Here is a 92,604-nt window from a genome sequence, read left to right as displayed (position 1 = left end):
ATCGGCAGGGGCTGAAGTCAGCCAGAAATACACAACTACTTCAGACCATCCCTAGGAAACGCTGTTTTGTCTGACATCGTGGTCACTAATGCATCCCGAGGATTCCGGCTGTTGGATGGCTAAGTTGATCGTTTGAATCTACCGTCTTCCTTTAGTGCTGTACTGAGAGCGGCTAAGCGCATAGTCGCAACAAAGGAAGCAGGATGTGCGTCCAAGTAGGGCTTATCGGAGCTGACATGGGATATCTTGCTGAAGAACAAATCAGAGCTTTGGGATTCAAGTCTGTCGGGCGCAATGTCCGAATTAGCGAACGGGCCAGTATTTACAATGCCGACCAGATAGAAATCGGCCATGGCTCCAGGATCGATGATTTCTGCGTCGTTTCGGGGGTCGTGAAAATCGGGCGCAATGTTCACATAGCACCGCATTGCCTCGTGGCTGGCGGCGAAAAAGGCATTACGCTGGGTGATTTTTCAGGCCTGGCTTATTTCGTTCAAGTTTTTTCTCAGTCAGATGATTATTCGGGCCATAGCCTGACTAATCCAACCGTGCCAGGAAAATATAAAAACGAGTTCAAGGCAGAGGTTTCTTTGGATCGCCATGTAATAGTTGGGGCGGGCTCGATCATTTTTCCAGGCGTACATATCGCCGAAGGCTGCTCGATTGGTGCCATGACGTTGGTCAACAAGAGTACCACTCCATGGGGGGTATATCTGGGAAACCCCGCTCGAAGAATAAAGGAGAGAAGCCAGCGCTTGCTGGATCTGGAACAGATCTTCCTTCAAGAGGCGCAAGAGAATGATCCCTTTCAATAAGCCTTATCTGCATGGTCGGGAATTGGTTTACATCGCTGAGGCTGTAGCCTCGGGGAAGATTGCAGGCGACGGCTCGTTCACTCGCCGCTGCCATACGTTCTTCGAAGAACGTTACGGTATCAATAAGGCGCTGCTGACGACATCCTGTACCGACGCGCTTGAAATGTGTGCACTGCTGCTGGATATCAAGGAGGGGGATGAAGTTATCCTGCCGTCCTTCACCTTTGTATCAACCGCCAATGCGTTCTCTATGCATGGCGCCCGCCTGGTTTTTGCCGATTCCTGTGATGACAATCCGAACATATCCGCAGATGAAATCGAGCATCTAATAACGGCTAGAACGCGCGCTATTGTCGTCGTGCATTATGCTGGCGTTGCCTGCGATATGAAGAACATCATGGCTCTTGCCGAGCGCCATGGCATCGTCGTAATCGAAGATGCCGCTCATGCCGTTGAGGCGACCTTTGATAGCCGGCCTCTGGGAACCATTGGTGCGTTGGCAACTTTCTCTTTTCACGAGACTAAGAACGTCATTTCGGGCGAGGGTGGCATGCTTGCTATCAATGATGCGCGTTATATCCGGCGTGCCGAAGTCATACGTGAAAAGGGAACGAATAGAAGCGCCTTCTTTCGTGGCGAGGTAGATAAGTATAACTGGGTGGACGTTGGGTCTTCATACCTGCCTTCGGACATCATCGCTGCTTATCTTTATGCGCAGGTTGAGGTTATAGATGCGATTCAGGCCAGGCGTATTGCTATTTGGCAGCGATACAATACTGCTTTCTCCTCGTTTCCTCAGCGAGGCATCGGGCTTCCCACGATCCCATCATGGGGCTGTAACAATGCGCATATGTATTATTTGCTCATGCCTGACCTGGAAATGCGCTCTGCCTTTATCGATGTCTTGAAACAGGAAGGTATTCTCGCCGTTTTCCATTATCAGCCACTGCACCTGAGCCCTTACTATGGAAAGCTACATGGGGATAGAGTGCTTCCAAACAGTGTCCGCTTTTCAGAGTCACTGGTGCGTTTGCCCATCTTCTACGAGCTTACAGATCAGCATCAGAAATATATCATTGAGCGCGTTATGCAGGCTGTCGATAAGCTGACCGTTTCCCCATAAAATTTAGAATGGCTGTGGCTATGAATTCCAACTCGAAATATGTTTGTCATTTTACCCCGGATGATAAGTTCATTGACATGGTGTTGGATGATTTCAGCCTTCTGCCTGCGCCCAGTCGAGTTTTCGTGCTCGGGTCACCACGCCAACTTTCCTATATAAAATATCCAGGTGTTGAGTTTGTTTCTTCAGCAGAGGCACGCGCGGCAGTTTGTTCTGCGGAGTGCGCCGCTGTTATATTTCACTCGCTCACCGCAGACTGCTTGGAGATTTTGAAAGAACTACCCTCTGATAAGTTGGTGGTGTGGCTTGGCTGGGGATATGACTACTACGATCTTCTATTGAGCGATGCCTATCCGCAGGGGCGCTACCAGCCGGCAACCCGCTCATTGCTGTCGGAACTTTACGGAGAGAGTTTTCCGGGCATGGCAGGCAAACGGGAGGTTCCGTACGCTCTGCGTGACTTGCTTAACAGGGTCAACTATTTCGCATGCCTGGATACCGAATACCAACTCATCAAGCAGAATCATGCATGGTTTCGGCCGAAATTATTTTGGCCTTGGGGTTACGGCCATGCCGAAGATAATGGCTCCTGTTCAGGCAATGATATTTTAGTAGGAAACAGCGCGTCTCCAGAGAATAACCACCTTGATGTATTCAATTTTCTGCATGAAAACCTAAGTTCTTCGGGGCGGCGTATTGTAGTACCGCTCAGCTATGGAGATATGAACTATCGGCAGTATGTCGTTGATGCTGGAATCGAGTTTTTCGGCGATGCTTTTCAGCCTCTGATGGGGTATATGGATAGGGCGTCATACTTTGAAGCCCTCTCTTCCTGTGGCTATGTATTCATGAATCATGCTCGGCAGCAGGCGGTGGGCAATATATCGTCTGCCCTGTTATCTGGCGCGCATGTTTTCATGAATCCATCGAGCCCTCTTTACGAGTTGCTTCGAGCGCAGGGAGCTGAAGTGGATGCCCTTGATGGCTCAAGTGTTGAGCTTACGCCCCTTTCACTTGAACAAAGACTGATCAACAAAACGGTGACGCTGGGCATATGGGGGCAAGATGCTCACAAACGGCAAGCCATCAGTCTCGCGTTGCTGATTCAGCAACATCTCTCGCAAGGGGGGCGTTCTGAAGCGACTGTTTGTGTGCCGAGGCCGAAAATGTCCTCGAAGGCGCCGTTCTTCAGCGTGGTCATGCCGATGTACAACCGCGAGCGCTACGTGAAGGAGGCGATTGACTCCGTTCTGGCGCAAAGCGATGCAGACCTTGAACTGATCGTAATCGACGATGGCTCTACAGACCGCTCCTTGGAAATCGTGGGCAAGATCGATGATCCACGGCTGCGTTTGTTTCGCAATCAGCACGCTGGCGGCGCAGCGGCGCGCAACACCGGCATCGATGCAGCACGCGGCGAGTTTATCGTCTGGATCGACAGCGACGACCGACAAGCGCCGGGTGCACTGGCGGCGTTGCGTAGAACCATGCAGGCCTGCCCGGACGCCGATATCTATTACGGCGATCTAGAAATTTTCGACGACACCCGCCCCGACAAGCTCTGGCGTACTGAATATCCGGATTTCTACGGCGAGACGCTGTTGCCACGGTTGATCCGTGGTAACTGTCTACCCAACCCCGGCACGGCTGTGCGGCGATCGCTGTACCAGCGCTACGGTGGCTACGACGTCGGCTTCGTTCGTTGCCATGATTTTCAGATGTGGACGCGGCTGGCCGACAGTGCCCGCTTCAAGAAGGTAGATAACATCCTCTGCCATTGGCGCCAGCACGGTGAAAGTCTGTCTAGCGCCAAGACCCGTGCGTTCGAAGCCAAGGTCGCGCAGGACATGGTTGAGCGTTACCCACCCAGCCGGCTTTTCTCTGACTTGAGTGACGATTCGCAGGGGCAGGGTGCAGCGCTATGGCGGGTTTCGCAGATCCATCAGGAGCTGGGCGAGCCGGCCCAGGCGTTGCGTGCCGCCTATCGCGCGCAGGCGCTGGGCGTGGGCGATCAGGAGCGGATCAAGGAGCTTGAACGCCTATCCGGCAGCCGTTACGAGCCATTCTTCAGCGTCGTGCTGACGACGTTCAATCGCCCGCAACTTTTGTTGGATGCACTGGCCAGCCTTGAGAAGCAGCAGTTCCGCGATTTTGAAGCGATTCTGGTCAACGATCATGGTGAGGAAGTGGAGCCGTTATTAGCGCGCTTCCCCTATTGCGTCACCTACATTCGTCAAGGTCGCAATCGAGGGCCAGCAGCGGCGCGAAACGCGGCACATCGCGTGGCTCGCGGACGCTACGTGGTGTATCTGGACGACGACGACATCTTCCTGCCCGACCATCTGCAAACATTGGCTGATGCGTTGCAGGCGCACCCTGGCGAGGTGGTTTACAGCGATGCGCTGTTTGTCGCTGAAAGAATCGAGAACGGCGTACGCCACAGCCTCCAGGAGGAGCAACGGTATCCGCACGACTGCTATTCACGTGAGCGCTTGTTCGTCGACAACTATATTCCAGTTAATACGTTCGCTTGGCCACGTGCGGTGGCTGCTGAGGTCGGCGAATTCGATGAGACCTTGTCGGGGTTGGAGGATTGGGATTTCCTGCTGCGACTAGCGGCCAGGGTACCTTTCCATCATGTGCAACGGGAAACCGTACAAGTGCGCATGCGCGTCGGTGACGCTGCGCCGGATCGCCGCTCCCTTCATGCTTTCAAGGATTACCCAGCGCTGTACCGCGAGCTCTACTCGCGACATTCGGATCTAGACGACGCCCGTGTCAAAAGCCAGCGTGCCGCCAAACTGACGCAGCTCGGACAAGTGTCCAGCGGGAGTCCGGGGGATGTGGTTCGGGGATGGCTCGCGGCGCGTATGCCGGATCCTTTGCAGCGACGGCTAATTGAGGAGCATCTCGAGAACAATCAGGGCGGGCCACGCATCGGTTTGCTAGTGCTTGATTTGCGAGGCGATGTCGAGTCTGTCACGCAGACGCTGAGCAGTCTGCGTGACGAGCAACAAGGGTATCGGAACTTCGAAATAAGGGTGCTGACCACTGGTAATTTCGGCGGAGATGCGTTTGCCGGCCATGTGTTGATTCAGGTAAGCCAGGATAGCTATGTGGCGTCGCTTAACCAGGCCGCTACTGAGTTGGATTGCGATTGGTGCCTGTTAGTCCAAGCCGGCGAGCGTTTCACGGCAAGCGGTCTGCTCATTGCCGCACTGGAGCTCATCACAGCGCCAGATAGCCGTGCGATATATACCGACGAGATCCAGATGGCGCCGAACGGTGAGCTGTTGCCTATCTTGCGACCAGATTTCAACCTCGATTTGCTTCTGAGTTTTCCGGCCAGCATGGGCCGGCACTGGTTGTTCCGACGTGACGTATTCATTGCTGCTGGCGGATTCGATCATGCCTACCCAGGTGCCATCGAGTTCGAATTGGTGTTGCGCCTTATCGAGCAGGATGGCCTGGCCGGGCTTGGTCATGTGTCCGAACCACTATTGATGACGACTGTGCTGCAACTAGAGCATAGCGACGATGAAGTGAGGGCTATCAAAAGACATCTGGGGACCAGAGGGTACGCGCAGGCCGAGGTTGTGCGGTTCCTGCCAGGACGTTATCGGCTGCAATATGGGCATGCCACAGCGCCAGGCGTCTCGATCGTTATTCCGGCTTTTGCACCTCTGGCCGCGTTTCAGCGCTGCATGGAAAGCATCTTGGAAATGACCCGGGATGTTCCCTACGAGCTGTTGCTTGTTCCTAGAAAAGCGCAGGGCGATGAAATGGTCGCTTGGCTGGATAGCCTGAAGGCGATGGGCGAAGCCAACATACGAGTCCTGGACGAATGCGTAGCCCAAAGCCTGCGGGCGTCGCAAAACCATGCGGCTCAGCAAGCCCGAGGGGATTATCTGCTTTTCATTGCAGCGGATACGGCGGTCGTCATGGAGGATTGGCTCACCTCGATGTTGAATCATGCCCAGAGGCCGGAAGTAGGCGCCGTAGGTGTCAAGATGGTCAGTCCGGCGGGTGCGATTCAGCACGCCGGTATCGTGCTTGGTTTGCAAGGGCCCGCCTGCTCTCCGTTCGTGGGAGAAAAGTTGGATGCATCGGGCTACATGAATCGCCTTGAAGTTGACCAGAACTACAGTGCTGTCAGCGGCGCTTGCCTGATGATGGCGCGAGCGAAGTTCCTTGAGCTGGGAGGGTTGGACGAATCGGACAGCACGAAAAACTGGGCTGATCTTGATCTATGTCTCAGAGCCCAACAGGCTGGTTATCTCAATGTCTGGACGCCGCATGTCAGCGTAATGAAAGATCGTGCGGATGAGCCATTAAGTACGACTGAACAGGATGAGCTCTACGGTCGCTGGCTGCCTGTCCTGGCACGCGACCCGGCGTATAACCGGAACCTGTCTCTGGTAAAACCCGGTGGTTTCAAGCTTGCCGATAACGCGCTCTCCTGGCGTCCGACTTCTTCTTGGAAGCCATTGCCGAAAATATTGCTCCATCCTGGGGATATGTTCGGTTGCGGGCATTACAGGATGATCTACCCGTTTCAAGCCATGCAGGCTAATGGGCAGGCTGAGGGAACGATGTCGATCGGCCTGATGCATCCCACTGATCTGGAGCGATATGAGCCGGATGCGATAATCCTGCAGCGTCAGATCGGAGCAGAGCGCGTTGAGGCGATGCGAAGAATCCAGGCATTTTCGCGAGCATTCAAGGTATATGAGCTTGACGATTATTTGCCGAACGTCCCGGTCAAGAGCATTCACCGTACGCAAATGCCGAAGGATATCGTTCGATCCCTTCGTCAAGGGCTTGGCTTCGTCGATCGATTCGTTGTTTCTACCGAGCCGTTGGCCGATGCGTTCAGTGGTTTTCACTCGGACATTCTGGTGATGCCGAATCGCCTTCCAGCTGATATCTGGGAGAATCTTGAGCGAAAGCGAACCCGTCAAGGCCGCATGAGAGTCGGCTGGGCAGGGGGCTCAAGTCACGCCGGCGATCTGGCAATAGTGGCGGATGTCATCAAAGAGCTTGCGGGCGAGGTTGACTGGATTTTCTTCGGCATGTGTCCCGAGTCGCTGCGCCCCTACATTAAGGAATGGCACCAAGGCGTGAGCATTGAGCATTACGCCTCCACGCTGGCTGCCTTGGATTTGGATCTGGCCATCGCTCCGCTAGAACACAATATGTTCAATGCGTGCAAAAGCAACCTGAAACTACTCGAGTATGGCGCCTGTGGTTATCCAGTGGTGTGTACCGATATCGAGCCGTACCGTGGAGGTCTGCCTGTTACGCGGGTAAGAAATCGATTTTCCGAATGGGTTGACGCAATACGCGGTCACATTGCCGAGCGTGAGGCAACCGAGCGTCTCGGCGATGAGCTTCGTACGGTGGTTCGCCGTGATTGGTTATTGACCGGGAACGCAGTGGATCAGTGGCTCGCGGCTTGGACGGGACGATGATTCGATTTTATAACTGACGTCACTCCGAAACGGTTTTTTTGTGAGCCCTCGCGGCGTCTTATTTGAACCTTGGCGGGACATTCGAATGAAAGGGCTTTTGGCGAATATAGGGTGCGTTCGCCAAAAGCCCGGAGCTCAATCACCCCAGCGGACATTCCCGCCCGCTCGCTTGCTGGCGTGTTTTTGTTCAGACGGGCTTCCTAAAGCATAAGCCCCGGCGTCGATAGCTCGTGCTATCCAAGCCAGCCGTCTCCATCTGCTGGCAGTAATCGCCCGCCGCAGTGATATTCCTCATTAGTAAAGTTCTTCACCTCTTGGTCGATACAGATTCCAGTTCGGCCGGTTACCGGCCGTACAAAACTCTTGAATCGGTACGAGCGGGCAGTTTCGAAAAAATAAACGAGCAGCCCTAAAGGTCCCAGACGAAACGCCGATACAAGAGATGAATGCGAACTCACTGGTTGCCTGAGCATTGCAGGCTAGGGTCGCAACCCAGGCAAAACAAGCTAGGTCCGATGGAGGACAAACATCATGGCTTTGACCGTTAACACCAACGTTGCTTCCCTGAATACTCAGCGCAACCTGAACAACTCTTCCAACTCGCTGGCCACTTCTATGCAGCGCCTGTCGACCGGTAGCCGGATCAACAGCGCGAAAGACGATGCTGCCGGTCTGCAGATCGCGAACCGCCTCACCAGTCAGGTTAACGGACTGGGCGTTGCTGTAAAGAACTCCAACGATGGCATTTCGATGGCTCAAACGGCCGAAGGCGCGCTGCAGCAGTCCACTAACTTGCTGCAGCGTATGCGCGATTTGGCTCTGCAGTCGGCCAACGGTTCCAACAGTGATTCCGAGCGTAAAGCACTGAACTCTGAAGTAAGCGAGTTGAAGAAAGAACTCGATCGTATTTCGAACACCACGACGTTTGGTGGTAAGAAATTGCTGGATGGCAGCTTCGATACCACCACGTTCCAAGTGGGAAGCGCCGCCAACGAAACTATCAGTGTTAAGATTGACGAAATGAGCACTGACTCCCTGAAAGGCAAGTCTTTCGAGGGCTCCGTTGCTGCAGCGACCGGAACCGCGAGCGCCTCAGGCACCGTTACTGTAAGTGGAACCGTTAATGGTGAAGACTTCACCGTGACCACCACCATCGCAAGTGGCACCACTGCTGCCGAGGCAACTCAGCAGATCGCAACTGCAATCAACGATGCAAACGTAGGTTTGGGTGCTTTTGTAACCGAAGGCGGAGACACCAAAATCGTTTCTGGTCTGGATACTGACGGATCTGCAAACGCGCTGACTGCATTGTCTATCAGTGGTGTACCTACGGGCCTGGCGGCTGGTAGTGCTTATACGGCCGCAACATCGGCAACAGAAACTAAAGTGTCGGCAATCGACGTAAGCACGGTACAGGGGTCTCAAGAGGCTGTGATGGTCATTGACCAAGCCATTCGAGATATCGATTCACAGCGTGCTGACCTCGGTGCTGTTCAGAACCGCTTCGAGAACACTATCGGAAACCTGCAGAACATTTCCGAGAACGTCTCTGCCGCTCGCGGTCGTATTCAGGACACTGACTTCGCTGCTGAAACCGCCAACCTTAGCAAGAATCAGATCCTGCAACAGGCTGGTACTGCGATCCTGGCCCAGGCCAAGCAGTTGCCGCAGGCAGTGCTGAGCCTGCTGCAGTAAAAGCGGCTCTAACATGGCGTAAGGATGGGGAAGTGCTTGTCACTTCCCCATCGATTCATTCGAGGTGAATCATGGACGTCGCAAAAATGACAGGCATCGCAGCTGCGTTGACCCCGTTCAGTCCCGCACCCAGCGTTCCGAAGGAGCCTGGGTTTTCGTCGTTTGATCGGCAGGTGCTTGCTACGCCTGGCGAGGATCTGGATGCGCGGCCGGAGGCTGTCGGCGAGGCGGTGGAAAAATTGCGCGCACAGATGCAAAGTGCGCAGCGTGATTTGAGTTTCAGTGTCGACGACTCGACAGGAGACCTTGTCGTTCAGGTTGTCGACGGTGAGTCGGGCAAGATAGTTCGGCAAATTCCGTCAGAAGAAATTCTGCGTTTGGCTGAACGGCTCGACGAGATGCGCAGCCTGTTATTCGAGACCAAGGCCTAAACGGCACGGATATTGAATGGCAAGCGGATTGTTCTACAACGTTGTTTTCTTGACGAGGTAAGGTTATGGCGGGCGTAACGGGCATCGGTTCCGGAATCGATATCGACAGTATCGTAGCCAGTATGGTGGCTGCGGAGCGCGCGCCAAAAGAGTCGCAGCTCAGCACGCTTGAGTCCAAAACCACCACGCGGATAACGGCAATCGGCACGCTGAAAAGTGCCATCAGCGAGTTTCAGACAGCGTTGGGTAAGCTAAACAAGCCCGAGCTGTTTCAGGCCAGAGCGGCAACCTCTTCTGATGCTGACCTGCTTGCAGTAACGGCGGGGATATCGGCAGGTGCCGGCAGCTATAAAGTCGAAATCAGTCAGCTTGCAGCTGGGAGCAAAGTAGCGCTTCAGGCGATAGCTGACGACTCCGAAACGCCGGTAACCCTCGGTAGCGGAACCCTCACTGTCAGTATTGGTGACATTGCACTGCCTGCGATCACGGTGGGTGAGGGGAACAACACCTTGGCCGGTATTAGGGATGCCATTAACAAGGCCGGCGCTGAGAAAGGTCTGAGCGCAACCATCGTAACTGACAATTCTGGATCTCGGTTGGTGCTTAGCAGCTCAACTACAGGTGAGAACGAAGACATTACTGTCTCGGTGAGCGGAGCGAGTGGTGATCTGTCCAAATTAGCTTTTGCTGGCGGAACGGCAGCACCGGGTAATGACGGTTCGGCGGGTGTCATAACTAAAGCCAGCAGCGCCGAGCTCACCATTGATGGTTTGAGTGTGATCAGCAAGACCAACAAGATCGATACCGCCATTGAGGGGGTTACGTTGGACTTGAAAGGACTTACGGAGGTTGGCAAGCCGTTGACAATTGGCGTAACACTGGATGAAGCCGGCGTTACCAAACAGATCCAAACCTTCGTCGACGCTTATAACAAGCTGATAGGTGTTGTGAATGCCCAGACGAAGGTTACCCCAGTTGGCGATGGCAAAACGCCGGTAACCGGTGCGCTGGTTGGAGATGCAACTGCTCGGACTTTGCTCAACACCATTCGTAATGAACTGGTAACAATTGGGGGTTCGGGTAATATCCGTGCGCTCAGCGATATCGGTATTACAACCCAAAGAGATGGCACACTCAAAGTAGACAGCGATAAGCTAGCCGAGTTGACCAGCAACAGCTTCGAGGAGTTGGCCAACCTGTTTGCTGGCGAGAAGGGCTTGGCGACCCGGCTTGATGAAAAGCTCAAACCATACACTGAAACTGGCGGCATTCTTGAGCAGCGAAACAAGTCGATGACCGAGACCATTTCCAACATCGACAAGCAGAAGGAAGATCTCAACCGGCGCATTACTTCTCTGCAAGAGCGTCTCTACAAGCAATTCAATGCGATGGATTTGCTGGTTGGCCAGTTGAGTAATACCTCGAATAGCTTGATTGCTTCTCTGGAAAATCTTCCGTGGGCGGCAAGCAATTCAAAATAATGCGCATCGCATAACGAAGCCGCCATTTAGGCGGCTTTGTTCGTTCAAAAAGTTGATGCAGCCATAAAGTTTTTCAGCGATCGCCCGATACATTGATATGCAAATTGATGTGGCAAGGGGCTCATCCAAAATGAATGCTATGGCAGCAATGAGGCAGTACCAGCAGGTTGGCGTAAAGGTCCAGGTTAACGAGGCTGATCCACATCGATTGATTCAGATGCTAATGCAGGGTGGCCTAGATCGTATTGCCCAAGCCAGAGGTGCAATGGAGCGTGACGCATATGCGGAGAAAGGAGCGCTGATCGGAAAGGCGGTTAATATCATCGGCGGGCTGCGAGATGTGTTGGACAAGCAGGCGGGCGGCGAGTTGGCGGAGAATCTTGATCGTCTTTACGAGTTCATGACTATGCGACTATTCGAAGCCAGTCGTCACAATGAAGTGAGCAAGCTGGATGAGGTCGCGAAACTGCTGGGTGAAATCAAGGAAGGGTGGGACGGCATCGCACCCAGGCCTGATTGAAAGCCCTAAAACACAGGCGTTTTGTAACGCTAACGCACTGTCTGGTAATCGCGCCAACCAGTGCGTTTTACGTTCAGCGGTACTCGCAAAGATAAGCAGTATCTGCAGCTACTGTCAGCTGGAATTTGCTATTTGCTGGTACGGTGAATTGAGTGCCGGCACCAAAGGTCTCGTAGCGCTCGCTTCCCGGCAGTTTCACGTCCAGGCTGCCCGCAACAACGTGCATCACTTCTAGCTGATTGGTGCCGAACTCATAATCGCCCGGGGCCATGACGCCAATGGTGGCCGGGCCTGTTGCCATATCGAACGCAATGGATTTGACGGTGCCGTCGAAATACTCGTTAACCTTGAACATCGGAAACCTCTCAGGGGGCGGAAAGGGGGCCAGTATGCCGAAGCTGCTTTATGGCGTCATCTTCCTAGTGTCTTGCTGTCCAATGCCAGCGTTACCCTCCAAGTCTGCAAAAATCGTTAACCTCTCTGAAGGTGGCCGGCGAGCCTGTTCTGCACCACTGAAGCCGAAGCTTCATAACGCTTACGACCGAAAGATAAAATAAACCGCACCCATCAGACATAGCCCCGCCCATAGGTAGTCCAGTTTCAGCGGCTGCTGTATGTACAACACGCTGAGCGGCCAGAAGCTGGCGAGCGTGATCATTTCCTGCATGATTTTAAGCCGCCCGATCGACAGTTCGGTGCAGCCGATGCGGTTGGCGGCACCGCACCAGCTGATCAGAGCGGCTATCAGGCAAGCGCCTTAAGATGGCCGTACCAGGCGAAGGTCATGAACAGGCTGGAGAGGGAGAGCAGTGCGGCGGTCTGAAGCCAGATGGTATGAGGCAATACTCTGGAAGATGGTGGATCCTATTGGGTCGTTGATGGCCTCGTAAGTGCCCCGATGTACGCCTCGTAGCGCTAGTGCCTTTTGCTCGGGCAGCCATTATTATCGCCGCCCCGTCTTTTTCATTTCGGATGATTGAAATGGATTGCCGTCCCGGTTGCGGTGCCTGTTGTATTGCTCCATCGATCAGTTCGCCGATTCCCGGCATGCCTTTCGGCAAGTCGGCCGGTGAGCGCTGCCTGCATCTTTCCGAGCGCAATCTGTGTGGGCTGTTCGGCGATCCATAGCGGCCTGCTGTTTGCGCCGCGTTTCAGGCAGATCATGTGGTCTGTGGCGATAGCCGACAGGATGCGATTCGATTGCTCGGCTGGTTGGAGCAGGCGACCGCGTGATGTCTGGATTGGTTTGACAAGACACAGCCCTAGGGCGGGTGCAGCCCGCTGGCCCTTCTGGTTAACGGGTTCCTGGCATTTGACATTGCCTCTGCGCTGTACCGAACCGCGTTTTCGGCGGGTTTCACCCGCCCTACGGAGGTTGCCGGTTTCGGTTGGTCTTATCAGGCGGTTGCTGTAGTCACAAAAAAGGCTGCCCATGGGCAGCCTTTCTCATTACCAGCTAACGACTCAGCGAGGTAGGTCGCGCTGGGGGTGGCCGGTGTACAGCTGACGCGGACGGCCGATCTTCTGGCCCATCGCGATCATTTCCTTCCAGTGCGAGATCCAGCCGACGGTGCGCGCCAGGGCGAAGATCACGGTGAACATGCTGGTCGGGATACCGATCGCCTTGAGGATGATGCCGGAGTAAAAGTCGACGTTCGGGTAGAGGTTGCGTTCGGCGAAGTAGGGATCGTTCAGCGCGATCTCTTCCAGCTTCATCGCAAGCTCGAGTTGTGGATCGTTGATGCCCAGTTCGCTCAGCACTTCGTCGCAGGTCTGCTTCATGACCTTGGCGCGCGGATCGAAGTTCTTGTAGACGCGATGGCCGAAGCCCATCAGTTTGAACGGATCGTTCTTGTCCTTGGCCTTGGCCAGGAACTTGTCAATGTTCGACACATCGCCGATTTCGTCGAGCATCGTGAGTACGGCTTCGTTCGCGCCGCCGTGTGCCGGGCCCCAGAGAGCCGCAATACCTGCAGCGATACAGGCGAAGGGGTTGGCACCGGTTGAGCCGGCCAGGCGAACCGTGGACGTGGAGGCATTCTGCTCATGGTCGGCGTGCAGAATGAAGATGCGGTCCATGGCCTTGGCCAGCACGGGGCTGATCGGCTTCACTTCACATGGTGTGTTGAACATCATGTGCAGGAAGTTTTCAGCGTAGTTCAGGTCGTTGCGCGGATACATCATCGGCTGACCCATGGAGTACTTGTAAACCATGGCGGCCAGAGTCGGCATCTTGGCGACCAGGCGCACCGCGGAAATTTCGCGATGGTGCGGGTCGTTGATATCCAGCGAGTCGTGATAGAAGGCTGAAAGCGCGCCAACTACGCCGCACATGATGGCCATCGGGTGTGCGTCGCGACGGAAACCATTAAGAAAGGACTTGAGCTGCTCGTGAACCATCGTGTGGTTCTTCACGGTGCTGATGAACTTCGCCTTTTCTTCGGCGGTCGGCAGTTCACCGTTCAGTAGGAGGTAGCAAGTCTCCAGATAATCGGATTTTTCGGCCAGTTGTTCGATCGGGTAACCGCGATGCAGCAGAACGCCCTGGTCACCGTCGATATAGGTGATCTTAGATTCGCAAGAGGCGGTGGACATGAAGCCGGGATCGAAGGTGAAGCGACCCGTGGAGGTCAGGCCTCTTACGTCGATTACGTCGGGCCCTACGGTACCGCTTAAAACGGGCAGTTCGATGGCGTCTGTGCCCTCGATAATCAACTGCGCTTTGTTGTCAGCCATGTATGGCCTCCTGTTTTATGCTTGGAATCATCATGGCCCCCCACGCAGGGCCCGCATCACTATAGTGAGATAAATCACAAAGTCAATTTGCGCGGCCCCCCTGTCGCAGAGGGGGTTTACGGGTGAATTCGCAATACAGATAGCCTGTTTACGGCATTTATATAGGGGTCGCCATGCGTCTTTAGTGGCACTTCACCACATTGTCATTAGCGACCTAACTGTTTATACTCGGCAACCGACCGGCAGGGGCCTAACAGGCAGTTTCCTGTGGGTTGTCACTCGTGGGTGGCGGGTACCGCTGCGTACTCTTCCCAACAACTTTGCCCTGGTCTTCGGGGCTCTCAAGTGTGAAAAAAAGCCGTGAAAAGCCAACGACCTGTAAACCTAGATCTTAGGACTATAAAACTCCCAATCACTGCCTACACGTCGATCCTTCACCGTATCTCCGGCGTGGTTCTGTTCGTCGGTGTGGCCATTCTGCTGCTTGCGCTGGATGCCTCGCTTTCTTCTGCCGAAGGCTTCGAAGAGGTGAAGGCGTACATCGGCAGTCCGCTGGCCAAGCTGGTGATCTGGGTGCTGCTGTCTGCATTGCTGTATCACCTGGTGGCCGGTGTGCGTCACCTCATCATGGACACGGGGCATGGCGAGACGCTGGAAGGCGGCAAGCTGGGTTCGAAAATCGTTCTAGCCGTTTCGGCGGTGCTGATCGTTCTGGCGGGAGTATGGATATGGTAACCAACGTCACGAACTTTTCGCGTTCGGGTCTCTATGATTGGATGGCTCAGCGCGTCTCAGCAGTGGTTCTCGCGGCTTATTTCCTTTTCTTGATCGGATATCTAGTTGTCAATCCAGGGCTGGAATACGCTCAATGGCATGAGCTGTTTTCGACTAACTGGATGCGCATCTTCAGTCTTCTGGCACTGGTTGCTCTGAGTGTTCATGCATGGGTTGGTATGTGGACGATTTCCACTGACTACCTGACCAGCATGGCGATCGGTAAGTGGGCTACCGGTGTGCGTTTCCTCTTCCAGGCGGTGTGTGGCATAGCCATGTTCACGTTCTTCGTCTGGGGTGTGCAGATTCTTTGGGGTATCTGATCCATGGCTAGCATTCGTACTCTTTCTTATGACGCCATCATTATCGGTGGCGGCGGCGCTGGCATGCGCGCTGCGCTGCAGCTGGCCCAGGGTGGCCATAAAACTGCTGTAGTGACCAAGGTTTTCCCTACTCGTTCGCATACCGTTTCCGCTCAAGGCGGTATTACCTGTGCCATCGCGTCTGCGGACCCGAACGATGACTGGCGCTGGCACATGTACGATACCGTCAAGGGTTCCGATTACATCGGCGACCAGGACGCTATCGAATACATGTGTTCCGTCGGCCCGGAGGCCGTCTTCGAGCTGGAGCACATGGGGCTGCCGTTTTCTCGTACCGAACAGGGCCGCATCTATCAGCGTCCGTTCGGTGGCCAATCCAAGGATTATGGCAAGGGCGGTCAGGCTGCTCGTACCTGCGCTGCTGCTGACCGTACCGGTCACGCGCTGCTTCACACGCTTTATCAGGCCAACCTGAAAGCCGGTACCTCCTTCCTTAATGAGTGGTACGGCGTCGATCTGGTGAAGAATCAGGATGGCGCCATCGTCGGCATCATTGCGATCTGCATCGAGAATGGCGAAACCGTTTATATCCGCTCCAAAGCTGTGGTTTTGGCTACCGGCGGTGCGGGTCGTATCTACGCATCGACTACCAATGCCCTGATCAATACTGGTGACGGTATCGGCATGGCACTGCGTGCTGGTGTGCCGGTTCAAGACATCGAAATGTGGCAGTTCCATCCGACAGGCATCGCAGGTGCTGGCGTGCTGGTTACCGAAGGCTGCCGCGGCGAAGGCGGTTACCTGATCAACAAGCACGGTGAGCGTTTCATGGAGCGTTACGCTCCGAACGCGAAAGACCTGGCTGGTCGTGACGTGGTTGCGCGCTCGATGGTCAAGGAAATCCTGGCCGGCAACGGCTGTGGACCGGATGGCGATCACGTAATGCTGAAGCTCGATCACCTGGGTGAGGAAGTGCTGCATAGCCGCCTGCCGGGCATTTGTGAGCTGTCGAAGACTTTTGCTCACGTCGATCCGGTGACTGCTCCTGTTCCTGTGGTGCCAACCTGCCACTACATGATGGGTGGTATCGCCACGAATATTCATGGTCAGGCAATGACCCAGGATGCCAACGGCAACGACAAGATCATCGATGGGCTTTTCGCAGTAGGCGAAGTCGCTTGCGTATCCGTGCATGGCGCCAACCGTCTCGGCGGTAATTCGTTGCTCGACCTGGTCGTGTTCGGCCGCGCAGCCGGACTGCATCTGGAAAAAGCTCTGAAGGACGGTATCGAGCATCGCGGTGCTACTGAAACCGATCTGGACGTAGCGCTGAACCGCCTGGCTTCGCTGAACGAGCGCACTGCGGGCGAAGACGTTGCGACGTTGCGTAAAGAACTGCAGAGCTGCATGCAGAACTACTTTGGTGTGTTCCGTACGGGCGAATACATGCAGAAGGGCATCGCTCAGCTTGCCGATCTGCGTCAGCGCATCGCTACCGTCAAGATTTCTGACAAGAGCCAGGCGTTCAATACCGCCCGTATCGAAGCGCTGGAACTGCAAAACCTGCTTGAAGTCGCTGAAGCAACTGCTATCGCTGCAGAAAATCGCAAAGAGTCCCGCGGCGCGCATGCCCGTGAAGATTTCGAAGAGCGTGACGATGAGAACTGGCTGTGCCACACCTTGTACTTCCCAGGTGAGAAGCGGGTAGCCAAGCGTGCCGTGAACTTCTCTCCGAAGACAGTTCCGACTTTCGAACCCAAGGTCCGGACTTACTGAGGTCGCCAATATGTTGCAAGTAAGCGTTTATCGCTACAATCCGGATAAAGACGAAAAGCCATATATGCAAGACTTCCAGATCAATACCGATGGTAAGGATCTGATGGTTCTGGACGTTTTGGCGCTCGTAAAAGAACAGGATGAAGGTTTCTCCTATCGTCGTTCCTGCCGCGAAGGAGTCTGTGGCTCCGATGGCATGAATATGAACGGCAAGAATGGTCTGGCCTGCATCACCCCGCTGTCTGCCGTGGTCAAGGGCGACAAGCTAGTGGTCCGTCCGCTGCCTGGTTTGCCAGTTATTCGTGACTTGGCTGTGGATATGGGCATCTTCTATAAGCAGTACGAGAAGGTTCGTCCTTATTTGATGAACGATACGCCTGCTCCGGCTATCGAACGTCTCCAGAGCCCAGAAGAACGCGAGAAGCTTGACGGTCTGTACGAGTGCATTCTTTGCGCTTGCTGCTCGACCAGCTGCCCGTCCTTCTGGTGGAACCCGGACAAGTTCCTTGGTCCAGCTGCGCTGCTTCAGGCCTACCGCTTCCTGGCCGACAGCCGCGACACCGAAACCGAGAGCCGTCTGAGTGCGCTGGACGATCCGTTCAGTGTGTTCCGCTGCCGCGGCATCATGAACTGCGTGAGCGTTTGCCCGAAAGGGTTGAACCCGACAAAGGCGATCGGTCACGTGCGTAACATGCTGCTGCAGAGCGCTACCTGATGTGCCATAGGTGTCTGCGGTTATTCGCATAGTTGCAGGCCCGTAATGCTTCACCGCGAGACCTACGGCGCCGGAGTCTGACCTCGGCGCCGTAGTTTTAGTAGGAATCTCAGCTCACAAAGTCGAGATTTCACTCTGAAAATTTGATGACCAGCAGGAGCATCCGGGGTGGTTCTCGGAAACTATCTGCGCGGTCCGTGGTGGCTTTACCTGGTCGCTGCTTCAGAACTTGGGAAGTCATGCTGCGGTCTCCACGCTGGTGGTGTCTCCTTATCGAAGGTGACCAGACATGCAAGAAAGCGTAATGCAGCGCATGTGGGACAGTGCCCACCTATCCGGTGGTAATGCTGCCTATGTGGAAGAGCTATACGAGCTCTACCTGCACGATCCCAACGCTGTGCCCGAAGAGTGGCGCACCTACTTCCAGAAGTTGCCCGTCAGCGGTGGCACTGCGGCAGATGTATCGCACTCGACAATCCGCGATCACTTTGTCCTGTTGGCCAAGAACCAGCGTCGCGCCCAGCCTGTTTCCGCAGGCAGTGTAAGTAGCGAACACGAGAAGAAGCAGGTCGAAGTCCTGCGTCTGATTCAGGCCTATCGGATGCGTGGCCATCAGGCCGCGCAGCTCGATCCGCTTGGCTTGCAGGAGCGCACGGCGCCGGCTGATCTGTCAATCAATCACTACGGCTTGACCGATGCAGACCTGGATACGGTTTTCCGTACTGGCGATCTTGCCATGGGCAAGGATCAAGCAACCTTGCGCGAAATCCAGCAGGCGTTGCAAGAGACGTACTGCCGCACCATCGGTGCCGAATTCACCCATATCGTCGATTCCGAGCAACGCAACTGGTTCCTACAGCGTCTGGAAAGCGTCCGTGGGCGCCCAGCCTTCTCGCCGGAAATCAGAAGCCATCTGCTCGAGCGACTGACCGCTGCCGAGGGCCTTGAAAAGTACCTGGGTACCAAGTATCCGGGAACCAAGCGCTTCGGCCTTGAAGGCGGCGAGAGCTTGATTCCGCTACTGGACGAGATCATTCAGCGGTCCGGCTCTTACGGCACCAAAGAAATCGTTATCGGCATGGCCCACCGCGGTCGTCTCAACGTACTGGTCAATACCTTCGGCAAGAACCCGCGCGACCTCTTCGACGAGTTCGAAGGCAAGAAGGTCGAGGGCCTCAGCTCCGGTGACGTCAAGTATCACCAGGGGTTCTCGTCGAACGTGATGACGTCGGGCGGTGAAATTCATCTGGCAATGGCGTTCAACCCATCCCACCTGGAAATCGTTTCTCCAGTGGTCGAAGGCTCCGTTCGTGCTCGTCAGGATCGTCGTTGTGATGTGGTTGGTGACAAGGTCCTTCCGGTGACTATCCACGGCGACGCCGCGGTCGCGGGGCAGGGCGTGGTCATGGAGACTTTCCAGATGTCCCAGACTCGAGCCTATCGAACTGGCGGCACCATCCGTATCGTGATCAACAACCAGGTCGGCTTCACTACCAACAAGCAGGAAGACGCCCGCTCCACTGAGTACGCGACCGACGTTGCGAAGATGATTCAGGCCCCGATCTTCCATGTGAACGCGGATGATCCGGAAGCTGTTCTGTTCGTCACTCAGCTTGCCGTCGATTATCGCATGCAGTTCAAGCGTGACATCGTCATTGACCTGATCTGCTACCGTCGCCGCGGTCACAACGAGGCCGACGAGCCGAGCGGTACTCAGCCGCTGATGTATCAGAAGATCGCCAAGCAGCGCACCACCCGTGAGCTGTATGCCGATTCGCTGATTCAGTCGAAGGTGCTGGAAGACGCGCAGGTGCAGGCAAAGGTCGACGAATACCGCACCGCGCTGGACAACGGTTTGCACGTGGTTAAAAGCTTGGTCAAAGAGCCGAACAAAGAGCTTTTCGTCGATTGGCGTCCTTATCTGGGCCACGCCTGGACTGCCCGTCATGACACGCGTTTCGACCTGAAAGCCCTGCAGGAGCTGTCCAACAAAATGTTGGCCACCCCCGAAGGTTTTGTTGTTCAGCGTCAGGTTTCGAAGATTCTCGAAGACCGTCAAAAAATGGGTGCTGGTGCGCTGGCGATCAACTGGGGCTACGCCGAGACATTGGCTTATGCCACCTTGTTGTTCGAAGGTCATCCGGTGCGCATCAGCGGTCAGGATGTTGGTCGCGGTACCTTCTCACACCGCCATGCGGCGCTGCACAACCAGAAGGATGGCAATACCTATATCCCGCTGCAGCATCTGTACGAAGGGCAGCCGCGCTTCGATCTGTACGACTCCTTCTTGTCGGAAGAAGCCGTGCTTGCGTTCGAATACGGCTATGCCACCACCATGCCGAATGCGCTGGTGGTCTGGGAAGCTCAATTCGGTGACTTCGCCAACGGTGCACAGGTCGTCATCGACCAGTTCATTACCAGTGGCGAGCACAAGTGGGGTCGCCTTTGCGGTCTGACTATGCTGCTTCCGCACGGCTATGAAGGGCAGGGGCCTGAGCATTCATCCGCTCGTCTGGAGCGCTACCTGCAGCTTTGCGCCGAGCACAACATTCAGGTTTGCGTGCCGACTACGCCGGCGCAGGTCTATCACATGCTTCGTCGCCAGGCGATCCGCCCGCTGCGCAAGCCGCTGGTAGCCCTGACGCCGAAGTCGCTGCTGCGCCACAAGCTGGCGACGTCGACGTTGGAGGAGTTGACTCAGGGCTCGTTCCTGACTGTGATCCCGGAAATTGATCAGATCGAGCCGAGCAAGGTCGAACGTTTGGTCATGTGCAGCGGTAAGGTCTACTACGATCTGCTGGACAAGCGCCGCAATGAAGGCCGCGAAGATATCGCGATCATTCGTCTCGAGCAGCTATACCCGTTCCCGGAAGATGATCTGGCCGAGGTGCTCGCGCCTTACCAGAATCTCAAGAGCATCGTCTGGTGTCAGGAAGAGCCGATGAACCAGGGCGCGTGGTACTGCAGCCAGCACCACATGCGTCGCGTTGCCGTTGCGCACAAGAAGGAGCTGTTCCTGCAATACGCGGGCCGTGAAGCCTCTGCTGCGCCTGCGGTCGGTTACGCCTCCATGCACGCGGAGCAGCAAGAAAAGCTGCTGCAGGACGCGTTCACCGTTTAATCCATTCTTGCAAGAGGCCGCGAAAACCGCGGCCTCGATGTAGAAACCGAATCAAATAGGACCCCAGCTAATGGCTATCGAGATCAAAGCCCCCCAATTTCCGGAATCGGTTGCTGACGGCACCGTTGCCACCTGGCACAAGCAGCCGGGCGAAGCGGTCAAGCGCGACGAGCTGATCGTCGACATCGAGACCGACAAGGTCGTGATGGAAGTACTGGCCGAAGCGGATGGCGTACTGACCGAAATCGTCAAGAACGAAGGCGATACCGTGCTCAGCGGCGAGCTGCTCGGCAAGCTGGAGGCTGGCGCTACTGCTTCGGCCGCTCCTGCTGCCGCGCCTGCAGAAACTTCCGCACCGGCTTCCGCTTCTGCTCCGGCTGCCGGCGGCGAAGACGCCATCCTCGCGCCTGCTGCGCGCAAGCTGGCTGAAGAGAACGGTATCGACCCGAACAGCGTCAAAGGTACTGGCAAGGACGGTCGCGTGACCAAGGAAGACCTGGTCGCCGCTATCGAAGCCAAGAAGTCAGCCCCGGCTGCAGCCAAGCCTGCTGCTAACGCTGCCGCTGCACCTGTCGTTGCTGCCGGTGATCGCACCGAGAAGCGCGTGCCGATGACCCGCCTGCGCGCCAAGGTTGCCGAGCGCCTGGTCGAAGCACAGTCGAACATGGCGATGCTGACCACCTTCAACGAGGTCGACATGACTGAAGTCATGGCGTTGCGTTCGAAGTACAAGGACCTGTTCGAAAAGACCCACAACGGTGTGCGCCTGGGCTTCATGTCTTTTTTCGTCAAGGCTTCCGTCGAGGCGCTGAAGCGCTTCCCGGCAGTCAATGCCTCGATCGACGGCACCGACATCGTCTACCACGGCTATCAGGACATCGGCGTCGCCGTCTCCAGCGACCGTGGTCTGGTCGTGCCGGTCCTGCGCAATGCCGAACTGATGAATCTGGCCGAAGTCGAAAGCGGCATCGCCACCTTCGGTAAGAAGGCCCGCGACGGTAAGCTGTCGATCGACGAAATGACTGGGGGCACCTTCACCATCACCAATGGTGGTACTTTCGGTTCGATGATGTCGACCCCGATCGTCAACCCGCCGCAAGCCGCCATCCTGGGGATGCACAACATCCTGCAGCGTCCGATGGCCATCAACGGTCAGGTGGTCATCCGGCCGATGATGTACCTGGCTCTGTCCTACGATCACCGCCTGATCGACGGCAAGGAAGCGGTCAGCTTCCTGGTGACCATCAAGAACCTGCTGGAAGATCCGGCCCGCCTGCTGCTGGACATCTGATAAAGCGCTACAGGCAGCAGGCGACAGGCCGCAGGTGGTAACGCTTGGGCCTGCAGCCTGTAGCCTGCAGCCTAAAGCTGCCTTAAAGAGGATTCGTAATGAGCCAGAAATTCGACGTCGTCGTCATCGGTGCCGGCCCCGGTGGTTATGTAGCAGCCATTCGCGCTGCGCAGCTGGGCCTGAAGACCGCCTGTATCGAAAAATATCAGGGCAAGGAAGGCAAGACCGCCCTCGGCGGCACCTGCCTGAACGTTGGTTGCATCCCGTCCAAGGCGCTGCTGGACAGCTCCTACAAGTTCCATGAAGCCCACGAGAGCTTCAAGGTTCACGGCATCAGCACTGGTGAAGTGGCCATGGACGTACCGACCATGGTGGCCCGCAAGGATCAGATCGTTAAGAACCTCACCGGCGGCGTTGCGGGCCTGCTGAAGGCCAACGGCGTGACCGTCTTCGAAGGCCACGGCAAGCTGCTCAGCGGCAAGCAGGTCGAAGTCACAAAGCTCGACGGCAGTACCGAAACGCTGGCTGCAGAGAGCGTCATTCTGGCTTCGGGCTCCAAGCCGGTGGACATCCCGCCAGCGCCAGTCGATCAAAACGTCATCGTCGATTCAACCGGCGCGCTGGATTTTCAGAACGTTCCGGCCAAGTTGGGCGTAATCGGTGCAGGCGTTATCGGTCTGGAGTTGGGCTCGGTATGGGCTCGCCTGGGCGCAGAAGTAACCGTGCTGGAAGCGATGGATAAATTTCTGCCTGCCGCTGATGAGCAGATCTCCAAGGAGGCCTTCAAGGTCCTCACCAAGCAGGGTCTGAAAATCCTGCTGGGCGCTCGCGTCACCGGTTCTGAAGTGAAAGGCGACCAAGTCACCGTCAACTTCACCAATGCCGAAGGCGAGCAGCAGCAGACCTTCGACAAACTGATCGTTGCGGTTGGCCGTCGCCCGGTTACCACGGACCTGCTCGCTGCCGATGCCGGCGTCGACATGGACGAACGTGGCTTCATCTTCGTTGACGACTATTGTGCAACCAGCGTCCCAGGCGTCTACGCCATCGGTGACGTGGTACGCGGCGCCATGCTGGCGCACAAGGCCTCGGAAGAGGGCGTGATGGTGGCCGAGCGTATCGCCGGTCATAAGTCGCAAATGAACTACGACCTGGTTCCGTCGGTCATCTATACCCATCCGGAAATCGCGTGGGTCGGCAAGACCGAGCAGGCGCTCAAGGGCGAAGGCGTAGAGATCAATGTGGGCACCTTCCCGTTCGCTGCGAGCGGCCGTGCGATGGCGGCTAACGACACCGCCGGTCTGGTCAAGGTGATTGCCGATGCCAAGACCGACCGTGTTTTGGGTGTTCACGTCATGGGTCCGGCTGCAGCCGAACTGGTTCAGCAGGGTGCTATCGGCATGGAGTTCGGCACTAGCGCCGAAGACCTCGGCATGATGGTCTTCTCGCATCCGACCATGTCCGAAGCGCTGCATGAAGCAGCATTGGCAGTGAATGGTCACGCCATTCATATTGCTAACCGCAAGAAGCGCTAACAGCGCCGATGTAGAAGACGACTTGCGGTGTTTCTTCGGAAGGCTCGCAAGTCGTCAAATACCTTCACTGCAAAGTATGACAGGTCCTTGAAAGGTATCCTCGATAGTTTTCAGCGACTTGAGGCGACGCGGCATACATGCAACGTCTGATGCACATCAAACCGAACGGTAGCTAAGATGAATCTTCACGAATATCAGGGTAAGCAACTGTTTGCCGAGTACGGATTGCCAGTTTCCAAAGGTTACGCGGTCGATAGCCCCAAGGAAGCGGCAGAAGCCTGCGATCACATTGGTGGTACCGAGTGGGTGGTCAAAGCCCAGGTGCATGCCGGCGGTCGCGGCAAGGCGGGTGGCGTGAAGCTGGTGCGTAGCAAGGACGAAGCCCGTGCTTTTGCCGAGCAGTGGCTGGACAAACGTCTGGTGACTTACCAGACCGACGCCAACGGCCAGCCGGTAAGCAGAATTCTCGTAGAAGCCTGCACCGACATCGACAAGGAGCTGTACCTGGGCGCTGTGGTCGATCGAGCCACCCGCCGAATCGTGTTCATGGCGTCCACCGAAGGTGGCGTAGACATCGAAAAGGTCGCTCACGACACGCCCGAGAAAATCCTCAAGGCCACCATCGATCCGCTGGTGGGCGCGCAGCCTTTTCAAGGTCGCGAGCTAGCATTCCAGCTGGGTCTGAAGGGTGATCAGGTCAAGCAGTTCGTTCATATTTTCGTAGGGCTGGGCAAGCTCTTCGTCGATTACGATTTGGCTCTGCTGGAAGTCAACCCGCTGGTGATCAAGAAGGACGGCAACCTGCACTGCCTGGATGCCAAGCTCAATATCGACAGCAACGCCATCTACCGCCAGCCCAAGCTGCGCGGCATGCAGGATCCGTCGCAAGATGACCCGCGCGAAGCCCATGCGGCCAAGTGGGAACTGAACTATGTGGCCTTGGACGGCAACATCGGTTGCATGGTCAACGGCGCGGGCCTGGCCATGGGCACCATGGACATCGTCAATCTGCACGGCGGCAAGCCGGCCAACTTCCTCGACGTAGGTGGCGGTGCTACCGAGGAACGGGTTACCGAAGCGTTCAAAATCATTCTTTCCGATGAAAACGTCGCCGCTGTTCTGGTGAACATCTTCGGTGGGATCGTCCGTTGCGACATGATTGCTGAAGGCATCATCGGCGCGGTCAAGGAAGTCGGCGTAAAGGTGCCGGTAGTCGTTCGCCTGGAAGGCAACAACGCCGAGCTTGGCGCGAAGATGCTGGGTGAAAGTGGTCTGAACATCATCGGTGCGACCAGCCTGACCGATGCGGCCATTCAAGTCGTCAAAGCCGCGGAGGGCAAATAATGAGCGTCCTGATCAACAAAGACACCAAGGTTATCTGCCAGGGCTTTACCGGCTCGCAGGGTACCTTTCACTCCGAACAGGCCATCGAATACGGCACCAAGATGGTCGGTGGCGTGACGCCGGGCAAAGGCGGCACGACTCATCTCGGCCTGCCGGTGTTCAACACCGTCAAGGAAGCCGTAGAGGCGACTGGCGCTGAAGCCTCGGTCATCTACGTGCCTGCGCCGTTCTGTAAGGATTCGATCCTTGAAGCCGCGTTCGGTGGCATCAAACTGATCGTCTGCATCACCGAGGGTATCCCGACCCTCGACATGCTCGAAGTGAAGATCAAGTGCGACGAGTTGGGTGTGCGTCTGATCGGCCCGAACTGCCCCGGCGTGATTACTCCCGGTGAGTGCAAGATCGGTATCCAGCCAGGTCACATTCATTTGCCTGGTAAGGTCGGTATCGTCTCGCGTTCCGGTACGCTCACCTACGAAGCGGTCAAGCAGACCACAGACGCCGGTTTCGGCCAGTCTACCTGCGTGGGTATCGGTGGCGACCCGATCCCGGGATCGACCTTCATCGACATCCTCACGCTGTTCCAGGAAGACCCGCAGACCGAAGCGATCGTGATGATCGGCGAAATCGGTGGTTCCGCTGAGGAGGAAGCTGCAGCCTTTATCAAGGCCAACGTCACCAAGCCAGTGGTTTCCTATATCGCTGGCGTGACTGCGCCTGCCGGTAAGCGTATGGGCCATGCCGGTGCGATCATCTCAGGCGGCAAGGGTACTGCTGACGAGAAGTTCGCCGCGTTGCAGGATGCCGGCGTCAAGACCGTCCGCTCCCTTGCCGATATCGGCAAGGCGCTTGCGGAATTGACCGGTTGGGAAGTTAAGCAGAGCTGATTCGGCCCCTGCGATACAAAATGCCAGTCAGGTAATCTGACTGGCATTTTTATTTGCGCGCGACCTAACGGCGCTCGTAATAGGCGCGCTTGATATTGGCGCCAGCTACCGGAAAACACTTGGGTGCGTTCGTCGTACCAGAACTTTGCTGCAGTGGTGAAAAACCGATGACTCGCTTGAAAGGCCTGGATCTGCTGGCCCTTGGATTCATGACATTCGCGCTGTTCCTTGGCGCCGGTAATATTATCTTTCCTCCTAGCGCCGGATTGGCTGCGGGAGAATCTATCTGGCCCGCGGCGGCTGGCTTTCTTCTGACAGGAGTCGGCTTGCCATTGCTCACCGTGGTTGCGCTGGCAAGAGTCGGCGGTGGCATGGATCGGTTGACGGCACCTCTTGGCCGCGGTGCTGGAACGCTTCTGGCGGTTGCCGTGTATCTCGCGATCGGGCCACTCTTCGCCACGCCTCGTACTGCTGTGGTTTCGTTCGAAATGGGCGTGGCACCGTTCACCGGCAACTCCGCAATTCCTTTGCTCGTTTATACCGCGCTGTTCTTCGCTGCGACTTTGTTTCTAGTGCTCAATCCCGGCCAGCTGGTCAACCGGATCGGTAAATTCATCACCCCTGTACTGCTTGCGGCCTTGCTGGTTTTGGGCGGGGCAGCGCTCTTCGCACCGGCCGGTGAAGTGGGTGCTACCGCCGAAAGCTACCGCAACGATCCCCTGCTCAAGGGGTTTCTCGAAGGTTATCTGACCATGGATACCCTTGGCGCGTTGGTGTTCGGTATCGTGATTGCGACGGCCATTCGTGATCGGGGTGTGTCGGAACCCGCCTTGGTAACGCGCTATTCGATGATCGCTGGAGCGATTGCAGCTATCGGGCTATCGCTCGTTTACCTGGCCCTTTTCTATCTCGGGGCCACCAGCCAAAGTATTGCAGGCGATGCGCAGAACGGAGTGCAGATCCTGACTACCTACGTGCAGCACACGTTCGGCGTTACGGGCAGCCTGTTGTTGGCTGTGGTCATTACCCTGGCCTGCCTGACGACTGCGGTGGGGCTGACTACCGCTTGCGGAGAGTTTTTCGGCAGTCTCCTCCCAGTCAGTTATCGCACCGTGGTGATCGTTTTTACGCTGTTTAGCCTGCTTGTGGCGAATCAGGGGCTCACTCAACTGATCAGCGTTTCGGTCCCGGTGCTGGTCGGGCTCTATCCGCTGGCAATCATGCTGGTGGCGCTGAGTCTGCTTGACCGCTGCTGGATCTCGTCGAGCCGGGTGTTCGTTCCGGTAATGGCGGTGACGCTTGTTTTTGGCGTTGCGGATGGTCTCTCCGCTGCTGGCTTTACCGATCTGGTGCCGGGATTTTTTAAAGGATTGCCGCTGGCGGCCCAGAGTATGGGTTGGCTGGTGCCGGTGTTGGTCACCTTGGTAATCGCATTCGTTGTAGACCGATTGCTCGGTACACGTCGGATCGCTACATAGATCGGACGCCGCAGCAAAATACGCCTGGGAATCGGGCCGTCAGATTTGACTGGCTATAATCAGGCGCCTGTACCGAGGGGTTTTTCATGTCGATTCCGAGCGATCTGCTACCGCACCTGATTGCTGTCGTCTGGTTCATTCTGTGTTGGGTAGGCTATACCCGATATGCAAGTTGGCGTGGCAAGGATACCGCTTGCCTGGCCAGCGTTCTGCATCTGTACCGTCAGGATTGGATGCGCCGCATGCTGCTGCGTGACAACCGGATTGCCGATGCAAACGTCATCGGCAATCTTGAGCGCAATGCAGGATTTTTCGCGTCGAGCACGTTGATTATCCTGGCCGGTATTCTCACCGTGTTGGGAGCGTCTGACCGAGCCATGTCATTGTTGGCCGATCTGCCGTTCGCCCAGCCAGTGAGCCGAGGACTATCCGAGATCAAGCTGCTCGGACTAGGGGTGGTCTTCGTTTATGCGTTCTTCACCTTCAGCTGGTGCATGCGGCAGTACAATTTCGCGGCTGTGCTGGTTGCATCCGCACCGATGGCGGGCGAGCGCAACGTGAGCGACCAGGAGCGCAAGTCATTCGCCGAACGCGCAGCACGGGTAATCTCGATGGCTGCCAACCAGTTCAACTTCGGCTTACGTGCGTACTATTTCGGCATGGCAACGCTGTCCTGGTTTATTCATCCCTGGTTCTTCATGGGCGTAACGGCCGGCGTCGTGCTAATCCTTTATCGTCGCGAGTTTCATTCCGATGTGCTCAAGGTAATGGTATTTACGCCAACTTTGCCTATCGAAACTCCCAAGCAATAAGGAAGATATCGCCGGGAGGCTTAAAATGCTCGGCTCGATTCGGTCTCGAGAATTCGCATGAGCGATAGTCTGATATTGGAGCGTACTCAGCACTTCCTTTCCTTGTTACGCCATTGTCAGGTTCTTGGCATGAGCGTCGAGCACGCTGATACCAAAGGGCTCACGCTGTGCCTTTCCTGCTGCGAGAAAATTGTCAGCAATCCGGAAAGCGGACTCGTCCATGGTGGGGCGATCACGACGCTTGTGGCAGTTAACGGCGCTTTGCATGTTTAACTGCTATTTTTTCAAAACCATCGATATCGCCGTTTGCGAGGCTGCGCCGGCGCGTAACTTGGGAAGACAGCCCTCGCGGTAGCCATCAACGAATGCCCAAGCGTCGAATCATCCGCTTGTTTAGAGGAGGCGCAGCATGGACCGATTCACAGGCGGCTGCCTTTGCGGCAACGTCCGAATTGTGGCGTCGGGACTCCCATACCGGGTCGGCCTTTGTCACTGTCTCGACTGCCGCAAGCATCACGGGGCACTTTTTTACGCTTCTGCAGTGTTCCCTCAAGCCGCGGTGACGATCGATGGCGAAACACGTGACTACGCCGGACGATTTTTCTGTCCCCGCTGCGGCTCGTCCGTTTTCGCACGCACCGCAGATGAAATCGAAGTGAACCTGGGATCCCTGGATGCCCCTGACCAACTGATACCCACCTACGAAAGTTGGATCATCCGTCGCGAGGCCTGGCTGCCGCCGTTTCCGCTCACGAGGCGATACGAGCATGATCGTGACCCCTCGGGTCGCTTTGAAGACTAGTGGGCCAAACGGTTCGGTAGTTCTACCTGCGCACTTGCTGTGCGGGCAGCCCTTTCGCTGGAAGTAATTACGTTATCGCTAAGCGCTTTCTGCGTAAGGGCTACCCGGATATCTGAATTCCAGCCCATTGCCTCCAAACATTAGATTCACAATCAAGATCTCGAAGATCCGCTGCGATGGCACTGGCTGATCGCAGGCTACTAGCTTGATTCGGCCACATTTATAAAATTTTCGAGCTCGTCAAAATTGATGGGCTTCACGAAATGTGCATCAAACCCTGCGGCCATGGACCGGTCCTTATCGGACTGTTGGCCATATCCCGTGATAGCGGCGAGCACCAGTTTTGCGCCGAGCGGTGCCTGGCGAAGCCGGCGTGCGATCTCGTAGCCATCCATGCCAGGCAAGCCGATATCGAGAAGGACCACATCAGGAAGGAACCCATCGATTTTCGACAATGCGGTCGGCCCATCTGGCGCTATGGACACCGCATGGCCGAGGTCTTCGAGAAGCAGCTTCATGGTTTCGGCAATATCCTCACTGTCTTCCACAACGAGGATTCTTTTCGTTTCAGGTAAAGCGTCAGGGCTGCCTGGATGTTCCGATTGTCCGTTTACCGCATCTACCAGTACGGGCAGCGAGACGACGAATTCAGAGCCCCGGCCGGGCCCCTCGCTTCGGGCCTCTACGGAACCGCCATGCATAGTGGTCAGCTGCTTGACCATGGTCAGCCCGACTCCCAGGCCGCCTTGTGATCGGTCGAGCTCGCGGTGCCCCTGAACGAACAGTTCGAAGATCGAAGTCTGTTCGTCCTCCTGCAACCCGATGCCATCATCCTTTACCTGCAGTTTCGCAATGCCGTCCTGTACGACGATGCTCACATGAATGCGTCCTTCAGGACCGCTGTAGGTAGCGGCGTTCTCAATCAGGTTGGCTAGTATCTGCTCGATGCGTACCGCGTCGCCGTTGATCCAGACCGCTGTGGCCGGCAGTGCTGCTTCCAGCATCTGCCGTTCGCCAATGAGCCCAGCCTTTGCGCTCGCCACGGAGTGCGCCACGATCTCGACGAGGTTTATGCGGGCCAGCCGCAGTGAGACCCGGCCGTTGGTTGCCCGGGACACGTTGACCAGATCGTCTACCAGTACGCTCAGGGCATCTATCTGACGTTGAAGGATGCCTAGCGCATGGCTATCGTCGCGTCTGGAATGAAGCACCGTGACCGCATTGCGGACTGCGGCGACTGGGTTGCGCAGTTCGTGCCCGAGCATGGCGAGGTATTCGCTCTTGAGGCGGTCCTTCTCAAGCAGCCGAACATTGGCTAAGTGACGGGCTTCTTCAGCACGGGCACGTTCTACCGCCTCCCAGGTTCTCTCGGCAGTTTCCTCGATTCGCGCGATTTCGCTCGCGGACCATGAGCGCGGTGATGCCTGGTGAGCGACGAGTACCGCGCTGGCTCGGCCTTCCTTGAGTATGGGTACGATAACGTAGGCCAAGATATCGAAGCCCAGCGTAGCAGCACGCTCATCAGGACCAAGACGGGTGTCCGAAGGTACGTCCGTAATCACCAGCGTTTGGCCTGATGGTATCTGCCGCATCAAGCGTGGCCCGAAAGCATCGAGGCGGTGATAGCCGACGGCACTGGCGACGCCGGCGTGGTAGTCCGCCGCTACGTTAACGTGGCTACCATCGACACTTATCTCCGCATAAAACACCCGGTTCGCCTTCAGATGCTCGCCAAGCAGACGAGCCGCCTCGAGCTGAATTTGCACCGGGTTCGCCAGTGGTCGAATCGCTTCATTGAGCTGCAGGCGATAGGCGCTCGCCGCGGCATTGGAGCGTTGCAGCTCTTCGGCAAGTTTCATTGCGTGAATGTCCGTGGCCGTGCCAAACCAGCCGGAAACTCCGGAGGGTTCGGTGAACAGGAATGCTCGGCTCAAATGCCAGCGATACATTCCGGTTGCCATGCGAATACGGTGCTCGATCTCGTACGGCTGTTGCGTAGCAAGCGCTGCGCCCCATGCCGCCACGCTTTTTTCCATGTCGTCTGGGTGCAGTACCTGCTCCCAGGTCCAACTTTGATCCGCCTGACGCTCGAAGCCGCTGTATTCAACGGCGCGTGCGTTGTAGTACTCGACAACGCCGTCTGTGCTTGCGATCCATACCAGTTGGGGCATGCCATCAGCCAGATGACAGAAACGAAGCTCCCTTGATCTGACTGCGGATATGGAGAGATTTTCTGCAACCTTATCGCTGGATAACTGCTCGTTCGCCCGCTGTTCCGAAACTTCGAGCAGCAGCATATTGTTTGCGACCGGGACTGCTCGGAAGGTTATTTGGCGGAGACTGCCCACACTGTCGCGAATAGCACCGCAACCTGAGCCAAGGTCCGCATCCTGAAGGTGCTGCCTGAGCAGCTCGGCTCCCTCGACGTTGCCTGCCGAATCCCGAATTTCAAGGATCTCCAACAGCGGCTGCCCTTTTAACTCGTCCAAACCATATCTCGCCATTGCAAGCGCGGCCGGATTGGCCGAAAGACATGAGAGCTCGGCGTCAACAACAAAAAGCCCCACTGATGTTTCTAACCAAGCCTGATGGAGAAAGGGTGAGGTTGTTTTACTCGTCATCGGACTTCCCTTATGCTCCGTTGCCGCATTTGAACTCCGTTAACTGACACAGAACAATCCAGGTACGTTTAGCCATACAGTCTCTGACCACGGCTATGCGTAAACGATGGCGTTGCGGCGAAGTTAAAGGCCAACGGAACTACTACTTGCAGGTTGCAGTACGGCTCGATTAAAACTGCCGCCAACATTTTATCGCTGATAACCAGGAGTATCGGATGCTCGCTCCTTTGAACGTCCTCATGTTGGAGGATAACCCAGTTGACGCTGAGCTGGAGATTCGGGAGCTCCGCCGTGCAGGTTTCGAGCCTGCCTGGGTTCGCGTGCAGACCGAAGCGGAATTCGTCGCGCAACTCAGGCCAGACCTCGACCTCATCATTGCGGATTATCAATTGCCGCAGTTCAACGGTGTACGGGCGCTTGCCTGTCTGAACGAGGCCGGTTTGGACGTTCCGTTCATAATCGTTTCCGGTGCGATCGGGGAGGAGCTGGCGGTCGAATTAATGCGCGAAGGCGCCACCGATTATCTGTTGAAGGATCGGTTGGCACGGTTGGGTGAATCGGTAAGGCGCGCGCTGGATCAACGAGACGATCGGCGTGTCAGAGCTGAATCGGAGCGTGAGCGTCGTCGCCTGGCGGAGCGGGTGATCTATCAAGCGAAGACCTTCGACACGCTGCTGTCTGCGGTACCCGACCTGATGATTCTGATCAATGCAGACCGCCGCCTGACCTACGCCAATCAGGCGGCGCTTATCGGCTGGGATACCGACCTCGATAGCGTTGTTGGCAAGCGAATCGAGGATTTGAACTTGCCGGCTGAGGTCATCGCCAGGCTTGAGGCGGGTATCAATGACGCGATGCAGGGTAAAACCGTTCGCAACGAAAGCTCATTTCCAGCTGCCGATGGAGTCACTCATTATCACGAATATATCCTTACGCCCGTAATTGGGGCCGATGGAGCGGTGTTCGCGATTGCCTGCGCTGGGCGCGATATAACCGAGCGCACGGCGACCGAGGCCAAACTGCGAGAAGAGCGGGAGCTCAGAGAGCTGTTCAACGCAACCCTTTCTCACGACATGCGCACGCCGCTTACGGCGGTAAAGCTGAGCACCGAACTGTTGATGCGCCGAGATCGCGGTGAGGCGATGGCCGCCACGTTGCATAGCCGAATCATCCAGAATATTGACCGGGTCGATGGCATGATTCAGACCTTGCTCGACGCCGATCTGGTTCGTGCAGGTGGCCGCCTTCCGCTTACGTTGGTGCAGTGCGGCTTGCGCGATACGGCCCAGGCGGTCATTGATGAAATGGTGGTTTTGCACGGTGACCGTTATCGGTTACACGCGCCGGTCGAGGTAGAGGGCCGCTGGGATTGCCGATTGGTCCGGCGAATACTGGAAAATCTATTGGGCAACGCCCTTAAACATGGGGATTCGGTCAGCCCGATCACGATAGTCATCGAGGCCCAAGGGGCCGAAGCCATGCTTCGCGTCCACAACGAGGGTGAGCCGATACCATACGAGGACCAGGCCGACCTGTTCGAGCCGTTTCGTAGAGCTTCGTCTCAACGCAATCAAGGCCTCGCCGGTTGGGGCTTGGGACTCACGATGGTGCGTGCGGGCGCGCAAGCTCATGGCGGCACGGTCAGCGTCCAGAGTACGCACGCTGAAGGCACTGTTTTCACGGTACGATTGCCGCTGAATTTGTAACCGGCACGAACCGCGTCGAATCCTCTTTCATATATGCATCCGAGCAGCTCGCTCGCAGGCGTTCAGGGCAGGAAAACAATTGCCTATCTACAACAAGTCCTGCCGTCTGGCAGTCGTGGTATCTGTCAGCGCAGCACTATTGGCGGGACACTCCTTCGCGCAAGAGGCGCCGTCGCACCTGCTCGACATGTCGCTCGAAGAATTGGCAGCCGTCGAGGTCACGTCCGCATCCCGGCGGCCGGAGCCCTTGTCCGGCGTCGCGGCAGCCATTTTTGTCCTATCCGCTCAGGACATTATCCGATCTGGCGCCACCAGCATTCCGGAGGCTTTGCGCCTGGTGCCAGGTCTTCACGTAGCGCGAATCGACAGCCGTCGGTGGGCGATTACGAGCAGGGGATTCAATGGTGAGTTCGCCAATAAGCTGCTGGTCTTGATCGATGGCCGCACCGTTTATACGCCGGTGCACGGGGGCGTCAACTGGGACGTTCAGGATGTTTTTCTTCCCGATATCCAGCGCATCGAAGTGATCCGCGGACCGGGTGCGGCGCAGTGGGGCGCCAATGCCGTAAACGGTGTGATTAATGTAATAACCAAGTCGGCGCACGATACGCATGGCGGCGTGGCGTCAGTGACGGCCGGCAATGAATACCAGTCCGCCTCTGCCCGCTGGGGCGACAACATTGGCGAAACCGGAAGTTATCGGGCATATACAAAGCACTCGCGTCGTGATGATTCGCGCATCGGCTCAAGCGATGGGGGCGATGAGTGGACACAGGAACGCGCTGGCTTCAGAACCGATTGGGCGGCACAAAGCAGCGAAAAATTTACCCTGCAGGGCGATTTATATCAGGGCGAGGTGGGTCGGCTCTTTCCGGTAGTCTCGTCACCAACTCCGCCGTATAACCAGCCAGTGCTTATCGAGAACCGCGCACGTGGAGGTAACCTGCTCGGCCGCTGGACGTCTACCCAGTCGGTCGACAACGAGATGTCTCTTCAGACCTATGTGGATTGGTACGAGGCGCGGCCTCTGCAAATCGAAGAAGAAGTCTTTACCTTCGACCTGGATTTCCAGCATAGGTTGAAGCTGGCGGACCGGCACCAATTGGTCTGGGGCGCGGGTTATCGGCATATACGCGACTCGTTCGCTAATAGCTTCACGGTTGCATTCGAGCCGGACGAGCGTACCACCGAAGTTGTCAACGCGTTTGTGCAAGACACGATCGAGCTGACCGAGTCCTTTTCATTCACGCTCGGAACCAAGCTTGAACATAACGACTACACCGGCGTTGAATTTCAGCCTTCGGCTCAGCTCAGCTGGACACCGAATGACCAGCATACCCTCTGGGGTTCGGTTTCACGGGCGGTTTCCACACCCAGCAGGGCCTATACGGATTCGCGTTTTCAGGTCGTTGTCCCCCTCCCAGGTGGTACTGCCCGGACCGTGGTTTCTGGTAACTCCTCACTCCAAGCAGAGGAGCTAACGGCCTATGAGGTGGGTTATCGCGTTTCTCCAGCCACCAATCTATTCGTTGATCTCACCCTGTTCATGCATGAATACGACGAATTGCTCGGCACGCAATTCGGTGCGGCATTCATCGATGGCAACGGCCAATTCGTCATTCCTGCCACCTTTGCGAACGGCGTGGACGGCCACGCCTGGGGCACCGAGCTGGCAACGCGTTGGCAGGTGAGCCCGTCCTGGCGGCTGGACGTCGCGTATAGCTTCATGGAAATGAACCTTTCCGCTCCGCCGGAGATGGCTGGCTCTGAGGCGTCTGAAGATTCGTCGCCTCAACATCAAGCGAGCATTTTTTCGCGATTCGATGTGAACGAAGCCTGGGCGTTGGATGGCGTTTTGCGCCATGTGGACAGTCTCGAAGCGTCCGGTATAGACGCATACACCGAGCTGGATCTGCGCTTGGGTTGGACGCCGCGACCCGAATGGACGGTCAGTCTGGTCGGCCAGAACCTGCTGGACTCGCAACATCGCGAATTTGCCGATATCGGCGCTGAAATCGAGCGCGCCATGTACGTCCGCGCGACGCACCGGTTCTAATCTGATGTTATTACCGCCTCGTCAATCTTGGGCGCGCGCCTTGTTCAGTGCGTTTGCCGTGTTCGCATCGGTATCGCTAACCGGTTTCGCGCTTGCTCAATCGGCGCAAGAATATGATTTGAAAGCGGCGTTCCTGCTCAACTTCGCTGATTATGTCGAATGGCCGCCCGAGGCCGGACTCGCTGCCGATGCCCCTGTACGAATCTGTCTGGTGGGCGATGACCCTTTCGGTGATCGTATCGATCACCTGCTTAAAGCTCGGCCTGCCAGCAAGCGGCCGCTGATCCTGCACCGTATGGAGTTGGCCAGCGCGGCGCTCAACTGCCACATCGCCTTTATTCATCGATCCACACCCGATGCACTTCGACAGGACCTGCATGTCCTTGCCGACAGTGTCGTGCTCACCGTGGGGCAGGGGCCGGAGTTCGAAAAAGCTGGAGGTATCATCTCGCTGGGGATGCGCGAAGGTCGGGTCAAATTGTTCATCAACCTGGCCCAGGCTCAACGTCATCAGCTCACGATCAGTTCCCGGCTGCTGTCTCTTGCCGAGGTGAAGCAGTAGCATGAAGCGCTTTTTTCGCAATCTACCCATCGGCACCAAGCTTGCAGCGGCGATACTCCTGGCGAGTACGGTTTCCCTCGTCGGCGCGGCGCTGGTAATCATCGGCTACGAGGCCGGCACCGCGCGTGATCGCGTCGCTAATGAACTCGACAGCCTGGCCAGGCTCCTGGCTGTGAATACCGAGGCCGCGCTGCGGTTCAACGATCCAGACGCCGCGACCGAAAACCTCAACTCGCTCTCCGCCCAGCCGAATATCGTGACCGCCGCGGTCTATTCGCAAGACGGGGCGCTATTCGCCCAGTACTCACCGGATGCTCAGGCGCTGCCCGGTCAGGTGCCCAATCCGGGCGAGCGCTTTACTGGCAATCAGCTCGAACTGGTCCATCCCATCGGCGCTGTAGCCGCTCCCAGTGGCTTCGTGTATCTAAAGACGGATCTGTCGCCACTGACGACGTTTCTCAAGCGCTACGCCACTATCGTGGGAGCGATGTTTGCGGCTCTCTGGCTCGGCGCTGCATTCCTGGCGGCGATACTGCAGCGTGCGATTGCGGCGCCCCTGCTGGGTATTGTCGAAGTGGCGCGAGCCGTGACCGAAAAGTCGGACTACAGCTTGCGTGCCGAGAAGCACGGGGAAGATGAGATCGGCCTGCTTTCCGATGCGCTGAACCAAATGCTTGCGCAAATCCAGCAGCAACATAACGAGCTGCAATCGGCTTATGCGGAACTTGGACAGAAGCACAGCAGTTTGCTCGTGCACATGAACGAGCGCCGTAAGGCCGAAGAAGCGCTGCGCTCACTCAACGCAGAGCTAGAGCTAAGAGTCGCTGCGCGGACGACCCAACTGGAGGACAGTAACCGCGAGCTGGAGAGTTTCAGTTATTCCGTATCTCACGATTTAAGAGCGCCGCTGCGCGGCATCGATGGGTTTAGCCGAATCCTTCTGGAGGAATACGGCTCGCAGCTCGACGCCGAAGGTCAACGTCTGTTCGATGTCATCAGGCGCAACTGCTTAAGCATGGGTCGCCTGATCGATGACTTGCTGGCTTTTTCGCGATTAGGCCGAACGCCGCTCGCCACGCTGGACGTTGCCATGGGCAATGTCGTGCAAGAAGTTATCGCTGAACTGGCCGCGGTGCCTGGCGATGTCATCCCGCCGTTAGACGTGGGGCCGTTACCGAGGGTGAAGTGCGATCCGTCGTTAATTCGCCAGGTATGGAGCAATCTGCTTGCTAATGCAGTCAAGTTCAGTGCTGGTAGCGAAGCGCCGCACATACGCATATGGGCTGAGACGCGTGCGGGCGAGTACGTTTTCGCCGTCTCGGACAATGGCGTTGGTTTCGACATGGAATACAGTGACAAACTTTTCGCGGTGTTCCAGCGTCTTCATGGTAATGATGAGTTCCCAGGCACTGGAATAGGCTTGGCCACGGTAAAACGGATCATTGTGCGCCATGGTGGTCAGGTCTGGGCCGAGGGCCATCCGCAGCGGGGCGCGACTTTCTTTTTCAGCTTGCCAGACAGGAATGATGATGGACTCTAACGACGTTCGCATATTGCTAATTGAAGACAGCTCCAGCGATGGCGAACTAACCATTCGAGCCTTGGCCAAGCATAATCTCGGCGATCGAATTATCTGGCTCCGCGACGGAGCAGAGGCACTGGATTTTCTGTACCGCTCGGGACCCTACGCTGATCGGCCTGATATCCCGCGTCTGCTGATACTGCTGGACCTCAAACTGCCAAAAATCGGCGGGCTAGGTGTACTTGAGCGCATCAAGTCGGACCCGGAAAAAGCCACGATTCCCGTCGTTGTTCTGACTTCTTCCGCCGAAGATCGAGACCTCAACGAAGCTTACAAGCTCGGCGTTAACAGCTATTTGGTGAAGCCTGTCGATTACCAGGCCTTCGTCGAAGTAGTCGGCCATGCCGGCCTGTATTGGGTGTCGGAAAATCGCCTGCCATGAGTGGCCGCTTGTAAAATATTGATGCGTCGGATGACGACCGTTTCCGTACAGCTCTTCACATACGCAGTGGAAGGGCGGCTCCTATTGCAATGAAGACGCCCCCGCATGCTTGATTGAAGCGCCGACCGACACGCGCTAGCCACGGGCTGATCCGGTTTGCCGCACTTGCTAGTACATATTCAGTGAGGATTTCGGTGCCGGCGAACGTGACGGCCACTACGGCAAACTGTTGCACCAAGCTGCGGTGTGGGTCGATGAATTGCGGAAGAAAAGCGCTAAAGAACAGCAACACCTTGGGGTTTGTCGTCGCCGAAAGCAGACCTTGACGGAAAAGTGACCAGCCTTTCGCTTCGAGGGGAGCGCTACCGATCGTGACTGGGATCGCAGGTGACCGCCAGAGTTGGATGCCGAGCCAGACGAGATAGAGACCGCCGATCCATTTGAGCGCCGTAAGCCAGTGGACGGAGGATCTGATCAAGGCGCCAATGCCGAACATACAAAGCGCTATGACGACAACGAAGCCCAAGGCGCCGCCAAATATGGTGAACAAGGTCTTGTGGCGACCATGCATTGCGCCATGGGTGAGGGCAAGCAACCCGTTTGGGCCTGGAGATAACGAAAGACCCATTGATGCAACGAGGAAAACGAGCCAGGTTTCAAACTGCATGGTTAGTCCGTTTTTATAAATGAGCCGCTGCGTACAAGCCAGCAGTACTGTTGGCGTAATCTACTCTCGTACACCGTAGTCGCAGTTACCGCCAAGCGACATGCGGCCAGCACTAAACAGCCAGAACTGCTCTCGAATCCTAGAGCCACCCACGGCTCAACTGGAGGTGATTCATGAGTATCGATCCGCTCGACAGGCTCCATGACCAGCAGCCCGTACCGGGGCAAAATCAAAACCCCGGCCATTCTCCTGAGCCTGACTTCATCACGGATAATCCGGACGTCCAGCCAGGTTCCGGCAACGACACACAGCGTCCTGAGCGACCCGGGAGCGCACCAGACGTGGAACGTCCTGGCAGCAGCCGGCCGGATATCGACCCGAACGAGCCGGGGCTTGGCAATCCCTTGCCTTGATTCCGTCTAGCTAAATGAGCCCAGCTTTTGCGCTGGGCTTTTGTTTTCAGAGTGAGCGGAGATACGCAGGAGTACCTGCTTTCATACCGCCTGCCCGCAAGCGCAGCTATGGCGCAGAACGATGCTTTAGCTCATTAGCTTACGAGCTGTGTGGTGCTCCCATCCTCGCGCTGATCTTGCGTGCTACTTCCAGCAGTTTCAGCGCCGCCTCACCGTCCGCTTCGGCCATGAAGCCGGGTTCGGCACCGACTATCGTGATGACACCCGCCAATCGTTTATCGCCGCTAAATAGCGGGGCGGACAGGGCGTTGACGCCGGCCATCAGCAGGCCGTGCACGTGTTGAATGTGGGTGCGTTGCAGTTCGCTCATTGTGGCGAGCAGGGCATCGGAGGAGGGGGCTGAGGGTAGTTGCAGTTCTTCTTCGCGCAGCTCGGCGGTTTCTGCGTTTGGCATGAAGGCGTTGAAGACCAGGCCTGTCGATGAGCCCAGCAGTGGCAGCACCGAGCCGACCTGGGTTACCAGCGTCACGGCGCGCACCGCCTGCTCGACATGCACGACGGCCGGGCCGCGGTTGCCCCATACGGCGAGAAAGCAGGTTTCGTTGAGTTCATCGCGCAGTTGCGCCAGGTGTGGGGTGGCCAGTTTGACCACGTCCAGTCGCCCCAGCGCCGCGAGGCCGACGAACAAGGCGGCGCGGCCCAATCCGTAATGGTTGGTCAGCGAATCCTGCTCGGCGAAGCCGCTGGCGATCAGGGCCTGCAGGTAACGGTGGACTTTGCTGGCGGGCATGCCGACGTGTTCGGCCAGGCGCGACAGCGATGTCGCGGGGGCCAGTTCGGCCAGCGCCGTGAGGATGTCCGTACCTACTTCGGCGGCCTGCACTTTCTGTCGGCGGGGCGCCGTGTCCGCTTGGTTATCTGCCATGAATTAATCGCCTGTTTTTTACTGCCTGCCTGGGAGGCGCTGTTTATAGCTTGACGCCTAGGTGAGTTCAAATTACTTTTTGCGTAAACGAATTACGCTAAGTGGGAAACAGCTATGCAACCACAAGAACAAACAGGCGAAACCTCTCGATACCTTTCCGGCTTCGGCAACCAATTCAGCAGCGAGGCCTTGCCCGGTGCGCTACCGGTCGGCCAGAACTCACCGCAGAAAGTCCCGTACGGGCTCTACACCGAATTGCTCTCCGGCACCGCGTTCACCGTGCCGCGCAGTGAAGCGCGGCGGACCTGGCTGTACCGCATCCGCCCTTCGGCCAATCACGGCCAGTACCAGCGCATGGACCGGCAGCTCGACAGCGAGTTGGGGCCGGTCACGCCCAACCGGCTGCGCTGGAACCCGGAACCGTTCCCCGAGACCGCAACCGATTTCCTCGATGGCTTGATCTGTGTAGCGGCCAATGCCGAGCCCGGCCAGCCGACAGGGGCGAGCATCTACCGCTACGCGGCGAACCAGTCGATGGAGCGGGTGTTCTTCAACGCCGATGGCGAGCTGCTGCTCGTGCCGCAGCAGGGCGCATTGAAGTTGGTCACCGAGCTGGGCGTGCTTGAAGTCGCGCCGCTGGAGATCGCTGTAATCCCGCGCGGGATGCGCTTTCGTGTCGAGCTGCTGGAAGCGACGGCAAGCGGCTACGTTTGCGAGAATCATGGCTGCTCGCTGCGCTTACCGGATCTCGGCCCGATCGGCAGCAATGGCCTGGCCAATCCGCGCGATTTCCTTGCGCCGGTTGCGCATTTCGAAGAGCGCGACGAGCCGGTGCAACTGGTACAGAAGTTCCTCGGCGAACTCTGGTCGACTGAACTGGATCACTCGCCGCTGGACGTGGTCGCCTGGCATGGCAACAACGTGCCTTATAAGTACGACCTGCGCCGCTTCAACACCATCGGCACGGTCAGCTTCGACCATACCGATCCGTCGATATTCACCGTACTGACCTCGCCAAGTGCCGTTCACGGCATGGCCAACATCGATTTCGTGATTTTCCCACCGCGCTGGATGGTGGCGGAAAACACATTCCGTCCGCCGTGGTTCCACCGCAACCTGATGAACGAATTCATGGGCCTGATTGACGGTGCCTACGATGCCAAGGCTGACGGCTTCTCGCCCGGCGGCGCCTCGCTGCACAACTGCATGAGCGCGCACGGGCCGGATCATGTTTCGACCGAACAGGCGATCAAGGCCGAACTCAAACCGCACAAGATCGAGAACACCATGGCCTTCATGTTCGAAACCGGCCAGGTGCTTCGCCCCACCCGTCAGGCGCTGGAAAGCCCGCTGCTACAGAGCGACTACGATAGCTGCTGGGCCGGCCTGGCCAAGACCTTCGACAAGAATGAGAGATGATATGACTGAACAAACAGAACTTCGCAGTTGGGTCGAGTCGGCCAACGGCCATTCGGACTTTTCCCTCGCCAATCTGCCGCTGGGCGTGTTCAGCCGTGACGGCGGCGAGTCGCGCGGTGGTGTTGCCGTTGGCGATTTCATCCTCGACCTGAACGCTGCCTGCGACGCCGGCCTGTTCGACGGCCAGGCACTGGACGCGGCGAAAGCCGCCAGCGGCAGCAGTCTCAATAATTTCTTTGCCCTCGGCGCATCGGCTCGCAAAGCGCTACGTGGCGCGCTGCAGGACCTGCTCGGCGAAGGCAGCGCAGAACGCGGGCGTCTGCAAGGCATGGGTGAATCGCTGCTGCAGCCGATGAATCGCTGCCAGATGCAGATGCCGGCCAAAGTGGGCGACTACACGGATTTCTACGTCGGCATTCACCACGGCAACAATGTCGGCAAGCTGTTCCGTCCGGATAATCCGCTGTTGCCCAACTACAAGTACGTGCCTATCGGCTATCACGGCCGAGCGTCGACCATCGACGTCTCCGGTGCGACGGTGAAACGCCCCAACGGCCAGACCCTGCCGCCGGGCGCCAGCGAACCGAGCTTCGGCCCGAGCAAGCGGCTGGATTATGAACTGGAGTTGGGTATCTGGATCGGTGAAGGCAACGCGCGCGGGGAGGCGATTGCCATCGGCGAGGCGAGCAGCCATGTCGCGGGCTTCTGTCTGCTCAATGACTGGTCCGCACGCGATTTGCAGGCATGGGAGTACCAGCCGCTGGGCCCGTTTCTGTCCAAGAGTTTCGCCACCAGCGTGTCGCCCTGGGTAGTGACACCGGAAGCGCTTGAGCCCTTTCGTTGCGCCCAGCCGGCACGCCCCGAAGGCGATCCACAACCGTTGCCGTATCTCTACGACGAGCAGGATCAGCAGCAGGGCGCGCTGGATATCGAACTGGAAGTGCTGCTGCTAACCGGGGCCATGCGCGACAAGGGCTTGCCGGCGCAGCGCATCGCGCTAAGCAGTACCCGCAACATGTATTGGACCGTGGCACAAATGGTCGCGCACCACAGCGTCAACGGCTGCAGCCTGCAATCGGGTGACTTGCTCGGTTCCGGTACTTTGTCCGGCAACAGTCCCGACAGCCTCGGTAGCTTGTTGGAGATTACCCAGGGCGGCAAACAACCCCTGGAATTGCCCAGCGGCGAGACGCGCACCTTCTTGGAGGATGGGGACGAGATCATCCTCAAAGCACGCTGCCGACGCGACGGCTATGCCTCGATCGGCTTTGGTGAATGCCGTGGTCGGGTATCGCCGGCGTCGTGACAGGCTGCTGACACGTCAAGAGTTTCGCGCCGAGGGCGGCCCTCCTACAAAGCAAAGCGTCACACCGCACCACGTTCTTGTTGGAGGCGCGCCCCGCGGCGAAAAAGCACGCTGCCGGCGCGACGGCCATGCCTCGATCGGCTTTGGTGAATGCCGTGGTCGGGTATCGCCGGCGTCGTGACAGGCTGCTGACACGTCAAGAGTTTCGCGCCGAGGGCGGCCCTCCTACAAAGCAAAGCGTCACACCGCACCACGTTCTTGTTGGAGGCGCGCCCCGCGGCGAATGCAGGCGATAGCCTGCCAGCAAAGCCAAATAGCTTCGTCGGAGGGCAGCCCGAGCGCAATGGCTTCGGCGAGCCATGGTCTTTATGAACCACGGGGCACGGAAGCGGTTTCCAGCGTTGTCGGATCAACCGGTTCGTTCGCCGCTTTGCGTATTTGCTCCGCCAGCGCGACGGAAAACTCCTGCGCGGCGGACCAGCGCAGGTGCACCGCATCGACGAAAGATGTCACAGGTGTGGGCCAGTCCTTGTCGGCGTTCCAGTAGGTACCGCCAGTGACGCTCAGGGTATCCAGGATGCGCTTGTCGAAGTCGGCTAGAAAAGTGCCGTCCGGGTCGTATTTTTCCTTCCATTGCGGATGCAAAGGAGTGGAGACAACCATGAGCTGACGGCCTTCTTGTGCCAGGCGCGCGCTCATCTCGTGCAGTGCCTCGAAACAGCTGGGATCCAGCGGCTCCGGGCTGCCATACAGCAGCTCACGAGTATTACTGGTATCCAAAGGACCATCGCCGAAGCGGTTGAAGACCAGCGGATCCCATTCGATCTGTCCGGCGCGCTGAGCCTTTACCGTCAGCGCGTTGCGCAACAGCGACTTCGGTGAGAAATAACGCATGTAGTGGCCCCAGGGTGAAGCGTTTTCGTAGACATAGGGATCTACGTGCTCGCGGTTGAACACGGCTGTGGGCACGCGCCAGCAACCAGCAAAATCCTGGGGATCGGCAATCATCACGACGCTGCGGATAGTTGGCTCGCGATCGAGCAGCCAATGCCCCACGTAGGTTGACTGGTTGGCGAATAGCCCGCAGAAAGCGCCATTCATAGGACGAACTTCGGGCATGGCCTGGGTCAGCACATGACCGTCCACGTGGCGCCAGGCCACGGAAGAACCAATTATCAGCAGATTCGGCGATTGGATCGGGTTGTCGCGCATGAAGCTGAGCTTCTCGTCGGCGCACGAGATATTCGAGAACGCGGGCGGTGGCAGGTTGCCGGTTCGGTCCAGCGCTAACAGCGTCAGACAGTACAACGCCAGTGCGCCGGCCAGGCCGGCAAACAAGGACAGCAGATACCGCGAACGCACCTGGCTCGGCGCGCTGGCCGTGCTGACGGTACCCTGTTCGGCGCTGCTCCCTTCCCTAGGTACGTCTACTGTCTGCATCATGATCTATTGGCCCTCGAGTTTGGCGCTGATGACCTGGGCGAAGTGACCAACGTTGCGCAGCGATTCCAGCTCCGCCGTCCGGAACTTGATACCGAATCGTTGCTCCGCCGCTACGGTGAGCATCACGTGGGCCTGGCTGTCCCAGCCGTCGATGTCATTGGCGGTCATTTCGGGCGAGAGCACGATGCCGTCGTCATCGAACACGTCATGGAAAACCGGGGTGAGTTGTTTGAGCACTTCTGCTTCGGTCATGTCTTTACCTCGATGAAATGGCGGAACGTGCGGGTGGGGGAGAGTTCGTAATGCCAGAAGGTGGCGTCGCTGGCGGCATCGGCGGGGGCGGGATGCTGGACGAAGCCCAGCCGGGGGAAATGCTCGGCGACCATGCCGTTGCGTTCGGTAGGGTGGTATTCGCCGATCAGCGTGCGGTAGCCGGCGGCCGTGGCGGCCTTGGCCAGCACTTCCAGCACGGCGTCTTCGACCTGGCGACCCAGCACTCGGCAGCTCATCAGCCAGCTGTCGATCAGCAGTTCATCGCTGGCGACGGCCGCATCCGGGCGTGCCAGCACAACGCTGATCAGGCCGTTGTCGCCGAACTTGTCGGTAAGGCGGATTGCCAGTGCTACAGCAGCCGGGTTGCTGGCGATCCGCTCGACTTCCGCCTCGCTATAGCGGCGGGTGGTGAGGTTGAACTGGTTGGTCTTGTTGATCAGCTGAGTGCTGCGGGCGAGTTCGGAGGCGCCGATAGGCGTTGCAGTCAGCACCATTTCCAGGCTGCGCAGGTAGCCTTCCATGTCGGTGGACTGGCTCATGGCCGCCTTGCGCTCGGCATTGAGCGCGTAATTCCGACCGCGCGTGGCGTCGTCGGACGTGAAAGAAACCGCCTCGAAGTAACCGGCCGCCGCGACACGCGCTGGATAATCGGCCACATCGTCGGGTAATTCCGGGACGGCGACTTCAGGAAGTTCGCGCCGCACGATGTCGCGCTCGGCCGGGTTGTCGTCGACGAAAACCAGGCTGTCCAACCCGATATCCAGCATTGAGGCGATACGGCGCAAGTTGCCGGCCTTGTCTTCCCAGTTCGCCACGAAGGCCGCGATATCGCTGCGTTTGATCGCCATTTCGGAATGATCGAATGCAGCTTCAGCAACGCTCAGGTCGTTTTTGCTGCAGACCGCAAGGATGACGCCGCGACGTGCAAGTAGGGCGGCGTAGCGTTGGAACGCGAGAAAGGCTTCCCCGCTGGGTGAGCCCTGGCCGAGATGAATGCCGTCGACTCCATCGTCACCGACCACGCCGCCCCACAGCGTGTTGTCCAGATCCAATACCAAGCACTTGCGCGACAGCCCGATGCTCGCCGCGGCGATGCGTGCCAACTGGTCGCCATATAGCGGCGCCAGGTTCGGGCTAACCAGTTGCTTGGCCTGATGCCAGCGCACCGGCTCGCAGAGGCCATCGCCATAACTGCCGCGTGCCGCCTCCCAGGCCAGATCCATCAGCAACACGCCGTCTTCACGTGCGGCGGTGCGGATGGCTGCATTCAACCGATCGATCACTGCATAAGGCGCGGCAGGCACCAGTGCTTCGAATGAGCCGAAGATGGCTGGATCGGCGGGCACCAGCGTTTGCTGTATCACTTGTGCGGCGAAGCGTTCACGGGCGCGTCGCCACAGCAGGCGTAGCTCTTCGATGCGCTCGCTGACGGCCGCATCGACTTCTTCCTGCGAGGCCTCGAGCGCCAACTGCAGTGGTGCATCGCGAACGTCCAATGCCAGCACCACCACCTGCGGAGCGAAAGCGGCCAGATGTGCATCGTCCATCAGCAGCGCCTGGCGATACATGCCATAAGGCGCGACGTGAACCGAGAGTGCCAACCGCCGCTGCAACCCGGCCACGCGGATTGCCGGAACCAGATGATCCACCGTATGCGAGGAGAGCAGGGCGATGCGCAAAGGACGCAGGCCCGGCACGGACGCCTCGCCAGCGGCAACGGCCTGCAAGCCTTCGGTTGCCAGCCTGTCCAGGCGGATCGTTAGCGTGAAGTCCCGCCGATAACCTGCGAGTCGCGCAGCCGCCGCAAGCCGTGCGAGCGGCTCGGTCTCACGTTTGGCCGCGCCAATGGCGGCACCGAGATCGGGGTGTTGAGCAAGCCAGAGAAGCTGATCCATTAGCCGTTAACTCCTTCAAGAGTCTTAACTGGTGTTCAGAACTGGAAGTACAGGAACTCGGTAGGGGCGACGGAGAACGCCACCGCCAGCGCGAAGAAACCCAGAACGCCAATGGCCAGGCCAATCACTGGCGACGGACTCCACAGGGCGATGGGAAACCAGCGCAGCAGCCAATTTTCCCGTGGTGGCGAATCCAGGGCGGTGCGAAAGCCCGCCATCCACTGCTGCACGTTCGGCATGATCCATACAAAGGCGAGCAGCACGGCGACGGTGAGGTAGTCGGACTTGTCGAAATGCGTGCTCTGCTCGCTCAGGCCGGTCATGCCGGAGAGCATCGCCATGGCCGCCGTCACGCTATTGGCGCGGAAGAACACCATTGCCACGACTACGCAGACGAAGGTCAACAGCACGGCTGCGCCATGCTGCGCGCGATTGTCACTGTCCATCGGCAGGCTGTGGCGAGCCTTGATCGCGCGGAAACCGTGGGCAACTACGAGATAGAACCCATGCAGCAACCCGAATACCACGAATTGCCAGCCGGCGCCGTGCCAGACGCCGGAGATGAACATAGTGATCACGGTGGGATAGGCGACCAGTATGACAAAGGTGCCCAGGCTCATCTTGCCGCGGCGCGGCAACGGCTTGCCCGCTGCCATGCGCGACCGGGTGATGCGCATGACAATGGGATTGTAGACATACGCTGTGAGAAAGCGCGTCAGCGTCATATGCCAGCGCGACCAGTAATCGATGACATTGCGCGCCTTGAACGGGCTGTTGAAGTTCATCGGCAAGCGCAGGCCGAACAGCAAACCCAGGCCGATGGCCATGTCGCTGTAGCCGGAGAAGTCGAAGTAGATCTGCAGCGTATAGCTGAGCGCACCGTACCAGGCGTCGTAGAACGAAGGCACCGTGCCATCTGCGGCGATTGCGAAAATCGGCGAGGCGTTTTCCCCCAGCGGGTCGGCAAGGATCACCTTCTTGAACAGGCCGAGCACGAATACCGTCAGCCCCAGCGAAATATTGTCGATCCGTGGACGGAAGGTAGTGGCGTCATTGAACTGCTTGAGCATTTCGCCGTGATGGGTAATGGGGCCGGCGATCAGCTGCGGAAAGAAGCTGATGAAGAGGCAGTAATTGACGAAATCGTGTTCCTGGACTTCGCCGTCATGGGCATCCACCAGATAGGCGATCTGCTGGAAAGTGAAGAAGGAAATGGCCAGCGGCAGAATGATGTCGCCTACCGACCAGCCGAGGCCAAAGGCACCGTCGAGTGTGCTGAATAAAAAGCCTGTGTACTTGTAATAACCGAGCAGCGCCACGTTGGCGGCGACCCCAAGCACCAGCACCATTCTCGACGGCCGCCGCAACAGGTAGCCGCCAATCAGGTAGTTGGCGACCATGCTACCGACCAGCAGCGGCACGTAGCTCGGGTTCCACCATCCATAAAACACCAGCGACGCCAACGTTAGCCAGATGGCTGCATAACGCTGTCTGCCGGTACCTGCAAGAACGATGAATCCCAGAAGAACCACCGGAAGGAACCCGGCGATGAATACCATGGAGTTGAAGAGCATCGTCCTTTTCCCTATCCCTGAGTCTCCAACGCCGCCCTTTCAGATCGGGACGGCGACTGCACGGTGAGCCATCACGCACCTATGATTGCCATCGGCGCGTTCGTTGATGCTCACTATTCCCAATGCGGCCGCTCAGAAGCGGCTCAGCTAAGCCCAGTTTGTGTCGCTACCACGGTGGCTGGACTCAGTCTGTTAACTGCGACTCGAGTTTGTAAGAAAAAGTTGCACCGTTCGTCTGTCCCGATCTTCAGGCAGACGAGCGGATATATCCGCTAAATGAAGCGAAACGGTGGTTCCAGAGCGGTTTCGGCTATAACGGCGGGAGCGGCATGCTGCACATACGCCGAAGGGCGTGCTGCTGCCAGGACGGAGTGCGTTGCGCCACCCGCTGCCAGTCGACAATCGGGTTAATCAAGGGCGGATTAACGCTGGGGTGAATAGACCTGCAACGCCTTGGGCCTGATGCTGAACTCGGCTGGCGTGTACGTCGTCAGCTCACCGTCTGTGTTGATCGGCAGCGGCTTGCGGGTGGTCAGCGTAATCGCTGTGGTTGCGGAAGGGCACACGTCACGACTGCGCCGTGGGTGCCGTAGTGCAATCGTGGAAACAGCGGCGCCAACTGCCACCAGTGCCTGATTTCTCGTTGACCACGCCGACATCCATCGGGCGGGCTTGCCGGTGACGATCCGCTGAACCGCCGTGACCGGACTGGGTGGGATGCCCAGAGTACGTGTTGACTCCAAACCACCGTTTGAATTTATGCACTTGACGTCTTGGAACATCGCTACCATAGTTTGTCCGGACAACATGACAACCGTACAAAAGACATAACAAGAAGGAGAGCGGCATGGGCGTCAAACGAGTGGGCGAGAACCGTTATCGCGGCGAAATAGGCCGGTATTTCGAGGATTTCCAGGTGGGTGACATCTACGAGCATCGGCCCGGCCGGACGCTTACCGATGCCGACAACATCCATTTCTCGCTGCTGACCATGAACTACCACCCGATGCACTGCGACGCGGCGTATGCCGAGAAGAGCGAGTTCGGGAAGTTATTGATCAACAGCGGGCTTACGGTGGCCATCGTGCTGGGCATGACGGTGTCGGATGTCAGCGGTAAGGCCATCGCCAACCTCGGCTGGACCGACATCAAGCTCACCGCGCCAGTCTTCGCCGGGGACACCATCTACGCCGAGTCCGAAGTGCTCGATAAGCGTGAGTCCAAGTCGCGCCCCAACCAGGGCATCGTCAAGGTGCGCACGGTGGGCAAGAAGGCCGACGGCACCGTGTTCATGATCTTCGACCGCACGGCACTCATCCAGAAACGCGAGGGCAACACGCTCGACGAAGCGGCCAACTACTGACCCTCCGCAATCGGCCGGCAGCTGTCCGCCGCCACGCAAGCAACGCTGTAGCTATAAGAACCATCCTCAACAAAAACAATTTCGAGGAGACACCTCTGATGAAGCTCAAGCGCCTTATCGCGGCTGCGGTCGCATGTTCCTCCCTGTCACTGTTACCTCCGTACCTGTTCGCCGATGAACTGGTGCTGCCCAGCGAAGTGGCGGCCAGCCACTGGAAGACCCGCTACATGAAAGACTTTGCCGAGGCGGTGGACAAACGCACCGACGGCGAACTCGAGGTCAAGCTCTTTCCCGCCGCACAGCTCTACAACGATCAGGACGCGCTCGCCGCCCTGGGTACCGGAGCGGTGCATATGGTCTGGCCGGTTTCGGTGCGAGTGGAATCGATCGATCCACGCGTCGGTGTCATCAATCTGCCGTTCGCCCTGGAAGCCGAATCGATGGCCAACCGGTGCTATGCCGACGGGCTGACCGAGTTGCTGTCGTCCTATGTGGAGCCGCGGCAGCTGAAAATCCTCGGCTTGCTGCGTACCGCCGACCTGTTCTTCATTTTCAACGACCGCAACGTGCAGAAGCTCGAGGACCTCGCGGGCACGAAGATCCGCGTCACCGGTGGCAAGGTGTTCCTCGACACCATTCGCAGTGTCGACGCCAGTCCGGTGTCGATGGCCGCGTCGGAGATGAGCACGGCGCTTGCCCAGGGCGCAATCGACGGCGTGTTCACTTCGGCGGCCGGCTGGGCCGAGATGATCGGCTCCACCGGCAAGTACGCCTATTACGTGCCCAACCTGTCGCTGAGCACTTATGCCGTGGTGGTCGACCGCGGTTGGTTCGAGGGGTTGCCCGAGGCCCAGCAGAAATCAATCAACGAGTCGCTCGACCAAATCATCGCCAAACAATGGAAGGAAGTCGCGGTTGAGGATCAGAAGCTGATCGACGAGATGGTCGAGAAGGGCGCCCAGTTCAATACCGCCTCAGCGGACGATATCGCGCACTGGCAGGAGCTTTCGACCAGTAGCAATCAGCGGTTCGTCGAAGAATACCCCCAGGTCCAGCCTAAGATCGACGCGCTTGCGCAGAGGTGCGGCAATGGGAATTGAGTACGCGCCGATGAAAAAGGCTCCTGCGTCCCTGCACCAGCACGCGCTGGCGCGCCCACGCCGCAACTGGCGGCGGCTGGGGGGCAGGCTGTTGCACAACGTCGCCACCTGCCTGTTCATCGTTTCGATCGTGGTGATGCTGTTCGAGGGACTGTCGCGGGCGATCTTCGATCGCAGTTGGTTCTGGGCCGAGGAAAGCGTGCGCTACCTGATGGTCTGGGCCTTCTTTCTGACCTTGGGAGTCGCCGGCAGTGCGGGCCACCACATCCGTACCGAGCTGCTGGTCGATCACCTCGGCCCGCGCTTGCGCAAGACCTGCCATGTGCTGGCCAGCCTGGTTGGGGTTCTGTTTTGCGGCCTGCTGTTCTACGCCTCGCTGCCGCAGGTTCATCGCTATTACACGATGGGGATGATGACCGAGTCGAACCTCGATCTGCCGGTGTGGCTGCTGTTTCTGATCATGCCGCTGGGAGCGCTGCTGTACCTGGCCTACTACCTGCGCTGCGTGATGCGTGCCTGGCGCGGCGAGGACCCCTTCACCAATCCCGACAAGCCCGAGGGCTCGCTTCTCTAGGAGAGTGTCATGCTGATAGTGATTGCTCTGGTGACGATGCTGCTGTTCCTGGCCATCGGCACCCATGTCGCGGTGGCGCTCGGGCTGGTGACCACGGGGCTGATTCTCGTCGCCGCCGGCGTGCCCACCACCGTCATCGCGCAAACCGCGTTCAAGTCGATCAACAGCTACCCGCTGATGGCGATTCCGATGTTCGTGCTCGCCGGCAACCTGATGATGAAAGGCAACATCGCCGAATTGCTGATTCAGTTGATCGGCAGCGTGGTGCGTGCGATCCGCGGCGGCCTGGCGCTGACGGCGATGATTTCCAGCGTGTTCTTCGCCGCAGTGTCCGGCTCCAGCGTCGGTTCGGCGGCTGCCATTGGCGCCTCGACCGTCGCCGGGCTGGATCGGGAAAACTACCCACCGCGGTTTTCCGCCGCCATCGTCGCGGTCGGCGGCACGCTCGGATTGATGATCCCGCCGTCGCTTGGCTTCATTCTCATCGGCTCGATTGTCGGCCTCCCGGTCGATCAGCTGTTCATTGCCGGCGTGCTGCCAGGGTTGATGGAAGCGGCGTTGCTGATGATCGCCGTGATGGTTTTTTCCCGTCGTGGCGGTTACGGCGGCGTGGTGCAGAAGGCCGACTGGGGCGCCTTTTCGCGCAAGTTGCCGGGTGCCGGGGCGGCACTGCTGATGCCAGTGCTGATCCTGGGCAGCATCTATACCGGCTACCTGACCCCCACTGAAGTGTCCGCTTTTGCCGCTGCCTATGCGGTGGTCCTCTGCCTGCTGGTGTATCGCAGCGTCACTATCGGCGGCGTCTGGGATGTGGCTAAAGACTCACTGCTGCAAACCACCATGATCTTCGCGGTGGTGATGGGCGGCAGCCTGGTCGGCTTCGCTCTGGCACGCATGGGGGTATCGGCCAGCCTGGTGTCCTTCATCACCGAAATGGACATCCAGCCTTGGCAATTCCTGTTGCTGGCCAACCTGTTGCTGCTGGTGCTGGGGATGTTCCTCGACGGCGTGGCGATGATCGTGCTCACCGCGCCGCTGTTGTTTCCGGTGGCCACCCACCTGGGCATCAACCCCATGCACTTCGCGGTGATCATGGTCGCCAACGTGGAGATCGCCACGCTGACTCCACCCATCGGCCTCAACCTGTTCGTCATGAGCGGCATCACCAAGCAGCCGGTGCACGAAGTCGCGCGCGGTGTGTTGCCTTTCTACCTGGTCCGGTTGGTCGGCCTGACGCTGATCACCTTCGTTCCCGCCATCTCACTCGCCCTGATTAGCTGAGGTAATTGATGAACACTGCACTCGATACGTCCAATGCAACGCAACTCATCGCCGGAGCGCTGGCCGAATTCGCCGTCAACCTGCGCTACGAGGACATTCCCGCCGACATCCGCGAACGCGCCAAGCACCTGATGCTCGACGGCGTCGGCATCGCCCATGCCTCGACCCATTACGATTTTGCTCACCGCTCGCTCGCCGCCGTCACCGAGTTGGGGCAGGGCGATAGCCACGTCATCGGTCTGTCCGCCAAGCTGAGCCTGCGCGACGCCGTGCTGATGAACGGCATCCTGGTCCACGGTCTGGATTTCGACGACACCCACGGCCCGGGCATCATTCACGCCACCGCCAGCTGCCTGCCGACCGCCCTGGGCGTCGCCGGGCACCTCGGCCTGAGCGGTCGTGAGTTGCTGACCGCTTATGTGCTGGGCATGGAGATCGGCACTCGGCTGGGCTCGGTAGCCAAAGGTGGGTTTCATCAGATCGGCTTCCACCCGACCGGGCTCGTCGGCGCCTTCGCCTGCGCGCTGATCGCCGGTCGTTTGCAGGGCCAGAACGCCGCACAGTTGGCGATGGCCCAGGGCATCGCCCTGAGTACCGCCAGCGGCAGCATGGAATTTCTCCAGGACGGCGCCTGGACCAAGCGCATGCACCCGGGCTGGGCCGGCGTTGCCGGGATCACCTCGGCGACCCTGGCGCGGCATGGCTTCGTTGGCCCGAAGGCGGTCTACGAGGGACGTTTCGGTCTGTTCAAGAGCCACCTCGGGCCGCTCGAAGAACTTTGCGATTACAGCCTTGCCACCGAGGGACTGGGCCAAAGTTGGGAGATCGAGAACGTTTCGGTCAAGCCGCTGCCGGCCTGCCACTTCACTCATGCCTGTGCCGACGCCGCCATGCTGATCCGCCAGCAGCCCGGCTTCGATCTGCAGCAAGTCGCCCACATCAAGGCGCTGGTGCCGGCCGAGGTGATCAAGACGGTGTGCGAGCCGGAGCAATTCAAGCGTCAGCCGCAGAACACCTACGACGCGCAGTTCAGCATCCCTTATGCGGTGGCCAGTGGCTTGGTACGCGGCCGCTTCGGGCTGGCCGAAATCAATCCGACCGCCATCGGCGACAAGGAAGTGCTGCGCGTCGCCGAGCTGGTGGAATACGCCGCCGACCCGGATTCGACCTTCCCGCGCCATTACACCGGCGAAGTGATCGTCACGATGCGCGACGGCACCGTGCTGCGCCATCGCGAAGCATTCAACCGCGGCGGCTGCGACCGTCCGCTGAGCAACGAAGACATCGTCGCCAAGTTCCGCGAAAACCTCGCGCTGGTCGCTTCCGATCAGCGCGCCAACACCATCCTGCAGGCCGTCCTGCAGCTCGACAACGCTTCGGCCAGGGACGTTTCCCACGCCCTGGCGGCCCGTGCCTGACTTGAAGGAGAGCGAACAGATGAGCGACTACAACGAACAAGAAGGCATGATTCTGGCTGCTCTGGATCGGTTTCTGGAAACCGACGTCCAACCACACGTGCATCGGCTCGAGCACGACGATATCTACCCTGAAGAGATCGTCGAGAAGATGAAGGAACTGGGCCTGTTCGGCTGCATCATCGTGCCCGAATACGGCGGCCTGGGACTGAGTACTTCCACCTATGCCAAGATTGTCGAGCGCATTTCGCGTACCTGGATGTCGCTGTCCGGCATCATCAATTCCCATCTGATCATGGCCTCGGCCATCCAGCGCCACGGCACCGATGCGCAAAAGGATCGTTTCCTGCCGCGCATGGCAGCCGGCGAGCTGCGCGGCGGCGTCGGGCTGACCGAGCCGGATGCCGGCACCGATCTGCAAGCCATCCGCACCGTTGCCCGTCGCGACGGCGATCACTATGTGGTCAACGGCGCCAAGACCTGGATCACCAACAGCCTGCACGGCAATTGCCTGGCGCTGCTGGTCAAAACCGATCCAACCGCCGAGCCGCGGCACAAGGGCATGAGCCTGCTGATCGCTGAGAAGGGGCCAGGCTTCACCGTCGCACGCAAGCTGGAGAAGCTCGGCTATCGCGGCATCGATACCTGCGAGCTGGTATTCCAGGATTACCGCGTGCCGGTCGACTGCCTGATCGGTGGCGTCGAGGGCGTCGGGCTCAAGCAGGTGCTGTCGGGCCTGGAACTCGGGCGCATCAACGTCGCCGCTCGTGGCGTCGGCGTGGCGCGCGCCGCCCTGGACGAGTCTTCCAACTACGCACAGATCCGCAAGACCTTCGGTAAACCGATCTGCGAACACCAGGCGATCCAGCTGATGCTGGGCGAAATGGCCACTCGGGTGGAGGCCTCGCGTCTGTTGGTCGAGTCTGCCGCGCAGGCGTTCGACAAGGGCGAGCGTTGCGACATGGAGGCCGGCATGGCCAAGTATTTCGCCACCGAGGCGGCGTTGCGCAACGCCACCGACGCCCTGCGTATTCATGGCGGCTACGGCTATTCGAAGGAATACAACGTCGAGCGCCTCTACCGCGACGCGCCGCTGCTGACCATCGGTGAAGGCACCAACGAAATGCAGCGCATCATCATCGCCAAGCAGCTGATCCAGAGGAATCCGGTATGACATTACCCCTCGAAGGTGTGCGCATCGTCGCCGTCGAACAGTACGGGGCCGGGCCTTTCGGCACCCAACATCTGGCCGACCTCGGTGCCGAAGTGATCAAGGTGGAAAACCCGGCGGAGGGCGGGGAGGTTGGTCGCAGTGTCGGTCCTTATTTCTTCGAGAAGGGCGATAGCCACTTCTACCAGTCGTTCAACCGCAACAAGAAAAGCATCACGCTGGACCTGAAAAATCCGCACGACAAAGGCGTGCTGGTCGACCTGATCAAGGATGCCGACGCGCTGTTCGACAACCTGCGCGGCGATCTCCCGGTCAAGCTGGGCCTGACTTACGAGCAGTTGAAAGAGCACAATCCCAAGCTCGTCTGCGCGCACCTGTCGGCCTATGGTCGTGAGGGTTCGCGCAAGGCGTGGCCGGGCTACGATTACTTGATGCAGGCCGAGGCCGGCTACCTGTCGCTCACGGGTGAACCCGACGGCCCGCCGGCGCGCTTCGGGATTTCGATCATCGACATGATGACCGGCACCACGGCGGCGCTGGCGCTGGTTTCGGCGCTGGTCGGCGCACGTGCCACCGGAGTAGGGCGGGATGTCGACGTAAGCCTTTATGATGTCGCGATGCACAACCTCAGCTACCTGGCGACCTGGTACCTCAACGAGGGCGTGATGACCGAGCGGGCGCCTCGCTCGGCACACCCCTCACTGACGCCAAGTCAGCTGTACCGTACCGCCGATGGCTGGATATTCCTGATGTGCAACAAGGAAAAGTTCTGGGCCGTACTGGCGAACCTGATCGGCAAGCCGGAATGGGCGACCGATCCACGCTATTGCGACTTCAAGGCGCGCCTGGCAAATCGCGAACAGCTGACCGAGGAGCTCGATGCCGTACTGATGACAGCCAGCACCGAGCAGTGGCTGGAACGCTTCGGTGGCCAGGTGCCGGCGGCGCCCGTCAATGATGTTGCACAGGCGCTGGATAGTTCCTTTGCCAAGGAACAGGGGCTGATCGTCGAGATGCAACATCCGGTGCGCGGACCGGTCAAGACCGTGGCTTGTCCGATTCGCTGTCCCGGCGAGACGCTGCCTGTAAAACCCGCGCCCCGGCTTGGCGCCGACACCGAAGCGCTGCTTGCGGAGTTGGGCCATGCGAAGGGGCGCTTCGAACCTCTTTTAGGAGTTAAATGATATGAGCCAGGGTCTGCCTTCGCTGCTGTCCGGTGGACAACCCCGCTACCTCGTTCTCGCCCAGGCGTTGATCGATGGCATCAAGACGGGGCGCTATCCGCTGGACAGTCTGTTGCCGACCGAGCATGAGCTGTGTCAGCAGTTCAGCGTCAGCCGGCATACGGTGCGGGAGGCGATCCGTCGCTTGAGTGAGTTGGGCCTGATCAGCCGCCAGCAGGGTGTGGGCACGCGGGTCAAGGCCACTCAGGTGGCCTCCCGTTACGTGCAGGCCAGCGAAGGCATCGCCGATCTGCATCAGTATGTCCGGGATGTGCGTCTGGAAATCGAGTCGATCGAGGACGTGACGCCCGACGACGCGCTCGCCGAGCTGCTGGAAGAAACCAGATCCGGGCAGAGCTGGCTACATGTCAGCGGCCTGCGTCACCGTGAGGGTGACACCGAGCCACTGGCCCGCTCGGACGTGTATATCAACCGCGCCTACCGCGGCATCGCCGAAGATCTGGGTGATGGTACGCAGCCCATCTATGCGCTGATTGAGCGGCGTTACGGCGTGCACGTGGTCGAGGTTAGCCAGCATCTCAGTGCGGTCAATATCGGCGAAGCCGACGCCCGATTGCTGCAGGTCGAGCCGGGCGCAGCCGGGTTGCTGGTGATTCGTAAGTATTTTGGCGCTAATCAGGAGCTGCTCGAAGTCGCGATCAGCCTGCATCCGGGTTCACGTTTCAGCTATTCGATCACTCAACATCTGCGCTTTCAGGGAGAGGCCTGATGGGCGGAGGCTTTCTCCCTCTGGTGGTGACGCTGGCGATCCAGGCGCTTGCCTCGATGGCCTCGTTCACCGTGCCGGTTCTGGCACCGGCCGCTGCCCGCGAGCTGGCCGGGCCGGTGGCGCTGGTTGGCGTCTATGTCGCGCTGATCTATCTCAGTGCGATGGTGACCAGTCTCCTCAGTGGAGGCTGGGTGGTCCGTTACGGCGCCATCCGCATCAGCCAGGTCTGCCTGCTGTTGTGCACGGCCGGCCTGCTTTGCGCAGCCAGCGGTACGCTGACAGGGATGGCCTTGAGTGCGTTGCTGATTGGCGCCGGCTACGGGCCGGTGACACCGGCCAGCTCGCATATCCTGGCGCGTACCACGCCGCCGCATCTGATGGGCTTCATGTTTTCGCTGAAGCAGACCGGTGTCCCACTGGGCGGCGTGCTTGCCGGCGTCCTGGTGCCGAGTCTGGTCACCGCTGTGAGCTGGCAGGGCGCCGCAATCGCGGTGGCGCTGGCCTGCGCCACGATGGTGCTGGTCGCGCAACCGTTCCGCGCCGCGCTGGACGACGACCGCCAACCGGGCCACGCCGGCCCGCGCGATCCGTTTCGTCCGTTGGTACGGGTATTTCAGCACCGGCCGATCCGTGACTTGGCCTTGTGCTCGTTCTGCTTCGGCGCCATGCAGCTGTGCCTGACCACTTATCTGGTCACCTATCTGACCCACGAATACGGCTTACCGCTGACCACCGCCGGGCTGGTGCTGGCCGTTACCCAGGGTGCCGGGATGGTTGGCCGATTGTTCTGGGGCTGGATCGCCGATCGCTGGCTGTCGCCTCGTCGACTGTTGCCCCTGCTCGCGTTGGCCATGGCCCTGGCGGCCGGCCTAACCGCTGCCTTCGACCCGGATTGGCCGTTGCTTGCGGTGATGCTGGTCAGCGCATTGTTCGGCGCTACGGCGATCGGCTGGAACGGCGTCTATCTCTCCGAAGTCGCCCGTCTGGCGCCGCCGGGCACGGCAGGCCTGTACACCGGCGGCACGCTGTTTTTCACCTATTTCGGCGTGGTCGCCGGCCCGCCACTGTTTGCCTTGATCGCCGAGGCGAGCGGTTCGCTGGCCAGCGGCTATGCCACGTTTGGCGTGCTGCTGCTGGCCACCGGCCTGCTGCTCGGGCACTTCGCCCGGCGTCCGGTACCTGCTACCGGCTCGGTCTGAACCACACTCATCCCACGGAGGAAACATGTCCGCACGGTCCTATCTGTTCGTTCCCGGCGATCGCCCCGAGCGCTTCGACAAAGCCTGCGCCAGTGGCGCCGACGTGGTGATCCTCGATCTTGAGGATGCCGTCACGCCCGAGCGCAAGGGCGATGCACGTGAGGCCATTCGCGACTGGCTGACTAAGGGTGGTCGTGCCTGGGTGCGCCTGAACGGCAGTGACACGGCCTGGTTCGAAGACGATTGCAGTCTGCTCGACGCGCCGGGTTTGCTCGGTGTGTCGCTGCCCAAGGCGGAAACCGCCGAACAGCTGCACCGGCTCGCCGAGCGTCTGCCCGATCCACTGCGCATGCTGCCAATCGTCGAGACGGCACGTGGCATCTGGAATGCGGGCGAGCTGGCGGCAGCGCCGAAGGTCGAGCGATTGGCGTTCGGCTCGGTGGATTTCCAGGTAGATACCGGGATCGTCGGCGACGGGCATGAGCTGCTGTACGCCCGTTCGCGGCTGGTCCTCGCCTCGGCGATGGCGCGTATCGCCGCGCCGGTCGATGGCGTGACCGTGCAGCTCGATGATCTCCAGCGGCTCGAGGCCGATGTACTCGATGCGCGGCGCATGGGGTTTGGCGGCAAGCTCTGCGTACACCCGCGTCAGGTCCAGCCGATCAATCAGGGCTTCTTGCCGGCGGCGGAAGAGGTGAACTGGGCGCGCGAGGTCATGGCGATTGTCGAGGCGCACGAGGGCGTCGGCGCCATCAGCCTGAACGGCAAGCTCATTGACCTCCCCGTGATCCTCCGCGCCCGGCGCATTCTCGACAGCGCCGAAGCGGCCTGAGCTCCGATGGTTCGGTACGCTTTTGCCGATCGGCAACTCGACTTCGGCTGAGCGGCGCGACCCGCTCAAGCAGGCGGCCGAGCGGTTGTTCGCCGAACGCGGCTTTCACCATCTCAACCTGCGCCAATTGGCGCCCGCGCCGATCAGTGACGGTTCAGCCGAACAGATAAAGGCATCCGCTGATCACGATGCCCGAATACACTAGCATCAGCAGGCAGTAGCCCATGATGTCGCGCGCGCCGAGGCCGACAATGCCGAGGATCGGCAGCGCCCAGAACGGTTGGATCATATTGGTCCAGGCATCACCCCAGGCGATGGCCATGGCGGTGACTGCCGGGCTCACGCCGAGCGCCTGACCGGCTGGCAGCATGATCGGCCCCTGTACCGCCCACTGGCCGCCGCCCGACGGGACGAATACGTTGACCAGCCCGGCGCTGAGGAAAGCCAGCACCGGGAAGGTGTCGGCCGACGACCAGGCGATGAAGGTGTCGGTGATCTGCTTGCCCAGCGACAGGCCGTCAGCGTTGGCACCGACCATCATCCCCATGATGCCGGCATAGAACGGGAACTGGATAACGATGCCGCTGATGCCGCCGATGCCATCCTGCACTGCGCGCATGTAGCGCTCTGGCGAGCCGTGAAGCGCCAGGCCGATGAACAGGAACAGTCCGATGACAATGTTCAGGGTCAGTGCGAAGCCGTTCTCGGCAAAGTAGTAACCGAAGTAGACGACACCCAGGGCGACGATGATCAGGTTGAGAATGCGACTGTCGTCCAGGCGCTGCGCCAGCGTGTTGCGCGGCAGCGGCTCGTGCTCTGGGTCGTGCAGCAGGGCCGGGTCGGCGACTTTCGGCTGTTTCGGATGCATTGCCCAGTTGAGGATGGGCAGACCGATCACCAGCAGGGCGATGATGGTCAGGTTCATGGTGGTGAAAAGCGTATCGCCGACGCCAATGGCCGCCGTCACCACGCCGCCGGTCATGCGTTCGACATCCGCACCGCCGGTGGCCAGCGACAACGGGATCGAGCCGGACAAACCGCCGTGCCAGATGAGAAAGCCCGAATAGGCCGCTGCCACCAGCAGCGGATAATCCACGCCCTTGACCTCACGGGCCAGGGCGCGGGCGAATACCGCGCCGATGACCAGGCCGAAACCCCAGTTGATCCACGAGCCGGCCAGTGCCACCAGGGTGACCAATACCACCGCGCGGCCGGGCGTTCTGGCGGTGCGTGCGAGGCCTGCGAGCAGGCGGTGGATCAGCGGTGCGCTGGCCAGTGCATGGCCAGTGACCAGAATCAGGGCCATTTGCATGGCGAAGGTCAGCAGCGTCCAAAAGCCGCTGCCCCAGTGCTTCGCCATGGCAGGTATACCTTGGCCCGTGACGGCCATGCTGGCGACCAGCACGATAAGGCTGAGGAGAATGGCGAATACGAAAGGCGAGGGAAGGTAGCGCTGTACCAGCTTCACGCTCATGGCTGTGATGTTGTTGAGCATTGTTGAGTCCTGTGTTGTTTTTCTTTCGCCCGCTGCACGCAAACCGGCGCAGCGTGGCGACCCCTAATGGCAGTACCACGGCTGCCCAGGACGTTTGCACGGCTGGGCAGCGATAGATTCAGATTCGTTGTCGGGTGGTTGTTTTGCGTTGGTTTGATTGAGGCGACAGCGCGTATCAGCCTCGTTCGAGTGCCAACGCCACGCCCTGGCCTCCACCGATACACAGCGTGGCGAGCCCCTTCTTCGCATCGCGGCGGATCATCTCGTGCAACAGCGTCACCAGGATTCGGCAACCCGATGCCCCGATGGGGTGACCCAGGGCGATGGCGCCACCATTGACGTTGACCTTGCTGGCATCCCAACCCAACTCCTGGCCGACCGACAGCGCCTGGGCGGCGAACGCTTCGTTGGCTTCGATCAGGTCGAGTTCGTCCAGCGACCAGCCGGCCTTGTCCAGGCAGCGACGAGTCGCCGATACCGGCGCAATCCCCATGATCGCGGGGTCGACGCCAGCATTGGCGTAGGCCTTGATTCGCGCCAACACCGGTAGACCGAGTGCGTTCGCCTTGTCCGCACTCATCAGCAGCACCGCCGCGGCTCCATCGTTGAGGCTGGAAGCGTTGCCGGCAGTGACCGAGCCGTCTTTCTTGAAGGCCGGTCTGAGTTTGGCCAGCGCCTCGGCCGTAGTGCCGGCGCGCGGTTGTTCGTCGGTATCGAACTGCAGCGGCTCGCCCTTGCGTTGAGGAATCTCGATCGGCGTGATCTCATCCTTGAAGCGGCCCCCCTCGATGGCAGCGACGGCTTTCTGCTGCGATGACGCGGCGAAGGCATCCTGTGCTTCACGGCTGATGTCGAACTTGTCGACCAGATTTTCCGCGGTGATGCCCATGTGGAAATCGTTGAAGGCGTCCCACAAGCCGTCGCTGATCATGCTGTCGACCAGTTCGGCATGGCCCATGCGCAGGCCGGTACGGGCCTTGGGCAGGACATAGGGCGCCAGGCTCATGTTTTCCTGACCCCCGGCGATGATTACCTCGGCGTCGCCGCAGCGGATCGCCTGGGTGGCCAGGTGCAGCGCCTTGAGGCCGGAACCGCAAACCTTGTTCAGCGTGAAGGAAGGCACTTCATGCGGCAGACCGGCCTTGACCGAGGCCTGACGTGCGGGGTTCTGGCCGGCGCCAGCCGTCAGCACTTGGCCGAGAATCACTTCATCGACCTCAGCAGGATTCAGCCCGGTCTGGTCGAGCAGACGCTTGATCACGGCGGCGCCCAGGTCCGGGGCGGCGATATTGGCCAGCGCGCCCTGGAAGGAGCCGATGGCGGTACGGGTAGCGGCAACGATTACGACGTCTTGCATGGCGAATCTCCTGGATTCAAAACGGGAAAAGCCCCGCGTGCGACAAGCGCATCACGAGGCTTCGAAACGATGCGGGATCAACCGAATTGCATTTCCGGTACGTGATCTGGAACCACCAGTTCACCAGCGGTCTTGGCGACGATTTCCTCGACGCTGACGCCCGGCGCACGTTCCTTGAGCACAAAGGCGCCGTTCTCGATTTCCAGATAAGCCAGGTCGGTCAGTACGCGCTTGATGCAGCCAGCTCCGGTGAGCGGCAGCGTGCATTTGGACAGCAACTTGGATTCGCCATCCTTCGAGGCGTGGGTCATCAGCACGATGATGTTCTCAGCGCCGGCGACCAGATCCATCGCGCCGCCCATGCCTTTGACCAGCTTGCCGGGGATCATCCAGGACGCGATATTGCCCTGCACGTCGACCTCGAAGGCACCGAGCACGGTGAGGTCGATATGCCCGCCGCGGATCATCGCGAAGGATTCGGCAGAGTTGAAAATGGAAGCGCCGACGCGTGCGGTGACGGTCTGCTTGCCGGCGTTGATCATGTCGGCGTCGAGCTCTTCCTCAGTGGGAAAGGTGCCCATGCCAAGCAGGCCGTTCTCCGATTGCAGCATGACTTCCATGCCTTCGGGCACGTAGTTGGCGACCAGCGTCGGGATACCGATGCCGAGGTTCACGTAGTAGCCGTCCTGCAGTTCACGGGCGACGCGCTGGGCCATTTGTTCACGAGAAAGTGCCATCGTCTATTCCTCTTGTTCTTTTAATTAGCTGCGGACGGTGCGCTTTTCGATGCGCTTCTCGAAGGTGCCGCAAATGATGCGGTCGACGTAGATGCCGGGTGTGTGGATCTGGGTGGGATCGATTTCGCCGGGCTCGACGATTTCCTCGACTTCGACCACGGTGATCTTCCCGGCAGCGGCGGCTAGCGGATTGAAGTTCTGCGCAGTGTGGCGGTAGATCACGTTGCCGTAGCGGTCGGCCTTCCAGCCCTTGACGATGGCGAAGTCCCCGATGATGGCGTGTTCGAGAATATGCGGGCGGCCGTTGAATTCGCGCACGTCCTTGCCTTCGGCGATGGGTGTGCCGTAGCCGGTCGCGGTGTAGAAGGCCGGAATGCCGGCGCCGCCCGCGCGCATTTTTTCGGCCAGCGTGCCCTGGGGCGTCAGCTCGACTTCCAGCTCGCCATTGAGCAACTGCTTTTCGAACAAGGCGTTCTCGCCCACATAGGACGCGATCATCTTGCGGATCTGCCGGTCTTCCAGCAGCACACCAAGGCCGAAACCGTCGACGCCGCAGTTGTTGGAAACCACCGTCAGGTCGCGGGTGCCTTTGCGCTTGATCTCGGCGATCAGGTTTTCCGGGATGCCGCACAGACCGAAGCCGCCGGCCAGCACGGTCATGCCGTCCTGGAGACCCTCGAGGGCCTCGGCATAGGTGCTGACGCGCTTGTCGAAACCAGCCATAAACCATTCCTTCTTGTTGTTGGAGGCCCGGGGGCCGTTGCGGTCGAGTGTTCCTGTCTAAAAGTAATTTGTTAAGTTGATTTTTAAGCGCTATTAATTGATAAATTAAACCAATCACCAAAAAGTGCTTGTCGCGCTTCAATCCAGTTGACCTTATGACCGTCAAACAACTCCGTGCCTTTCTCGCGGTGGCGCATACCCTGAGTTTCGCCCAAGCGTGCGAACGCCTGCATCTTTCGCAGTCGGCGCTCAGCCTGACCATCAAGGCACTGGAAGACGGGCTGGGCGGTCGCCTGTTCAGCCGCACCACCCGTGCTGTGAGCCTGACGCCCGAAGGGGAGGCGTTGCTGCCGCTGGCGCGACGCCTGCTCGCCGATTGGGAAAACGCCGAGGACGAGCTACGCCAGCGCTTCACGTTGAAGCAGGGGCGGGTGGCGTTGGCCTCCATGCCATCGTTTGCCGGCAACCTGTTGCCAGCGGTGCTGCGAACGTTTCGCCAGCAATACCCCTCGATCAGCGTCACGGTGCACGACGTGATCAACGAACAGGTGATGGAAATGGTCCGCGACCGGCAGGTGGAGCTGGGCATCGCCTTCGAGCCCGAACCGACCACCCCGCTGAGTTTCACGCCGCTATACACGGATCGCTTCGTGGCGGTGGTGCCCGCCGACTCGGTGCTGGCGAGCCAGGCCGAGGTGAGCTGGGAAGCGCTGCTCAAACAACCTTTCATCAGCCTGCAGCGACCCTCGACTGTGCGTTTCATGCTCGAAGATCATTTGCGTCAACGCGGACGCAGCCTGCCGGTGCAGTTCGAAAGCCATCAGTTGGCGACCGTCGGCCGGATGGTCGCCAGCGGGTTGGGCGTCAGTGCGGTGCCAGCGTTGTGCCGCGAGCAGATGCTCGAACTCGGTGCTCGCTGCGTTGCCCTCGGTGATCCGGTGATCGAAAAGCCGGTGGGCATTCTGACCAAGCCCGGTCATGAACTCTCGGTCGCGGCTCAGGCCATTGCCGATACGCTGCGCGCATCGACGGGTTATCCCGGCACGCGGAACTGATTCGCCGAACGCCGCGACGCACAGCGTGGTCCGCTGATCGGTTGGCGACAAAAGCGTGCGGTTACCGGACGGGCTGGATGTTGGCCCTTGGTCGAATCTCTTAAGCTCCAGCTCAGCTATATGCTGCTCACGCCTACGGAACGGACGCTGCTGCGATCGCGCGTGACGACAGGTTGCCGTCGCTTCGTAATGACGTCGACCTCACTATAAAAAAGATAAGAGTGCCTTGTGATGGATAGTCTGCTGAATGCAAGAAGCAGGATCTTCGAACGTGCCGATCCCCACGCGGTGTCGGAATACGTCAATCAGCATGTCGGCGCCCACTGCATCCAACTGCCGCGTACCGGCAGCCCGCAAGCCAGCCTGAGCCACTGCAAGTTCGGCAAGCTCGATCTGTGCCGGCTGAGTTATGGCGGCAGCGTTCATGTCACCTCACCGGCGCTCGAAACCATCTATCACCTGCAATTGCTGCAGCGCGGTCATTGCCTCTGGCGCGGCCGCGGCCAGGAGCATTACTTCACGCCGGGTGAGCTCCTGCTGATCAACCCGGACGATCCGGTCGACCTGACCTATTCCGACGACTGCGAGAAATTCATCGTCAAGCTGCCGGCCTCATTTCTGGAAAGAGCCTGCACCGAAAATCAGTGGCGCGCGCCGGGTGAGGGCATTCGTTTCACAGCCAGCCGCTACGACCTTAAGAAGCTGGAAGGGATCGAAAGCCTGCTCGGGCTGATCTGCCAGGAAGCCGAAGCCGAGCATTGCGTGCCGCAGTTGCAGGAACAGTACAGCCGCATCATCGCGTCCAAGCTGTTATGCACCCTGGCCAACAACATTCATCGGGACCCGTTGAGCGAAAACTGCCTGTCTTTTGGGCGCATCACCGACTATATCGACGAGCATTTGAAGAAGGACATCTCGGTCGAACAACTGGCGCAGCTGGCGAACATGAGCCCGCGTTCGCTGTACATGCTGTTCGAACGCAAGGTCGGCACCACGCCGAAATCCTACATTCGCCAGCGCAAGCTGGAGCAGATCCACGGCCGTCTGAGCGATCCTTCCGGCAACGTCCGCAACATCACCGAGATCGCCATGGACTATGGCTTCCTGCACCTGGGGCGCTTCTCGGAAACCTACAAGAGCGCTTTTGGCGAACTGCCGTCCGATACCCTGCGCAAACATCACTAGCTCAGTCATTAAGCGCCTGCGCTATTACCGGTTGTCCAGCGGCTGTCGAATGAAATCCGCAGATCGATCCGTTCCGCCATCGTCGCGCTGTTTGTCGCGTAGCGGTTGCCGGCGCTTTTCATTTCTTTAGCGCGTCGTCCATAATTCCGACCAAATCGCTCGGATGTAGGTAATTTTCAATGCAGAACACGGCATCTTCGGATGTGTCGATTACGGCGCAAGAGCGTTATCGCCTACTTATCGATGCAGTGACCGATTACGCCATCTACATGCTCGATGTCGATGGCAAGGTTGCAAGCTGGAATACGGGCGCGAGGCGTTTCAAGGGATACGAAGAGGCCGAAATCATTGGCCATCACTTCTCCCGCTTTTATACCGACGACGACCGTGCCGCAGGATTGCCTCAGCGCGCACTCACTATTGCAGCAACCGAGGGTCGCTTCGAAGGCGAGGGCTGGCGTGTGCGCAAGGATGGCACGCGCTTCTGGTGCCACGTGGTGATCGACCCAATCTGGTCACCCACGGGCAGTTTGCTCGGCTTTGCCAAGGTCACTCGCGACCTGACCGAGCGCAAGCTGGTTGAGGAATCGCTGAAACAGAGCGAACAGCAGTTTCGCTTGCTGGTGCAGGGTGTCACCGATTACGCCATCTACATGCTTGACCCGACAGGGCGGGTGACCAACTGGAACATGGGCGCCCAACGCATCAAAGGCTATCTGCCTGACGAGATTATCGGGCAGCACTATTCGACCTTTTTACCGCCGAAGATCGAGAAAATGGCGCCCCGCAGCGCGGTCTCGATACCGCATTGCGTGAAGGGCGGTTCGAAAGTCAGGGCTTGCGTGTGCGCAAGGACGGCTCGCACTTCTGGGCCAGCGTGGTGGTCGACCCGATCCGCAGTGAGACGGGCGCCCTTATAGGTTTCGCCAAGATCACTCGCGATATCACCGAAACCGTAGAGGCCCAGCGCGAGCTGGAAACGGCGCGGGAGGCGTTGTTCCAGTCACAGAAAATGGAGTCCCTGGGGCGATTGACCGGTGGTATCGCTCACGACTTCAACAATCTTCTAATGGCCGTGCTGGGCGGGTTGGAAATCGTGCGCCGGCGGATGCCGGAGGATCCGAGAATCGTCCCGTTGCTGGACAACGCCATTCGCGGTGCCCAGCGTGGAATCTCGCTGTCCCAGCGCATGCTGGCCTTTGCGCGACGCCAGGATCTCAATCTCGAGCTGATCGATGTACCCGCTCTGGTGCGTGATATGGCCGACCTGCTTCAGCAGTCGCTTGGTCCCCGGGTGCAGATCGAAACCCGTTTCCCCCTCTCGCTCAAACCCGTTCTGGCCGATGTCAACCAGGTCGAGCTCGCGCTTCTCAACCTGGCAGTGAATGCGCGGGACGCGATGCCCGAGGGTGGCACCGTCACCATTTCGGCTCGTGAGCACCGGCTCGATTCGAGGGATGGCGCGCTGGAGCCTGGAGACTATCTTTGCCTGGCCTTGGCGGATGAGGGCGAAGGCATGGACGAGGCCACGCTGGAACGTGCGACGGAGCCATTCTTCACCACCAAGGGTGTCGGCAAAGGTACGGGCTTGGGGCTCTCGATGGTCCATGGTCTGGCCGCGCAGTCTGGTGGCGGTTTGGTGCTCAAAAGCGAGAAGGGGCGTGGCACCACCGCTGAGTTGTGGCTGCCGACTGCCGCAAGTGCCGGTATGCCGGCGGACGCTGAACTGCTGCAGGTGCCCGAGTCGCAATGCCCGGCGGCGCTCAGCGTACTGGCGGTGGATGACGATCCCCTGGTGTTGATGACGACCGGCGCGATGCTCGAGGAGCTCGGTTGTCGGGTATTTGAGGCAGAGTCCGCCAAGCAGGCGCTGGATATCCTGGCGCAGAATACGGTTCACCTGGTGCTGACCGATCAGGCCATGCCTCAAATGACCGGAACACAACTGGCCGAAGTCGTCCGGCAGCGGTACCCGGACCTGCCAGTGATACTCGTCACCGGCTATGCTGACCAGCCGAACGGGCTGACAGGCGAGCTTCCCAGGCTCGGCAAGCCCTTCAGTCAGGACGAGCTGACGCAGAGCATCGCTGCGGTGATGAGCCAGCGCTGACGGTCAGCCCTCGGGTCAGTCTTGACGGGATTGGCCCAACACCCCGCTTGTCTCCACGTTCATACCTCCAAAATTCTCTCCATGTCCGCTTTCCATAGCTGGATCGCCCCACCTGTTGTTTTTGCAGAAAACGGATAAAGGTCCTGCAGGAAACGGATATTGATGCCGCTTCTCGCGCCGTAGCCTTCATCACGTAGAAACAATAACAACGGAGGCCCCGGCCATGTCCCTGGGATTCGACTACCTTGATTCGCTTGTAGAAGACGACAAAGAGAAGGGCATCTTCCGCTGCAGGCGTGAGATGTTCACCGACCCTCGGTTGTTCGATCTGGAGATGAAGCACATCTTCGAGGGCAACTGGCTGTATCTCGCTCATGAGAGTCAGATTCCCGAGAAGAACGACTATTACACGACCTATATGGGTCGCCAGCCGATCTTCATCGCACGCAACAAGGAAGGCGAACTCAACGCTTTCATCAATGCCTGCAGCCATCGTGGCGCCATGCTTTGCCGCTTCAAGAGTGGCAACAAGGCCACCTATACCTGCCCGTTTCACGGCTGGACGTTCAACAACTCCGGCAAGTTGCTGAAGGTCAAGGACCCGAAGGAAGCCGGCTACCCGGACAGCTTCAACTGCGACGGCTCCCATGACCTGAAGAAGATTGCCCGCTTCGAGTCCTATCGCGGCTTCCTGTTCGGCAGCTTGCGTGATGACGTGGCGCCGCTGGAGGAATTTCTCGGCGAGTCGAGGAAAATCATCGACATGGTCGTCGATCAATCGCCGGAAGGCATCGAAGTGTTGCGCGGCTCGTCCAGCTACGTCTTCGGTGGCAACTGGAAGCTGACTGCCGAAAACGGCGCCGACGGTTATCACGTCACCGCCGTGCATTGGAACTACGCCGCCACCCAACAGCAACGCAAGCTCCGCGATGCGGAAGGTGAGATCCGCACCATGAGCGCCGGTGGCTGGGGCAAGAAGGGCGGCGGTTTTTATTCCTTCGAGAACGGCCATCTGCTGCTCTGGACCCGCTGGGACAATCCGGAAGATCGTCCGCTGCATGCCCGCCGCGACGAGATGATCGCCGAGTTCGGCCAGGCGCGTACCGACTGGATGATCGGCAATTCACGCAACCTCTGCCTGTATCCGAATCTGTACCTCATGGACCAGTTCGGCTCGCAGCTGCGCATCGCCCGTCCGATCTCGGTCGATGAGACCGAAGTCACCATCTACTGCATCGCGCCCAAGGGCGAGAGCCCAGAAGCCCGCGCCACCCGCATCCGTCAGTACGAAGATTTCTTCAACGTCAGCGGCATGGCCACGCCGGATGACCTGGAAGAATTCCGCGCCTGCCAGGCCGGCTTCCAGGGGCGCGCCATGGAGTGGAACGACATGTCCCGCGGTGCCAAGCACTGGATCGAAGGGCCGGACGAGGGCGCGAGAGAAATCGATCTGCATCCCAAGCTGAGCGGCGTTCGCTCGGAAGACGAAGGCCTGTTCGTCATGCAGCACCAGTACTGGCAGCAGCAGATGATCAAGGCCGTCAAGGCGGAACAGGATCGGTTGATTCATGTGGAGGGCGCATAAATGACCCTTTCCTACGATGCCGCGCGTGACTTCCTTTATCGCGAAGCACGCTACCTCGACGACAAACAGTGGGACAGTTGGCTGGAGCTGTATGCGCCCGACGCCACCTTCTGGATGCCGGCCTGGGATGACCGCGATCAACTGACCGAAGATCCGCAAAGCGAAATCTCGCTGATCTGGTACGGCAACCGCGGTGGCCTGGAAGACCGCGTGTTCCGCATCAAGACCGAGCGCTCCAGCGCGACCATTCCAGATACCCGCACGAGCCACAACATCAGCAACCTGGAGCTGCTCGAGCAGGCCGATGGCGTCTGCAAGCTGCGTTACAACTGGCACACGATGAGCTTTCGCTACAAGACCGTCGACCACTTCTACGGCACCAACTTCTACACCCTCGACGTGCGTGGCGAAAACCCGCTGATCAAGGCCAAGAAGGTCGTGCTGAAGAACGACTACATCCGCCAGATGATCGACGTGTACCACCTGTGAGGGCGCAGCCATGACTTACAACATCGCACTGAATTTCGAAGACGGCGTCACTCGCTTCATCGAGACCAACCTCGGCGAGACCGTGGCTGACGCGGCTTATCGCCAGGGCATCAACATTCCGCTGGATTGCCGTGATGGCGCCTGCGGTGCCTGCAAATGCTTCGCCGAAGCCGGCCGTTACGACCTCGGCGAGGAATACATCGAAGACGCGCTCAGCGAAGACGAGGCCGAACAGGGCTATGTGCTGACCTGCCAGATGCGCGCCGAAAGCGATTGCGTAGTACGTGTGCCGGCGTCCTCGCAGGTGTGCAAGACCGAGCAGGTCACTTTCGAGGCGGCGATCAGCGCCGTGCGCCAGCTTTCCGAAAGCACCATCGCGCTGTCGATCAAGGGCGACGCGCTGAGCCAGCTGGCGTTCCTGCCGGGGCAGTACGTCAATCTCAAGGTGCCGGGCAGCGACCAGACCCGCGCCTACTCGTTCAGCTCGCTGCCCAAGGGTGGCGAGGTCAGCTTTCTGATCCGCAACGTGCCGGGTGGGCTGATGAGTAGTTTTCTCACCAACCTGGCCAAGGCGGGCGACAGCGTGACCCTGGCGGGCCCGTTGGGCAGCTTCTACCTGCGCGACATCAAGCGCCCACTGCTTTTGCTGGCGGGCGGAACAGGGCTGGCGCCGTTCACCGCGATGCTGGAGAAGATCGCCGAGCAGGGCAGCGAGCATCCGCTGCATCTGATCTACGGCGTCACCCTCGATCACGATCTGGTCGAGATCGAGAAGCTCGAGGCTTTCGCCGCGCGCATCCCCAACTTCAGCTACAGCGCCTGCGTGGCCAGTCCGGACAGTTGCTATCCGCAGAAGGGCTACGTCACCCAGCACATCGAGCCCAAGCACCTCAACGACGGCGAAGTGGACATCTACCTCTGCGGCCCGCCGCCGATGGTCGAGGCGGTCAGCCAGTTCATCCGTGAGCAGGGTCTGCAGCCAGCGAACTTCTACTACGAGAAGTTTGCCGCCAGCGCTTGAAACCATTGGTCTCAGCCCGAGAAACAAAAGCTTCGCCCCGGGGCGGGCCTCCCACAAAAGCAGCGAATGCACGCCAAACCCCAGTGGGAGGCGCGCCCCGCGGCGAACAGGCACCGCGGGTCTGTAGGGTGGGTAACCGCGAAGCGTTACCCACGCAAGGCTTCTCTGTAGGAACAAAAGGGGCGCTCAGCCTTGCTAGCGAAGGGATGCAGTCATCGACAGCAAGAGCTTCGCCCCGGGGCGGGCCTCCCACAAAAGCAGCGAATGCACGCCAAACCAGTGGGAGGCGCGCCCTCGCGGCGAACGGACACGAATCCTCACGACTCCATGAGGTTGGGAAAATGAACAAACGTTTTGAAAACAAAGTCGCCGTCATCACCGGCGCCGCCCAGGGCATTGGTCGCCGTGTGGCCGAGCGGATGGCCGAGGAGGGCGGATGCCTGCTGCTGGTGGACCGCTCCGAGCTGGTCCACGAACTGGCCGACGAGCTCGGCGCCAAGGGCGCGCAGGTTCTCACCCTGACCGCCGACCTCGAACAGTTCGCCGATTGCCATCGCGTGATGAGTGCAGCGAAGGAGCGTTTCGGCCGCCTCGACATCCTGATCAACAACGTCGGCGGCACCATCTGGGTCAAGCCGTTCGAGCATTACCAGGAGCACGAGATCGAGGCGGAAGTGCGCCGCTCGTTGTTCCCGACGCTGTGGTGTTGCCACGCCGCGCTGCCGCACATGCTGGAGCAGGGCGCCGGTGCCATCGTCAACGTTTCTTCCATCGCCACCCGCAGCGTAAACCGCGTGCCTTATGGCGCGGCCAAGGGCGGCGTGAACGCACTGACGGCCTGCCTCGCTTTCGAGAATGCCCAGCGCGGCATTCGCGTCAACGCCACCGCACCGGGCGGCACCGAAGCGCCGCCACGACGCATCCCGCGCAACAGCGCCGAGCAGAGCGAAGACGAGAAGCTGTGGTACCAGCAGATCGTCGACCAGACCGTCGATTCCACGCTGATGAAGCGCTACGGGACTGTCGACGAGCAAGCCGGCGCGATCCTTTTCCTTGCTTCCGACGATGCCAGCTACATCACCGGCGTGACCCTGCCGGTGGGCGGTGGCGATCAGGGATAGCCCTGACACCTTCGCAGTTGCTACGAGCTTTTCCACAACAAAAACAATAGAGAGTCTTGCCATGCGTAAAGTTGACGTCCACGAAATTATCGATAACGCCCGCTTCAGCGGGTTTCACTGGCTGGTCATGAGCCTGTGCGCGCTGTTGTTGATCTTCGACGGCTATGACCTGTTCATCTACGGCGTGGTCCTGCCGGCCATCATGAAAGAGTGGGGCCTGTCCCCATTGGAAGCCGGCGCGCTGGGCAGCTATGCACTGTTCGGCATGATGTTCGGTGCGCTGATCTTCGGCACATTGGCCGACCGCATCGGACGCAAGAAGGGCATCGCCATCTGCTTCCTGTTGTTCAGCACGGCGACGGTGATCAACGGCTTTGCCAGCACACCGACGGAGTTCGGCATCTTCCGTTTTCTCGCCGGCCTCGGCTGCGGTGGGTTGATGCCTAACGTCGTGGCGTTGATGAACGAGTACGCACCGAAAAAGCTGCGCAGCACGCTGGTGGCGGTCATGTTCAGTGGCTATTCGCTGGGTGGCATGTTCTCAGCCGGTCTGGGCATCTATGTGTTGCCGCGCTTCGGCTGGGAAGCGATGTTCTTCGCCGCTGCCGTGCCGCTGCTGTTGCTTCCGGTGATCCTCTGGAAACTGCCGGAGTCGATCGGCTTCCTGGTGCGCCAAGGGCGCTCCGAGCAGGCGCGCGACCTGCTAAAGCGTATCGATCCGAGTCGTGAACTCAGCGCCAGCGACGAGCTGGTGATGTCCGAGATCAAAGGCAAGAGCGCTTCGGTGCTGGAGTTGTTCCGCGATGGCCGCGGCGTTCGCACCGTGTCGATCTGGGTGGCGTTCTTCTGCTGCCTGCTGATGGTCTACGCGCTGGGCTCCTGGCTGCCGAAGCTGATGGCCAATGCCGGTTACAGTCTGGGGTCGAGCCTGTCGTTCCTGGTGGCGCTGAATCTAGGCGGCATGTTCGGCGCGATTCTCGGCGGTTGGCTGGGGGATCGCTTCAACCTGGCCAAGGTCGTGGTGGTGTTCTTCGTGGTCTCGGTGGTGTCCATCAGCTTGTTGGGCTTCAAAACGCCGATGCCGGTTCTCTACGCGCTGATCACCATTGCCGGCGCCACCGTCATCGGCACGCAGATTCTGCTCTATGCCAGCGCCGCGCAATTCTACGGCCTGTCGATTCGCTCCACGGGCCTCGGCTGGGCATCCGGCATCGGCCGCAACGGCGCCATCGTCGGCCCGCTGCTGGGCGGTGCGCTGCTGGGTATCAATCTGCCGCTGCAACTGAACTTCATCGCCTTCGCGATTCCGGGCGTGATCGCCGCGTTAGCCATGACCGTCTTCGCCGTCTCCGGACAACGCAGCAGCAATGTTGCGCCAGCCGGACTGTCGGCAGCGAAAGCCTGAACCCTGACCACTGAACTAGAACCGGAAACCGGGAGCCGATATGAGCCACACCCTGATCGAAAGCATCGAAGCGGTCATCGTCGATCTGCCCACCATCCGCCCGCACAAGCTGGCGATGCACACCATGCAGCAGCAGACGCTGGTCGTCATCCGCATCCGTTGCACCGACGGCATCGAAGGCATCGGCGAATCCACCACGATTGGTGGCCTCGCCTACGGCAACGAAAGCCCAGAGAGCATCAAGCGCAACATTGATAGCCATCTCGCGCGGCTGCTGGTCGGCCAGGATGCGGCCAATATCAATGCCGCCATGCTGCGCCTGGACAAGGCGGCCAAGGGCAACACCTTCGCCAAGTCCGGCCTGGAAAGCGCGCTGCTCGACGCCCAGGGCAAACGCCTGGGCCTGCCGGTCAGCGAGCTGCTCGGCGGACGGGTGCGCGACAGTCTGGAAGTCGCCTGGACCCTGGCTTCCGGCGATACCGGCAAGGACATCGAGGAAGCCGAGCGCATGCTCGACATCCGCCGCCACCGCCTGTTCAAGCTGAAGATCGGTGCCAACGAGGTGAACGCCGATCTCAAGCACGTCATTGCGATCAAGCAGGCGCTGGGCGAGCGCGCCAGCGTGCGGGTCGACGTCAACCAGTACTGGGACGAGTCGCGGGCGATTCGTGCCTGCCAGATTCTGGGTGACAACGGCATCGACCTGATCGAGCAGCCAATCTCGCGGATCAATCGTAGCGGCCAGATTCGGCTGAACCAGCGCAGCCCGGCACCGATCATGGCCGACGAATCCATCGAGAGCGTGGAAGACGCCTTCAGCCTCGCCGCCGACGGCGCCGCCACCGTCTTCGCCTTAAAGATCGCCAAGAATGGCGGCCCGCGTGCCGTACTGCGCACCGCACAGATCGCCGAAGCGGCGGGGATCGCGCTGTACGGTGGAACCATGCTCGAAGGCGCCATCGGCACCCTGGCCTCGGCGCATGCGTTCGTCACTCTGAACACGCTGACCTGGGGCACCGAGCTGTTCGGCCCGCTGCTGCTCACCGAAGAAATCGTCACCGAGGCACCGGTATACCGCGACTTCCAGTTGGAAGTGCCGCGCACGCCGGGCCTCGGTCTGACCCTCGACGAAGAGCGCCTGGCGTTCTTCAGCCGCAAATAACCGGAGGCTGAATAGATGCTGTTCCACGTAAAGATGATCGTGAAATTGCCGGTGGACATGGACCCGGCCAAGGCCGCGAAGCTCAAGGCGGATGAGAAGGAGCTGGCTCAAGGGCTGATGCGCGAAGGCAAATGGCGTCACCTGTGGCGTATCGCCGGGCAGTACGCCAACTACAGCGTGTTCGACGTCGCCAGCGTGCAGGAGCTGCACGACACCCTGATGCAGCTGCCGCTCTTTCCTTACATGGAAATCGAGGTCAACCCGCTGTGCCGTCACCCGTCCTCGATTCGTGATGACGACCGTTGAATGAATCCGGGCCGGAGAGCGGCCAGCAACTGAAAATTACAAGATGAGGCCTAAGCCATGACCGTAAAAATTTCCCATGACGACAATATCCAGCAGTTCCTGAAGGAAGCCAGCGGCTTCAACAACGACGCCGGCAGCACGCGCCTGAAGACCATCATCAACCGTGTTCTGCAGGACAGCGTGAAGATCATCGAGGACCTAGAAATCACCCAGGACGAGTTCTGGAAAGCCGTCGATTACATCAATCGCCTCGGTGGTCGTAATGAGGCCGGCCTGTTGGTCGCCGGACTCGGCCTCGAGCATTTCTTCGATCTGCTGGAAGACGCCAAGGACGAGCAGGCCGGCTTGAACGGCGGTACGCCGCGCACCATCGAAGGCCCGCTGTACGTGGCCGGCGCGCCCATCGTCGAGGGCGAGGCCCGCATGGATGACGGCAGCGAAGAGGGCGTCGCCACCGTCATGTTTCTTCAGGGTAAGGTCACCGGTCCTGACGGCAAGCCGCTGGCCGGTGCCACTGTCGACCTGTGGCACGCCAATACGCAGGGCAACTATTCCTACTTCGACCAGAGCCAGTCGGACTACAACCTGCGCCGTCGCATCATTACCGATGCGGAGGGCCGCTATCGCGCGCGCAGTATCGTGCCGTCCGGCTACGGCTGCTCGCCGGACGGGCCGACTCAGGAAGTGCTCGATATGCTCGGCCGCCACGGTCAGCGTCCGGCGCATATCCACTTCTTCATCTCTGCGCCGGGTCACCGCCACCTGACCACGCAGATCAACCTGTCCGGCGACAAGTACCTGTGGGACGACTTCGCCTACGCGACCCGCGATGGGCTGATCGGCGACATCCACTTCAATGACGATCCTGATGCCGCTCAGGCGCGTGGCGTGCAAGGGCGCTTCGCTGAGGTGGCGTTCGACTTCCAGCTGCAGCAGGCGCCTGCACCGCAGGCCGAGCAGCGCAGCCAGCGTCCGCGGGCTTTGCAGGAAGCTTGATCGGACCAGGTTGCCGATGAATGAAGCGACATCCACTGGCTGTGCACGGAGCGGTAGGGTGGATGACGCTGTTTTCATCCACCGGCTTTTGTGGCCTGCCGGCGGTGGATGGGTGAGGCGTCATCCACCCTACGTCGACGTCGATACGGTCACCCTGTCACCGAGTCAATGCGTCACCACAACAAGAGCGATCCGGACACCGTCACGGATCGCCAGGCCTGTCTTGCGAGGCGACATGAAAACGCTACTCAGCGATCTCTCTCTCTCCGCCGTGGTTGCCGGTTTCATCGCGACGGTCATCTCCTACGCCGGCCCGCTGGTGATCATCTTCCAGGCGGCCAAGGCCGGTGGATTGCCCCATGACCTGGTGTCGTCATGGGTCTGGGCCATTTCCATCGGTAGCGGGGTGCTCGGGATCGTCCTGAGCCTGCGCTACAAGGTGCCGATCATCATCGCCTGGTCGGCGCCCGGTTCGGCGTTGCTTGTGACCATGTTGCCGGACATCAGCATGAACCAGGCGGTTGGTGCCTATCTGGTGTCGAGTCTGGTGATTCTGCTGGTCGGGCTGTCCGGTGCCTTCGACAGGGTCATCAGCAAGCTACCGGCGGCAATTTCCGCCGCGATGCTGGCGGGCATCCTGTTCCGTTTCGGCACCGAATTGTTCGTTTCGGTGAAGGAGCAAACCTGGTTGGTGCTGGCGATGTTCGCCACCTATCTGCTGTTCAAACGGTTGCTACCGCGTTACGCGGTGATGGCGGTGCTGGTAGTGGGCGTCGCGATCGCCGTCGCCAGTGGCGAGTTGCATAGCGAAGCGCTGGTGCTCGGCGTGGCGATGCCGGTCTGGATTACGCCGGAGTTCGACTGGCAGGTGATGCTCGGTGTCGCCTTTCCGCTGGTGGTGGTGGCGCTGACCGGCCAGTTCGTGCCCGGCATGGTCGTACTGCGCAACGATGGTTACCAGACCCCGGCGAGCCCGCTGATCAGTAGCAGTGCTCTGGGCACGCTGTTGTTGGCGCCTTTCGGCTGTCATGGCCTGAATCTGGCGGCGATTACTGCTGCGATCTGCACCGGTCGCGAATCCCATGAGGACCCAGCCAAACGCTACGTCGCAGGCGTGTCAGGTGGTGTGTTCTATCTTTTGCTGGGCATCTTCGGCGCGACCCTGGTATCGGTTTTCACCGCCTTTCCTGCCGCGCTGATCGCCGCTCTGGCCGGGCTGGCACTGCTGGCCGCGATTGGCGGGGCGTTGAGTGCCGCGATGTCGGTGCCAGCGGATCGCGAGGCCGCGCTGATCACTTTTCTGGTCACCGTGTCGGGCATGTCCTTTCTCGGTTTGTCGGCTGCGTTCTGGGGGCTGGTATTCGGAATCGCCGCGCATTTGTTACTGACGCGCAGAAAACCCGCCGCCGTACCGAAGCGCAGCAGCGCTAGCCTGCCGCAGGAGCAAACCGCGCGCTGAAATCACCGCATAACGCCCTACTGAACACCTGAAAACCCTTGTCGTGCTCCTTCGGCTGCGCCGGAGGGGGCGGCATCGTGCACCCGAAAAACAACAACAACGAGTGAAATACATGAAAAACCAGCCACAACTCTCGCGTATTGCATTGACTCTCGGCGCCATGCTCGGCGCTCCTGCGGTGTTTGCCGAAGAAGGCTTCATCGAAGGCACCAGCGCGACCTTGCAGGCCCGCAATTACTACTTCAGCCGGGACTTCTCCGACATCGTTGGGGCTAACCAGCAGTCGAAGTCGGAAGAATGGGCGCAGGGCTTCATCCTCAACGTGAAGTCGGGCTATACGCCGGGCGCCATCGGCTTCGGCGTGGATGTGCTCGGGCAGCTCGGTTTCAAGCTCGACAGCAGCACCAGTCGGGTCAATACGGGACTGCTGCCGACCGGCAGCGACGGCACGGCGGCGGACGACTTCGGCCGTCTCGGCGCGGCCCTGAAGGTGCGGCTGTCGAAGACCGAGCTGAAGCTCGGCGAGCTGACGCCGAATCTGCCGGTGCTGACCTTCAGTGATATCCGCCTGCTACCGCCGACCTATCAGGGCGCCAGCATCGTCTCGCAGGAAATCGACGGGCTGACCCTGCAGGCCGGGCAGCTGCATTCGGGCAGCGTGCTGAACGAGGCCGGCGACGGCCCGATGCGAGCGAAGCTCGGCCACGTGCCGCAACTGGGCGGCGATGCCGAAACCGATCGATTCAACTATGTCAGTGCCGATTACGCCTTCAATCAAAAACGTACCTCGGCGGGCATCTGGTACGCGCAGTTGGAAGACATCTACAACCAGCGTTTCTATAGCCTCAAGCACAGCGAGCCGATGGGCGATTGGGTGTTCGGCGCCAACCTCGGTTTTTACGATTCGCAGGAAGATGGCGAGCGCCTGCTCGGTGACATCGACAACCGTGCGCTGTTCAGTGTGGTTTCGGCCAAGCGGGGCGGTCACACCGTCTCCGTCGGCTATCAGGCAATGTTCGGCGACGACGCCTTTCCGCGGGTTTTCAACAATGTCAGCCCGCTGGGCAATGAAGTGCCGACCTATGAGTTCGCTGGTGCCGACGAGCGTTCCTGGCAGGTGCGGCATGATTACGATTTCGCCGCCATCGGCATCCCCGGCCTGGTTTCCACGGTGCGCTACATCCGCGGCGACAACGTCGATACCGGCGGTGGCTTCGAGGGCGAGGAGTGGGAGCGCGACCTGGATCTCGGATACACCTTCCAGAGCGGTGTGCTGAAGAGCCTCAGCGTACGCGTGCGCAACGTCACTGCGCGCTCCAACTACCGCAGCGATATCGACGAGAACCGGCTGATCTTCAACTACACCTGGCAACTGCTGTAAGCAGCTGTTTCGCATTTGCGAGAAGCCTTGACGGCGAGCTTTGCGATTATCGATCATCCGGACGATAATCGAACAACGCTCCCCGACAAGGCTGTCTGCCATGAACGACGAATCTCATTCCCGTATTGCCCCGATGGCGCCGGCCATCATCGCTTCGCCGGCCAAGCGCATCGAAGCCTTGACCGGCGATCCGAACTTCATGACCTCGTTGGCCCGAGGGCTGGCGGTGGTCCACGCGTTTCAAGAGCGCAAGCGCCATCTGACCATCGCGCAAATCAGCCACCGCACCGAAATCCCCCGCGCTGCAGTGCGTCGCTGTCTGCACACGCTGATCAAGCTCGGCTACGCCACCACCGATGGTCGCACCTACTCGCTGTTGCCCAAGGTATTGACGCTGGGCCACGCTTATCTGTCGTCGACACCGTTGGCTGTGACCGCGCAACCGATCCTCGACCGCCTCAGCGATCAGCTGCACGAGGCCTGCTCGATGGCCACGCTGGAAGGTGACGAGGTGCTTTATGTGGCCCGCTCGGCGACGCCGCAGCGATTGATTTCGGTCGATCTGAGTGTCGGGAGCCGGTTGCCGGCCTATTGCACGTCGATGGGCCGGATATTGCTGGCGGCGTTGGATGATGCGGCACTGGACGACTACCTGGACCACGCCGAACTGCAAATCAAGACCAGCCGCACCCTGCATACGCCCGAGGCAATCCGCGCTTCGATTGCCGAGATCCGGCAGCAGGGCTGGGTGATCATCGACCAGGAACTGGAAGTCGGGCTGCGCTCGCTGGCGGTACCGCTGAAGGATTCAGCCGGCCAGGTACTCGCCGCGCTGAACGTCGGCACACATGCCGGTCGGGTGACCCGGCAGGAGCTGGAAACGCGTTTTCTACCGGTGTTGCTGGAGGCGAGCAAGGAGTTGAGTACGCGGCTGTTTCATTGACATCGACTTCGCATGTCGGGTCGGTGCAGCGTGACCCGACCTACAGCTCTGGTCCAGCTGCTGTCACCGGTGGGCTGAAGCGGAGCGCCGCCCGGCCCACCCTACGTCGCTGAACTCGAAGCGGACAGGCAGCCGGTGCGGGACCTTTAGCGTGCAGGTCAATCCCGTCAGGTTTCGCCTGCACGGGATAGGACCGTAGGGTGGGCCGGGCGGTGCTCCGCTTCAGCCCACCGCAGCGAGGACGGGGGTCGTTACCCAGCCGATTAGGCTGGATGATCGCTGGAATGAACGTGCATCGTGGGTCGAATTAGCCGAAGGTGTAATCCGACGATCCGAAGGCGTAAACCAATTAATCACTGTTCGAATACCGAACAGTTAATCGATTATCGGATTGTTCTGCCTCAAAACGATGGTTAGTGTGGGTCGTAAGCACCGATTCGTTCGTGCATTCGATACCAACACGAGACTGACCCATGGCCGAGCTCCTTTCTTTACACGAGGCAATCGATCGCTTCGTCAACAACGGCGACACCGTCGCCCTTGAAGGCTTCACCCATCTGATTCCCACCGCGGCTGCTCACGAAATCATCCGTCAAGGAAAGAAAGACCTGACCCTGGTGCGCATGACCCCTGACCTGGTCTATGACCTGCTGATCGGCGCCGGTTGCGCGAAGAAGCTGATCTTTTCCTGGGGCGGCAATCCCGGTGTCGGCTCGCTGCATCGCCTGCGTGATGCGGTGGAAAAGCAATGGCCGCAGCCGCTGGAGATTGAAGAACACAGCCATGCCGACCTGGCTAATGCCTACGTCGCGGGTGCCTCAGGTTTGCCATTCGCAGTGCTGCGTGCCTATCTCGGTTCTGACCTGCCAAAGGTCAATCCGATGATCAAGTTCATCGACTGTCCGTTCACTGGCGAAACCCTTGCGGCGGTCCCAAGTGTGCGTCCGGACGTCACGGTGATCCACGCGCAAAAAGCCGACCGCAAGGGCAACGTGTTGATCCAGGGCATCCTCGGCGTACAGAAGGAAGCGGCTCTGGCGGCCAAACGCTGCATCGTCACCGTCGAGGAAATCGTCGACGACCTCGAAGCACCGATGAATGCCTGCGTATTGCCGACCTGGGCGCTGACTGCTGTCTGCCTGGTGCCGGGCGGCGCTCATCCGTCCTATGCCCACGGGTACTACGAGCGCGACAACCGCTTCTACCAGCAGTGGGACCCGATTGCTCGCGACCGCGACACTTTCAACGCCTGGATCGACGAGTTCATCCACGGTACTGCAGATTTCTCAGCGTTCCAGACCAAGCTGGCCGCGCAGCAGGAGGCCAAGTGATGAGCGCTCACGCCAATGACTACAGCACCAATGAAATGATGACCGTGGCCGCCTCGCGCCGCCTCGGCGATGGCAGCGTCTGCTTCGTCGGCATCGGCCTTCCGTCCAAGGCCGCCAACTTGGCGCGCCTGACCCATGCGCCGGACGTCGTGCTGATCTATGAATCCGGCCCTATCGGCGCCAAACCATCGGTGCTTCCGTTGTCCATTGGTGACGGCGAGCTGGCCGAGACCGCCGACACCGTAGTGCCTACTGGCGAGATCTTCCGCTACTGGCTGCAGGGCGGGCGCATCGATGTCGGCTTTCTCGGCGCAGCGCAGGTGGACAAGTACGGCAACATCAACACCACGGTGATTGGCGACTATCACCAACCGAAAGTTCGCTTGCCAGGAGCGGGTGGGGCGCCGGAAATTGCCGGGTCGGCCAAGCAGGTGCTGATCATCCTCAAGCAATCGCACCGCACCTTCGTCGACAAATTGGCATTCATCACGTCGGTCGGTTTCGGCGAGGGTGGCGATCATCGCAAGCAACTCGGGCTGTCGGGCAACGGGCCGGTCGGAATCATTACCGATCTGTGCATCATGGAGCCCGAAACCGGGTCCAACGAATTCGTGGTGACCTCGCTGCACCCGGGCGTGACCCGCGAGCAGGTGATCGAGAACACTGGCTGGGCGATCCGTTTTGCTGACGATCTCGGCGAAACCGCGCCACCGACCGACAACGAACTGGTTGCCCTGCGCGCCCTGGAGGCCCGCACGGCCGCCGCCCACGGACAATCTGGAGGTGACGAGTGACACGCGAAGTCTTTATCTGCGACGCCGTACGTACGCCCATCGGCCGCTTCGGCGGTTCGCTGGCCGCGGTGCGCGCCGACGACCTGGCCGCAACCCCGATCAAGGCGCTGTTGGAGCGCAATCCGCAGCTCGATCCGGCGGCCATCGAAGAAGTGTTCATGGGCAGCGCCAACCAGGCTGGCGAGGACAACCGCAACGTCGCGCGTATGGCCGCGTTGCTGGCCGGGCTGCCGGAAACCGTGCCGGGCGTGACCCTCAACCGTCTTTGCGCTTCGGGCATGGATGCGGTGGGGAGCGCCTTCCGCGCCATCGCTTGCGGCGAAATGGAGCTGGCGATTGCTGGCGGCGTCGAGTCCATGAGCCGCGCGCCCTACGTGATGGGTAAGGCCGACACCGCGTTCGGCCGTACCCAGAAGATTGAGGACACCACCATTGGTTGGCGCTTCATCAATCCAAAGATGAAGGAAATGTACGGCGTCGATGCCATGCCACAGACCGCCGACAACGTCGCTGAAGAACACAAGATCAGCCGCGAGGACCAGGACGCTTTCGCCCTGCGCAGCCAGCAGCGCACCGGCAAGGCGCAGGCTGCAGGCTTCTTCGCCGAAGAGATCGTTCCGGTGGTGATCAAGGGCCGCAAGGGCGATACGGTCGTCGACACCGATGAGCATCCGCGCCCCGATACCAGTGCCGAGGCGCTGGCCAAGCTGAAGCCGGTCAACGGCCCGGACAAGACCGTCACCGCGGGCAATGCCTCGGGCGTCAACGATGGTGCGGCAGCGATGATTCTTGCTAGTGCCGAAGCCGTGCAGAAATACGGCCTCACGCCGCGCGCCAAGGTGCTCGGCATGGCTAGCGCCGGCGTCGCTCCACATGTAATGGGCTATGGCCCGGTGCCGGCGGTGCGCAAGCTGTGCGAGCGGTTGAATGTTGCGGTAAGCGACTTCGACGTGATCGAGCTCAACGAAGCGTTCTCGGCCCAGGCGTTGGCGGTAACTCGCGACCTGGGTCTGGAAGACGACAGCCCGAAGGTCAACCCACAGGGCGGCGCCATCGCTCTGGGTCACCCGCTTGGCATGAGCGGCGCGCGTCTGGTGATGACCACCGTGCACGCGCTGGAAAAGTCCGGTGGCAAGCTCGGCCTGGCGACCATGTGCGTTGGGGTGGGGCAGGGGTTGGCGTTGGCGGTCGAGAAGGTCTGACCTTTTGCCGGTCGTGGTGGGCTGAAGCCCACCCTACAAAGCTGAGCTCTTTGCGCGAAGAATGGTGGGCTGAGGCGGAGCGACGCCCGGCTCACCCTACAGAAGCCTTGACCATGGTGAGCTGAAGCGGAATGTTACCCGCTCACCCTACGCAGCCTCCGCGCGTTGTGGTAGCTCTGCCCGCTTCCGTAGGGTGGGCTTCAGCCCACCGTCGTCCCTCACCGCACAGCCTATACCGCCTTTGACTGGCTTTTGCGCGTCAAAACGTATTCCTCGTCTGCGGCTACCTTTACAACGACTTCCTAGAGAGATTCCCCATGCCCACCGTAAAACTCGCCGATGGCGAACTGAATTACCGTCTCGACGGCCCGGTCGATGCGCCGGTGCTGGTGCTTTCCAACTCGCTGGGTACTGATCTGGCCATGTGGGACCCACAGATTCCAGCCTTTAGCGAGCATTTCCGCGTGCTGCGCTATGACACCCGTGGCCATGGCGGTTCGTCCGTCACACCCGGGCCGTACAGCATCGAGCAGCTCGGGCAAGACGTGCTCGGCCTCGTCGATGCGCTGGGCATTGACCGTTTCGCCTTCTGCGGCCTGTCCATGGGGGGGCTGATCGGCCAGTGGCTGGGCATCAACGCCGGCGAGCGGCTGACGCGACTGGTCATCTGCAATACCGGTGCGAAGATCGGCACCGACGAGGTCTGGGACGACCGCATCGACACCGTTTTGAAAGGCGGCGAGCAGGCCATGCGCGACATGCGCGATGCTTCCATTGCACGCTGGTTCACGCCGACCTTCGCTGAACAGCAACCCGCGCAGACCAGCCGCATCACCCAGATGATCGCGACCACCTCACCGCAAGGCTACGCAGCCAATTGCGCCGCAGTGCGCGACGCCGACTATCGTGATCAGTTGGGCGCCATCGAGGTGCCGACGTTGATCGTCTGTGGCAGCAAAGACCCGGTAACCACTCCTGAGCATGGCCGATTCATGCTGGAGCGCATCGCTGATGCGAAGCTGGTCGAGTTCGATGCGGCCCATCTATCCAATGTCGAAATGGGTGATCGCTTCACCGATCGCGTGCTGGACTTTCTGCGCGGCTGATCTGAACGAAAAACCGGGCCACAACAGGCCCGGTAAAACCAACAAGGAGATGGAGCGCTCAATGGCGCTGCGTTGTCACCACAGCGCCATGGTGTAGCTGAGAATCAAACGGGTTTCATCCAGATCGGCGCCGAAGTTGCTGCGCACAGTAGCGTTGCGCACCTTCAACCCGAGGTTCTTCAGCGGTCCGCTCTGAACCACGTAAGCGATATCGGTGTTGCGCTCCCATTCCTTGCCTTCGCTGGCGCGGCCGACAACGTTGACGTTGTCACCCGTCACGTAACGGGTCATCAGGCTTAGGCCGGGAATCCCCATAGCGGCGAAGTCGTAGTCATAACGAACTTGCCATGACTTCTCATCTTGGTTGCCGAAGTCATTGATCTGCAACAAGTTGATCAGCGAATTATCGCCGCCGCTGATATAAGCAAAGCCGGTGTCGCCACTCATTTTCTGGTAGCCACCGGTGAATCCGTGACCACCGATCCGGTAAGTGAATAGCGCGCCGAAGGCGTTGTTGTCGACGTTGCTGCCGCCGTCATCGGTAGAACGCACATAGCGCAGATCGGACTTGAAGCTCTGGTTGTCACCGATCGGCAGCACATGCACCAGATTGACGTTGTGCTGGTCATAGATGCCATCCAGCCCGCCGTAGTAGTAGCTGCCGGTCAGCTCGGGTGAGAATTGGTAACGACCACCAGCGAACACGAATTCGTCGCTGGTGGCGGTGTTGCCTAGAACGATATTCCGCGCGCCACCGTTGAATACGGCCATCTCTTCGTAATTCGAAGAGTCGCGGTAACTGACCCGGTCGAGCATACCCACGTCGACGGTCAGGCCTTCGAGTTCCTTGCTCTGCAACCAGGCGCCACGGTAGATGTTGGGCAGCAGGCGGCTGTCGTTGCGCATTACGACCGGAATGATCGGCTGCAAGGTACCGACGTGGAGAGTCGTATCGGACATCTTCGCTTTGGCGGTCAGGCCTGCCGTGCCGTAGTCATCCTGAGGCTGATTGGACGAATCCCTTTGCAAAATACCGGTACCTGAGCGATCCGGGCTGGAATCGAGCTTCACGCCGAGCAGGCCGAGGGCGTCGACACCAAAGCCGATCGGGCCTTCGGTATAGCCGGACTCGATTTTCAGGATGAAGCCCTGGGCCCATTCCTCGGCCTTGGCCTGAGTGGACTCGCTGCCGCGAAATCGCGGTTCATGTAGAAATTGCGCAGCTCCACGGCTGCTTTGCTGTCATCAATGAAAGCCGCGCTGGCTGGCCCGGCGATGCCCAGAGCAGCGCCTGCACAAAGTAGTTGCCGGATGGTTTTGCAGTCATGTTGCATGGGTACTTCCTCTTGTTTTTATGGGTTACAGCGTTACGGGTGAAACAGCGGGCGAAATTGTTTCCGCGACCGGCTAAGCCGGTGCTGAGGGACAGAGAAAAGTGATCGAATGTTTTGAAAGGTGAACGGCGAGCGAGGCCTGATGGGCATACATGCGCGGGCAGTCCTTTCAGTTCTTGTTATTTTGGGAAGCGCGATCTGCGGCGGCTCCGGCGCCTGCAAAGCTACGAGGTGTCGGAACTGCTGAGCGAAAGGCGTGCCAGCCTGGCGCCGGCTGTGATGAAAATTGCGGGGATGGCGGAACTGCCGCGCTAGAGCCCTCAAACAAGCAGGTCAGCGGGTATTAAGTGGGGGCTATGCCGATCGGGATGCCCGTCAGGTTGGACATGTTCAAGAGGGCAGGCGGCCGATGTCTGATCTATTGGACGGCCGTTCAACGCTATCGGGTTTCATCAGCGATACATCAGCCGCACCGGCTCGCGGTTTCGCAGGATGGGCGCAACCCTTTAATTGCATCGTTAGATGCCGTGCGCCCATCCCACGAATTTCAGTGCCGGCCCTTCTGGCTTTTCACACAGACGAAGCTCGACGCTTCATTCACGTCGCGCTTACCGACGTATTTCGGCCAGCCTGGGTACTCGCACAGCGGGCGGGTACGCCCTGGGACCGCGGCGGTGTCGGTGACTATCTGTCGCTTGGGTGCGATGCCCTGTTCGACCCAATTCTCCAGCGCCGTCAGCGAATCCCAGGCAGCGTTGAATACCGTACTCGCCGCATGGGCATAGCCGGGGATTTCGTAATAGCGCATGAAGCGCCTGGTCTGGCCCACGCCCATGTCCCGTTGCACACGCTGGTAGTACTCGGCCGTGGCACGGGTACTGACCAATTGATCCGAGGTGCCATGGGCCATAAGAATCTTGCCGCCGTTGGCGACGAAGGCCGACAGATCGGTCTCGTTAACGTCCTGTCGCAGCGATAACGCATCGACGCGCGCCTGCCAAGGGCCGAGGTTGGTTGGGTCCAGCGTCAGCGAGTTGAACGCCGGGTTGCGCGTAATGAAATAGCGCACCCATTCATCCCAGAAACCCGAATGGTAGGGCGCACCCTCGGCGAAACCGGTGCCATGCACTGGCATCGGATAGTCCGGCTGCAAGGTGTTCAGGCCGAGGCGGTTGACCACCAGTTGCAGACCGCTACCGGGACGGCCGAGGTCGGTGCCCCAAGTATTGAAGCCGGGGTAGCCGCGCTCGCCGCTGGCCAGCGGTTGGCTGAAACGGATCGGCGTGTTGAACACCTTAAGAGCATTGATCTGCGCATCGGACAGGCAGCTGTCACCAGTATCGGCCCCGCCACGGCAGCGCAGCGGGCGGCCGTTGAGCTTGGCCTTGGCCGGGTCGAACCAGGCGTTGCAGGCGGCCTGATTGCTGATTACCCGGTCGCGTGCTCCATCCAGGCCATCGCAGGCTTGCATTGCTGCTTCCAGCAGCGCGGAACGTTTTTCGAGGCTGGGAAACGCGCCTGGCGCGGCCAGTGCACGGGTGATGCGGCCGAACTGCAAATCCAGCGCCGCCGCGTTGTAAGCCGGGTAAAGCACGATTGCACCCTGAAAGTCCTTGGGCCATTGCTGCACCACCGCCAAGGCTTCGCGTCCACCCGTCGAGCCGCCAGCAAAGTAACTGCGGACGGGCTGGCGGCCGTAGCGCTGGTCAATGATGAACATCGCCGTGTCGCGGGTTTTCTTCAGCGCGTCGTGGGCATAGTTGGCCAGCGCCTCATTATTCCAGGCGAAATCGCCGGGACTGACCGGATTGGCGACGTGGCCCGAATCGCTGGCGAACACCGCATAACCACGGCCTAGCGGCGTCGGCTGATCGACCGGACCGGCCGGGACGTTGCCTGCGACGTTGGGGACGGTGCCGTTGTAGCCGCCACCGCCGTACATCATCGCCTTGTTGTTCCATTGCTCCGGTAGAACGATGCGCATCTTGATCGTCGGTGCGCTTGGGTCGACCGGGGCGATTTCCACGTTCAGGTCGCAATATGCACCGAAGGTCTGCGGTGCGGTGCCGCCGGAGGGCACCGCGGTTGCGGATGTCACCCTGGCGCCGGAGGTCGGCAAGGCGATAGCGGCGGCCGGGACCAGAGCGCCTGACAGCTCGCCGCAGCCAGCGGCCACGGCGGGCTCGGTTATCGCAACTGCCAGCAAGGCGGGAACGGCAAGCAGTAGACGCGGCGCTGCCGAGCGGCGTGCGATATGTGCACGGGTTGCTTTCATGGGGGCTTCCTTCTTCTTGTTTTTGTCATGCCCGTGGCAACCGCCACGAGGCGAGTGCGCCTGGGCGAATGAATACGGCAGCGACCAGGCTCGACAGCCGGAGCCAAAGGCGTGCCAGAGCGAGAGACGTCGATGCGTTAACCGATGGCCGGTCGGCTTGCGCATCGTCAGCCGCTCTGCAGGTGGGTACCGTCACGCGAAACGTGCCGGCTGGCTTCAGGTGTGCTGTCCAGTGTGGCAGACAGCCGTGCTTGGCCATGTCCAGAGTGTTGGACGATTTGTCTGGTGCGGTGGACGTTATCAGGCTGATGGTCCGCCGCAGCGAGGGCGTGATCGCTCTGTGCAGTGTTAGCAGTCGCTCCGACGAACGCACCGGATGATGCGTATTGAACCGCGTGGTGCCGAAGAGGCGATTAGCTCCCGGCCTGGTCCTGCTGCGGCTCTGGTTCCAGCACGGCGATGGTCTGATGGCTGTGCTTGAAGGACACCAGCGCGGTCAGCCAGGCTTGTAGATCCGATGAACCAGACTTTCGATTGCGCATGGCGATCGAAAGAATTTCCCTGGCGATCGTCACCATCGCGCTCTTGCTGCCGAGGAAGTGCCAGTTGAACCAGCCATCGCCATAGGTGCGCGGCGTCGCCTGGCCGGGCGCCAGCGGTATGTACACCTTGATCGACAGATCGAACAGCACCTCCGGCTTGGAAATGATCACCAGCTTCACGTCGGCCACCTTGTTCAACCAGTAGCGATGATCGAAACGGCCTCCGGTCAGTACCGCGGACTGGCTGAGGGCATCGTTGATCAAAGCTCGGTTATCGATGAGTTGCACAGTAAGGACTTCCGTATGCAGGTGGCGTTACCGACTGCCTGGCGGTGAAGCAGCGAGGGCGCTAAGTCGGCAGGTACAAACCAAGGCGGCTACCGGCAAGGGCAAGCCGCGCTTGGCATACCGAGTTATCGGTACATCGGCAGTTTTGTTTAGCGGGGGATGTCGGAAAAGCGCTTTGCAGAGATGAGCGGTTCGGATGGCTGTGGCTACTGAATCTCTGGCCGCGCGCTTTCAATCACGGCGATGATGTTTTTCCAAATGCCTCTGGGGAAGCATCGTGAGCGCGCAGAGAAACGCTACAGGTCGTCTACAGCGAGGCGGCCTGCAGCGGGGCGATCATTTGGCAAACAGTTGACTCATGTCCTTGAACGCTTTGAATTCCAGCGCATTGCCGCAGGGATCGAAGAGAAACATGGTGGCTTGCTCGCCCACTTGGCCCTGAAAACGCACATAGGGCTCGATGACGAACTGAGTGCCCAGCGAGCGCAAGCGTTCTGCAAGCGCCTCCCATTCCGGCCAGCTCAGCACGATGCCAAAATGCGGCACGGGTACGTCATGGCCGTCCACCGCGTTGGTGTGTGCGGCGTCTTGGGAATGGGTCTTGGGATGCTCATGGATCACCAATTGATGTCCGTAGAAATCGAAATCGACCCAATGGTCGGAAGAGCGTCCTTCAGCGAGTCCGAACACCTCGCCGTAGAAATGGCGGGCGGCTGGCAAGTCGTAAACAGGGATCGCAAGGTGAAACGGTGAAAGGCTCATCGGGGATTCCTTCTTAGGGAGGCAAGGTGACGTCATTCTTGCTGTTTGTCGTATACGCAAACAGCGGATATCTTTTGAGTCGAGCCCAAAAAAAATCGATCAATGAAGGTCCTAATGATCCGCGAACTCAAAACATTTCTGACCATAGCCCGGTGTGGCAGTTTTGCCGCGGCGGGCAATAAGATCGGCCTGACCCAGTCAGCGGTCAGTGCCCAAATCAAAAATCTTGAGGACGCGTTGGGCCTTCGTTTATTCGATAGAACAGGGCGTTCGGCTAATCTCAACGCGGCGGGTTTGCGGGCGCTGCCGCTGGCCGAGCAGATCATTGAAACCTTCGCCCTGATGGGTCAGCCCGAATCCGTGGACGACTACCGAGGCGAGTTGCGCATTGGTGCCATCGGTACGGTACAGACCGGGTTGTTGCCGCCGGTTCTGCTGCGATTGTTGCGGGAGGCGTCAGGCGTGGAGCCCAAGCTGGTGCCAGGCGTTTCGCTGAACCTGCTGTCACAGATCGATGCCGGCGAAATTGACCTGGCGGTAATGATCCGCCCACCGTTCGCGCTTCCGAAGGAACTGCACGCCGAGCTGATCCAGAAGGAACCCTTCGTGCTGATCACGCCGCTGAATATCGAAGGCGACGACCCATTCAAGTTGCTCGTCGAGCATCCCTTCGTGCGCTACGACCGCAGTTCGTTCGGCGGTCGCCAGGTGAGTCAGTTCCTACGCAAACACCATTTAGATGTGCGTCCAGGCCTCGAACTGGACGAGCTGGATGCCATCGTAAAAATGGTTGAAAGTGGCTTGGGCGTGGCGCTGGTGCCAAAGGCCGGGCTGTGGCTCGAACGCACACCAACGGTCCGCATCATTTCCCTCGGCAGTGCCACCTTCTACCGCGAGCTGATGCTCATCAGCCGCCACAGCGCGCAGCGCTTGCCCCTGCATCAGCTATTTCGGCGCTGCCTATGGGAGGAGTTGGAGAAGAGAAGCTCGGTTTCATGTAGCGAGGTCGGATAGCAGACCGAGGGGCGCTCCCGTCCCCCCGACCTGCTTTTTTTTGAAGGTCACGCCACACTTCTGCGTCCTTCAGGCTTTTTGAGTTCTCGGCAGGAAGATCGCCAACACGCCGAACAACGGCAGGAACGAACACAGGAAGTACACGTATTCGATGCCGTGAATGTCCGCCAAGTGCCCCAGCAACGCCGCGCCAATCCCACCGAAACCGAACATCAAGCCAAAGAACACTCCAGCAATCATGCCGACATTTCCCGGCACCAGTTCTTGGGCGTACACGACGATGGCCGAAAACGCCGAGGCGAGGATGAAGCCGATGACAACGCTCAGGACGCTGGTCCAGAACAGGTCGACGTGAGGCAGAATCAGGGTGAATGGCGCCACACCCAGGATCGAAAACCAGATCACTGCCTTGCGGCCGATCTTGTCGCCGATTGGTCCGCCGAAGAAGGTTCCCGCCGCAACCGCACCGAGAAACAGGAACAGATGCAGCTGAGAGCTGGCTACCGATAGATCGAATTTTTCGATCAGGTAGAAGGTGAAGTAGCTGGTGAAGCTAGCCATGTAGAAATACTTGGAAAACACCAGCAGGCCGAGCACCACCAGCGCGCTCATCACCCGATTTTTCGACAAGCCATGAGTTGCCGCCTGACCTTTTTTGAGCTTGAACAGGCTCAAATGGTTGGCGTACCAGCGGCTGATTCGATACAGCACGAACAGCGCAAACACGGCGAACAGCCCGAACCAGGCAACGTTGCCCTGACCGTAGGGAATGATGATCGCTGCGGCCAATAGCGGCCCGAACGCCGACCCCGCATTGCCGCCAACCTGAAAGGTCGATTGCGCCAGGCCGAAACGCCCACCTGAAGCCAGTCGTGCTACGCGAGACGCTTCAGGATGAAAGGTCGAAGAACCGATACCGATCAACCCTGCCGCCAACAGAATCAGCGGAAAGCTAGCCACCACCGACATCATTAGAATGCCGATCAAGGTGCAGACCGTGCCGGCCGGCAACAGCCATGGTTTGGGATGGCGGTCGGTGTGGTAGCCGACCCAAGGTTGCAGCAGCGAGGCCGTCAGCTGAAAGGTCAAGGTGATCAGGCCAACCTGGGTGAACGTCAGGCCATAGCTGGCCTTGAGCATCGGATAAATCGACGGCAGCACGGCCTGAATCAGGTCGTTGATCAAATGCGCCAGCGCGACCGCGCCGATGATGCGCATGACCAGCGGACTGCTTTGTGGTGACGCTGGTGCCAACGCCACGTCGGCCTGGGCAGTGCTGATGTTCATGGGAGGTTCCGTACAGAAGGGGTAGAAACGGCAGGTGCGTCAATGTGCCATTTTTCAGTGCAGTAGCACCATCCCTTAGGCTGCTAAGGAAACTCAGCTGAAGACATTCATCTGGCAGTACATCAATTCACTCACGACCTCGATGAAGCCGACGACTCTCGTCGACATTTCATCGATACGATCGGCAGAAATCGGCCCCAAAACAGACAGTGACGACCGGGCTATTTGCTAGACGCGGACATAGGAAAAACCATCGAGGATGAGAGGGCCGTGACGCCTATCCTACTCATGGTTTCAAGCTGTCTTTCTGTGAAGCAACTTCCTGCATTGATACGCTTATTGCGGGGTGACCGTTTTCCATTAGTGCATGCGCAGCACCTTGGATATCACGTGCTTCCTTGTTTTGGCTGAGCTTGAATTTAGCCACTAGACGGGTGATTTGGACTTCTACCCCAACGATGGCTTTGAGCATCGATTCGATGTATTCCGTCGGCCCATCGGTCATTTTCCAGGGCTTCGGCTGGGTTGCCTCGTGAGTCCGAGTCAACCGAGCGACGAGTCCTCTAACGTAGCGCTCATCATCTCTAATCAGAATGCGCCCATGAACATGCACGACCTTGTAATTCCATGTCGGCACCTGTTTATGGTGTTCATGTTTGCTCGGATACCAGTTGGGTGAGATGTAGGCCTCCTCACCCCGGAATACAACCAGTACTTCATCGCCATTTCGAACCTCAGTCCAGAGAGGATTATTGCGGGCCACATGAGCGTGGAGCGTGCCGCAAGTGCCTTGGCCGGCAGCCAGTTCGAAGGGCACATGGTTTGCGTCATATCCGCTTTCACCATTCGTGAAAAGTATTCCCAGCGGATGCTGCCTGATGAGCCGATGCATGGCTTCGGACGAGGGTTCATTGAAATGTGCTGGGACGTACATATCGTCTCCAAAGGGATATGGCTCAAGTCGGATTAGCCGCAGCGTGGCTGCGACGGGTGCAGGGAAGCAAGTTGCTTATTACTGGGAGGGCATCCTCGCTCCGGCTACGCATACACCTGACCTCAAGTGCGCTCCTAGCTACCATCTTCCAGCATCGAGGCTCTAACGATCTTGCTATTAAAAACAACAGGTGTGCTTTCACTATTAGAACAATCCCACTGACCGTCGCACAGAAAAACTACTGAATCGCTCCAGTTTCGACAGACATGGCTGAGTCGTTTTCTTGCTCTACCACGTTCATTATCGGTCCAGAGTGTGTAAAAACACTTTCTTATCTTGCGTGCTTCAGCCCATTGCTCCTGG

At 59.4% G+C, this 92,604-nt stretch carries 76 protein-coding genes and 4 pseudogenes; 59 read left to right on the top strand and 21 right to left on the bottom strand.

Features of this window, described 5'->3' with window-relative positions:
- Positions 1-236 precede the first annotated feature (236 nt).
- From AC2LD7_RS12740 to fliS, 7 genes are all read left to right on the top strand, one after another.
- Entirely contained in the window at positions 237-815 is a 579-nt protein-coding gene (locus AC2LD7_RS12740) for an acyltransferase (protein ID WP_484598103.1), read from the top strand.
- A complete protein-coding gene (gene rffA / locus AC2LD7_RS12735) occupies positions 799-1,938 on the top strand; it encodes a dTDP-4-amino-4,6-dideoxygalactose transaminase (RefSeq protein ID WP_484598102.1) in 1,140 nt (379 codons plus the stop codon). Before AC2LD7_RS12740 ends, rffA begins: the two co-directional genes overlap by 17 nt.
- Positions 1,939-1,958: 20 nt before the next feature.
- On the top strand, positions 1,959-7,409 hold the full coding sequence (locus AC2LD7_RS12730; RefSeq protein WP_484598101.1) for a TDP-N-acetylfucosamine:lipid II N-acetylfucosaminyltransferase family protein: 5,451 nt from the start codon (positions 1,959-1,961) through the stop codon (positions 7,407-7,409).
- Between the two features lie 531 nt (positions 7,410-7,940).
- Positions 7,941-9,104 (top strand): flagellin, encoded by a 1,164-nt coding sequence (locus tag AC2LD7_RS12725; protein ID WP_484598100.1) that lies wholly within the window; start codon positions 7,941-7,943, stop codon positions 9,102-9,104.
- 71 nt (positions 9,105-9,175) lie between these two features.
- A complete protein-coding gene (locus tag AC2LD7_RS12720) occupies positions 9,176-9,535 on the top strand; it encodes a flagellar protein FlaG (RefSeq protein WP_484598099.1) in 360 nt (119 codons plus the stop codon).
- A 65-nt stretch (positions 9,536-9,600) separates the two neighbouring features.
- Entirely contained in the window at positions 9,601-11,016 is a 1,416-nt protein-coding gene (gene fliD / locus AC2LD7_RS12715; RefSeq protein ID WP_484598098.1) for a flagellar filament capping protein FliD, read from the top strand.
- A gap of 130 nt (positions 11,017-11,146) precedes the next feature.
- The gene (gene fliS / locus AC2LD7_RS12710) at positions 11,147-11,536 is read left to right on the top strand and encodes a flagellar export chaperone FliS (protein ID WP_484598104.1); all 390 of its coding nucleotides are present in this window, start codon (positions 11,147-11,149) and stop codon (positions 11,534-11,536) included.
- A 73-nt stretch (positions 11,537-11,609) separates the two neighbouring features.
- On the opposite strand, the gene ppnP is transcribed toward fliS, so the two are convergent.
- Both ppnP and AC2LD7_RS12700 read right to left on the bottom strand, forming a co-directional pair.
- Complete coding sequence (gene ppnP, locus AC2LD7_RS12705; protein WP_484598097.1) at positions 11,610-11,891, bottom strand: pyrimidine/purine nucleoside phosphorylase; 282 nt, start codon at positions 11,889-11,891, stop codon at positions 11,610-11,612.
- A 180-nt stretch (positions 11,892-12,071) separates the two neighbouring features.
- Positions 12,072-12,367, bottom strand: a pseudogene (locus AC2LD7_RS12700) (DMT family protein).
- Positions 12,368-12,517: 150 nt separating this feature from the next.
- Here AC2LD7_RS12700 and AC2LD7_RS12695 point away from each other — a divergent pair.
- Positions 12,518-12,769 (top strand): annotated as a pseudogene (locus tag AC2LD7_RS12695) (YkgJ family cysteine cluster protein).
- Between the two features lie 231 nt (positions 12,770-13,000).
- Here AC2LD7_RS12695 and gltA read toward each other — a convergent pair.
- Positions 13,001-14,272 (bottom strand): citrate synthase, encoded by a 1,272-nt coding sequence (gene gltA / locus AC2LD7_RS12690; protein ID WP_484598096.1) that lies wholly within the window; start codon positions 14,270-14,272, stop codon positions 13,001-13,003.
- 360 nt (positions 14,273-14,632) lie between these two features.
- Between gltA and sdhC the strand changes: the two genes are divergently transcribed.
- The 13 genes and pseudogenes from sdhC (at position 14,633) to AC2LD7_RS12625 (ending at position 29,130) form a co-directional block, all read left to right on the top strand.
- The gene (sdhC, locus tag AC2LD7_RS12685; RefSeq protein WP_484598095.1) at positions 14,633-15,007 is read left to right on the top strand and encodes a succinate dehydrogenase, cytochrome b556 subunit; all 375 of its coding nucleotides are present in this window, start codon (positions 14,633-14,635) and stop codon (positions 15,005-15,007) included.
- Positions 15,001-15,369, top strand: a complete 369-nt coding sequence (gene sdhD, locus AC2LD7_RS12680) for a succinate dehydrogenase, hydrophobic membrane anchor protein (protein WP_484598094.1) — start codon at positions 15,001-15,003, stop codon at positions 15,367-15,369. Before sdhC ends, sdhD begins: the two co-directional genes overlap by 7 nt.
- Before the next feature lie 3 nt (positions 15,370-15,372).
- Positions 15,373-17,145 (top strand): succinate dehydrogenase flavoprotein subunit, encoded by a 1,773-nt coding sequence (gene sdhA / locus AC2LD7_RS12675; protein ID WP_484598093.1) that lies wholly within the window; start codon positions 15,373-15,375, stop codon positions 17,143-17,145.
- A gap of 10 nt (positions 17,146-17,155) precedes the next feature.
- Complete coding sequence (locus AC2LD7_RS12670; RefSeq protein ID WP_484598092.1) at positions 17,156-17,860, top strand: succinate dehydrogenase iron-sulfur subunit; 705 nt, start codon at positions 17,156-17,158, stop codon at positions 17,858-17,860.
- A 289-nt stretch (positions 17,861-18,149) separates the two neighbouring features.
- Positions 18,150-20,981: a 2-oxoglutarate dehydrogenase E1 component gene (locus AC2LD7_RS12665; protein ID WP_484598091.1), complete on the top strand. Its 2,832-nt coding sequence runs from the start codon at positions 18,150-18,152 to the stop codon at positions 20,979-20,981.
- A gap of 70 nt (positions 20,982-21,051) precedes the next feature.
- Positions 21,052-22,272, top strand: coding sequence for a 2-oxoglutarate dehydrogenase complex dihydrolipoyllysine-residue succinyltransferase (gene odhB, locus AC2LD7_RS12660; protein ID WP_484598090.1), 1,221 nt, complete (start codon positions 21,052-21,054; stop codon positions 22,270-22,272).
- A 98-nt stretch (positions 22,273-22,370) separates the two neighbouring features.
- Complete coding sequence (gene lpdA, locus AC2LD7_RS12655; RefSeq protein WP_484598089.1) at positions 22,371-23,807, top strand: dihydrolipoyl dehydrogenase; 1,437 nt, start codon at positions 22,371-22,373, stop codon at positions 23,805-23,807.
- A gap of 177 nt (positions 23,808-23,984) precedes the next feature.
- Entirely contained in the window at positions 23,985-25,151 is a 1,167-nt protein-coding gene (gene sucC / locus AC2LD7_RS12650) for an ADP-forming succinate--CoA ligase subunit beta (protein WP_484598088.1), read from the top strand.
- Positions 25,151-26,038 (top strand): succinate--CoA ligase subunit alpha, encoded by an 888-nt coding sequence (sucD, locus tag AC2LD7_RS12645; RefSeq protein WP_484598087.1) that lies wholly within the window; start codon positions 25,151-25,153, stop codon positions 26,036-26,038. The genes sucC and sucD overlap by 1 nt, the downstream gene beginning before the upstream one ends.
- 167 nt (positions 26,039-26,205) lie before the next feature.
- Positions 26,206-27,516 (top strand): branched-chain amino acid transport system II carrier protein, encoded by a 1,311-nt coding sequence (gene brnQ, locus AC2LD7_RS12640; protein WP_484598086.1) that lies wholly within the window; start codon positions 26,206-26,208, stop codon positions 27,514-27,516.
- 86 nt (positions 27,517-27,602) lie between these two features.
- Positions 27,603-28,328, top strand: coding sequence for a DUF599 domain-containing protein (locus AC2LD7_RS12635; protein WP_484598085.1), 726 nt, complete (start codon positions 27,603-27,605; stop codon positions 28,326-28,328).
- A 57-nt stretch (positions 28,329-28,385) separates the two neighbouring features.
- Positions 28,386-28,574: pseudogene (locus tag AC2LD7_RS12630) on the top strand (thioesterase); the annotation flags it as partial.
- A 163-nt stretch (positions 28,575-28,737) separates the two neighbouring features.
- Complete coding sequence (locus tag AC2LD7_RS12625; protein WP_484598084.1) at positions 28,738-29,130, top strand: GFA family protein; 393 nt, start codon at positions 28,738-28,740, stop codon at positions 29,128-29,130.
- 200 nt (positions 29,131-29,330) lie between these two features.
- On the opposite strand, the gene AC2LD7_RS12620 is transcribed toward AC2LD7_RS12625, so the two are convergent.
- A complete protein-coding gene (locus tag AC2LD7_RS12620) occupies positions 29,331-31,751 on the bottom strand; it encodes a hybrid sensor histidine kinase/response regulator (protein ID WP_484598083.1) in 2,421 nt (806 codons plus the stop codon).
- A 215-nt stretch (positions 31,752-31,966) separates the two neighbouring features.
- Between AC2LD7_RS12620 and AC2LD7_RS12615 the strand changes: the two genes are divergently transcribed.
- The 5 genes from AC2LD7_RS12615 to AC2LD7_RS12595 all read left to right on the top strand — a co-directional run bounded on the left by AC2LD7_RS12615 (position 31,967) and on the right by AC2LD7_RS12595 (position 38,039).
- Entirely contained in the window at positions 31,967-33,457 is a 1,491-nt protein-coding gene (locus AC2LD7_RS12615) for a sensor histidine kinase (RefSeq protein ID WP_484598082.1), read from the top strand.
- 79 nt (positions 33,458-33,536) lie between these two features.
- Complete coding sequence (locus AC2LD7_RS12610; RefSeq protein ID WP_484598081.1) at positions 33,537-35,513, top strand: TOL_0244 family TonB-dependent receptor; 1,977 nt, start codon at positions 33,537-33,539, stop codon at positions 35,511-35,513.
- Complete coding sequence (locus tag AC2LD7_RS12605; RefSeq protein WP_484598080.1) at positions 35,452-36,075, top strand: YfiR family protein; 624 nt, start codon at positions 35,452-35,454, stop codon at positions 36,073-36,075. Before AC2LD7_RS12610 ends, AC2LD7_RS12605 begins: the two co-directional genes overlap by 62 nt.
- Before the next feature lies 1 nt (position 36,076).
- Entirely contained in the window at positions 36,077-37,615 is a 1,539-nt protein-coding gene (locus AC2LD7_RS12600) for a sensor histidine kinase, YfiR-like protein-associated (protein ID WP_484598079.1), read from the top strand.
- Positions 37,605-38,039, top strand: a complete 435-nt coding sequence (locus tag AC2LD7_RS12595) for a response regulator (protein WP_484598078.1) — start codon at positions 37,605-37,607, stop codon at positions 38,037-38,039. Before AC2LD7_RS12600 ends, AC2LD7_RS12595 begins: the two co-directional genes overlap by 11 nt.
- A gap of 55 nt (positions 38,040-38,094) precedes the next feature.
- On the opposite strand, the gene AC2LD7_RS12590 is transcribed toward AC2LD7_RS12595, so the two are convergent.
- Positions 38,095-38,706, bottom strand: coding sequence for a LysE family translocator (locus AC2LD7_RS12590; protein WP_484598077.1), 612 nt, complete (start codon positions 38,704-38,706; stop codon positions 38,095-38,097).
- A gap of 173 nt (positions 38,707-38,879) precedes the next feature.
- Here AC2LD7_RS12590 and AC2LD7_RS12585 point away from each other — a divergent pair, with 173 nt between their 5' ends.
- Positions 38,880-39,119 carry a hypothetical protein gene (locus AC2LD7_RS12585; protein WP_484598076.1) on the top strand — a complete coding sequence of 80 codons (240 nt, stop codon included), beginning with the start codon at positions 38,880-38,882 and terminating at the stop codon, positions 39,117-39,119.
- Positions 39,120-39,258: 139 nt separating this feature from the next.
- Here the strand turns inward: AC2LD7_RS12585 and AC2LD7_RS12580 are convergent, their stop codons facing one another.
- Positions 39,259-40,044, bottom strand: coding sequence for an IclR family transcriptional regulator (locus AC2LD7_RS12580; RefSeq protein ID WP_484598075.1), 786 nt, complete (start codon positions 40,042-40,044; stop codon positions 39,259-39,261).
- 114 nt (positions 40,045-40,158) lie between these two features.
- Between AC2LD7_RS12580 and hmgA the strand changes: the two genes are divergently transcribed.
- The gene (gene hmgA, locus AC2LD7_RS12575; RefSeq protein ID WP_484598074.1) at positions 40,159-41,463 is read left to right on the top strand and encodes a homogentisate 1,2-dioxygenase; all 1,305 of its coding nucleotides are present in this window, start codon (positions 40,159-40,161) and stop codon (positions 41,461-41,463) included.
- A gap of 1 nt (position 41,464) precedes the next feature.
- Positions 41,465-42,769 carry a fumarylacetoacetase gene (gene fahA, locus AC2LD7_RS12570; protein ID WP_484598073.1) on the top strand — a complete coding sequence of 435 codons (1,305 nt, stop codon included), beginning with the start codon at positions 41,465-41,467 and terminating at the stop codon, positions 42,767-42,769.
- Between the two features lie 366 nt (positions 42,770-43,135).
- On the opposite strand, the gene AC2LD7_RS12565 is transcribed toward fahA, so the two are convergent.
- Genes AC2LD7_RS12565 through AC2LD7_RS12550 form a run of 4 tightly spaced genes read right to left on the bottom strand, consistent with a single transcriptional unit; the run spans position 43,136 to position 47,954 of the window.
- Entirely contained in the window at positions 43,136-44,212 is a 1,077-nt protein-coding gene (locus AC2LD7_RS12565; protein WP_484598072.1) for a hypothetical protein, read from the bottom strand.
- A gap of 3 nt (positions 44,213-44,215) precedes the next feature.
- The gene (locus AC2LD7_RS12560; RefSeq protein ID WP_484598071.1) at positions 44,216-44,464 is read right to left on the bottom strand and encodes an acyl carrier protein; all 249 of its coding nucleotides are present in this window, start codon (positions 44,462-44,464) and stop codon (positions 44,216-44,218) included.
- Positions 44,461-46,380 carry an HAD-IIIC family phosphatase gene (locus tag AC2LD7_RS12555; RefSeq protein WP_484598070.1) on the bottom strand — a complete coding sequence of 640 codons (1,920 nt, stop codon included), beginning with the start codon at positions 46,378-46,380 and terminating at the stop codon, positions 44,461-44,463. Before AC2LD7_RS12555 ends, AC2LD7_RS12560 begins: the two co-directional genes overlap by 4 nt.
- A gap of 35 nt (positions 46,381-46,415) precedes the next feature.
- Entirely contained in the window at positions 46,416-47,954 is a 1,539-nt protein-coding gene (locus AC2LD7_RS12550; RefSeq protein ID WP_484598069.1) for an MBOAT family O-acyltransferase, read from the bottom strand.
- An 847-nt stretch (positions 47,955-48,801) separates the two neighbouring features.
- On the opposite strand from AC2LD7_RS12550, the gene AC2LD7_RS12545 reads away from it, so the two are divergent.
- The 10 genes from AC2LD7_RS12545 to AC2LD7_RS12500 all read left to right on the top strand — a co-directional run bounded on the left by AC2LD7_RS12545 (position 48,802) and on the right by AC2LD7_RS12500 (position 58,842).
- A complete protein-coding gene (locus AC2LD7_RS12545) occupies positions 48,802-49,317 on the top strand; it encodes a MaoC family dehydratase (RefSeq protein ID WP_484598068.1) in 516 nt (171 codons plus the stop codon).
- A gap of 98 nt (positions 49,318-49,415) precedes the next feature.
- Positions 49,416-50,417, top strand: a complete 1,002-nt coding sequence (gene dctP / locus AC2LD7_RS12540) for a TRAP transporter substrate-binding protein DctP (protein WP_484598067.1) — start codon at positions 49,416-49,418, stop codon at positions 50,415-50,417.
- A 10-nt stretch (positions 50,418-50,427) separates the two neighbouring features.
- On the top strand, positions 50,428-50,991 hold the full coding sequence (locus tag AC2LD7_RS12535; RefSeq protein WP_484598066.1) for a TRAP transporter small permease: 564 nt from the start codon (positions 50,428-50,430) through the stop codon (positions 50,989-50,991).
- 9 nt (positions 50,992-51,000) lie between these two features.
- Complete coding sequence (locus AC2LD7_RS12530; RefSeq protein WP_484598065.1) at positions 51,001-52,272, top strand: TRAP transporter large permease; 1,272 nt, start codon at positions 51,001-51,003, stop codon at positions 52,270-52,272.
- Positions 52,273-52,280: 8 nt separating this feature from the next.
- Positions 52,281-53,690, top strand: coding sequence for an MmgE/PrpD family protein (locus AC2LD7_RS12525; protein ID WP_484598064.1), 1,410 nt, complete (start codon positions 52,281-52,283; stop codon positions 53,688-53,690).
- Positions 53,691-53,709: 19 nt separating this feature from the next.
- A complete protein-coding gene (locus AC2LD7_RS12520; protein ID WP_484598063.1) occupies positions 53,710-54,861 on the top strand; it encodes an acyl-CoA dehydrogenase family protein in 1,152 nt (383 codons plus the stop codon).
- Positions 54,858-56,042: a CaiB/BaiF CoA transferase family protein gene (locus AC2LD7_RS12515; RefSeq protein ID WP_484598062.1), complete on the top strand. Its 1,185-nt coding sequence runs from the start codon at positions 54,858-54,860 to the stop codon at positions 56,040-56,042. Before AC2LD7_RS12520 ends, AC2LD7_RS12515 begins: the two co-directional genes overlap by 4 nt.
- Position 56,043: 1 nt before the next feature.
- A complete protein-coding gene (locus AC2LD7_RS12510; RefSeq protein WP_484598061.1) occupies positions 56,044-56,811 on the top strand; it encodes a GntR family transcriptional regulator in 768 nt (255 codons plus the stop codon).
- Positions 56,811-58,010 (top strand): MFS transporter, encoded by a 1,200-nt coding sequence (locus AC2LD7_RS12505; protein ID WP_484598060.1) that lies wholly within the window; start codon positions 56,811-56,813, stop codon positions 58,008-58,010. The genes AC2LD7_RS12510 and AC2LD7_RS12505 overlap by 1 nt, the downstream gene beginning before the upstream one ends.
- A 25-nt stretch (positions 58,011-58,035) precedes the next feature.
- Positions 58,036-58,842, top strand: coding sequence for an HpcH/HpaI aldolase/citrate lyase family protein (locus AC2LD7_RS12500; protein ID WP_484598059.1), 807 nt, complete (start codon positions 58,036-58,038; stop codon positions 58,840-58,842).
- 154 nt (positions 58,843-58,996) lie between these two features.
- Here the strand turns inward: AC2LD7_RS12500 and AC2LD7_RS12495 are convergent, their stop codons facing one another.
- From AC2LD7_RS12495 to AC2LD7_RS12480, 4 genes are all read right to left on the bottom strand, one after another.
- The gene (locus AC2LD7_RS12495; protein WP_484598058.1) at positions 58,997-60,337 is read right to left on the bottom strand and encodes a short-chain fatty acid transporter; all 1,341 of its coding nucleotides are present in this window, start codon (positions 60,335-60,337) and stop codon (positions 58,997-58,999) included.
- A 175-nt stretch (positions 60,338-60,512) separates the two neighbouring features.
- Positions 60,513-61,694 carry an acetyl-CoA C-acetyltransferase gene (locus AC2LD7_RS12490; RefSeq protein WP_474190344.1) on the bottom strand — a complete coding sequence of 394 codons (1,182 nt, stop codon included), beginning with the start codon at positions 61,692-61,694 and terminating at the stop codon, positions 60,513-60,515.
- A 77-nt stretch (positions 61,695-61,771) separates the two neighbouring features.
- On the bottom strand, positions 61,772-62,431 hold the full coding sequence (locus AC2LD7_RS12485) for a CoA transferase subunit B (protein WP_484598057.1): 660 nt from the start codon (positions 62,429-62,431) through the stop codon (positions 61,772-61,774).
- A gap of 24 nt (positions 62,432-62,455) precedes the next feature.
- A complete protein-coding gene (locus tag AC2LD7_RS12480) occupies positions 62,456-63,154 on the bottom strand; it encodes a CoA transferase subunit A (protein ID WP_484598056.1) in 699 nt (232 codons plus the stop codon).
- Positions 63,155-63,309: 155 nt separating this feature from the next.
- On the opposite strand from AC2LD7_RS12480, the gene AC2LD7_RS12475 reads away from it, so the two are divergent.
- The 19 genes from AC2LD7_RS12475 to pcaD all read left to right on the top strand — a co-directional run bounded on the left by AC2LD7_RS12475 (position 63,310) and on the right by pcaD (position 83,805).
- On the top strand, positions 63,310-64,209 hold the full coding sequence (locus tag AC2LD7_RS12475; protein WP_484598055.1) for a LysR family transcriptional regulator: 900 nt from the start codon (positions 63,310-63,312) through the stop codon (positions 64,207-64,209).
- A 231-nt stretch (positions 64,210-64,440) separates the two neighbouring features.
- Positions 64,441-65,394: an AraC family transcriptional regulator gene (locus AC2LD7_RS12470; RefSeq protein WP_484598054.1), complete on the top strand. Its 954-nt coding sequence runs from the start codon at positions 64,441-64,443 to the stop codon at positions 65,392-65,394.
- Positions 65,395-65,573: 179 nt separating this feature from the next.
- Entirely contained in the window at positions 65,574-66,314 is a 741-nt protein-coding gene (locus AC2LD7_RS12465) for a PAS domain-containing protein (protein ID WP_484598053.1), read from the top strand.
- Positions 66,203-67,504: a response regulator gene (locus AC2LD7_RS12460; RefSeq protein ID WP_484598052.1), complete on the top strand. Its 1,302-nt coding sequence runs from the start codon at positions 66,203-66,205 to the stop codon at positions 67,502-67,504. The genes AC2LD7_RS12465 and AC2LD7_RS12460 overlap by 112 nt, the downstream gene beginning before the upstream one ends.
- A gap of 223 nt (positions 67,505-67,727) precedes the next feature.
- Positions 67,728-69,089 carry a benzoate 1,2-dioxygenase large subunit gene (gene benA / locus AC2LD7_RS12455; RefSeq protein WP_484598051.1) on the top strand — a complete coding sequence of 454 codons (1,362 nt, stop codon included), beginning with the start codon at positions 67,728-67,730 and terminating at the stop codon, positions 69,087-69,089.
- Positions 69,090-69,578, top strand: a complete 489-nt coding sequence (gene benB, locus AC2LD7_RS12450; protein ID WP_484598050.1) for a benzoate 1,2-dioxygenase small subunit — start codon at positions 69,090-69,092, stop codon at positions 69,576-69,578.
- 10 nt (positions 69,579-69,588) lie between these two features.
- Positions 69,589-70,599, top strand: a complete 1,011-nt coding sequence (benC, locus tag AC2LD7_RS12445; RefSeq protein ID WP_484598049.1) for a benzoate 1,2-dioxygenase electron transfer component BenC — start codon at positions 69,589-69,591, stop codon at positions 70,597-70,599.
- 341 nt (positions 70,600-70,940) lie between these two features.
- Entirely contained in the window at positions 70,941-71,720 is a 780-nt protein-coding gene (locus tag AC2LD7_RS12440) for a 1,6-dihydroxycyclohexa-2,4-diene-1-carboxylate dehydrogenase (RefSeq protein WP_484598048.1), read from the top strand.
- 61 nt (positions 71,721-71,781) lie between these two features.
- Positions 71,782-73,125, top strand: coding sequence for an MFS transporter (locus AC2LD7_RS12435; protein ID WP_484598047.1), 1,344 nt, complete (start codon positions 71,782-71,784; stop codon positions 73,123-73,125).
- Positions 73,126-73,165: 40 nt separating this feature from the next.
- The gene (locus AC2LD7_RS12430; RefSeq protein WP_484598046.1) at positions 73,166-74,287 is read left to right on the top strand and encodes a muconate cycloisomerase family protein; all 1,122 of its coding nucleotides are present in this window, start codon (positions 73,166-73,168) and stop codon (positions 74,285-74,287) included.
- 15 nt (positions 74,288-74,302) lie between these two features.
- Positions 74,303-74,593, top strand: a complete 291-nt coding sequence (gene catC, locus AC2LD7_RS12425; RefSeq protein ID WP_484598045.1) for a muconolactone Delta-isomerase — start codon at positions 74,303-74,305, stop codon at positions 74,591-74,593.
- A gap of 57 nt (positions 74,594-74,650) precedes the next feature.
- Positions 74,651-75,589: a catechol 1,2-dioxygenase gene (gene catA, locus AC2LD7_RS12420; RefSeq protein ID WP_484598044.1), complete on the top strand. Its 939-nt coding sequence runs from the start codon at positions 74,651-74,653 to the stop codon at positions 75,587-75,589.
- Between the two features lie 235 nt (positions 75,590-75,824).
- Positions 75,825-77,048 (top strand): benzoate/H(+) symporter BenE family transporter, encoded by a 1,224-nt coding sequence (locus AC2LD7_RS12415; RefSeq protein WP_484598043.1) that lies wholly within the window; start codon positions 75,825-75,827, stop codon positions 77,046-77,048.
- A gap of 112 nt (positions 77,049-77,160) precedes the next feature.
- Complete coding sequence (locus tag AC2LD7_RS12410) at positions 77,161-78,429, top strand: OprD family porin (RefSeq protein WP_484598042.1); 1,269 nt, start codon at positions 77,161-77,163, stop codon at positions 78,427-78,429.
- A 100-nt stretch (positions 78,430-78,529) separates the two neighbouring features.
- Entirely contained in the window at positions 78,530-79,372 is an 843-nt protein-coding gene (locus AC2LD7_RS12405; RefSeq protein WP_484598041.1) for an IclR family transcriptional regulator domain-containing protein, read from the top strand.
- Between the two features lie 473 nt (positions 79,373-79,845).
- A complete protein-coding gene (locus tag AC2LD7_RS12400; RefSeq protein WP_484598040.1) occupies positions 79,846-80,703 on the top strand; it encodes a CoA transferase subunit A in 858 nt (285 codons plus the stop codon).
- Positions 80,703-81,497 (top strand): CoA-transferase subunit beta, encoded by a 795-nt coding sequence (locus tag AC2LD7_RS12395; protein WP_484598039.1) that lies wholly within the window; start codon positions 80,703-80,705, stop codon positions 81,495-81,497. Before AC2LD7_RS12400 ends, AC2LD7_RS12395 begins: the two co-directional genes overlap by 1 nt.
- Positions 81,494-82,699, top strand: coding sequence for a 3-oxoadipyl-CoA thiolase (pcaF, locus tag AC2LD7_RS12390; protein WP_484598038.1), 1,206 nt, complete (start codon positions 81,494-81,496; stop codon positions 82,697-82,699). The genes AC2LD7_RS12395 and pcaF overlap by 4 nt, the downstream gene beginning before the upstream one ends.
- Before the next feature lie 317 nt (positions 82,700-83,016).
- Entirely contained in the window at positions 83,017-83,805 is a 789-nt protein-coding gene (pcaD, locus tag AC2LD7_RS12385; RefSeq protein ID WP_484598037.1) for a 3-oxoadipate enol-lactonase, read from the top strand.
- A gap of 75 nt (positions 83,806-83,880) precedes the next feature.
- Here the strand turns inward: pcaD and AC2LD7_RS12380 are convergent.
- The 4 genes and pseudogenes from AC2LD7_RS12380 to AC2LD7_RS12365 form a co-directional block, all read right to left on the bottom strand.
- Positions 83,881-85,139 (bottom strand): annotated as a pseudogene (locus tag AC2LD7_RS12380) (OprD family porin).
- Between the two features lie 547 nt (positions 85,140-85,686).
- Positions 85,687-87,414: a tannase/feruloyl esterase family alpha/beta hydrolase gene (locus AC2LD7_RS12375; RefSeq protein ID WP_484598036.1), complete on the bottom strand. Its 1,728-nt coding sequence runs from the start codon at positions 87,412-87,414 to the stop codon at positions 85,687-85,689.
- Between the two features lie 413 nt (positions 87,415-87,827).
- On the bottom strand, positions 87,828-88,244 hold the full coding sequence (locus tag AC2LD7_RS12370; protein WP_484598035.1) for a hypothetical protein: 417 nt from the start codon (positions 88,242-88,244) through the stop codon (positions 87,828-87,830).
- Between the two features lie 336 nt (positions 88,245-88,580).
- The gene (locus tag AC2LD7_RS12365) at positions 88,581-89,006 is read right to left on the bottom strand and encodes a VOC family protein (protein WP_484598034.1); all 426 of its coding nucleotides are present in this window, start codon (positions 89,004-89,006) and stop codon (positions 88,581-88,583) included.
- A gap of 114 nt (positions 89,007-89,120) precedes the next feature.
- Between AC2LD7_RS12365 and AC2LD7_RS12360 the strand changes: the two genes are divergently transcribed.
- Positions 89,121-90,020, top strand: coding sequence for a LysR family transcriptional regulator (locus AC2LD7_RS12360; protein WP_484598033.1), 900 nt, complete (start codon positions 89,121-89,123; stop codon positions 90,018-90,020).
- Positions 90,021-90,089: 69 nt separating this feature from the next.
- Here the strand turns inward: AC2LD7_RS12360 and AC2LD7_RS12355 are convergent, their stop codons facing one another.
- From AC2LD7_RS12355 to AC2LD7_RS12345, 3 genes are all read right to left on the bottom strand, one after another.
- The gene (locus AC2LD7_RS12355) at positions 90,090-91,307 is read right to left on the bottom strand and encodes an MFS transporter (RefSeq protein WP_484598032.1); all 1,218 of its coding nucleotides are present in this window, start codon (positions 91,305-91,307) and stop codon (positions 90,090-90,092) included.
- A 286-nt stretch (positions 91,308-91,593) separates the two neighbouring features.
- Positions 91,594-92,241: an FMN-binding negative transcriptional regulator gene (locus AC2LD7_RS12350; protein WP_484598031.1), complete on the bottom strand. Its 648-nt coding sequence runs from the start codon at positions 92,239-92,241 to the stop codon at positions 91,594-91,596.
- A gap of 134 nt (positions 92,242-92,375) precedes the next feature.
- The coding region (locus tag AC2LD7_RS12345; protein WP_484598030.1) for a hypothetical protein at positions 92,376-92,604 on the bottom strand (229 nt) is incomplete at its 5' end.

The organism is Stutzerimonas sp. (genome assembly GCF_982611455.1).
The sequence above is the reverse complement of the archived record's forward strand: the minus strand, read 5'-3'. Positions and strand labels throughout refer to the sequence as shown.

Excerpts from the sequence above, each read along its gene's own strand:
- AC2LD7_RS12670 (WP_484598092.1), top strand. The coding sequence starts at position 17,156 with ATGTTGCAAGTAAGCGTTTATCGCTACAATCCGGATAAAGACGAAAAG.
- sdhD (WP_484598094.1), top strand. The coding sequence starts at position 15,001 with ATGGTAACCAACGTCACGAACTTTTCGCGTTCGGGTCTCTATGATTGG.
- AC2LD7_RS12480 (WP_484598056.1), bottom strand. The coding sequence starts at position 63,154 with ATGGCTGGTTTCGACAAGCGCGTCAGCACCTATGCCGAGGCCCTCGAG.
- AC2LD7_RS12470 (WP_484598054.1), top strand. The coding sequence starts at position 64,441 with ATGGATAGTCTGCTGAATGCAAGAAGCAGGATCTTCGAACGTGCCGAT.
- AC2LD7_RS12720 (WP_484598099.1), top strand. The coding sequence starts at position 9,176 with ATGGACGTCGCAAAAATGACAGGCATCGCAGCTGCGTTGACCCCGTTC.
- AC2LD7_RS12535 (WP_484598066.1), top strand. The coding sequence starts at position 50,428 with ATGAAAAAGGCTCCTGCGTCCCTGCACCAGCACGCGCTGGCGCGCCCA.
- AC2LD7_RS12495 (WP_484598058.1), bottom strand. The coding sequence starts at position 60,337 with ATGCTCAACAACATCACAGCCATGAGCGTGAAGCTGGTACAGCGCTAC.
- AC2LD7_RS12400 (WP_484598040.1), top strand. The coding sequence starts at position 79,846 with ATGGCCGAGCTCCTTTCTTTACACGAGGCAATCGATCGCTTCGTCAAC.
- sucC (WP_484598088.1), top strand. The coding sequence starts at position 23,985 with ATGAATCTTCACGAATATCAGGGTAAGCAACTGTTTGCCGAGTACGGA.
- fahA (WP_484598073.1), top strand. The coding sequence starts at position 41,465 with ATGACTGAACAAACAGAACTTCGCAGTTGGGTCGAGTCGGCCAACGGC.
- hmgA (WP_484598074.1), top strand. The coding sequence starts at position 40,159 with ATGCAACCACAAGAACAAACAGGCGAAACCTCTCGATACCTTTCCGGC.
- AC2LD7_RS12665 (WP_484598091.1), top strand. The coding sequence starts at position 18,150 with ATGCAAGAAAGCGTAATGCAGCGCATGTGGGACAGTGCCCACCTATCC.
- ppnP (WP_484598097.1), bottom strand. The coding sequence starts at position 11,891 with ATGTTCAAGGTTAACGAGTATTTCGACGGCACCGTCAAATCCATTGCG.
- AC2LD7_RS12435 (WP_484598047.1), top strand. The coding sequence starts at position 71,782 with ATGCGTAAAGTTGACGTCCACGAAATTATCGATAACGCCCGCTTCAGC.
- fliD (WP_484598098.1), top strand. The coding sequence starts at position 9,601 with ATGGCGGGCGTAACGGGCATCGGTTCCGGAATCGATATCGACAGTATC.
- lpdA (WP_484598089.1), top strand. The coding sequence starts at position 22,371 with ATGAGCCAGAAATTCGACGTCGTCGTCATCGGTGCCGGCCCCGGTGGT.
- benC (WP_484598049.1), top strand. The coding sequence starts at position 69,589 with ATGACTTACAACATCGCACTGAATTTCGAAGACGGCGTCACTCGCTTC.
- AC2LD7_RS12620 (WP_484598083.1), bottom strand. The coding sequence starts at position 31,751 with ATGACGAGTAAAACAACCTCACCCTTTCTCCATCAGGCTTGGTTAGAA.
- AC2LD7_RS12525 (WP_484598064.1), top strand. The coding sequence starts at position 52,281 with ATGAACACTGCACTCGATACGTCCAATGCAACGCAACTCATCGCCGGA.
- sucD (WP_484598087.1), top strand. The coding sequence starts at position 25,151 with ATGAGCGTCCTGATCAACAAAGACACCAAGGTTATCTGCCAGGGCTTT.
- AC2LD7_RS12600 (WP_484598079.1), top strand. The coding sequence starts at position 36,077 with ATGAAGCGCTTTTTTCGCAATCTACCCATCGGCACCAAGCTTGCAGCG.
- AC2LD7_RS12515 (WP_484598062.1), top strand. The coding sequence starts at position 54,858 with ATGACATTACCCCTCGAAGGTGTGCGCATCGTCGCCGTCGAACAGTAC.
- AC2LD7_RS12585 (WP_484598076.1), top strand. The coding sequence starts at position 38,880 with ATGAGTATCGATCCGCTCGACAGGCTCCATGACCAGCAGCCCGTACCG.
- sdhA (WP_484598093.1), top strand. The coding sequence starts at position 15,373 with ATGGCTAGCATTCGTACTCTTTCTTATGACGCCATCATTATCGGTGGC.
- AC2LD7_RS12730 (WP_484598101.1), top strand. The coding sequence starts at position 1,959 with ATGAATTCCAACTCGAAATATGTTTGTCATTTTACCCCGGATGATAAG.
- AC2LD7_RS12580 (WP_484598075.1), bottom strand. The coding sequence starts at position 40,044 with ATGGCAGATAACCAAGCGGACACGGCGCCCCGCCGACAGAAAGTGCAG.
- AC2LD7_RS12415 (WP_484598043.1), top strand. The coding sequence starts at position 75,825 with ATGAAAACGCTACTCAGCGATCTCTCTCTCTCCGCCGTGGTTGCCGGT.
- AC2LD7_RS12375 (WP_484598036.1), bottom strand. The coding sequence starts at position 87,414 with ATGAAAGCAACCCGTGCACATATCGCACGCCGCTCGGCAGCGCCGCGT.
- AC2LD7_RS12560 (WP_484598071.1), bottom strand. The coding sequence starts at position 44,464 with ATGACCGAAGCAGAAGTGCTCAAACAACTCACCCCGGTTTTCCATGAC.
- catA (WP_484598044.1), top strand. The coding sequence starts at position 74,651 with ATGACCGTAAAAATTTCCCATGACGACAATATCCAGCAGTTCCTGAAG.
- AC2LD7_RS12550 (WP_484598069.1), bottom strand. The coding sequence starts at position 47,954 with ATGCTCTTCAACTCCATGGTATTCATCGCCGGGTTCCTTCCGGTGGTT.
- AC2LD7_RS12410 (WP_484598042.1), top strand. The coding sequence starts at position 77,161 with ATGAAAAACCAGCCACAACTCTCGCGTATTGCATTGACTCTCGGCGCC.
- AC2LD7_RS12430 (WP_484598046.1), top strand. The coding sequence starts at position 73,166 with ATGAGCCACACCCTGATCGAAAGCATCGAAGCGGTCATCGTCGATCTG.
- AC2LD7_RS12635 (WP_484598085.1), top strand. The coding sequence starts at position 27,603 with ATGTCGATTCCGAGCGATCTGCTACCGCACCTGATTGCTGTCGTCTGG.
- benA (WP_484598051.1), top strand. The coding sequence starts at position 67,728 with ATGTCCCTGGGATTCGACTACCTTGATTCGCTTGTAGAAGACGACAAA.
- AC2LD7_RS12615 (WP_484598082.1), top strand. The coding sequence starts at position 31,967 with ATGCTCGCTCCTTTGAACGTCCTCATGTTGGAGGATAACCCAGTTGAC.
- fliS (WP_484598104.1), top strand. The coding sequence starts at position 11,147 with ATGAATGCTATGGCAGCAATGAGGCAGTACCAGCAGGTTGGCGTAAAG.
- AC2LD7_RS12725 (WP_484598100.1), top strand. The coding sequence starts at position 7,941 with ATGGCTTTGACCGTTAACACCAACGTTGCTTCCCTGAATACTCAGCGC.
- AC2LD7_RS12365 (WP_484598034.1), bottom strand. The coding sequence starts at position 89,006 with ATGAGCCTTTCACCGTTTCACCTTGCGATCCCTGTTTACGACTTGCCA.
- AC2LD7_RS12590 (WP_484598077.1), bottom strand. The coding sequence starts at position 38,706 with ATGCAGTTTGAAACCTGGCTCGTTTTCCTCGTTGCATCAATGGGTCTT.
- AC2LD7_RS12625 (WP_484598084.1), top strand. The coding sequence starts at position 28,738 with ATGGACCGATTCACAGGCGGCTGCCTTTGCGGCAACGTCCGAATTGTG.
- AC2LD7_RS12565 (WP_484598072.1), bottom strand. The coding sequence starts at position 44,212 with ATGATGCAGACAGTAGACGTACCTAGGGAAGGGAGCAGCGCCGAACAG.
- odhB (WP_484598090.1), top strand. The coding sequence starts at position 21,052 with ATGGCTATCGAGATCAAAGCCCCCCAATTTCCGGAATCGGTTGCTGAC.
- rffA (WP_484598102.1), top strand. The coding sequence starts at position 799 with ATGATCCCTTTCAATAAGCCTTATCTGCATGGTCGGGAATTGGTTTAC.
- AC2LD7_RS12595 (WP_484598078.1), top strand. The coding sequence starts at position 37,605 with ATGGACTCTAACGACGTTCGCATATTGCTAATTGAAGACAGCTCCAGC.
- AC2LD7_RS12355 (WP_484598032.1), bottom strand. The coding sequence starts at position 91,307 with ATGAACATCAGCACTGCCCAGGCCGACGTGGCGTTGGCACCAGCGTCA.
- AC2LD7_RS12500 (WP_484598059.1), top strand. The coding sequence starts at position 58,036 with ATGTCCGCACGGTCCTATCTGTTCGTTCCCGGCGATCGCCCCGAGCGC.
- AC2LD7_RS12530 (WP_484598065.1), top strand. The coding sequence starts at position 51,001 with ATGCTGATAGTGATTGCTCTGGTGACGATGCTGCTGTTCCTGGCCATC.
- AC2LD7_RS12510 (WP_484598061.1), top strand. The coding sequence starts at position 56,044 with ATGAGCCAGGGTCTGCCTTCGCTGCTGTCCGGTGGACAACCCCGCTAC.
- dctP (WP_484598067.1), top strand. The coding sequence starts at position 49,416 with ATGAAGCTCAAGCGCCTTATCGCGGCTGCGGTCGCATGTTCCTCCCTG.
- AC2LD7_RS12350 (WP_484598031.1), bottom strand. The coding sequence starts at position 92,241 with ATGTACGTCCCAGCACATTTCAATGAACCCTCGTCCGAAGCCATGCAT.
- AC2LD7_RS12740 (WP_484598103.1), top strand. The coding sequence starts at position 237 with ATGGGATATCTTGCTGAAGAACAAATCAGAGCTTTGGGATTCAAGTCT.
- AC2LD7_RS12475 (WP_484598055.1), top strand. The coding sequence starts at position 63,310 with ATGACCGTCAAACAACTCCGTGCCTTTCTCGCGGTGGCGCATACCCTG.
- AC2LD7_RS12360 (WP_484598033.1), top strand. The coding sequence starts at position 89,121 with ATGATCCGCGAACTCAAAACATTTCTGACCATAGCCCGGTGTGGCAGT.
- AC2LD7_RS12490 (WP_474190344.1), bottom strand. The coding sequence starts at position 61,694 with ATGCAAGACGTCGTAATCGTTGCCGCTACCCGTACCGCCATCGGCTCC.
- AC2LD7_RS12440 (WP_484598048.1), top strand. The coding sequence starts at position 70,941 with ATGAACAAACGTTTTGAAAACAAAGTCGCCGTCATCACCGGCGCCGCC.
- AC2LD7_RS12520 (WP_484598063.1), top strand. The coding sequence starts at position 53,710 with ATGAGCGACTACAACGAACAAGAAGGCATGATTCTGGCTGCTCTGGAT.
- pcaD (WP_484598037.1), top strand. The coding sequence starts at position 83,017 with ATGCCCACCGTAAAACTCGCCGATGGCGAACTGAATTACCGTCTCGAC.
- AC2LD7_RS12485 (WP_484598057.1), bottom strand. The coding sequence starts at position 62,431 with ATGGCACTTTCTCGTGAACAAATGGCCCAGCGCGTCGCCCGTGAACTG.
- AC2LD7_RS12505 (WP_484598060.1), top strand. The coding sequence starts at position 56,811 with ATGGGCGGAGGCTTTCTCCCTCTGGTGGTGACGCTGGCGATCCAGGCG.
- AC2LD7_RS12405 (WP_484598041.1), top strand. The coding sequence starts at position 78,530 with ATGAACGACGAATCTCATTCCCGTATTGCCCCGATGGCGCCGGCCATC.
- AC2LD7_RS12395 (WP_484598039.1), top strand. The coding sequence starts at position 80,703 with ATGAGCGCTCACGCCAATGACTACAGCACCAATGAAATGATGACCGTG.
- AC2LD7_RS12545 (WP_484598068.1), top strand. The coding sequence starts at position 48,802 with ATGGGCGTCAAACGAGTGGGCGAGAACCGTTATCGCGGCGAAATAGGC.
- benB (WP_484598050.1), top strand. The coding sequence starts at position 69,090 with ATGACCCTTTCCTACGATGCCGCGCGTGACTTCCTTTATCGCGAAGCA.
- brnQ (WP_484598086.1), top strand. The coding sequence starts at position 26,206 with ATGACTCGCTTGAAAGGCCTGGATCTGCTGGCCCTTGGATTCATGACA.
- AC2LD7_RS12465 (WP_484598053.1), top strand. The coding sequence starts at position 65,574 with ATGCAGAACACGGCATCTTCGGATGTGTCGATTACGGCGCAAGAGCGT.
- catC (WP_484598045.1), top strand. The coding sequence starts at position 74,303 with ATGCTGTTCCACGTAAAGATGATCGTGAAATTGCCGGTGGACATGGAC.
- AC2LD7_RS12555 (WP_484598070.1), bottom strand. The coding sequence starts at position 46,380 with ATGGATCAGCTTCTCTGGCTTGCTCAACACCCCGATCTCGGTGCCGCC.
- gltA (WP_484598096.1), bottom strand. The coding sequence starts at position 14,272 with ATGGCTGACAACAAAGCGCAGTTGATTATCGAGGGCACAGACGCCATC.